Annotated in this window: 106 protein-coding genes and 2 tRNA genes (2 of these 108 running past the window's edge); 59 read left to right on the top strand and 49 right to left on the bottom strand. The window is 43.7% G+C overall.

Annotation, left to right across the window (positions count from 1 at the left end):
- Positions 1 to 497: the beginning of a nitrilase-related carbon-nitrogen hydrolase gene (locus WHS38_02865; GenBank protein MEJ5299912.1), read on the bottom strand. 1,021 nt of this gene lie to the left of the window's left edge; the window shows 497 of its 1,518 coding nt (coding positions 1-497); it begins with the start codon at positions 495 to 497; its stop codon lies off the left edge, out of view.
- Positions 498 to 1,523, bottom strand: a complete 1,026-nt coding sequence (locus tag WHS38_02860; protein ID MEJ5299911.1) for a radical SAM protein — start codon at positions 1,521 to 1,523, stop codon at positions 498 to 500.
- 163 nt (positions 1,524 to 1,686) lie between these two features.
- Here WHS38_02860 and WHS38_02855 point away from each other — a divergent pair, with 163 nt between their 5' ends.
- From WHS38_02855 to WHS38_02805, 11 genes are all read left to right on the top strand, one after another.
- Entirely contained in the window at positions 1,687 to 2,424 is a 738-nt protein-coding gene (locus WHS38_02855) for a hypothetical protein (protein ID MEJ5299910.1), read from the top strand.
- A gap of 364 nt (positions 2,425 to 2,788) precedes the next feature.
- A complete protein-coding gene (gene aroF / locus WHS38_02850; GenBank protein ID MEJ5299909.1) occupies positions 2,789 to 3,856 on the top strand; it encodes a 3-deoxy-7-phosphoheptulonate synthase in 1,068 nt (355 codons plus the stop codon).
- Positions 3,847 to 5,436: an anthranilate synthase component I family protein gene (locus tag WHS38_02845; GenBank protein ID MEJ5299908.1), complete on the top strand. Its 1,590-nt coding sequence runs from the start codon at positions 3,847 to 3,849 to the stop codon at positions 5,434 to 5,436. Before aroF ends, WHS38_02845 begins: the two co-directional genes overlap by 10 nt.
- Positions 5,417 to 6,007, top strand: a complete 591-nt coding sequence (locus WHS38_02840; protein ID MEJ5299907.1) for an aminodeoxychorismate/anthranilate synthase component II — start codon at positions 5,417 to 5,419, stop codon at positions 6,005 to 6,007. The genes WHS38_02845 and WHS38_02840 overlap by 20 nt, the downstream gene beginning before the upstream one ends.
- Positions 6,008 to 6,063: 56 nt before the next feature.
- The gene (gene trpD, locus WHS38_02835; GenBank protein MEJ5299906.1) at positions 6,064 to 7,083 is read left to right on the top strand and encodes an anthranilate phosphoribosyltransferase; all 1,020 of its coding nucleotides are present in this window, start codon (positions 6,064 to 6,066) and stop codon (positions 7,081 to 7,083) included.
- A 26-nt stretch (positions 7,084 to 7,109) separates the two neighbouring features.
- The gene (gene trpC, locus WHS38_02830; protein ID MEJ5299905.1) at positions 7,110 to 7,922 is read left to right on the top strand and encodes an indole-3-glycerol phosphate synthase TrpC; all 813 of its coding nucleotides are present in this window, start codon (positions 7,110 to 7,112) and stop codon (positions 7,920 to 7,922) included.
- A 1-nt stretch (position 7,923) separates the two neighbouring features.
- Positions 7,924 to 8,592 carry a phosphoribosylanthranilate isomerase gene (locus tag WHS38_02825; protein ID MEJ5299904.1) on the top strand — a complete coding sequence of 223 codons (669 nt, stop codon included), beginning with the start codon at positions 7,924 to 7,926 and terminating at the stop codon, positions 8,590 to 8,592.
- A complete protein-coding gene (gene trpB / locus WHS38_02820; GenBank protein MEJ5299903.1) occupies positions 8,589 to 9,821 on the top strand; it encodes a tryptophan synthase subunit beta in 1,233 nt (410 codons plus the stop codon). Before WHS38_02825 ends, trpB begins: the two co-directional genes overlap by 4 nt.
- Positions 9,822 to 9,881: 60 nt before the next feature.
- Positions 9,882 to 10,739 (top strand): tryptophan synthase subunit alpha, encoded by an 858-nt coding sequence (gene trpA, locus WHS38_02815; GenBank protein ID MEJ5299902.1) that lies wholly within the window; start codon positions 9,882 to 9,884, stop codon positions 10,737 to 10,739.
- A 25-nt stretch (positions 10,740 to 10,764) separates the two neighbouring features.
- Positions 10,765 to 11,088: a zinc ribbon domain-containing protein gene (locus WHS38_02810; GenBank protein ID MEJ5299901.1), complete on the top strand. Its 324-nt coding sequence runs from the start codon at positions 10,765 to 10,767 to the stop codon at positions 11,086 to 11,088.
- Positions 11,089 to 11,150: 62 nt separating this feature from the next.
- A complete protein-coding gene (locus WHS38_02805; protein ID MEJ5299900.1) occupies positions 11,151 to 11,888 on the top strand; it encodes a hypothetical protein in 738 nt (245 codons plus the stop codon).
- A gap of 129 nt (positions 11,889 to 12,017) precedes the next feature.
- Here WHS38_02805 and WHS38_02800 read toward each other — a convergent pair whose 3' ends face one another.
- Positions 12,018 to 13,763, bottom strand: coding sequence for an ArsB/NhaD family transporter (locus tag WHS38_02800; GenBank protein MEJ5299899.1), 1,746 nt, complete (start codon positions 13,761 to 13,763; stop codon positions 12,018 to 12,020).
- Between the two features lie 372 nt (positions 13,764 to 14,135).
- Between WHS38_02800 and WHS38_02795 the strand changes: the two genes are divergently transcribed.
- Positions 14,136 to 14,627: a peptidylprolyl isomerase gene (locus WHS38_02795; GenBank protein MEJ5299898.1), complete on the top strand. Its 492-nt coding sequence runs from the start codon at positions 14,136 to 14,138 to the stop codon at positions 14,625 to 14,627.
- 62 nt (positions 14,628 to 14,689) lie between these two features.
- On the opposite strand, the gene WHS38_02790 is transcribed toward WHS38_02795, so the two are convergent.
- Positions 14,690 to 15,838, bottom strand: a complete 1,149-nt coding sequence (locus tag WHS38_02790) for a carbohydrate porin (protein ID MEJ5299897.1) — start codon at positions 15,836 to 15,838, stop codon at positions 14,690 to 14,692.
- Positions 15,839 to 16,346: 508 nt separating this feature from the next.
- On the opposite strand from WHS38_02790, the gene WHS38_02785 reads away from it, so the two are divergent.
- Together WHS38_02785 and WHS38_02780 are read left to right on the top strand one after the other, a co-directional pair.
- Positions 16,347 to 16,643, top strand: coding sequence for a nucleotidyltransferase family protein (locus WHS38_02785; GenBank protein ID MEJ5299896.1), 297 nt, complete (start codon positions 16,347 to 16,349; stop codon positions 16,641 to 16,643).
- Positions 16,640 to 16,981 (top strand): DUF86 domain-containing protein, encoded by a 342-nt coding sequence (locus WHS38_02780; protein MEJ5299895.1) that lies wholly within the window; start codon positions 16,640 to 16,642, stop codon positions 16,979 to 16,981. Before WHS38_02785 ends, WHS38_02780 begins: the two co-directional genes overlap by 4 nt.
- Before the next feature lie 586 nt (positions 16,982 to 17,567).
- Here the strand turns inward: WHS38_02780 and WHS38_02775 are convergent.
- The 5 genes from WHS38_02775 to WHS38_02755 all read right to left on the bottom strand — a co-directional run bounded on the left by WHS38_02775 (position 17,568) and on the right by WHS38_02755 (position 24,205).
- A complete protein-coding gene (locus WHS38_02775; GenBank protein ID MEJ5299894.1) occupies positions 17,568 to 18,407 on the bottom strand; it encodes a sugar phosphate isomerase/epimerase family protein in 840 nt (279 codons plus the stop codon).
- A gap of 19 nt (positions 18,408 to 18,426) precedes the next feature.
- On the bottom strand, positions 18,427 to 20,478 hold the full coding sequence (locus WHS38_02770) for an acetate--CoA ligase family protein (GenBank protein ID MEJ5299893.1): 2,052 nt from the start codon (positions 20,476 to 20,478) through the stop codon (positions 18,427 to 18,429).
- A gap of 77 nt (positions 20,479 to 20,555) precedes the next feature.
- A protein-coding gene (gene prfB / locus WHS38_02765) for a peptide chain release factor 2 (GenBank protein MEJ5299892.1) occupies positions 20,556 to 21,693 on the bottom strand; the annotation gives its coding sequence in 2 pieces (ribosomal slippage) (positions 20,556 to 21,626 and positions 21,628 to 21,693; 1,137 coding nt in all).
- A gap of 87 nt (positions 21,694 to 21,780) precedes the next feature.
- Complete coding sequence (gene lnt, locus WHS38_02760) at positions 21,781 to 23,346, bottom strand: apolipoprotein N-acyltransferase (GenBank protein MEJ5299891.1); 1,566 nt, start codon at positions 23,344 to 23,346, stop codon at positions 21,781 to 21,783.
- Positions 23,330 to 24,205 (bottom strand): hemolysin family protein, encoded by an 876-nt coding sequence (locus WHS38_02755; protein ID MEJ5299890.1) that lies wholly within the window; start codon positions 24,203 to 24,205, stop codon positions 23,330 to 23,332. The genes lnt and WHS38_02755 overlap by 17 nt, the downstream gene beginning before the upstream one ends.
- 210 nt (positions 24,206 to 24,415) lie before the next feature.
- On the opposite strand from WHS38_02755, the gene WHS38_02750 reads away from it, so the two are divergent.
- The 16 genes from WHS38_02750 to WHS38_02675 all read left to right on the top strand — a co-directional run bounded on the left by WHS38_02750 (position 24,416) and on the right by WHS38_02675 (position 40,158).
- Positions 24,416 to 25,801 carry a DUF1015 domain-containing protein gene (locus WHS38_02750; protein MEJ5299889.1) on the top strand — a complete coding sequence of 462 codons (1,386 nt, stop codon included), beginning with the start codon at positions 24,416 to 24,418 and terminating at the stop codon, positions 25,799 to 25,801.
- Between the two features lie 4 nt (positions 25,802 to 25,805).
- Entirely contained in the window at positions 25,806 to 26,543 is a 738-nt protein-coding gene (locus tag WHS38_02745) for a tRNA1(Val) (adenine(37)-N6)-methyltransferase (GenBank protein ID MEJ5299888.1), read from the top strand.
- Between the two features lie 70 nt (positions 26,544 to 26,613).
- Positions 26,614 to 27,405, top strand: coding sequence for an SDR family oxidoreductase (locus WHS38_02740; protein ID MEJ5299887.1), 792 nt, complete (start codon positions 26,614 to 26,616; stop codon positions 27,403 to 27,405).
- A gap of 32 nt (positions 27,406 to 27,437) precedes the next feature.
- Positions 27,438 to 28,439 (top strand): beta-ketoacyl-ACP synthase III, encoded by a 1,002-nt coding sequence (locus WHS38_02735; protein ID MEJ5299886.1) that lies wholly within the window; start codon positions 27,438 to 27,440, stop codon positions 28,437 to 28,439.
- A gap of 63 nt (positions 28,440 to 28,502) precedes the next feature.
- Positions 28,503 to 29,297, top strand: coding sequence for an AAA family ATPase (locus WHS38_02730; protein MEJ5299885.1), 795 nt, complete (start codon positions 28,503 to 28,505; stop codon positions 29,295 to 29,297).
- A gap of 118 nt (positions 29,298 to 29,415) precedes the next feature.
- The gene (locus WHS38_02725) at positions 29,416 to 30,015 is read left to right on the top strand and encodes an IMP cyclohydrolase (GenBank protein ID MEJ5299884.1); all 600 of its coding nucleotides are present in this window, start codon (positions 29,416 to 29,418) and stop codon (positions 30,013 to 30,015) included.
- Positions 30,016 to 30,101: 86 nt separating this feature from the next.
- On the top strand, positions 30,102 to 31,394 hold the full coding sequence (gene purD, locus WHS38_02720) for a phosphoribosylamine--glycine ligase (GenBank protein MEJ5299883.1): 1,293 nt from the start codon (positions 30,102 to 30,104) through the stop codon (positions 31,392 to 31,394).
- Between the two features lie 13 nt (positions 31,395 to 31,407).
- Positions 31,408 to 31,914: a 5-(carboxyamino)imidazole ribonucleotide mutase gene (gene purE, locus WHS38_02715; protein MEJ5299882.1), complete on the top strand. Its 507-nt coding sequence runs from the start codon at positions 31,408 to 31,410 to the stop codon at positions 31,912 to 31,914.
- A 72-nt stretch (positions 31,915 to 31,986) separates the two neighbouring features.
- Positions 31,987 to 32,643, top strand: coding sequence for an L-threonylcarbamoyladenylate synthase (locus WHS38_02710; GenBank protein ID MEJ5299881.1), 657 nt, complete (start codon positions 31,987 to 31,989; stop codon positions 32,641 to 32,643).
- Positions 32,640 to 34,811, top strand: coding sequence for a glycosyltransferase (locus WHS38_02705; GenBank protein ID MEJ5299880.1), 2,172 nt, complete (start codon positions 32,640 to 32,642; stop codon positions 34,809 to 34,811). Before WHS38_02710 ends, WHS38_02705 begins: the two co-directional genes overlap by 4 nt.
- A gap of 78 nt (positions 34,812 to 34,889) precedes the next feature.
- Entirely contained in the window at positions 34,890 to 35,999 is a 1,110-nt protein-coding gene (mraY, locus tag WHS38_02700; GenBank protein ID MEJ5299879.1) for a phospho-N-acetylmuramoyl-pentapeptide-transferase, read from the top strand.
- Between the two features lie 21 nt (positions 36,000 to 36,020).
- Positions 36,021 to 36,797, top strand: coding sequence for a ThiF family adenylyltransferase (locus WHS38_02695; GenBank protein ID MEJ5299878.1), 777 nt, complete (start codon positions 36,021 to 36,023; stop codon positions 36,795 to 36,797).
- A 56-nt stretch (positions 36,798 to 36,853) separates the two neighbouring features.
- Positions 36,854 to 38,356 (top strand): leucyl aminopeptidase, encoded by a 1,503-nt coding sequence (locus WHS38_02690; protein MEJ5299877.1) that lies wholly within the window; start codon positions 36,854 to 36,856, stop codon positions 38,354 to 38,356.
- Complete coding sequence (gene nth / locus WHS38_02685) at positions 38,344 to 38,982, top strand: endonuclease III (protein MEJ5299876.1); 639 nt, start codon at positions 38,344 to 38,346, stop codon at positions 38,980 to 38,982. The genes WHS38_02690 and nth (WHS38_02685) overlap by 13 nt, the downstream gene beginning before the upstream one ends.
- Positions 38,983 to 39,006: 24 nt before the next feature.
- Positions 39,007 to 39,945: a nucleoside recognition domain-containing protein gene (locus WHS38_02680; protein ID MEJ5299875.1), complete on the top strand. Its 939-nt coding sequence runs from the start codon at positions 39,007 to 39,009 to the stop codon at positions 39,943 to 39,945.
- A 21-nt stretch (positions 39,946 to 39,966) separates the two neighbouring features.
- A complete protein-coding gene (locus WHS38_02675) occupies positions 39,967 to 40,158 on the top strand; it encodes a ferredoxin (protein MEJ5299874.1) in 192 nt (63 codons plus the stop codon).
- Positions 40,159 to 40,189: 31 nt separating this feature from the next.
- On the opposite strand, the gene WHS38_02670 is transcribed toward WHS38_02675, so the two are convergent.
- From WHS38_02670 to nth (WHS38_02655), 4 genes are read right to left on the bottom strand one after another with little or no spacing between them, the layout of a single operon-like run.
- Entirely contained in the window at positions 40,190 to 41,305 is a 1,116-nt protein-coding gene (locus WHS38_02670) for a glycosyltransferase family 4 protein (protein MEJ5299873.1), read from the bottom strand.
- Positions 41,306 to 41,317: 12 nt separating this feature from the next.
- Entirely contained in the window at positions 41,318 to 42,574 is a 1,257-nt protein-coding gene (locus WHS38_02665) for a glycosyltransferase family 4 protein (GenBank protein ID MEJ5299872.1), read from the bottom strand.
- Entirely contained in the window at positions 42,571 to 43,803 is a 1,233-nt protein-coding gene (locus WHS38_02660) for a glycosyltransferase (GenBank protein ID MEJ5299871.1), read from the bottom strand. The genes WHS38_02665 and WHS38_02660 overlap by 4 nt, the downstream gene beginning before the upstream one ends.
- 21 nt (positions 43,804 to 43,824) lie before the next feature.
- Positions 43,825 to 44,478, bottom strand: a complete 654-nt coding sequence (nth, locus tag WHS38_02655; GenBank protein ID MEJ5299870.1) for an endonuclease III — start codon at positions 44,476 to 44,478, stop codon at positions 43,825 to 43,827.
- Between the two features lie 298 nt (positions 44,479 to 44,776).
- On the opposite strand from nth (WHS38_02655), the gene WHS38_02650 reads away from it, so the two are divergent.
- From WHS38_02650 to WHS38_02630, 5 genes are all read left to right on the top strand, one after another.
- On the top strand, positions 44,777 to 45,256 hold the full coding sequence (locus tag WHS38_02650) for a hypothetical protein (GenBank protein ID MEJ5299869.1): 480 nt from the start codon (positions 44,777 to 44,779) through the stop codon (positions 45,254 to 45,256).
- A 157-nt stretch (positions 45,257 to 45,413) separates the two neighbouring features.
- A complete protein-coding gene (locus WHS38_02645; GenBank protein MEJ5299868.1) occupies positions 45,414 to 46,238 on the top strand; it encodes a hypothetical protein in 825 nt (274 codons plus the stop codon).
- A 6-nt stretch (positions 46,239 to 46,244) separates the two neighbouring features.
- Positions 46,245 to 47,537 carry a radical SAM protein gene (locus tag WHS38_02640; GenBank protein MEJ5299867.1) on the top strand — a complete coding sequence of 431 codons (1,293 nt, stop codon included), beginning with the start codon at positions 46,245 to 46,247 and terminating at the stop codon, positions 47,535 to 47,537.
- A 191-nt stretch (positions 47,538 to 47,728) separates the two neighbouring features.
- Entirely contained in the window at positions 47,729 to 48,025 is a 297-nt protein-coding gene (locus tag WHS38_02635; protein ID MEJ5299866.1) for a hypothetical protein, read from the top strand.
- A 17-nt stretch (positions 48,026 to 48,042) separates the two neighbouring features.
- Positions 48,043 to 48,504 carry a response regulator gene (locus WHS38_02630; GenBank protein MEJ5299865.1) on the top strand — a complete coding sequence of 154 codons (462 nt, stop codon included), beginning with the start codon at positions 48,043 to 48,045 and terminating at the stop codon, positions 48,502 to 48,504.
- Here WHS38_02630 and WHS38_02625 read toward each other — a convergent pair.
- Together WHS38_02625 and WHS38_02620 are read right to left on the bottom strand one after the other, a co-directional pair.
- Complete coding sequence (locus tag WHS38_02625) at positions 48,476 to 49,009, bottom strand: NUDIX hydrolase (protein ID MEJ5299864.1); 534 nt, start codon at positions 49,007 to 49,009, stop codon at positions 48,476 to 48,478. The genes WHS38_02630 and WHS38_02625 overlap by 29 nt on opposite strands.
- On the bottom strand, positions 48,988 to 49,641 hold the full coding sequence (locus WHS38_02620) for a thermonuclease family protein (protein ID MEJ5299863.1): 654 nt from the start codon (positions 49,639 to 49,641) through the stop codon (positions 48,988 to 48,990). The genes WHS38_02625 and WHS38_02620 overlap by 22 nt, the downstream gene beginning before the upstream one ends.
- Before the next feature lie 185 nt (positions 49,642 to 49,826).
- Between WHS38_02620 and WHS38_02615 the strand changes: the two genes are divergently transcribed.
- Positions 49,827 to 50,849, top strand: coding sequence for a rod shape-determining protein (locus WHS38_02615; protein ID MEJ5299862.1), 1,023 nt, complete (start codon positions 49,827 to 49,829; stop codon positions 50,847 to 50,849).
- A gap of 15 nt (positions 50,850 to 50,864) precedes the next feature.
- Here WHS38_02615 and WHS38_02610 read toward each other — a convergent pair whose 3' ends face one another.
- Positions 50,865 to 51,272 (bottom strand): hypothetical protein, encoded by a 408-nt coding sequence (locus WHS38_02610; GenBank protein MEJ5299861.1) that lies wholly within the window; start codon positions 51,270 to 51,272, stop codon positions 50,865 to 50,867.
- Between the two features lie 91 nt (positions 51,273 to 51,363).
- Between WHS38_02610 and WHS38_02605 the strand changes: the two genes are divergently transcribed.
- Positions 51,364 to 52,035, top strand: a complete 672-nt coding sequence (locus WHS38_02605; protein ID MEJ5299860.1) for a CBS and ACT domain-containing protein — start codon at positions 51,364 to 51,366, stop codon at positions 52,033 to 52,035.
- A 45-nt stretch (positions 52,036 to 52,080) separates the two neighbouring features.
- On the opposite strand, the gene serC is transcribed toward WHS38_02605, so the two are convergent.
- Complete coding sequence (gene serC / locus WHS38_02600) at positions 52,081 to 53,163, bottom strand: 3-phosphoserine/phosphohydroxythreonine transaminase (GenBank protein ID MEJ5299859.1); 1,083 nt, start codon at positions 53,161 to 53,163, stop codon at positions 52,081 to 52,083.
- Positions 53,164 to 53,539: 376 nt separating this feature from the next.
- Between serC and WHS38_02595 the strand changes: the two genes are divergently transcribed.
- Positions 53,540 to 54,112, top strand: coding sequence for an HDIG domain-containing metalloprotein (locus WHS38_02595; protein MEJ5299858.1), 573 nt, complete (start codon positions 53,540 to 53,542; stop codon positions 54,110 to 54,112).
- Positions 54,113 to 54,122: 10 nt separating this feature from the next.
- Entirely contained in the window at positions 54,123 to 55,064 is a 942-nt protein-coding gene (locus WHS38_02590) for a D-alanine--D-alanine ligase (protein ID MEJ5299857.1), read from the top strand.
- 202 nt (positions 55,065 to 55,266) lie between these two features.
- Here the strand turns inward: WHS38_02590 and WHS38_02585 are convergent, their stop codons facing one another.
- From WHS38_02585 to WHS38_02570, 4 genes are all read right to left on the bottom strand, one after another.
- Positions 55,267 to 55,875 carry a hypothetical protein gene (locus tag WHS38_02585; GenBank protein MEJ5299856.1) on the bottom strand — a complete coding sequence of 203 codons (609 nt, stop codon included), beginning with the start codon at positions 55,873 to 55,875 and terminating at the stop codon, positions 55,267 to 55,269.
- Between the two features lie 122 nt (positions 55,876 to 55,997).
- Positions 55,998 to 56,073 (bottom strand) — tRNA-Phe (locus WHS38_02580).
- Positions 56,074 to 56,110: 37 nt separating this feature from the next.
- The gene (locus WHS38_02575; GenBank protein ID MEJ5299855.1) at positions 56,111 to 58,243 is read right to left on the bottom strand and encodes a formate dehydrogenase subunit gamma; all 2,133 of its coding nucleotides are present in this window, start codon (positions 58,241 to 58,243) and stop codon (positions 56,111 to 56,113) included.
- Between the two features lie 150 nt (positions 58,244 to 58,393).
- Positions 58,394 to 58,708, bottom strand: a complete 315-nt coding sequence (locus WHS38_02570; GenBank protein ID MEJ5299854.1) for a hypothetical protein — start codon at positions 58,706 to 58,708, stop codon at positions 58,394 to 58,396.
- Positions 58,709 to 59,107: 399 nt separating this feature from the next.
- Between WHS38_02570 and dnaK the strand changes: the two genes are divergently transcribed.
- The 6 genes from dnaK (at position 59,108) to WHS38_02540 (ending at position 67,970) form a co-directional block, all read left to right on the top strand.
- A complete protein-coding gene (dnaK, locus tag WHS38_02565; GenBank protein MEJ5299853.1) occupies positions 59,108 to 61,012 on the top strand; it encodes a molecular chaperone DnaK in 1,905 nt (634 codons plus the stop codon).
- Positions 61,013 to 61,076: 64 nt separating this feature from the next.
- Complete coding sequence (locus WHS38_02560) at positions 61,077 to 62,021, top strand: DnaJ C-terminal domain-containing protein (protein MEJ5299852.1); 945 nt, start codon at positions 61,077 to 61,079, stop codon at positions 62,019 to 62,021.
- An 85-nt stretch (positions 62,022 to 62,106) separates the two neighbouring features.
- The gene (locus WHS38_02555; GenBank protein MEJ5299851.1) at positions 62,107 to 62,316 is read left to right on the top strand and encodes a hypothetical protein; all 210 of its coding nucleotides are present in this window, start codon (positions 62,107 to 62,109) and stop codon (positions 62,314 to 62,316) included.
- A gap of 277 nt (positions 62,317 to 62,593) precedes the next feature.
- Positions 62,594 to 65,233, top strand: coding sequence for an ATP-dependent chaperone ClpB (clpB, locus tag WHS38_02550; protein ID MEJ5299850.1), 2,640 nt, complete (start codon positions 62,594 to 62,596; stop codon positions 65,231 to 65,233).
- Between the two features lie 119 nt (positions 65,234 to 65,352).
- Entirely contained in the window at positions 65,353 to 66,864 is a 1,512-nt protein-coding gene (locus tag WHS38_02545; protein MEJ5299849.1) for an HDOD domain-containing protein, read from the top strand.
- 2 nt (positions 66,865 to 66,866) lie between these two features.
- Positions 66,867 to 67,970: an NADH:flavin oxidoreductase gene (locus tag WHS38_02540; GenBank protein ID MEJ5299848.1), complete on the top strand. Its 1,104-nt coding sequence runs from the start codon at positions 66,867 to 66,869 to the stop codon at positions 67,968 to 67,970.
- Here the strand turns inward: WHS38_02540 and WHS38_02535 are convergent.
- From WHS38_02535 to WHS38_02520, 4 genes are all read right to left on the bottom strand, one after another.
- Positions 67,967 to 68,971 (bottom strand): methyltransferase, encoded by a 1,005-nt coding sequence (locus tag WHS38_02535; protein ID MEJ5299847.1) that lies wholly within the window; start codon positions 68,969 to 68,971, stop codon positions 67,967 to 67,969. The genes WHS38_02540 and WHS38_02535 overlap by 4 nt on opposite strands.
- Positions 68,972 to 69,010: 39 nt before the next feature.
- The gene (locus tag WHS38_02530; protein MEJ5299846.1) at positions 69,011 to 69,646 is read right to left on the bottom strand and encodes a CerR family C-terminal domain-containing protein; all 636 of its coding nucleotides are present in this window, start codon (positions 69,644 to 69,646) and stop codon (positions 69,011 to 69,013) included.
- Between the two features lie 91 nt (positions 69,647 to 69,737).
- Positions 69,738 to 71,177, bottom strand: a complete 1,440-nt coding sequence (locus tag WHS38_02525; GenBank protein ID MEJ5299845.1) for a sigma-54 dependent transcriptional regulator — start codon at positions 71,175 to 71,177, stop codon at positions 69,738 to 69,740.
- Entirely contained in the window at positions 71,159 to 72,652 is a 1,494-nt protein-coding gene (locus WHS38_02520; protein MEJ5299844.1) for an ATP-binding protein, read from the bottom strand. Before WHS38_02520 ends, WHS38_02525 begins: the two co-directional genes overlap by 19 nt.
- 198 nt (positions 72,653 to 72,850) lie before the next feature.
- Between WHS38_02520 and WHS38_02515 the strand changes: the two genes are divergently transcribed.
- Genes WHS38_02515 through WHS38_02505 form a run of 3 tightly spaced genes read left to right on the top strand, consistent with a single transcriptional unit; the run spans position 72,851 to position 75,716 of the window.
- A complete protein-coding gene (locus tag WHS38_02515) occupies positions 72,851 to 73,828 on the top strand; it encodes a UDP-glucuronic acid decarboxylase family protein (GenBank protein ID MEJ5299843.1) in 978 nt (325 codons plus the stop codon).
- On the top strand, positions 73,804 to 74,640 hold the full coding sequence (locus tag WHS38_02510; GenBank protein MEJ5299842.1) for an N-acetylmuramoyl-L-alanine amidase: 837 nt from the start codon (positions 73,804 to 73,806) through the stop codon (positions 74,638 to 74,640). Before WHS38_02515 ends, WHS38_02510 begins: the two co-directional genes overlap by 25 nt.
- 32 nt (positions 74,641 to 74,672) lie before the next feature.
- On the top strand, positions 74,673 to 75,716 hold the full coding sequence (locus WHS38_02505) for a peptidase U32 family protein (protein MEJ5299841.1): 1,044 nt from the start codon (positions 74,673 to 74,675) through the stop codon (positions 75,714 to 75,716).
- A 76-nt stretch (positions 75,717 to 75,792) separates the two neighbouring features.
- On the opposite strand, the gene WHS38_02500 is transcribed toward WHS38_02505, so the two are convergent.
- From WHS38_02500 to WHS38_02460, 9 genes are all read right to left on the bottom strand, one after another.
- Positions 75,793 to 75,867: transfer RNA gene (locus WHS38_02500), tRNA-Val, on the bottom strand.
- Positions 75,868 to 76,215: 348 nt separating this feature from the next.
- On the bottom strand, positions 76,216 to 76,410 hold the full coding sequence (locus WHS38_02495) for a hypothetical protein (protein ID MEJ5299840.1): 195 nt from the start codon (positions 76,408 to 76,410) through the stop codon (positions 76,216 to 76,218).
- Between the two features lie 31 nt (positions 76,411 to 76,441).
- A complete protein-coding gene (smpB, locus tag WHS38_02490) occupies positions 76,442 to 76,918 on the bottom strand; it encodes an SsrA-binding protein SmpB (GenBank protein MEJ5299839.1) in 477 nt (158 codons plus the stop codon).
- 26 nt (positions 76,919 to 76,944) lie between these two features.
- Positions 76,945 to 78,726 (bottom strand): phosphoenolpyruvate--protein phosphotransferase, encoded by a 1,782-nt coding sequence (ptsP, locus tag WHS38_02485; protein MEJ5299838.1) that lies wholly within the window; start codon positions 78,724 to 78,726, stop codon positions 76,945 to 76,947.
- A 4-nt stretch (positions 78,727 to 78,730) separates the two neighbouring features.
- A complete protein-coding gene (locus WHS38_02480; GenBank protein MEJ5299837.1) occupies positions 78,731 to 79,015 on the bottom strand; it encodes an HPr family phosphocarrier protein in 285 nt (94 codons plus the stop codon).
- Between the two features lie 77 nt (positions 79,016 to 79,092).
- Positions 79,093 to 81,312, bottom strand: coding sequence for a heavy metal translocating P-type ATPase (locus WHS38_02475; protein MEJ5299836.1), 2,220 nt, complete (start codon positions 81,310 to 81,312; stop codon positions 79,093 to 79,095).
- Between the two features lie 72 nt (positions 81,313 to 81,384).
- Positions 81,385 to 81,888, bottom strand: coding sequence for a bifunctional nuclease family protein (locus WHS38_02470; protein ID MEJ5299835.1), 504 nt, complete (start codon positions 81,886 to 81,888; stop codon positions 81,385 to 81,387).
- Complete coding sequence (gene miaB, locus WHS38_02465; protein ID MEJ5299834.1) at positions 81,872 to 83,266, bottom strand: tRNA (N6-isopentenyl adenosine(37)-C2)-methylthiotransferase MiaB; 1,395 nt, start codon at positions 83,264 to 83,266, stop codon at positions 81,872 to 81,874. Before miaB ends, WHS38_02470 begins: the two co-directional genes overlap by 17 nt.
- Entirely contained in the window at positions 83,263 to 83,514 is a 252-nt protein-coding gene (locus tag WHS38_02460) for a DUF4911 domain-containing protein (protein MEJ5299833.1), read from the bottom strand. Before WHS38_02460 ends, miaB begins: the two co-directional genes overlap by 4 nt.
- Positions 83,515 to 83,613: 99 nt before the next feature.
- Here WHS38_02460 and WHS38_02455 point away from each other — a divergent pair, with 99 nt between their 5' ends.
- Genes WHS38_02455 through WHS38_02445 form a run of 3 tightly spaced genes read left to right on the top strand, consistent with a single transcriptional unit; the run spans position 83,614 to position 87,187 of the window.
- On the top strand, positions 83,614 to 84,879 hold the full coding sequence (locus WHS38_02455; protein MEJ5299832.1) for a hypothetical protein: 1,266 nt from the start codon (positions 83,614 to 83,616) through the stop codon (positions 84,877 to 84,879).
- 6 nt (positions 84,880 to 84,885) lie between these two features.
- A complete protein-coding gene (gene lpxK / locus WHS38_02450; protein MEJ5299831.1) occupies positions 84,886 to 86,544 on the top strand; it encodes a tetraacyldisaccharide 4'-kinase in 1,659 nt (552 codons plus the stop codon).
- The gene (locus tag WHS38_02445) at positions 86,522 to 87,187 is read left to right on the top strand and encodes a TIGR00730 family Rossman fold protein (GenBank protein ID MEJ5299830.1); all 666 of its coding nucleotides are present in this window, start codon (positions 86,522 to 86,524) and stop codon (positions 87,185 to 87,187) included. Before lpxK ends, WHS38_02445 begins: the two co-directional genes overlap by 23 nt.
- Before the next feature lie 12 nt (positions 87,188 to 87,199).
- On the opposite strand, the gene WHS38_02440 is transcribed toward WHS38_02445, so the two are convergent.
- Entirely contained in the window at positions 87,200 to 88,930 is a 1,731-nt protein-coding gene (locus tag WHS38_02440; GenBank protein ID MEJ5299829.1) for a DUF6178 family protein, read from the bottom strand.
- Between the two features lie 294 nt (positions 88,931 to 89,224).
- Here WHS38_02440 and WHS38_02435 point away from each other — a divergent pair, with 294 nt between their 5' ends.
- Both WHS38_02435 and WHS38_02430 read left to right on the top strand, forming a co-directional pair.
- Complete coding sequence (locus WHS38_02435; GenBank protein ID MEJ5299828.1) at positions 89,225 to 90,349, top strand: Xaa-Pro peptidase family protein; 1,125 nt, start codon at positions 89,225 to 89,227, stop codon at positions 90,347 to 90,349.
- A gap of 12 nt (positions 90,350 to 90,361) precedes the next feature.
- Complete coding sequence (locus tag WHS38_02430; protein MEJ5299827.1) at positions 90,362 to 91,342, top strand: cation diffusion facilitator family transporter; 981 nt, start codon at positions 90,362 to 90,364, stop codon at positions 91,340 to 91,342.
- 72 nt (positions 91,343 to 91,414) lie between these two features.
- Here WHS38_02430 and WHS38_02425 read toward each other — a convergent pair whose 3' ends face one another.
- Positions 91,415 to 92,515 (bottom strand): FmdE family protein, encoded by a 1,101-nt coding sequence (locus WHS38_02425; GenBank protein MEJ5299826.1) that lies wholly within the window; start codon positions 92,513 to 92,515, stop codon positions 91,415 to 91,417.
- A gap of 27 nt (positions 92,516 to 92,542) precedes the next feature.
- Positions 92,543 to 94,783, bottom strand: coding sequence for a TonB-dependent receptor (locus WHS38_02420; protein ID MEJ5299825.1), 2,241 nt, complete (start codon positions 94,781 to 94,783; stop codon positions 92,543 to 92,545).
- Between the two features lie 337 nt (positions 94,784 to 95,120).
- On the opposite strand from WHS38_02420, the gene WHS38_02415 reads away from it, so the two are divergent.
- The 6 genes from WHS38_02415 (at position 95,121) to WHS38_02390 (ending at position 105,305) form a co-directional block, all read left to right on the top strand.
- Entirely contained in the window at positions 95,121 to 95,897 is a 777-nt protein-coding gene (locus WHS38_02415; GenBank protein MEJ5299824.1) for an enoyl-CoA hydratase-related protein, read from the top strand.
- 544 nt (positions 95,898 to 96,441) lie between these two features.
- Positions 96,442 to 97,605, top strand: a complete 1,164-nt coding sequence (carA, locus tag WHS38_02410) for a glutamine-hydrolyzing carbamoyl-phosphate synthase small subunit (protein ID MEJ5299823.1) — start codon at positions 96,442 to 96,444, stop codon at positions 97,603 to 97,605.
- 1 nt (position 97,606) lies between these two features.
- A complete protein-coding gene (carB, locus tag WHS38_02405; GenBank protein ID MEJ5299822.1) occupies positions 97,607 to 100,912 on the top strand; it encodes a carbamoyl-phosphate synthase large subunit in 3,306 nt (1,101 codons plus the stop codon).
- A gap of 23 nt (positions 100,913 to 100,935) precedes the next feature.
- Positions 100,936 to 102,366 (top strand): amidophosphoribosyltransferase, encoded by a 1,431-nt coding sequence (gene purF / locus WHS38_02400; protein MEJ5299821.1) that lies wholly within the window; start codon positions 100,936 to 100,938, stop codon positions 102,364 to 102,366.
- A 22-nt stretch (positions 102,367 to 102,388) separates the two neighbouring features.
- Entirely contained in the window at positions 102,389 to 103,429 is a 1,041-nt protein-coding gene (locus WHS38_02395) for a KpsF/GutQ family sugar-phosphate isomerase (protein ID MEJ5299820.1), read from the top strand.
- Positions 103,430 to 103,487: 58 nt separating this feature from the next.
- The gene (locus WHS38_02390) at positions 103,488 to 105,305 is read left to right on the top strand and encodes a M48 family metalloprotease (protein MEJ5299819.1); all 1,818 of its coding nucleotides are present in this window, start codon (positions 103,488 to 103,490) and stop codon (positions 105,303 to 105,305) included.
- Positions 105,306 to 105,462: 157 nt separating this feature from the next.
- Here the strand turns inward: WHS38_02390 and WHS38_02385 are convergent, their stop codons facing one another.
- The 12 genes from WHS38_02385 to WHS38_02330 form a co-directional block, all read right to left on the bottom strand.
- Positions 105,463 to 106,221 (bottom strand): hypothetical protein, encoded by a 759-nt coding sequence (locus WHS38_02385; protein MEJ5299818.1) that lies wholly within the window; start codon positions 106,219 to 106,221, stop codon positions 105,463 to 105,465.
- Positions 106,211 to 106,660: a flagellar export protein FliJ gene (gene fliJ / locus WHS38_02380; GenBank protein ID MEJ5299817.1), complete on the bottom strand. Its 450-nt coding sequence runs from the start codon at positions 106,658 to 106,660 to the stop codon at positions 106,211 to 106,213. Before fliJ ends, WHS38_02385 begins: the two co-directional genes overlap by 11 nt.
- 19 nt (positions 106,661 to 106,679) lie before the next feature.
- A complete protein-coding gene (locus WHS38_02375) occupies positions 106,680 to 108,008 on the bottom strand; it encodes a FliI/YscN family ATPase (GenBank protein MEJ5299816.1) in 1,329 nt (442 codons plus the stop codon).
- A gap of 7 nt (positions 108,009 to 108,015) precedes the next feature.
- On the bottom strand, positions 108,016 to 108,780 hold the full coding sequence (locus tag WHS38_02370; GenBank protein MEJ5299815.1) for a FliH/SctL family protein: 765 nt from the start codon (positions 108,778 to 108,780) through the stop codon (positions 108,016 to 108,018).
- Complete coding sequence (gene fliG / locus WHS38_02365) at positions 108,773 to 109,789, bottom strand: flagellar motor switch protein FliG (GenBank protein ID MEJ5299814.1); 1,017 nt, start codon at positions 109,787 to 109,789, stop codon at positions 108,773 to 108,775. Before fliG ends, WHS38_02370 begins: the two co-directional genes overlap by 8 nt.
- A gap of 1 nt (position 109,790) precedes the next feature.
- Complete coding sequence (gene fliF / locus WHS38_02360) at positions 109,791 to 111,383, bottom strand: flagellar basal-body MS-ring/collar protein FliF (protein ID MEJ5299813.1); 1,593 nt, start codon at positions 111,381 to 111,383, stop codon at positions 109,791 to 109,793.
- Positions 111,384 to 111,397: 14 nt separating this feature from the next.
- Positions 111,398 to 111,709, bottom strand: a complete 312-nt coding sequence (gene fliE / locus WHS38_02355) for a flagellar hook-basal body complex protein FliE (protein MEJ5299812.1) — start codon at positions 111,707 to 111,709, stop codon at positions 111,398 to 111,400.
- Between the two features lie 53 nt (positions 111,710 to 111,762).
- Positions 111,763 to 112,197 (bottom strand): flagellar basal body rod protein FlgC, encoded by a 435-nt coding sequence (flgC, locus tag WHS38_02350; protein ID MEJ5299811.1) that lies wholly within the window; start codon positions 112,195 to 112,197, stop codon positions 111,763 to 111,765.
- Positions 112,198 to 112,200: 3 nt separating this feature from the next.
- A complete protein-coding gene (flgB, locus tag WHS38_02345) occupies positions 112,201 to 112,602 on the bottom strand; it encodes a flagellar basal body rod protein FlgB (protein ID MEJ5299810.1) in 402 nt (133 codons plus the stop codon).
- A 73-nt stretch (positions 112,603 to 112,675) separates the two neighbouring features.
- Positions 112,676 to 113,515: a hypothetical protein gene (locus tag WHS38_02340; protein MEJ5299809.1), complete on the bottom strand. Its 840-nt coding sequence runs from the start codon at positions 113,513 to 113,515 to the stop codon at positions 112,676 to 112,678.
- Positions 113,512 to 114,162 (bottom strand): response regulator transcription factor, encoded by a 651-nt coding sequence (locus WHS38_02335; protein MEJ5299808.1) that lies wholly within the window; start codon positions 114,160 to 114,162, stop codon positions 113,512 to 113,514. The genes WHS38_02340 and WHS38_02335 overlap by 4 nt, the downstream gene beginning before the upstream one ends.
- A 62-nt stretch (positions 114,163 to 114,224) precedes the next feature.
- Positions 114,225 to 115,343: the 3' portion of an efflux RND transporter permease subunit gene (locus WHS38_02330; protein ID MEJ5299807.1), read on the bottom strand. 2,151 nt of this gene lie beyond the right edge of the window; only the last 1,119 of its 3,270 coding nucleotides appear in the window; the start codon falls outside the window, past its right edge; the stop codon is at positions 114,225 to 114,227.

The following is a 115,343-nucleotide window of genomic DNA, read 5'->3' as shown; positions in this document are numbered from 1 at the left end:
GCTCCCCTTAGAACAGTGCAGCGTGGTATCAAGCCATAGTAAGAATCTGCGCAAATTAACACTCCCACTCGTCCCCATGGAGTTTCAAACACATTGTCCTGATAAGGACTCCCGGAACAAGCCCATCTACTTTCAGCGCTGATTTTTCTGTAGCGACAAACAACCTCACCATTGGGATTGATCACGAAAGCAGAGTTATAAATTATTCCGGTTTTATCATCTCTTTCTGCAACACCTATACATATATATACAGAAGAACCCCTTGCCACCTGAGAAAGTTTCGAAATAACCGGCCCATTTGCGGATTCAGTATAAGGTAGTATATCGCTACGGCTACGGAAGGAATACCCGGAAAGGGCAAGTTCTGGTGTCACAACAATCTGTGCACCATGGTTAATGGCTTGATCTATAAGCTTCATAAGATCGTTAAAGTTATTTTCAAATCGTTTATGAGCCACCGCAAGATGAATCAGGCCAATCCTCAATGCATTTTTCATCTATTTAAAACTCCCTTTTTGGGACATCACTTCCGATATTACCCGATATATGCTGCATATAAGATTCGCATCCTGCCCATTATAAGTTACACGGCTTGGACAATCACCAGGACAGACTTTTTCCAGTGAGCAGTCTTTACACACGCTTTCAGAAACTCTAAAGGAACCAAGAGAACCAAGCTTTTCTCTATCAAAGTTCCATACTGTTCCTGCAAAAAACTTTGGATCCCCGGCAGTTTGCCCGCAAGGGAAGATCGATCCGTCTGGCATCACAGCCATGCTTTCTCCCTTAGAAGCGTGGCAGAAAAAACTTTGGCGAAAACCAGCAAGAGCTTTTTTGAGTTTTTCCCGTTCTCTCAGAACTATCGGCACAGAGCGTCTACGATTTATCTCATCTAAAGCCATAAGGAAAGATTTGACAGATTTACGTAGTTCATTGGGTTCCGGTAGAGCAATTTCGCTACTGGAGAAAGCTCGTCCTTTCCTAACCAGAAGATCCAATCCAATTCCCTTAACTTCCTTGAATCCAGCAAGCATATAGGCAAGTTTGTCCAAAAATGGGAGATTTTGAGCTGTAACCACTGTTGTTATCCAAAAAGGCACCCTGTAATGTTCAAGGATCGCCATTCCTCGCAAGGTAGCCCCTGTTTTACCCCTTAAAACTTCGTTAATTCCAGGGGGACCATCCAGGCTAATTCCAACTTGAACTCCGTACATTTTAAATTTTTTAGCTAGATCTGGACTAATCAGGGTTCCATTAGTTTGAATCCCAACAGTATACGGCCTTGCCAGCTTCTTTCGAACACTTTCCAAGATCACATCGATTTTATTCGGCACAAGAGCAGGTTCTCCCCCGGTTATTTGAATATGAATAGGACTTTTGCCTTCACCAACGATCTCTAGGGCTTGCCTGAGGATATTCTCTGGCATATCAGTTGTATAGCAAATCTCACCGTTATAACAATACCGACACTGGAGGTTACATCTTGTAGTAACAACAAGTATTAGATAGCGGATAACTTTCATAGCTAGAGCTTCCTTTAACCTTACAGCCCTTATGGCTTAACCACAAATTCATACCATCTTCAACAACAAACTCTGGAACAGCCACAAAATTTTGTGGAAATGTCCTAAATATTGGACTATTAATTAATATCGACATAAAATTCGCTCGAGGCTAGACTTGAAAATGATTAGCGTAACATTTCTCAGAAAACTAGAAAAAGTCCCACCAGACCTTCGGGACGTCTTGATTACTCTTGTAGAAGAAATTGAGCGGCAAAGAGAGGAGTCCGTAACCAAAAGGGAATTCAACGAACTCAAGGAAATAGTTAAAAAACTCGCTGAAGCTCAAAAGAAAACCGAACATAGACTCAATGAACTCGCCGAAGCTCAAAAGAAAACCGAACATAGACTCAATGAACTCGCTGAAGCCCAGAAGAAAACTGAACAAAGACTCAATGAACTGGCTGAAGCTCAGAAGAAAACCGAGGAAGAGCTAAAAAAGCTTGTCGGGGAACATAGAAAAACCAGAGAAGAGCTTGGTAAACTTTCCCACTCGGTTGGATATGTTTTGGAAGATCGAGCTTTTGTGTATCTTCCACGATTGCTTAAAAAAGACGAAGGTATTGATGTTGAGGATCTAAAGAGAGACTTTGTAGAACTTGGGCCCGGACGATACGAAGAAGTTAACATTCTCGGGAAGGGTTACAAAGACGGAAAAACAGTCTGGATAATAGGCGAGTGTAAGAGCCAATTCAAAAAGAAAGACGTTGAAGATTTTCTTAAAAAACTTGCAAAAATAGAGCATCTTTTCCCAGGGGATCGCATACTAATTGCTGTAACTTATCAAACTCCGCCTCAAATAAGAGAGCTACTTAGAGAAAAGGGTATAAGGCTTTATTTCTCATATCAGTTTGGTTTTTAGCTTGTCGTATTGTCCAACAATAATGGAACTAAAAGCAAAGATGATAGATTTTTCATTTGATAAAGAATTTTCGAACACCTTGATTTGCTCTTGACTAACCTAATCTATTTGGATTAGAAGGATGGCTGAGGAGGCAGAAAATGGAAAATAAAAATATATCACTCAATGTTAAAAACTGGCGCTGGTGGTGGCCCATAAAAGGGACTCACCACGGGTGCGCCGTTGGGTGATTAGATTAAAATAGCAGGCAAAAGCCGTGGGAGTCCCAGAGATTCCCACGGCTTTCGTGTTTTTAAAGCCGTGGGATGATTTCCCCCACGGCTTTTTTATTTAGGAACAACTCAGTTCAGGAAGGAGAGCACCAATGTTGGTGGTAATGAAAAAAAATGCTTCCGAGGAGGACATACAAAGAGTCATAGAAAAAGCCCAAAAAGCCGGCTATGACGCTCGCCCAATACCAGGTAGAGAACGAACAGCTATTGGGATCGTAGGAAATGATCACCCCATAGACCCCGCTTTATTCGATTCCTGCCCGGGTGTTAAAGAAACCATCCCCGTCACAAAGCCATACAAACTTGTAAGTAGAGAATTCAACCCTCGTGATACAATGGTCCAGGCAGGTTCATGCTTCATAGGGAAAAACATGGAGTTTGCTGTCATCGCAGGACCCTGTGCCATCGAAAGTGAAACCCAAGCCCTAACCATCGCTCATCACGTAAAGCTTCAAGGAGCCACAATGTTCAGAGGTGGTGCCTATAAACCAAGAACATCCCCCTATTCTTTTCAAGGGCTTGGAGAAAAAGGGCTGAAGATTCTCGCAAAAGTTCGTGAAGAGACAGGTATGCCCGTTATATCTGAAGCGCTCGACCATGAACTCTTCGATATCGTGGAAGAATACTGCGATGTCATTCAAATCGGCGCGCGAAATATGCAAAATTTTTCGCTTCTCAGACGAGCCGGAAAATCCAAAAAGCCCGTATTGTTAAAACGAGGCATGTCATCAACTGTGGAAGAATGGCTTATGGCAGCCGAATATATCCTTCATGAAGGAAACAGCCAGGTTATACTCTGCGAGCGGGGAATCAGGGCTTTCGGCAACCACAGTAGAAATACCCTGGATCTCTCCGCAGCTCTCTTCGTCATGAAGGAAAGCCACCTTCCTGTGATTATTGATCCCAGCCACGCTTCAGGACGCCGAGAACAGGTTATACCGCTTAGTCGAGCCGCCTGCAGTCTTGGTGTTCACGGCATTATGGTTGAAGTGCACAACAGTCCTGAGAAAGCTCTAAGCGATGGTCCTCAGTCGCTTACTCTAGAAGAATTCGCTGAACTCATGCATCACTTGCGGATAATAAACGAAGCAATGAAAAGCCTTGAATCAAATGATCAAACCAACACATTCCAGGAAGGAGCAATTAAACAATGCGCATAAGATCGTTTCCTGATATCAACACCTTAGAACGCCTTATGGATCATTTTAGAAGGATTCCATCGGTTCAACCTGTCATTCCTTTCTTTACTGAAACGCTAGGAGACATAGAAACTCCCGTGTCCATGCTTAAGCGTGTGTATCATCGCGACGGAACTTTTCTTCTGGAAAGCGTCGAGGGAGGTGAACGATGGGGAAGATACAGCTTTCTTGGGGTTGGCACTCATTATCACATCAAAGTATTCAAAAAAACCGTTGAGATTAGCTCCTCAAAAGACAGCTCCACTATTGTGCAGGAGCACAAGGGAGATCCACTTGAAGTTCTGCGGACATTCATGAAGGGATTTTCCGCACCGCCTCCAGAGCTTTTCGATCTCTCGGCACTCCCCAGATTCTGGGGGGGACTCGTCGGATACGTCTGTTACGAAATGATCTCTTTCTTTGAACCCGTTCCAAATCTCCTCCCTGAAGATGCCGTCATGGCTCACTTCGTCCTCCCGTCAGACATCATCGTCTTTGACAATCGTCGCCATACTATAACTTTGATAAGCCTTGTGCTACCAGCCCGCGATCAACCAACGTTGGAAATTGCTAGAGAAGGTGAAGAACGCCTGGAAGAGCTTTACCAACTCATAATGAGCAAACACCTGGGCTATCTCCCTATACACTCATCACAGGTGAATTTATCCTTTGAGTTGCATTCTCCCGTTCAACCAGAAGACTTCAGAAACGCAGTTCTTCAGGCAAAACGATTTATTGCTGAGGGTGAAGCCATTCAAATAGTCCTTTCTCAGCCGTTTATCTGTTCTAACGCTCCTGATCCATGGCTTCTTTATCGCCTTCAGCGTTTCATAAATCCATCTCCCTATCTCTTCTTTTGCCGACTGGGCGATACAACTCTTGTGGGTTCATCCCCGGAAACCATGGTGAGGCTTGAAAAAGGCATAGCTTCCCTGAGACCCATTGCAGGGACAAGACCCAGAGGTGCAACAGAGCAAGAAGACCGGCGACTTTCTGACGAATTACTCCAGGACGAAAAGGAACGAGCAGAACACGTTATGCTTGTTGACCTCGGAAGAAACGATCTGGGGCGAGTCGCCGAAATGGGCACAGTGCAAGTCACAGAATACATGGTTGTGGAGCGATATTCCCACGTTATGCACCTTGTGTCTCACGTTCAGGCGGAACTTAAAAAGGGGCTTGATGCATGGGATCTTTTCAAAGCGACCTTCCCTGCTGGAACTCTTACAGGAGCGCCAAAAGTGCGAGCTATGCAGATAATCGCCGATCTGGAAGGTCGTCCTAGAGGTCCCTACGGTGGAGCGGTTGGATATGTGTCATTTCAGGGGAACATGGACATGGCGATAACCATAAGAACAGCCGCAATCAAAAACGGAGTGCTAACTGTGCAGGCGGGAGCCGGTATCGTGGCGGATTCGGATCCGGAAAGAGAAAGGCTTGAGACGATCCATAAGGCAAAAGCCATGGAAAGAGCTCTTGCAAGACTACCAGAGCTCATCCTTGCTCATACAGCAACAAACAACATAAAGGAGGATTTCATCAATGATCGTCCTGATAGATAACTACGATTCTTTTACTTACAACCTTGCCCAGTATCTCGGGGATATGGGTTGTGAACTTAAAGTCTTTAGAAACGACGCTATATCGGTGGACGAACTGATTCGGATGCGTCCCCAGGGTATTGTCATTTCCCCAGGACCTGGGCGACCCGAATCAGCAGGTATCACTATCGACGTTATAAGACGTTTTGCAGGGGTAGTGCCCATTCTCGGCGTATGCCTGGGGCATCAAGCTATTGCAAAGGCCTTTGGCGGAATCATTACCTTCGCTAGAAGGCTTATGCACGGAAAAACTTCCATGGTGACAACAGACGGAAAAACTATCTTTCAAGGCATCACCAAACCCTTCCCTGCTATGCGCTATCATTCTCTTGCCGTAGAGAAAGAAAGTCTCCCAGAATTTTTCGAAATCAGTGCAGTAGCAGATGATGGAGAAATCATGGGTATTCGTCACCGAGTTTACCCAATAGAAGGCATCCAGTTCCATCCAGAATCTATAGGTACACCCGTGGGAAAAAGAATTCTCAGGAACTTTAAAGAAATGGTCACAAACGGGAATCGGCTATCAGGCTAGCTAGAACGCACGGTTGTGCGTTCCTATAGATCAAAACTCGCTCAGGAGGAAACGCTATGTTTTCCAATGTTCTGAAAAAAATAGTTGTAAAGGAAAACCTGTCAGAAGAGACGATGATGAAAACCATGGATGAACTGTTTGAAGGAAAGCTGACTGAAGCTCAAATAGGCGCCTTTATGGCGGCACTGGCTACAAAGGGGGAAACAGCCGAGGAGCTTTCCGGTGCGGCTAGATCAATGCGAACTAAAGCAAAAAAACTTCAAATTGTGGCTTCAACTATTGTGGACACCTGCGGAACTGGCGGAGACGGAGCCAATACGTTTAACATTTCAACCACCACAGCCTTTGTGGTTGCCGGATGTGGTGTTACGGTAGCAAAACACGGTAACAGATCGGTATCGAGTTCCTGTGGAAGCGCCGATGTTCTGGAGGCTTTAGGTGTAAAGCTGGACGTGCCGCCAGAAGTAGTTGAAGAAGCGATCCATGAAATCGGCATCGGATTCCTTTTTGCCCCACTTTACCATGGCGCTATGAAACATGCGGCAAAACCTCGCAAAGAACTTGGCATCAGATCCCTTTTCAACATGTTGGGTCCACTTACAAACCCCGCCGGAGCTCACTGTCAGCTTATAGGAGTCTATGCACCAGAGCTAACGGAAATGTTTGCTAATGCTCTTAAGAGCCTGGGGGCTAGGCGAGCCTTCGTAGTTCACGGACATGATAGATTGGACGAAGTTTCAGTCTGTGCGCCCACTCGAGTAACCGAACTTGCAAACGGTATCATAAAAACCTACGATGTTTATCCAGAACATTACTTCGGCGAACGCGCAGATGAAGAATCCCTTAAGGGAGGTAACCCCACAGAAAACGCTGCTATTCTTCAGTCAATACTTAGCGGAGACGAACAGGGTCCCAAGCGAAACGTTGTGCTTATTAACAGCGCCTTTGCCTTGATGGCTGCAGGCAAGGCTGAAACTGTTCGGGAAGGGATCAATCTTGCCAGAGAAAGCATAGACAGTGGAGCTGCCTTGGGTAAGCTCAAGGCGCTGATAGACTTTACCCAATCTGCTTCCTGATCAGGATTGCTGGAGGCAAACAAGACATGACAAAATCTAATCGTCTGCAAGAAATCCTGAACTGGAAGAAGGAAGAACTCGCAGATGCAAAACGCCGCATGCCCATGAGCGGACTCATACCCAGGGCGGAAGAATTCGCAAAACTCAGGAAAAACGAACGTCCATTTCGTAAAGCCATTTCCAAAATCGGAAACGGAATTCACATAATTGCTGAAATCAAACGAGCATCGCCATCGAAGGGGCTTATTCGATCGGACTTTAGTGTGCCTCTATGGGCCAAAACTTACGAATCGGCGGGAGCATCGGCGATTTCGGTTCTTACCGAAAAGAAGTTTTTCCAGGGAAGCCTTGACGATCTTGCTACTGTGAAAAAATCTGTAGAAATTCCCGTCCTGAGAAAAGATTTTATCCTGGACACTTACCAGCTTTACGAAACTGCCGCATGGAATGCCGATGCTGTTCTTTTGATCGCTCGAATTCTTTCAGAATCAGAACTTGCTGATCTTATTGCCCTGGCCGACGAACTTTCCCTTGACGTTCTGGTTGAAACTCATGACGAAGCCGATATGGAAAAGGCTCTCAGCACCGGAGCAACCATTATCGGCATAAATAATCGCGATCTTACAACGTTTACCATCTCCCTTGAAACCACCCTTCGCCTTGCTGGATATCTTGATCCCAAGCTTCACATAGGAGTTTCCGAAAGCGGCATTCATAAGCGTGAAGACATAGAAAAGATCACAACCGGAACCGGTATTAGATGCTTCCTGGTTGGTGAGTCTATCATGAAATCAGAAGATCCGGGGCAGATGATAAAGCATTTGCGAGGGATTGATTAACATGAGACCGGTGCAGGTTAAGATTTGCGGCATCACACGTCCGGAAGATGCAGAATTCTGTTCAAAAATTGGGGTGGACGCCATTGGATGCGTCTTTTATCCACGGAGTCCACGTTTTGTAGAGGTAAATCGAGCTAAGGAAATAAGTCTTGCTTTTGAAGGCGTAGTTGTTGGCGTTTTCGTAAATCCAGATCTTGAAGATGTTTTGAGAATTGTTGAAAAAACAGGAATCAGAACAGTTCAGTTACACGGAAATGAGCCGGATGAACTGATTCGAGAACTTGAGTCCAGAGAAATTACGGTCATAAAAGCATTTTTTCATGCGAGAGAACCATCTTTTACCAGAGCCAAATCATCAAGCGCTTCGGCCTTTCTTGCCGAACGTGGTGGGAAGGGATTGGGTGGTATAGGAGAGTCCTGGACATGGAAAGATGCAAGTGAACTAAGAAAATACGGTAAACCCTATCTCATCGCAGGAGGTATAAGTCCAGAAAATGCTTCAGAAGCTCTCAGGCACTCCCAGGCCGACGGGGTTGACGTAAGTTCTGGCGTAGAAAAATCTCCAGGGATAAAAGATCCAAAGCTTATAGAAACTCTCATAAGAGTTGTGGACTCAACAGAAATAAGCTGGGAAGTTAAACCAGTGTTTTCAGAAAAAGGGAGGACATGATGACAGTCTGTGCAAAAAAGGCAGAAACGGTGAAAATTCGGGAACTGGTTCCAGACAAAAGAGGTCATTTTGGTATTTATGGGGGACGTTATGTAGCGGAATCTCTCATGCCCGCACTCCTGGAACTTGAGGAAGCCTTTATGACTTACCGCCATGATCAGAGCTTTCTTGATGAAATAAACTACTACTTAAAAACCTATGTTGGGCGTCCTACGCCTTTATACTATGCAAAAAGGCTTTCTGAATATGCTGGTGGAGCCAGAATATTTCTCAAACGAGAAGATCTTGCTCACACCGGAGCCCACAAAATCAACAACACTATTGGACAGGCTCTTCTTGCAAAGCGCATGGGCAAGCGGAAAATTATTGCAGAAACCGGAGCAGGTCAGCACGGTGTGGCCACCGCCACTGCCGCGGCTCTTCTTGGAATGGAGTGCACGGTTTTCATGGGAACGGAAGACGTAAAGCGCCAGGCGCCGAATGTAAAAAGAATGGAACTCCTGGGAGCAAGAGTGGTGCCTGTAGCAAGCGGCACGGGAACTCTCAAGGACGCCATGAATGAGGCGATGCGTTACTGGGTTCAGACGGTTCGAGACACTTTTTACGTCATCGGCTCCGTCGCAGGTCCTCACCCATATCCACTCATGGTGAGGGAATTTCAAAAAGTCATCGGGGAAGAAGCAAAATCCCAGGTGCAGGAAGCTATAGGACGCCTGCCGGATTGTCTCATAGCCTGCGTAGGTGGGGGAAGCAACGCTATGGGGCTTTTTTACGCCTTTCTGGATGATCCTGTGGAAATGATCGGGGTCGAAGCGGCAGGAAAAGGACTTCAGACGGGAAAACACTCGGCAACCCTCGGAGCCGGTGAGGTCGGTGTGCTTCACGGATCTAAGTCCTACGTCCTTCAGGACGAACATGGGCAGATCAGAGAAGCTCACTCAATAGCGGCAGGACTTGATTATCCCGGCGTGGGACCAGAACACGCCTATCTTAAAGAGATCGGTCGAGTTCACTATGTGTCCGTTAGGGATGATGAAGCTCTTGATGCTTTCGACGCGCTTTCTCGCTACGAAGGAATCATCCCGGCGCTTGAAAGTGCTCACGCCCTTGCCTGGGCTATGGTGGAAGCCAGGCAAAGAAAACCAGATGATGTGCTCATAGTAAATCTTTCCGGAAGAGGAGACAAAGATCTTGAAATGGTGTGGCGATATCGAAACCAGCCGTCTTAATGTTTTTTGAAGTCTTTTCGTGATCAACTTACACTTGAAAAGAAAGGTTAGGTGGCAACCATGAATCGCATAGGAAAAGTGTTTGGTAAGTTAAGAGAAAAAGGAGAAAAAGCTCTCGTAGGATACATAACCGCTGGAGACCCTTCAATCGAAAAATCCTTTGAAATAGCAAAAACTCTCTGCACAGCCGGGGTGGATATCCTCGAATTGGGAATGCCCTTTTCCGATCCCACAGCCGACGGACCTGTAATACAGCGTGCATCCATGAGAGCTCTCAAAGCAGGAATGACTCTTCAAAAAGCTTTCGAATTTGTAAAAAGGCTCAGAAAGGACAACATAGAAACACCAGTAATTCTCTTTAGCTACTATAATCCTCTTTTTCGCTATGGTGGAGATCGTTTCTACAAGAACGCACTGGAATCAGAAGTTGACGGAGTTTTAGTAGTGGATCTTCCACCTGAAGAATCAAAAGAATTTACAGAAAAGTGGAATGGCTGGACACCAGAACTGTTCAGTTTCATAAGGCTTATCGCTCCCACGACAACGCCCGAGCGAATGGGAGAAATACTCAAGGATTCATCTGGCTTTGTTTATTTGATTTCCAAAACTGGTGTTACAGGCAGTGAAGAAATTCTCCCTTCCTCAAAAGGCAGCAACCCCAGAGACAATCTTGATTACAACGAAATATCTCGCATGGTTCAATTGATCAAGACCATGACAACTGTGCCTGTTTGTGTTGGGTTTGGTGTATCAACTCCTGCTCAAGCGGCTCGCATTGCGCAGATTGCCGATGGAGTAGTTATTGGAAGTGCTTTTGAAAAAACCATTGAAGAACATCAAGACAACATCGATTTACTTAGAATTCTTGACAACATGGTGATGGAATTTAAAAAAGCAATGGTGCAACAAAAGCCCTGAAACAGAGGGAGGAAACTGAAAAAATATGTTTTTCTTTTTCATCGGGGGAGTCCAGCCAAAGACGGTTACAATTGACGATACTCCAAGGTTATGTCCCAATTGCGGCCTTACTCAGGCTCGTCTTAAGCGGATAGACCACTATATAAGTCTTTTTTTTATCCCTATTGTTCGCATAAAAAAGGGTGAACCCCTGATCATATGTGACCGCTGCGGTTTCACTGTTCCCGAAGAGCAGGCTTATCGGGGGGATGGCTGGCGTCGAGCAACGGAGCCTCTAAGATGCCCATCCTGCAACACATTGCTTGACCCTTCATTTAAGTATTGCCCTCAGTGTGGAACAAAGATATAAAGCGAAAGGTTAGTTTGGGTCGTTGGCTTCATGTAAAACCTTACCAAAGACAGGGAATGACTATGGGAAATCAGCGGGGACAAGTAATTCCTTTCCCTACCCCAGAAAAACCAAGCATAAAGGATCTTTTCGAAGAATTTCTTGAAGAAGAACGCAGAAGATTAAGGCCTGCCACCTTTCGAAACTACTACGTAGTTATCCAGCTCCTGGAACACTGCCTTGACAGCTACGGATATGGTTTTCTATCGGAAGCCGAATCGCAACTTTACGAACGGCTTTACGAGCGGAAAAAGCTTGAATTTTGTTCTATCTTCGGGCCTGAAAAGGTTGTATTGGTTCTCTCAACCTTTTTAGGGGATTTTATGATAAGACGAGTAGCGGCATCAGAGTCGCTTCTTCGCTATTCGGGAACTGTGACCAAACGGCTTATTAAGTGGCTAAGTGACAAGGGAGCTATCAGCAAAGTTAAGGCTAAAAAAGCTATGAACTATGCGGCGGAAGCTAGTCGAGTGCTACCCGCTGCTGAGCGGTTAGCGCGTCTATTATACGAATATGCTCACTCTCATCCTCCAAGATCCTGGAACATGGAAATAGACGATTATTTTACGATAGAGGAAATCATGCCGGGAAAGCTTATTTTATCAACTCTATCTTCTGAAATTGAAATGGTTGAGTTGAGACTTCCGGAGGAAATTCTGAGTCACTGTCGAATAGGCTGGCAAATTAATCTTCTTTTGGGCAAAACATCAAGGGGTTGGCAGATTGTAGATTCTGGAAGTGTTTATCCTGATATTTTCTAGAAAAATGAATGTGAGGGGGCTATTAATCCCCCTTACATTCATTTAGTGAAAAACATTAACTTTATCTTGAGCCAGATCTAAGAGTTTAGCTTATTCTCCACCAGCATGACAAAAGCACAAGATTTTGAGTTAGTAAAACAATAACAGCCATAAATTAGCAATCACAACACTTATTATCATAAACGGAAAAGCTATCTTCATAAATCCCATGAAGGTCATTCTATAACCTTTAGCTTCAGCTATACCCATTGTAACCACATTGGCACTGGCTCCAATGATAGTTCCATTGCCTCCGAAACAGGCTCCAAGAGCCAGCGCCCACCACAGGACGTTGTTTTCAGCTCCTGGTATGGACTTGGTTAAATAAGCAACTATGGGAAGCATTGTAGCTGTAAACGGGATATTGTCCACAAAAGCACTTGCTATAGCGGCAACCCACAATATAAGGCTAATAGCAAATAAAAGATTCCCTTTAGAAAGGTTAAGAACCCAATCAGCAATTATTGACAAAAGTCCGACTTCTTCAACAGCCCCCACAAGAATAAAGAGAAAAATGAAGAAAATCAGAGTGGGCCATTCAATGTCTTTTTCTAGAAGTTCATAAAGGTGGATTTTCTTGGTAAGAAGTCCATACACAGCAAGGGCCGCTGCTCCAAAAAGAGCCGGTATGCTAACCTCCATGTGCCAGTAACCATGGGAGGCAAAGAAAGCAATTACTATGGCCATAACAATAAGCCCATAACCAAGCAAAATCCTATCGGTAATCTGATATTCTTCTTTTAACTTTGCGATGAAAGCATCTACGTCGTCAACCTTACCCCTACGATATTCATTACCATAAAAAAATCGTATGTAGAAACCGAGAACAATAGTAGAAATCACGACCGGTAATGTAAGGTTATACACAAATTGCATGAAGGTAAGGCCTGTGTAAGAACCAATAATAATGTTTGGAGGATCACCTATGAGAGTAGCTGTTCCTCCTACATTCGAAGCAAGAACGCCTGGAAGTAGTAAGGCTAAAGGCGAAATACGAAGTGCTAAGGCTATTTCCATAAGAACTGGAGTATAAAGTAGCATGGTGGTAACATTATCAAGAAAAGCCGATGTTACGGCAATAAAAACGCAGGAAATCATGGATAAAGCCATAACATTACCGCGAGCAATTTTATAGGACATGTAAGCACACCACTGGAAAACGCCGGTATGTTTGAGAACTCCTATAATAATCATCATACCCATAAGAAGGAAAATCACATTCATATCAATAGATGCTATAGCAGTTTCATAAGACATGATACGATATTCAGGATTAATGCTCCCCAGAGTATAACTTACAAGCATGATGAGAGAACCCCCAGCAAGAGCTGCAATTGTTCTATGAAGCAGTTCGAAAGAAATAACCATATAAGTTAGCACAAAAATAATTGTTGCTATGTAAAACGCTGGATTAAGTTTGCGGTTTATGGTTATATCCTTTGAAAAATAGCACACACCATCTTTAAGACAGAGCTCTTCATGAGAAACTGGTATTAGAGTTTTTTCAAATGAACTTTTGTAAATTTCTATCTCAATCCTGGAACTACTAATTTCTTGCTTAGGCATTTTGAAAGCCAGTTTATACACACCATGAGAAGATGTTTCTGTTTCTTCAACCTCATTTTGATCAACGATAATTGGATGAAGTTTACCGTTTACGAAGAGTCTTATTCTGGCATATCTAACCTGGTTTTTGTGAGGATCCAACACGGTGCCAGTCAAATAAAATATTGTAGAGTTTTTATCTTCTGTGAGACGATCATTCTGGACAGCAGCCAGAACAGTTAGAGGAAACATAGCCAAGGTGGCAACAAGATACATCCACAACTTCCCCATCAACTAGTCCTCCATAAAAATTAGAAATTTAATGAACCACTAATGCATTACCCCTTTGCCGAGCGGAAAATATTATCATAATAGTTCCACAGTGTCATGCGAAAAAGAAAATTAACTTCGAAAACCTTTCACATTTCACTTGAACGCACCACTTCAATAGGTTATGAAGAAATGTGTTTCGACAACTTCCTGCTTGATTGGCGCAGGAGTCCAGGGCGCCAAAAGAGGGGAAAGGCGTAAAAGCTTAATAGAAAGGATAGAGTAATTTTTCAGGAAGGAGAAACAAAAAGATACCAGACAGGAATATAGGTCTGGTTTTTTGTTTTTAAAAGCACCACAAAAAGAATCATTTATTGAAGGAAGGAGTTCAGGATGAGGACAGTTCAGAAAGGCGATTTTGTAAAGGTTCATTACACCGGAAAACTTGAGAATGGCGAAATCTTCGACTCAAGTGAGGGTCGAAGTCCTTTTGAGTTTCAGGTAGGTTCCGGTCAGGTCATCCCAGGTTTTGAAAATGCGATCCTGGGAATGGAGCAAAACCAAAAGAAAACGTTTACAATCGAGCCAGACGATGCCTATGGACACAGAGATGAAAGGCTGGTTCAGACATTCCAGAGAGCAGAACTGCCGATGGATTTTCAGCCATCAGTTGGAGAAATACTTGCTCTCCAGACCGAAGACGGTACAAGACTTCACGCCATTGTAGCTGATATTACGCCTACAACCATTACTATTGATTTGAATCATCCTCTTGCCGGTCAAAAGCTTACCTTTGACGTTGAGGTGGTAGAAATTTCCGACAGCCCCGGCCCATCTCTCTTCTGTAACCCTAGCGGTGGCTGCGGTTGTGGATGTGGATGTTAGTTGACCTGAACAGGTAGCTCTCCACCATTTACGGGAGGGAGCTACCTTCCTCTGATATCTTTCTAGAAGTTCAAATTAAATCTAACACCCCAGATGTAACCTTCGTTGTGTCCAGCGTCCCTTACATCGTCATTAATGTATTGAAAATCAACGGTAAAATCGGAGTTGATCATTTTGTATTCGAACACCTTGAACTTAACATAGCTCTCTAACACGTGAGTATGAGCAACCTCCGACTTTGAAGGACCGTTCAAATATCCATAACCTATACCAATCTCGTCACCTTCCCGTCCCCATAAGGATCCACTTATGTTAAAACCAAAAGAAACAAAGGTTTCATAATCCACAGCGGCTTTATCATCCTGCCAACCTGCTCTCAAGAATGCTCCCAAAATGTCCTTCACAAGCTGTTGATCAAAGCTTATCCCAATTCCTTTGAGAGAAGCCTTGCCGATCTCATCCCACTTGGGAAACTCATCGTTGGTTATGAAACCGTAAACTCTGTAATTTCCTTCACCAATCGGGGTATCAAGTTTATAACCAACCTGTAGTCCAAAGTAGGCGTAATCATTTTCCGCATCATTTTTGGATGTCATTCCAATAAACCTCACATGCCAGGCATCCATTTCAAATTCCACTGACCCACCGAGGTCATAGCTGGGAAGATTTGCCAATGGGTTGTTAACAAAGGCTTCATTCATGAACTGGCCAATTTCATCATTAGCGTAGGCGTTGTCATCAATAAAAGCAGTGGCATCAATAATACCCCCTGTAATCTTAAAAGAAGTGCCCTCCTGGATTTTTACTGTGTGAGCATACCACAACTCCTGAAGGTGATCTTGCCATTTATGACCGTTGATATTTTTAAGATCGTCCTCAAGATCATCAGCGTTCGGGGAAAGAATAAAGGGACTTTTATTTTTTACGCCATTACCTTTTGCAAAGCTTGCTCGTCCAGAAAATTCACCACCTTCCCAGGGAGCCTTGACTGATACGCTAAAATCAAATACACCCCATCCGTCATTCTCATCATCTCCTGCCCCTGCCGATTTCTCAAGCCACTGATAACCTCCCGTCGCTGTTCCAGAAATAGAAAGCCGCTCATTAACCTCATAAGACCATGCGGTCGGCGAAAAAAGCATAGATACCAGAGCAAAACATGCTAATAAAACAAAAAACCTGACCACTCTTCTAACCCCAGATCCATTCATAACTCTTTCCTCCTTTCTATTCATGAAAATAAAAAAGCCACTTAGACCCCATCTAGCATGCAGAGCCTTCGTGGCTTAGATTGACCAAGCTTCATTCTTGATCAAGAATCAATTTACTTAAAAGCCCATTTTTCTGTCAAGCTATGAAAGAGGGTGCTCTAGAAAGTGGGTGATATGTCCGTAGTGCCGGCCATTTTACGATATTGGTTGACGTGCGTATAGGGGATATTGTAGGGGCGACCGGCCGGTTGCCCCCACAATTTATTACGGAGTTTTTAGAACACCCTCACCACTGTCGTCTGGATCCGACAAATTGCTTATAATAAATTCGACAAGAGCTATGAAGTTGGATATAAACCAGCAGGGTAAGAACTGCCCGAATTAACGCCTGTGGAGACCGGGCCTTTACCGTTAAGGAAACTCAGCGGCAAGTCTGGTCGTTGAAGCAGGAAGCATCCACATCTACAGGTGGATGGTGGTTCACAAAACTGATGGGAGAATAAAAAAAATGAACAAAAAGGTTGAAGAAATAATAAAAACCCTTGAAAAATTAAAACTTAAAATAAAAGAAAACTACAAAGCCGAGGTAATTGGAATATTTGGTTCTTATGTACGAGGTGAACAGAAAGAAGGTAGTGATTTAGATATTCTTGTGAACTTTCTTGAAGGAGCAACATTACTTCATTTAGCAGGACTTGGAAATTTTCTTGAAGAAAATCTCTCTGTAAAAGTTGATATTGTTCCAGTAGATACCATTAGAGAGGAAATTAAAGATTATATCCTAAAAGAGGCAATTTATTTATGAGAGATCCAAAGCTTTATTTGAGAGATATCTTAGAAGCTATAAAAGCAATAGAGAAATTTGTAAAAGATGTAGATTTAGAGAGTTTCAAAAATGATGATATGAGGTCAAGCGCAGTAATAAGGAAATTTGAAATTATCGGGGAGGCGGCAAGAAATATTCCTGATACCGTCAAACAGAAATATCCTTATATCCCATGGAAAGATATTATAGGAATGAGGAACCGGCTAATTCATTTTTATTTTGGGATAAAGTATGAACTTGTCTGGGAGACAATAAAAGTAGATATTCCACACCTTAAAAAGCAAATTCAGGAAATTCTGGAAAACCTTGAAGGATAATAACTATGGGAGGAACAGGGGACTGTCCATAATTTTGTGTAAATTCGATCACAGCCTATCCTCAAATAGAATAGATAGTTGAGCATAAACTGATGGCCAATCTTTAGCGGGACAGCGCCATTTCCTTTCTAGCTCCATGGCTGTCAGGTATAGACACTTAAGGAGAGATTCATCCGTCGGGAAAATTCTCCTTCCAGCCGTAGACTTCCTGAATTTGCTGTTTACGCTCTCTATTAGTATAATACATTACCCGCTTTATCTCTACAGGATATCGGAAAAAGGTAAGAGAGGCCTAATTCATTAAAGTCATGAATTGGTCAGAGTGAAAATCGTATTGAAATATTATCACTTCGCTATGTTCATCAGAAAAGATAGAAAAATAGACCGAACCACAGGGATCAAATGCATCTATTACCAGCTGGTTGAGTCCTACCGAACTCCTAATGGAACCAGACAAAGGAGCTTGTTCAATTTGGAGCAACTCGATCTAAACTCACAGCAGTTAAATATGATCGCTTCCGGAAATATTCTGCAAGGGCACACGGTTTTGTGTGCCCTCACGAACACACATACTTAATAAAAACCCTTAACTGACAAGCTCCTTCAAATATAACCCAGCCTTTTGAACCGTTTCTTCCGGAAATTTTCCCGTAGCGTCAAAGCATATTGTGAGCAATCCATCGTAGCCGTTATTTTTAAGACATTCAGCAAATTTGGAAACTTCCAGATCGCCTTCTCCAAAGGGAAGATGGCGGCAGGAAGCACCACAGGTGCCATCACTAATGTGAATATTCTTAACATATGGGGCAAGCAACTTAAATGCGTCGCAGGGATCCTGACCACTGCAATAAGCGTGAGTCACATCCAGGTCAACTCCAAGAAATGGATGAAATTCCATCTCTTTAAGGAATGCTAATAGCTGTTCAGCGGTTTCTATGAGAATACCTGGGGAGGGTTTGATAACAATAGCAATACCTAATCGCTCCACCACCGGAAGAACTCTAAACATGTTTGCCACAAAAAGTCGCCAAGCTTCCTTGGAATCCATGGTCTCGGGCACAGGACTCCCTGCCGAGACCACAATTTGAGGAACACCCATAGCGGCTGCTATTCTTGCACAGTCCAGAGTGTATCGGATCCTTTTCTCTCGTTCTTTCCAGTCTTCCGAAAGCCAGGAGCAAACCACCTGAGAATCATCTTCACAGAGAATATGAGTAAGTGATGTGTCTATGCTAGTTACAACGAGGTTGTTTTTTTTAAGATACTCCGCCAACTCCACTGCCATAGCGGCATTAAACTTTTCCGGGCAGAGATGAGGTTTTTCAGCCACTATTTCTACGTAGGAAAACCCAGCTTTTGCAATTACATCAAGAGCTCCGTATAGTGGCAGAAATGAATAAGTTCTAGAACTAAAAGCTATTTTCATTCTAATAGGATACCTCCCTTTAAGAAAGAATCATCCGCCAATCAAGAGCCACTGCACCGCTGGCAGTTATCCAGAGAGGATTCAAATCTACCTCCTGAATGCGTGGCATATCATAAAGCAACCAGGAAAGTCGGACAAGGATATCTTCGAGAGCAGACCGATCTCTAGCTTCTCTGCCTCTGAAGGATTGTAGAAGCTTTGCTCCCCTGGTTTCGTCGATCATGCGCTTCGCCTCTTCGTGAGTGATTGGACCAACGCGAAGAGCTCGATCTGCAAAAATTTCCACCATTACACCACCAAGTCCGGTAAGAATCACGGGACCGAACTGATCAACCTGCCTTCCGCCCCCGATCCATTCCAGCCCATCACCTTGAGCCATAGCCTGAATGAGCACTTCACTGCCGAAAACGGACATTTTCCTGTAGGCTTCTCTGAGTTCACCAGCATTTTTGATATTGAGGATCACGGCACCAGCATCAGTTTTATGAATAACCCTGGTGGAAGCCGTCTTTATCACAACAGGAAACCCAATAGCTTCCGATGCCGAAACGGCTTCATCTTCGCTGGAAGCCACACTCCATGGAATTAATGGTATGCCGTAACATGTAAGAATACCAGCGGTCTCTCCAGGACCAAGAAGCCCGGACGGAGAGCTATCCAAAATCTTCTTCACAGATATTTTATCAATTCCTGCTGGTGGCTTGGTAGAAAATGGAACAGGGTTATAAGTTTCCCACTTCACCGTTGCGGCAAGAGCTCGAAGGGCGTGCCTTGGGTCAGTAAAAATTGGAAATCGAGTAGCGGCTTTATTGCCAAGGTGTTCATTTGGAGAAGTAAAAAGACAGAAAACTAAGGGCTTATCGTAACGGCGGCTCATTGAATCTAACTCTTTCACCAGTTCTCTGGATCCACCCGCATCAAGGGCTCCTTGATAATGATGAATAAAAAGAAGAGCATCAAACTCGGGACTTTTCATGACTTCTTCTGCAAGCATGCGATAAAGATTCAAATTAAATACATCGCCAAGATCCATAGGATTTTGAAAACGTATAACTCCAGCTCGAGAATGTTTTTCCGCCATTTCGATAATGTTTTCCGGGAAAGGAACAAGCTTAAAGCCGTATTCTTCTGCCGCATCGGCGGCAATAACAGCATGACCGCCGGAGCGAGAAATAATGGCAAGTCTCGGACCCTTGGGAATGGGAAGGGAAAAACCTTTTAAGACCGTAAGAGCTTCAGTCTGGTCGTCAACTCGAATTATGCCAGCCTGATGACAGGCAGCATTAACAACCATATCGTCGCTTGACAGAGATGCCGAATGTGAGCGAGCGATAGATTTTCCAGCTTCTGTTCGATTGGATTTGTATAAAATAATAGGTTTTCGAGCTTGCATAGCCTGTTCCATAAGTCGGCGTCCATCGGCTATACCTTCAAGGTAAAGAAAAATAGTTCGAGTATGATCAGCATCCATGCAGTAATCAACAAGGTCACATTCAGAAACATTGAGTTTATTTCCGATGGAGGCAAAAATACTGTAACCAACTCTTTCTTCTCCAAACATGTTAAGAAGGCTACCCCCCACTCCACCGCTCTGAGCAATTACGGCTATGTCACCAGGCGGAGCGAGAGGCTCAATCGGCATAAAGGGCACGGCAAGACCGGTGTGGCGGTTAATAATTCCAACACAATTGGGACCTATAAGTCTCATGTTATAGGACGAAAGAACGTTACGAACTTCTTGTTCTAAGGATGCCCTATCTTCACCAAGCTCCGTAAAACCAGCAGATTCTACAACAACTCGTCGTATTCCCTTCTCTCCACACTGTCGTAATACATCGGGAACGGCTCTTGCTGGCACAAGTATTGCCGCAAGATCAACTGGCTCTGGAAGATCCATAACGGATGGATATATCTTAAAGCCCAGAAAGCTTCCTCCTTTTGGTCCAACGGCATACACCACACCTGAATATTGATAACGAACCAGATTGTATATGATTGCTCGGCCCATGTTGTCTGGAGATGTAGAAACTCCGACGACCGCTACACTCTTTGCCTCAAACAAAGTTCTCATGCGAGATCTCCTCTTTTTGTCCACACGCTCGTTTAATAAAATTCCAACAAATATTCCCCTGCGAGAGGTTGGAAATTCTACGCAATCGCCGCTTTTACCGATTCTCTTTCCTGTAATTGTTTTAGAAGAAAGGCTTCTATAAAGGCGTCGATTTCTCCGTCAAGCACACTATCCACATCGCCTTTTTCAACATTTGTGCGGTGATCTTTCACAAGGCGATATGGCTGAAGAATATAGGACCTTATTTGATTCCCCCAGGAAATATCATCTAAATTATCGTGAATTTCCTGAAATTTCTCCTGCCTTTTCCTGATCTCCCGTTCGTAAAGCCTCGAACGAAGAATCTTCATAGCAATTTCACGGTTTCTATGCTGAGACTTCTCATTCTGGCAACTTACAACAATTCCTGTTGGAATATGAGTAATTCTTACAGCCGAGCTAGTTTTGTTTACATGTTGCCCGCCAGCTCCACTGGCTCTAAAAGTTTCAATCCGTAGATCCGATGGTCTAATGTCAATGACTATTTCATCGTTTACTTCAGGATATACAAAAACTGCCGCAAAAGACGTATGACGCCTTCCACTGGCGTCAAAAGGTGAAATCCTTACAAGCCTATGAATACCCGACTCAGACTTTAGAAACCCGTAAGCATACTTTCCAGCCACAGTAAAAGTTACGCTTTTTATTCCTGCCTCTTCTCCAGGGAGCATATCCACCATTTCAATTTTGAACCCCTTACGTTCACTCCACCGAAGATACATTCTTAAAAGCATTTCTACCCAATCTTGAGCTTCCGTGCCCCCGGCACCAGCATGGATACTGACAATAGCATTAAGGACGTCCTGCTCATCTTTCATGAGTTGCTCCAATTCCAGCAAGCGAATCTCCTTCCTGAGACGCCCAACTTTTTGAATCACCTCCTGCAACGTTTCCTGATCATTCTCTTCTTCGGCAAGTTCTAGAAGGACAGTAGCGTCTTCCAATTCGCGCTTAAGATCTGCCCATTTCCTCACTACTTCTGAGAGTTCCGATTTTTTCTTTAGAATTTCCTTCGCTCTTGCTGGATCCTGCCAGAAAATATCCTGGCTCATTAAAGCATCCAGTTCAGAAAGCTGGTTTTGTTTTCCTTCAATGTCAAAGATAGGCTCCTAGAAGCGACAATTTTTCGTTTATCTCCCTGAGAGAACCCTGAATTTCTATAGTATCTACAGCCATAAACTTACCTCCATTATTTTCAAAATGCTCAGCCCAATCGCCCAGGGAATAACATTTTCCATGCCCTGGGATCTCAGGCAATAAAAACTATAAATTCTTCCCTTTTCGCCATTTCATCCATGAATATAGCGAAGCTAAAAGGATAATCAAGGCACAAAAAACGACAAACAAATCCCCGTGGCGAACATAAAAGGTTTGAGCTAAGCAGGGTTTCACAAAGCCAATAAGCGTTCCAGCTTCAAATAAATTAAGAGTCGAAACTATGTTACCCAGGGGATCGATAAAGGCGCTAATACCCGTGTTGGTAGATCTAATAATCGGCCTTCTTGTTTCAACTGCTCTCCACCTTGCAATCTCAAGATGCTGGTATGGAGCACTACTTCTACCAAACCAGGCATCGTTTGATATATTAACAATCAAGCTTGCCCCGTTCAAAACTCTACTTCTTGCAAGTTCCGGGAAGATAGCTTCATAACATATAAGCATTCCGAGTGCTTCATTTTTCCAGGAAATAACTCCAGGAGATTGTCCCGGAACGAAATCCCCCGCAGTAGGAACTAGTTTATGAACGAAGAATAGAAAAGGCTGGAGTGGAACGTATTCCCCAAAAGGCACCAGATGTTCTTTTGCATAATCTCCAACAATGAAACCTCCTGGTTCCACCAGATATGCTTTGTTAAGAAACCTGGCATCTTTGCCAAAACCGGTAATTCCAATACTTCCAAAAAGCACCGGAACACCCACATCTTGAATAATCGTATCAACTCGCAGTGTAAGATTCGGCACAAATCCGTAAAAGAAAGGCATAGCCGATTCCGGCCAAACGATTAAATCAAGCGATTTATTGGACTGGGAAGCTTTAAGTGATAACTGACGGTAGATGTCAATAGTGGAGTCCCGAAAAGCTTCGTCCCATTTCTGAGCCTGATCGATGTTACCTTGGACGATTGCCACGTTAAATCCGTCTCTCTTACTGCAGTAAAAATCGGACGAGAGAGTTTTATTTCCATACCAAAAGGTGGACAGTAAAGCCACAGCGAGACATAGCCAACCTATAAAATCTTTACGTCTCATGAAAGCTCGGGCAAGCAGCACATTTGCAAGCACCACAAGCCAGCTAACACCGTAAGCTCCCGTGACATCAGCAATCTGGCGAAGCCATATAATATCGCCCTGGGAGTAAGCAAGAAGGTTCCAGGGAAAACCCGTAAGAAGTTTACCTCTCAGCCATTCAAGCACAACCCATAAGGACGGTAAAAAAAGCCACAGGGGAAAAGCTCTATTATCAGGGAAAAATTTAAGACCTATGGAAAAGGCGACACCGTATAACGCAAGGTATCCACAAAGTAAGATCAGCACGGGGATAGAAATCCATATCGGAAGGCCGCCGTATTTTTCCAGCACAATGTTGATCCAGTAAAGCCCTACAAGGAAGTGGAAGAAACCAAAGGCAAAGCCAAGACACAACGTTTGTTTAAGGGTTAACATATCCTTACGAGCAATAATCGAATACAAAAAAGGGACCATGCCAATCCAGGCAAGAAACCATAATGAAACACTTGGAAAGCTAAGAGCAACTAATACCCCACTTAAAGCAGAAGCAAAAAACAATCCCCACAAAGATGACAGAAAAGATCTATTCTCTGGAGCCATTCAAAGCCACTGTATCTGAATTTTCCTGAGATTGAAGAGGTCTAACAATTATTTTTTCAATCTTCCGGTCTGTAGAATGAAGAACTTCCATTTCGATTCCGCCCACTGCAATTCTTTCCCCTTTAGCAGGAACTCTACCAAGCAGGCTTATAATCAACCCTCCAACGGATTCAAACTTTCCTTCGGGCAAATCTACTCCCAGGTAGTCTTCAAGATCCTCCACATCAAGGCGAGCGTGAACGGTTAAGGATCCATCCTGATTGGGAACAATCCATACTTCCTCATTATCGTATTCATCCATTATGTCGCCAATAATTTCTTCTATAATGTCCTCAAGAGTAAGAATACCCGCCGTGCCGCCGTATTCATCCAGCACTACAGCCATGTGAGACTTTCTCGATCTAAGTTCCTTAAATACGACGCTTATTTTAGTAGTTTCGGGAACATAATATGGCGGACGAACAAATTGAGAAGCCGCAATTCCCGTCTGCCCCCAGTATTTTAGAAGGTCCTTAGCGTGGACTATGCCAATGATGTTATCCAGAGTGTCCTCATAGATAGGAATTCTCGAATGACCACTTTCTACAATCGTTTTAATAACTTCCTCAATAGGTTCATCAGCTTTAATAGCAATAACATCGGTTCTAGGGATCATTACTTCTCTAGCAATCGTATCCCTGAAGGAGAAAATACCCTGAATCATTTCTCCTTCATCCTGAGTAATGATCCCCTCTTCTTCCCCCTCATCTATGAGTTGCTCGATTTCCTTTTCAAAATCTTCTGCTTTTCTGGCGTGTGATACTTTACGGAAGAATTTTTTAAGCCATCTCAACAACTTTGCCGGTTGTTCCTCGTTCAATTTTTCAATGCTCCCCTTCTTTCTAATGCTAAATTACCTGATCAATCAGGCGTTTTAAAGTCTCGTTTGAATTTATAACACGGCACAAGCATAGATTCAACGCATTCTGATCCCCTCTTGCTAAAATCCCGTCTATATGATAGCAACAAAGCCTCTAATTTGTAGAGAAATTTCGACTTTATAGAACAGAAAGGAAGGACCAACAAAAAAATGGCTATCATTGCTCCTTTTCGAGGATTACGCTACGGCAAAGGATGTTTCGCTAAGGGCTTTTCACTAAAAGACGTAATAACTCCTCCATACGACGTTATAAGCCCCCAAGAAAGAGAAAAGTATAGACTGCGAAGTCCCTACAATTTTGTGCACATCGATCTTCCTAAACCCCCTAACCAACCCGAAAACGAAACGCAATTAAACACAGATCCCTATGAACATGCCAAAAAGCTTTTTTCAGAATGGATCAAGGAAGGGATTTTTGAGTTAGACCCAGAACCTGCTTTTTATTATTACGAAATCGATTATTTTATTCCTACAGACAATGTTCTTCACACGCGGAAAGGCTTTTTTACTCTCTTAAAGCTTGAAGAGTTCCAAAAAGGCTGTGTTTATCCTCACGAAAAGACATTTTCGCGAGTTAAAAAAGATAGGCTACTTTTAACCACCGCATGCAAAGCTCACCTCAGCCCGATTTTTGCTCTTTATTCTGACAATGGCGGTCAACTCATCGAAGCACTTCGAGAAGCCAGCTCCAAAAATCCCCAAGTCGTAACCTATACCGACGATCAAGGTATAGCTCATAGACTGTGGCGCATCAATGATCCAGAAGTCTGCGAATTTCTTCGTAAAGCCTTCGTCGAAAAGGATATTTACATAGCCGACGGTCATCACCGCTATGAAACAGCCCTAGCCTACCGCAACATAATGAGAGAAAAGACAGGGAGAGCAGACGGAAATGAACCTTACGAATATGCTTTGATGTATCTTTCGCCCATGGAAGATCCTGGGCTAATGATACTTCCTACTCACCGGCTATTCCCATCATTCCCGTTAGACCTTGTTCAACCTTTTCTTGAAAGAGCAAAGGAATTCTTCCAGATCGCTTCGTTTTCTACTTCAAGTGAAGAAGAACAACGTCTGTGGGCAAAGGCGCTCTGGGATGAAGGGCAGAACCGTCGCAATGCTTTTGGGGTGGTCTTTCACGGGCAAAGTGAAATGTGGCTACTCAGAGCAAAACCTGAAAAAGTCCGACAATTTCTCTTGAACCTTCGTATAGCAGAAGAATTTCTGGATATTGACGTCGTCATCCTTGATAGCATCATCTTCGGACATCTTTTGAGACTTGATCAAACCATGCTGGATGACGAGCTTAAGATCTGTTTTTCCCACGATATATGGGATGCCTTGAACAAAGTGCTTAAAGGCTCCAAAATGGCGGGATTTTTTATCAATTCCACAAGGATTGATCAGGTCAAGAGAGTGGCATCTCGATGTCTTGTAATGCCTCACAAATCCACTTATTTCTACCCAAAAGTGGCAAGCGGTCTTGTAATCTATCCCATGACGGATCCAGTAACATTATGCAATCCTATCAGTTAGGTCCATGACTGTTGATTCTAATACGATAACCAGGGATTCGCTTTTCAACGGGAAGCTCACAATCTACCAATACAAAAAGGGTTATCGATTCTCCATAGATGCGGTCATTCTTGCAAATATTACCGAATGCACTAGAAATGACCTTATTATAGACCTGGGAACGGGCTGCGGTATAATACCTCTTATATTAGCTTATCGTGGGAAAGGGCGTCGGATTGTGGGAGTAGAGATCCAGGAAGATCTAGCAGAAATAGCCAGAAAAAATGTGGAAGAAAATGGTTTTGACAGTATTATAGATATTCACCGTGTGGACGTTCGAAAAATTAAAGACCACTTTGAAGCTGGAACCTTCGACTTAGTTGTAAGCAATCCTCCTTATCGTCCTGTGAAAACCGGAAGGATCAACCCGGAATCGCAAAAGGCGATAGCTCGCCACGAACTGACGATGACACTTGAAGACACTTTGAGCGCAGCGGCATATCTTCTTAAAAATAGTGGAACTTTATCCATGATTTATCCAGCCTGGAGGTTAGATGATCTGATTGTTCTAGCGCACCAATACAATCTGAGAGCTAAAAAGCTTACCTGTATTCATTCGCAACCAGGAACTAACGCTGAACTTGTTCATATAGTTATGAGAAAGAAGGTAGGCCGTGAACTTATAATTGCTCCACCGCTTTTTGTTTACGAGTCGGGCGAAAAAAGATATACACCACAAGTTGAGAAATTTTACGAACCATAAAACCCGTAAGAAATGCCCAAATGGCATTTTAATCTCATGTCTGAAAAAACAAAGACGGGAGGGATAGAGAATGGATCTGGGACTTAAGGGAAAGGTTGCTTTCATTGCTGGAGGTAGCCAGGGCCTGGGTAAGGCAGTGGCAATGGAAATGGGGCGAGAAGGGGCAAGACTTGCTATCTGCGCTCTCGATGATCCCGAACTTCCAAATGCCGTTGAAGAAATAAGAGCCAAAACCGGAGCTGAAATTATAGGCATTGCTGCCGATGTAAGCATTCCCGAACAAGCAAGAAACTTCATCAGGAAAGCTCTTGAATATTACGGCACTGTTGACATCCTCGTAAATAATGCTGGCGGACCTCCATCGAAAACCTTCCTGGAAATAGACGACGACCTTTGGTTTTTCGGCTTCCGACTTAACCTTTTAAGCACCATCGTGATGACTCGCGAGGTAGTTCCCGTTATGAAAGAGAAGAAGTGGGGAAGAATTATCAACATGACCTCCATTTCAGTAAAACAACCTATCGATGGGCTTATTCTTTCAAATACTATAAGATCCGGCGTTGTGGGTTTTGCGAAAAGTCTGTCTAACGAACTGGCTCCATACAACATTACGGTAAATAATGTTTGCCCAGGATACACTCTCACAGACCGAGTCAGAAATCTTGCGAAAGTAACAGCGGACAAGGAAGGAACCACCCCGGAAGAAATAATTAAACGATGGGAGTCTCAAATTCCCATGGGACGCCTTGGAACTCCCGAGGAATTCGCAGCTTTGGTCACCTTCCTTGCCTCTGAGCAAGCCGGCTACATAACCGGCGCATCCATTCATATAGATGGAGGCTGGTATAAAGGAGTAATGTAATAATAAACAATCAAACATCTGGAATAAAAAGCATGAAGCCGCAAAGGAAAGCTTATATAAGATCAGTTGGAAGATTTCTTCCTGAGCGAAGGCTTACAAACAAAGACTTTGAAAAAATGGTCGATACGACCGACGAATGGATCATAACCAGAACGGGCATTCGTGAAAGGCGCATTCTGGAACCAGGGTTGGGCAATTCCTACATGGCTACTCGAGCTGCACAAGAATGTCTTGAACGTGCAGGAGTAGGTCCAGAAACTGTAGATGCCATCATCGTCGCAACGGTAACACCGGACATGTTTTTTCCATCTACAGCCTGCCTTGTTCAGCGAGACATAGGTGCAAAAAAAGCCTGGGGATTTGATTTGTCAGCGGGATGTTCTGGTTTTGTATTCGGGCTGGCTACAGCAGCTCAGTTCATAGAATCGGGACGATATGATCGAGCGCTCGTGATCGGAAGCGATGTAATGAGTTCCATCATTGACTACACGGATCGTAACACCTGTGTGCTCTTTGGAGACGCTGCAGGAGCAGCACTTGTAGAACCCTGCCCTGAAGAAAACTTCGGTATTCTCGACTTCATCTTACACTGCGACGGCTCGGGAGAGCCTCACCTTCATATGAAAGCAGGAGGAAGCCGAAAACCGGCGTCGATAGAAACAGTGCAGAATAGAGAACACTACGTTTATCAGGAAGGCAGACCTGTCTTTAAAGTAGCCGTATCGGAAATGGCCGCAGTAACTGAAGCGATCATTAAAAAAAACGGGCTTCAAGGCGAAGACATTGCCTTCCTTCTCCCCCATCAAGCAAATCTTCGTATCATACAGGCCTGTGCTGAACGCGCTGGCATACCGATGGAAAGAGTAGTTGTAAATATTGATCGCTACGGAAATACTACTGCAGCTACGATCCCGCTATGTCTATACGAAATCATCAACGAAGAGAAAAAAGTTAAGAAGGGTGACTACCTGGTAATGTCAGCTTTTGGAGCAGGTTTTACGTGGGGAAGTATACTTATAAAGTGGTGGGAATAATGAAACAATTCGCGGCAGAAGCCGTGAAATTCTTAAATAAGAAGTAGTATGAAAGGAGATCCCATGAGTTATGTAATTTCGCTCGGAGGAAAGGGCGGAACAGGAAAAACAACCGTTGCAGGACTTCTGATCCGTTACATGTTGAAAAACGGCATGAAACCGATTCTAGCCGTAGATGCCGATCCTAACACGAATCTTAATGAAGTGCTTGGTGTAAAAATCAAAACCACTCTTTCTGATGCTCGAGAACGAATGAAAAAAGATGTTCCCACGGGCATGACAAAAGACATTTTCATGGAACTTCAAATGGAAGAAGCGCTTATAGAAGCTGACGGCTTCGATCTTGTCGCTATGGGACATCCAGAAGGTCCCGGATGTTACTGCGCTGCAAACAGCATTTTGTCTAACCTTCTCGACAAACTCATGGCAAATTACCCTTATTTAGTTGTGGACAACGAAGCGGGAATGGAACACTTTAACCGGCTAACTCAAAAAGATATCGACCTTCTTCTTGTTGTTTCAGACAGTAGCAAACGAGGAATCACGGCAGCCTGCCGCATAGCCCAACTGGTTAGATCACTCCCGATAAAGCTGGGCAAGCAATATCTTATTGTTAATCAGTGGGCTGGCGACCCCAACTCTTTCTTAACAAACCTTCCTGATGATGTCGCTAAAACCTTCGGAAACAATGTAGTTGTTTTCCCGGTGGATCCTTTGATTGCTCAATACGATCTTCAGGGGAAACCCACCATGGCACTTCCAGATGATTCGGCTATTGTAAAAGCCAGTGAAGCTTTCTTTGAAAAGGTTCTAGCGGATGTTAGTTCGACAGCAGCAAAAGCCCGAAAAGTCGGATAGACGATTTGAAATCTACCGCCACGCCATATCTCAATCGGCTGGCGGATCAAATATTCTCTGCGGCTGATTCTTCAAGCCATTAACAATATTCTTTAGGAAGAAAGGAGTTCATAGATAGATGATAACAATCACTAGAGCTCTTATAAGTGTGACAGACAAAACAGGAATAGTTGATCTGGCTAAAGGGCTTGTGCGTCACGGAGTATCCATCATTTCAACGGGTGGCACTGCTAAAGTGCTTCGGGATTCGGGGCTACCTATAACCGATGTTTCGGATTTTACTGGATTTCCCGAAATGCTCGACGGGCGAGTCAAGACTCTACATCCAAAAATCCACGGCGGCATTCTGGCTCTACGGAATAACGAAAATCACATGACAACCATCAAAGCTCACGGGCTTCAGTTAATTGATATGGTGGTCGTAAATCTCTATGCCTTTGAAGCCACCGTATCCAGAGAAGGATGCACTCTGGAAGAAGCTATAGAAAACATTGACATCGGCGGACCAACTCTCATCCGAGCATCAGCGAAGAACTTCCGACATGTAGTTGTTGTAACAGACCCGGCAGATTACCAAACCATTCTAAAAGAAATGGATTCTCAGGGAGGAAAAATCTCCGAGCAAACTAGCTTTGAAATGGCAAAAAAGGCCTTCTGTTTGACTCATCGCTACGATGGGGCAATTTGTAATTATCTTAGCAACATACCCAGACTGTGAATAAATGTGGGAATTAGCTTGAATGAGCTTGTAGAGGCGATACGTCAAGTTGCCTCTTATGGACAGAACGGAGGATTCAGGAAAAAATGAAGGTTCTTGTGGTAGGAAGCGGTGGAAGAGACCATGCGATAGCGTGGAAGTTCCTTCAGAGCCCTAGAGTTAAAAAAGTCTATGTTGCTCACGGCAACGCTGGCATAGCTCAAATAGCCGAATGCGTTAACGCTCAAACAGTTGAAGAGATAGCCGACTTTGCAGAAAAGGAAAAGATTGATCTAACCTTCGTTGGCCCAGAAAAGCCCCTTTCTGCTGGCATAGTGGACGAATTCAGGAAGCGTGGTATTCCTATAGTAGGACCGGACAAAAGGGCGAGCCGCCTTGAATCGAGCAAGTGCGACACAAAGGTGCTGCTCAGAGATCTTGGCATACCTGTGGCTGAATTCGCCATTTTTGATGATCCCGACAAGGCCAAACAATATGTTCGATCTGTGGGCTATCCTGTGGTTGTTAAAGCGGACGGACTCGCCGCAGGGAAAGGTTCCATTGTATGTAGCACTCCAGAAGAAGCAGAAGAGGCTGTTCACTCTATAATGGTTGATCGAATATTTGGAGACGCAGGAAATAGAGTGGACATAGAAAAAAGGCTTTACGGTAGAGAATTATCATTCTTCTGCTTTACCGATGGAGAAACCATTCTTCCGATGGTTGCCGCTCAGGATTACAAGCGAGCCTACGATGGCGACCAGGGAAAAAACACTGGCGGAATGGGATCTTACAGTCCTCACCCGTGGCTAACTGAAGAACTTACAGAACATATCATGAGCCGGGTTGCTCGCCCCCTTGTAAAGGGCATCAGCGAACGCGGAATCCACTACGAAGGCGTAATTTACCTTGGATTAATGCTTGTTGAAGAACATAATTCCATTACCCCCTATGTGTTAGAAATCAACATCAGACTTGGCGATCCTGAAGCTCAGGTTATTCTACCTCGCCTTAAAACCGATCTTGTTGATGTTTGTGAAGCCATATCCACACGCCGGCTAAAAGAAATTCGTCTGGATTGGGATCCTTCATACTATCTGTGTCTTATAGCTGTTAGTGGTCGATGCAAGGGCAAAAAAGGATGGTATAAGGGTTATCCAGATAGATACAAAATTGGAGTGCCAATTAAAGGACTGGAAGAGGTGGATCCTTCTTGTATTGTCTTTCATTCGGGGACTGGAATTGGAGATAATGGAGAATTGGTGACTACAGGTGGAAGAGTCTTTGGGATTATAAGTCGAGGTTCCACTCTAGCGGAAGCTAGAGAAATCGCCTATAGGGAAATGAAAAAAGTAAGTTTTGAAGGTATGTATTACAGAAGCGACATCGGGAAGGAGTAAGGAGGAGTAACAGATGACAAAAAAACCATTAGTAGCGGTTCTTATGGGCAGTGACTCTGATATGAAGGTGATGGAAGGTGCACTGGAAGTGCTTAGATCTTTCGAAGTGCCTTATGAAGTTAAGGTGCTTTCGGCTCATCGTGCACCAGAAGAAGTGGCGAACTTTGCCAAAACTGCTGATAGTCGAGGTATCAAAGTTATAATTGCAGGAGCCGGATGGGCTGCTCATCTTGCAGGCGCTATCGCTGCCAACACAGTTCTTCCCGTCATAGGAGTTCCCATAGATTCGTCTCCCCTTCATGGCTGGGACGCACTTCTTTCGACCGTGCAGATGCCTCCGGGAGTTCCTGTAGCAACGGTCTCCATTGGAAAAGGGGGAGCAAAAAACGCAGCTTTCCTGGCTGTAGAAATTTTGGCTTTATGGGATGAAAGACTTAAAAACCGCCTTGTTGCCTACCGTGCTGAAACTAGAGAAGCGATCCTAAAGAAAAACGAGGAACTTTCTGAGACTATGAAATAGAGTTAGCAGAAGCAGGGATAATACTGGTAATACATTGTCCCTGCCTGCTTAATTAAAAGCGGGCAAACAATCATGAATCCTCTCTACTGGCAACTTAACAAGGATGAGGTAATCCCTGAAGAAGTTAAAAATTTGTGGCGTGAACTTCTTCAAAAGGGTCAGATTTTTTTCTATCCTACCGAAACAATTTACGGTATTGGCACCGCACCTTACCGGGAAGAGTGGATACAAAACATCTATCTTGCTAAAGGCCGCCCCGAAGATAAACCTCTTCCGCTCATTGCTGCGTCCCTTGAAGATGCAAAAGATGCATGGGTAGAGTGGAATCATCTAGTCGAAAAACTCGCTCTTAAATTTTGGCCAGGACCTCTAACGATCGTGCTCAAGGCAAATCCGAAGCTTCCAGAAATACTGCATGCAAAGACAGGAAAAATTGGAGTCCGTGTCTCGTCTCATCCTGTGGCAAGACTTCTTGCAGAACTTGCGGGGGGATTGATAATATCAACAAGCGCAAATCCTTCAGGGGAAATGCCTCTGAGGGACCCTTCATCAATACCACCAAGGCTCAAAAACTTCCTTGCAGTAATTATTGACAATGGTGTTATATTTGGGACTCCATCAACTGTTGTTGACTGCTCAGGGGGAGAAATAAAGATTCTGCGGGAGGGGGCTATCCCGTATGATTTGCTTATGAAAGTTCTGGATGGTGACAGCAAGGAAAATCAATGAAGATATTAACTTTTATGTTAGGTGCCATAGCTCTATTGGTATGTTTATACGGGTTAATGAGTGTTCTTGTACGTTTCAGGATTAAGCCTGTCCGTAAAACTCCAACTGTGATTCTTGCCGGTGGTGGAACGGGGGGACATGTTTATCCCCTGCTTGCGATCCTGGAAGAAATCAAGCGCCGACACCCAAACTATCGAGTCATATACATTGGAAAAGCCGGCAAAGCAGAAGACCACATTATTCCAAAGGAAGGCTTTCAGCTTCTTCATACCTGGGCACATCCTTTTGAAGGTGTAAGGAATCCCGTTAAGCTTTGCTGGTGCCTTGTAGTTACAGCCTTTGGAACTTTAAAAAGTATCGTTTATCTTTTGAAATTCCCACCCTTATGGGTGATCTCCACAGGTGGCTACGTCAGTGCTCCTACCGTTATGGCTGCTCTGGTTCTGAAACGGTTGTTTAGAGTCCCCATAGGAATCTTCCTGCATGAACAAAATACCATCCCCGGAAAGGTTAACCTGATATTGGGAAAATGGGTTGATCGAGTATTTGTAAGTTTTGAACAGACTCTTAGCTTCTTCCCTAAAAACGGCGTTATCAGCGGATACCCTGTGAGGCAGTCTATATCGGTGATGGATAAAAAACCGTCTGAGTCCGCCTTGCCTTTCAAGGTCCCACCAAACAGAAAAGTGGTCTTCATATTTGGTGGATCCCAGGGGGCAAGAACTATAAACCGTGCCGTTGTGGACGCTATTCCTTACCTTTTTCCGTACCGTCACAAAATTTTTATCGTGCACGGAAGAGGACTTTCAAAAACGCCGATTTATGATGCCGAACGCGACACAGAAGAACGTATTGCTCAACTTGATGAAGAAATAAAGCAAGAACTACCAAATTTTTACTACGGGCAGGATTACTTTTATAACATTCAGAATGTCTATGCTATTGCTGATCTTGTAGTAGCAAGAAGTGGTGCCGGAACGATCAGTGAAATAGCTGCCATGGGGAAGCCATCTATTCTGATCCCCAAAAGTGGGCTTCCCGGGGATCATCAGGTAATGAATGCCAGAGCAATGAAACAAACTGGAGCAGCTTATGTTCTTTACGAGGATGTGACCAGGAATGAAAACGGAGAGATCGTAGAGCAAGTTAAAGGGCAGGTGCTAGCTCAAGCCATCCTGAGAATCCTGCAGGATAACGTTTTACTTACAACAATGAGCCTATGCGCCAAAGCAATCTTCCAGCGAAATGCAGCAAAAACTATCGCCGACATAATTGAAGGAAGAGCTGTGCCTCTACCTCCAGAAAAAATCCTTGCATCCATGGATATTCCACCCGCATGGACGAATGGGAAATTGCTTCGCGCTCTTCAACTTTCCTATGAAAAAAATCCTTCCGCTTATACACCCCTAGATGTGCTAAAGGATGAAGATGAACTGGAATACTTTCGCTACCGTGTCGGACGGCTTTTAAATGACCATCGGTGGGAGATTCGAAACATGGGCGTTAAACTCGCAGGATACCTGCTCTGCCGCGACAAAATACCGGAACTTTTGAGAATGATCGAAGATAGAACCCCCGTTCCGCTATGGCAAAGACTTCTAGGAGGTGATTTTCGAGAAGTTGGGTTTATACGCCGTAACGCCCTAAAAAGCATAAGGCTTCTTGGAGTCTTTGACGCAAAGGTTGCCAGAGCAGTAGAAAAAGCCCTTGATGATCCCTATTACGAGGTTAGGGCTGAGGCCTGCCAGGTGGTAACTCACTTTTCAGAACTGCTGGCTGGAAAGGATGTATGGTTCAAAAGGATTCTTGCGAAGTTAAGGGATCCATCATTTGAAGTGGTCGTGGAAGCTGCCGTTGCCATAGGGCACATTGGAGTTGATAATCGAGCAATTGAAGTGCTCTTTTCTCTAGGAACGCATCATTTCTGGCAAGTGCGGGAAGCAGCATTGCGAGGTATTCTCAAGATGCTGGAAAGACATGTTATCTGCCCTTCGCCAGAACTTTACAGGGGACTGAATGGATTTATTCTAACATCCACTGATTTTGTCCCCCATTTCCCCATCAGGGAGACCTACTGTGCTATAATGGCTTTGTGTGAAGAGCGAGTCCGCAAACAAAAGGCCTGTCTGGCGGGAACTAAAACAACAGCTAAAGAAGAACTAGGATAGTAAAACTGGCAGAATGAAGCCAAGAAAAGCAATTTCTTAGAATTTGAAATACTATTCCGATCCTTTGGAGGTTTTTGAATGCTTTACTGGCTTGGCAACCTGCTTATGTCCCTTTCAGATTTTCTCTCCTTCTTTCGACTGGTAAACTACACAACCTTTCGAGCTATCATGGCGGCTCTTACAGCGGCCATTTTTATTCTTATCTGTAGCAAACCCTACATAATGTTTCTTCATCGTCGCAAGATTCTCGACCAACAGCGGGAAACTGGCCTCAGGTTCATATCAGGGAAAGGTGACACTCCCACGATGGGAGGAATTCTGATAATCGGTGGAGCCTTTTTCTCACTATTTCTATGGGGCAATTTATCGAGCCCCTTTCTTTGGGGTGTTGTATTCGCAACAACCTGGTTTGGTGCTCTCGGATTTATCGACGATATAAAGAAACTCAGGCGAAAAAGTGGTGATCGGGGTCTTTCTGAGAGAACAAAGCTAATTGTTCAGGCGGCTTTTGCCATAGGTTTTGCGTGCTATGTTACAAGTTCCTTCAGTCCGCTCCACCCAAGGGAAGCTACGCTTTTTTACATCCCTTTTCTCAAAGCTCCCCTTGTTAACCTGGGGCATTGGCTCTACACAGTTTTTGTCATTTTGTTCGTAATGTTTGTAACCAATTCCGTAAACATAACCGATGGATTGGACGGACTTGCTATAATGCCCTCAATTCTTACCATTTCTGTGCTTGGAGTTTTTGCTTACGTTATTGGAAACAAAATCTATTCGGCATACCTATACTATCCTTACATTCCTGGGGCTGGAGAACTCGCCGTCGTAGCCGCTGCCTTAGGGGGCGCCGGGCTGGGCTTTCTATGGTATAACGCTTACCCGGCTCAGATATTCATGGGAGATACGGGATCCCTTGCTCTGGGAGGAGCTATTTCCACAATGTGCGTATTCCTTAAGCAGGAAATGCTTTTCCCTATTCTTGGCGGGCTTTTCGTGGCGGAAGCTCTATCGAGCCAGATTCAGGACAAAATCGGTGTAAAACTCATAGGGAAACGCCTATTCACAAGAGCGCCTCTTCATCACGCACTGCAATACCGGGGGCTTGCTGAACCTAAAGTCGTCGTCCGTTTATGGATAGTATCAGGCATCCTGGCTCTCATCGCTCTGGCAACATTGAAAATAAGGTAACACTCAAAGAGGGCTTTGAACATGATTAAAAAAGTATCCGATTTTGAAATTATGTTGCTAGCTGAGAAAAAGAATATTTCAGTCCGGGAAGCAACGGCTCTAGCTATAGAACACAACATCATACCAGAGAGGTATCTTAAGAACCTGGGCACCATTTCAACCCAAGATCAGGCTCACATCTGCAGAACCCGACTTCTTGTATGTGGTTGCGGCGGACTGGGAGGTCATATCATACAACTTGCAGCAAGGCTCGGCTTCGGATTTATAAGGATAGTTGATCACGACAGATTTGATCTATCAAATCTAAATCGACAGCCCTTCTGTATAGCAGATTCCCTTTTTTTCCCAAAAGTCCTCGCCACAAAAGAAATCATAAGAAGGATCAACTCTCTTGTCGAAGTAGAAGCTTTCGAATCCCGCGTAATGCCATCACACTTTGACGATGTAGATATAGTCCTGGATGGATTTGACAACCCAAAGGATCGCATATCGGCAGAAGAAGAAGCAAACCGGCGAGGAATACCTTTCATTCATGGAGCGGTTAGAGGCTGGTGGGGACAGGTAACCACTACAATGCCCGACGACAGACCGAAGCTCAAGAAGCTTTATGCAGGAGTAAAAAGAGAAGCCAGAAAACACGAAGAAGAACTTGGAACTCTCGTTCCCGTGGTTTCAATGATAGCCTCAGTCCAGATTCACGAAGCAATCCGGATAGCTACTTCGAAATCTCCTTTATATTCGGGAAAACTTTTCTACTGGGATGGAGAATCGGGAACGGCTATGATTATAAACCTTTGAACTGGATTGACGAACAAACCTGCTATTTCGGATAACCGAATTAAGGAGGAGAAAAAATGATTTTTTCCTGGAAAACCGAACCTTACAATGGCTGTGCAGACGCTATTGTAATTTTCTCCTTTGAAGAAACAAGGGATACCATTATTCAGCACCCCTGGATAGCAAAAGTTCTCCCCTGGCTGAAAGAAATGCCCTGGTGGAACGATTTTTCAGCCAAAAAAGAGCAAATAATGACTGGTTATAGCCCCTCTGGCGTTCCCTTCAGGAAAATAATTCTTGCCGGGTTGGGTAAAAAAGATGAGCATAATCAGGATGTTCTTTACTCTGTCTGGGCTAAAACTTTTAATGAAGCCTCTGAAAAAGGAATCACTAAAATAGCCTTTCCATTTCCGATTTTTGAACTTCTTTCAGAAGATTTGCACTGGTTCCTTAGAGAACTCCTCTTCACGGGATTTTCTGTTTCCTACGAATACCGGGAATTTAAAACCAAGCCTGCAGAAACTAAAAAGCAAATTGAAGAACAGGTTGTCCTACTGAAAACCGAACCCAATGGAGCTATTCTTGATGTGCTCAGCTACCTGAAAAGTCTGGAAAACGGCATAGTGAGAGCCCGCAATCTAATTAATGCTCCCTCTAATGAGATTACCCCTGAACGACTCGCCAGGGAAGCCAGAGCTATTGCCGAAACCTATAACCTGAAATGCACAATAATAGACCAGGAAGAAGCCGAAAGGATGGGCATGGGCGCCTTTGTGGGCGTCGCTAAGGGAAGTGCCAACCCTGGTTATGTTATCGTATTGGAATATTGTCCACGGGGCTGTGAAAACGAAAAGCCTCTGGTGTTTGTTGGAAAAGGCATCACTTTTGACACGGGGGGAATTTCCATCAAACCAGCTTCAGGTATGGAACTTATGAAGCACGACATGGCTGGAGCTGCCACAGTCCTTGGAGCCATGGAAATTGTGGGCACAATGAAACCTCCTAGAAGAGTTGTTGGCGTTATGCCCTGCGCTGAAAACATGCCCGATGGAAAAGCCTATCGTCCAGGAGATGTGTTAAAAACTCTTTCAGGACAGACGGTTGAAGTTATCACAACGGACGCTGAAGGGCGGCTAATCCTGTGCGATGCCATAACCTACGCCGTAAAAACCTATTCGCCTGCTCTTATTGTGGATCTAGCAACTCTCACAGGAGCCTGCATTATTGCGCTGGGGGATCGCGTTGCCGGGATTCTTGGCAATAAAGACGACGTCGTCGAAAAAATTAGCACATTGGGTAATCGTGTTGGGGAAAAGCTCTGGCCCCTTCCGCTCTGGGATTTTTATGCCGAGGACATTAAAAGCGATATTGCCGATTTCAAAAACGTAGGAAACCGCAAAGCCGGAACCATAATCGGGGGAATTTTCTTAAAACAGTTTGTCCCCAAGGAAATTCCCTGGGCGCACATAGATATTGCCGGTCCAGCCTGGGCAGAAAAACCATGGTTCCAGATGCCAAAAGGAGCAACAGCTTTTGGAATCAGAACACTCATTGAACTGGTGAAAGCATGGGAGATTTAAAAGAAAAACTCGAAAATATCATCGAAGCGCTTCGGAAAGAATATCCCGAAGCGCCCCTTGAATTGAAGTTTTCAAATCCTTTTGAACTTCTTGTGGCAGTGATTCTTTCTGCTCAATGTAAGGACGAAAGAGTAAATCAAGTAACCACAAAGCTATTCAAGCAATGCAAGACGCCTCAAGACTTCATCAACATTCCTGTTGAGCAGCTTGAAGAAATCATACGCCCCACGGGATTTTTCAGGCAAAAAGCACGAACTCTAAAAAACTGTGCGGAAATGCTGGAAAAACGTTTTGGCGGCAAAGTGCCGGAAAATATCGATGATCTCACTAAACTCCCCGGAGTTGGCAGAAAAACAGCGGCTATGGTGCTCGGAAACGCCTACGGTATTGAAGAAGGTATAGCCGTTGACAGACATGTCCAGCGAGTAGTCAACAGGCTTGGAGTGAGTGGATCAAGCCAGCCGGAGATTATAGAGCGAGAACTCATGAACCTTGTGCCTAAAACTATCTGGACATGGTTTAGTAACGCACTGATTCTTCACGGAAGAAGAACATGCACGGCTAAAAATCCCAAGTGTAACGCCTGCAGTCTGCAACCCTGGTGTGATTATGGCAAACAATCTTAAATCCATCCAAGCGGGATAATCTTTATGGACACTGTTCCCTTGAAAAACGGTATCAAAAAGGGACTATCAGGGTTTATATGGATGATTGAAATCATCCTGCCCATATCCTACCTGACGGCAGTCCTTTCCTGGACAGGGATTCTGGAAAAGCTAACCGCAATAATTGCGCCTATTATGCATCTTCTGGGCCTTCCTGGCATAAGCGCTATTCCTATTATCGTGGGGGCTCTCACCAGCGTCTATGGAGGAATTGCCGCCATGTCCGTCTTGCCCTTCTCAAAAGAAGAAATGATCCTGATGGCGAATTTTATTCTTATATGCCACAATATGATCCAGGAAACGGTAATTCAATCCAAATCCGGTATCAAGGCGTGGAAGGCTGTTATGGTTAGAGTGACAGCCGCAACTGTAACAGTGTTCCTGCTGGGATTTTTCATTAAGACCGGTGTGCACGAAGGAAATGTCCGTGATGTCGCTTCAAGCGTAACAGTTCACCAGAGCTTCCTGGAAATGACAATTTCCTGGGCAATTGGAACTGGTAAGCTATGCATAAAAATTTTCTTCATTATTATGGCTATCATGATTTTTCTTGAAGTGGCCAAGGCAAAGGGCTGGATTTCTATAATTGTAAAAGCGACGAAGCCAGCCTTAAAAATGCTGGGATTGTCAGAGCGAGTGGGACTGTTGTGGATGACGGCTGTGGTCTTTGGACTGGCTTACGGAGGAGCAGTAATTGTCGAGGAAGCTAAAAACGGCGACATTCCCCAAGACGAACTGGAAGCACTTCAATTGTCTGTGGGCATAAATCACTCGATGGTCGAAGATCCCACTTTGTTCTTGCCTCTCGGGTTACCACCGTTCTGGCTCTGGGTTCCCCGCCTTATTGTTGCAATGGTAACCACCAGGCTGTTTGCTTTTGCAGTAAGATTAAAAAATATGAAACTTCTGAGCGAAAAAGCTTGAATGTCCCATAAGGAGATAAAAATGCCGAAAAAAATCGTTATAGATGCAGAGTGCTGTGTTGGTTGTGGAACCTGTCAAGAACTATGCCCCGAAGTCTTTAAGCTCGATGAAGCTTCCGAAAAATCTACTGTGATTAAACCTGAAGGCGGAAGCGAATGTGTAGAAGATGCTATTAGATCCTGCCCGGGTGAATGTATCTCATGGGCTAATTGAAAAAAGACAAACTGCATGAGAAGACGATGGCCTAATCATGCTCATGAACGAGTCTTTCTAACAGCCTTACTAGGCTTAAATTGTTCAGATGCGCATTTCGCTTTTCTCTAACGAATGTCATCCCTTCCCTGCCCATTTCATCCCTTAATTTCGGACTATCCAGCATAAGAGATACAGCGTCAGCGTATGCTTCCGGCAGCGGCGAAGAAACCAAAATGCCTGTCTTGCCGTGACAAACCACCTGACGAACCCCTTCGCTATCCAGAGCAACCACAGGGCAACCGCAGGACTGAGCTTCCAGATAGACCATTCCAAGCGATTCGCCAATACCGGGGAAAACAAAGAGATCGGCAAGAGAATAATAGCGGAACAATTCCGATCTAGGAATCATCCCAAGAAATTCAACACGATCCCCAAGTTTTTCCCAAGCATAATGCCTTACCGACGACCAGAGAGAACCAGAACCAATAACCAGCAGAATAAAGTTTTTCTTAGACTTCAAGAGTTCAAGGGCTTCAAAGAGGAAAGCAAGGCTTTCCCACTTCGCGCCTTTTCGGAACATACAAACTGTAAGAAGCAAGGGGATGTTTGGTGGAAGAGATAGTTTTAATCGCAACGTCGATGCAGCATTTAGATCCCGAGGAAACATATCAGGAAATATTCCCGGAGGAATATAGTAAAGTTCTTTACTGGGAACAAAGCGCTTGAGAGCTTCAATATCCATCAGATTGTTTGAGATAAGGAGACTGGCTCGCCGTATGGCTATATCGTTTATAGCGGCTCCGAGCTTTGTAAGGGCTTGCTTCCTTCGTTTATTAGCTCTCATGGGTTGAATTATAACATAAGGAATCCGAGGCGCCGCAAGCCACCACCCGAATAGATCCGGTGATTTATAATAGCTGTGGTAAGTAACCCAGATATGGGGCTTAAATGAACGAAACCGTCTTACAGATTCCCAGAAAGCGTAAGGTAATTTGATAATCTCTTGGAGAGACTTCCAAAACAACCTGCTTCTAAAATCTGTCATTTCCCGGCATAGATGTCCATGACGACCAAGTGACGCCACAATTCCTTCTGCAATAGTTTTATCACCTGAAGGAATGCCAATATTTAGTGGCTTGTTGGGAAAATAGAGACCGACTCTCACAGCAAAACTTTCCTAGATATAATCATTTCTTACAACATCCCTAAAAATACGGTAAAGCCTAGGCATCCATATTGCAGAATCGAAATAGCTCTCGACAAATCGTCTAGCTTCGAAGACCATAGATCTAGCATCACCCGGACTAAAAAGAACCCTTTTTATTGCCTGCGCCAATGCGTAAGGATTTTCTGGTGAAACAAGAATCCCGGTTTTCTCATGATGAACAGCTTCAGGGATGGCAGAAACATTAGTAGCCACTACCGGAATACCTATCGCCATGGCTTCAAGAATAACATTGGGAAGCCCATCTCGGTCTCCGTCAGGGGCTATTTTTGAAGCCAGAACAAAAAGGTGGCTTCTGCGGTAGAGCGGTATGAGATCTTCATGAGTTAGAGTGCCCAAGAAATGAACATTATCTAGAAGACCGAGATCTCCTGCCATCTTATGAATCTGCTCTCTTAGGTCCCCATCACCGACGTGGAAAAACTCAAAAGGAATCTGCTGAGTTTTCAGGATTCGTAAAGCTTTCAACAAATCGTCATATCCCTTTTTCTTAACAAGTCTTCCCACCGACAAGATCCTGAATGGTGGTGACGGCAGATGATCAGGACCAAATTCGAACCGAGAAAGATCAATGCCATGGTAAATTGTGTAAATGGGCGTGGAAAGTCCCTCAGCCAGGCTTAAGAGATATTGTCGGTTGTATTCTGTGCAGGTTATTATAAATCGAGCACGAGCTATTTTGCGCATCAATTTGGCTGGATGAGATGTGTAAATGTCCTTGGCGTGAGCGGTAAAACTAAAGGAAATGCCGGTTAGTTCTGAAGCATAAAGAGCGACTGATGTCGGAGTATGGGCAAAATGAGCGTGAATATGAGCGATGTTTTTGCGAAATAAGTCATGTTGAACAAGATATCCTGCTTGAAGAAAATGCCTTACTGTTGGAGTAAGGGGGGATGATATAGCAATAGAAGCCTTCAATGCGTTGGAGAAAGATCTAAGGTATCTGTAGGGATAAGATAGAAAATACCTGAAATTAGCTCTAAAGAGAGTCTTCCATGAAGGCAGAATGTATTCCGGCAGATAGGTTACTGGGGCTCTAATTTGCTTAACATGCTTATGAGCAAAAGACTCTCGTGGCTGCCTTAATGAAAATATGGCAATATCAATTCCTGATCGCTCTAGATGTAGAATCTCGTTACTTATGAAGGTCTCCGAAATTCTAGGATAACCCTTGAGAACCATTGCAAGTCTTTTAGAAGTCGATCTCATAGTAGTTCCTTTTCTATCAGGTGGTGCCGTATTCGATCTTGAATCAATTGGAAGGCTGTAAAAGGAAATGTGTCAAACTTTGCGGAATTAATGGGATTATGATTCAAAAAAGACAGGATCTTTTCTTTCAAAACCTCGGGCGAGAAACTCTCCGGTGGAATATAATCGCAAAAACCGTGTTCACACAAAACTTTTGCTCGAATGAGTTGTTCCTCTCTAGGCACACAGCGTGGCACAATGAGAGCCGGCTTTTTAAGGGTAAAAATTTCACAGATAGTGTTATACCCTCCCATACTGACAACAAATGAAGAAGCCGCAATAAGAGCCTCCATAAACCTGTAAAACCTGATAGTTTTCCATCCAAGCCGTGAAGCTCTTCTTTTGATATCTTTAAAAGTTTTTGCGCTCAAAAAAGGACCGGTAACAAGAACGGCAGAAAACCTGGCACTCTCGGAAGAGTCTTTTTCAAATGCTCTAAGAAAGGTATCAAATATGGGATACCCATCCCCTCCACCTCCTGCAGTAACGAGCACAATTGGGAGGTGAGCCTTGCTCCGCGAGCCAGAAGCTCTTCTAACCAAAACGCTCTCTTTCACACGTTCAATCTCTCTGTAGGAAGGCACATACCTAGGAATATAACCTGTAAAATATAACTTTTTGGCCACAGAAGGAGGGATCTGGTATTCCTTAACAGGGTCGTAAAATTCACGAACTCCATAGATCCATATCTCATCATACAGAGATTCCATAGCCTCGTATATATTCTTTTCTCGCCATTCCCTGATCGTTTCCTCGCTACTGTCCATAATGTCTCTTAGACCAAGAACGGTTGTACAATCGGGATATTCTGATCGAATCCATTCAAGGGTTGGTTGAACTTCTTTTTTTAGACCAAGTGGAGCCTTATCAACGATAAAAAAATGAGGATGGAAGGACTTGGCTGTCGCAAGAATAATATTTTCTCTAATTGAAAGGACATGCGACGAAGGTAGTTTCATAGAAAGAGGCGTGTATTCCTCGTTGGTTATCTTTATCATGCCAGGAACCCGAACGAAATCAATACCCTCCGGTATTACAAAGCGTCCCACAAGAGGAGAGCCAGTAACGATTAGCACGTTGGCAGGAATAGATGTGACGCTTTGGGCAATGGCTAAAGAACGTCTAATATGTCCAAGTCCGTAAGTATCGTGAGAATACATTAGAATTCTTACAGGCTCTTTGATTTCCAAAGATTAGATCCCCCTTTGTATTTACTTTGTATGACTCTTGACTTCAACGCCACGCCCGTGTTGGCAAAGAGAAAAAACCGGGCAATCATGGCATCTGGGCTTCTGAGGGCTACAAAAGGTCTGACCATGCTTTACGAAAAGATCATTCACGAGAGGAATCCACTCTGAAGGAACGATGTTAGTCAGCACCATTTCCGTTTCTTCAGGAGATGTTGTTTCAATCCACCCAAGGCGGTTAGCAATACGATGAACATGAGTATCCACAGGGAGAGCCGTCTGATGAAAGCCGTAGAGAAGAACGCAGTTAGCAGTTTTTCGCCCTACTCCTGGTAGTTTCATAAGAACATCAAGCGACTCAGGAACTTTACCACCAAACTCCTGAGCTATCACCCGGCTTACTTCTTTAACTCGCTTAGCCTTGGTCTTGTAAAAATTTACGGGCTTTATAAGTTTCTCTATATCTTCAAGAGGAGCTTCAGCGAGAGCCTGAGGTGTAGGATACTGCCCAAACAGGCGCTTAGCTGCTGCATCGGTTTGAGGGTCCCGAGTCCTTTGGGAAAGAATCGTTGCGATGAGCACGTAAAAAGGTTTTTGCCTGGTGTGCCAGTTCCAGGGTCTTGTGCCATAAAGATCTCTCAAAATAGTAAGAACTTGAACAATTCGGTCTTGGTCCATTTGCAGTGCTCCTAAAAACGACCAGATTTTTGGATCGAGAAAAAGTGTAGTTGAACATCCTCATCGAGCATTGTATGATAAAATTTGATATGAGCAAAATAAAACATTTTTATAATTTGAGTCCGGAAATCCTTAAAGAATTAGAAAAGATCGGATAAGTTTTTAGTGATTCTTACTATTGTTGCTATGATCTTTATCAATCATGTTGTGTTTGCTGAACTTCTGAAAAAGCTTTTGAAATTTTAATTAAGTAAAGCCCAAACTAAAACGCTGAATTGTGGAAAAGAGGAGTGTCATCATGAATACGAAGTCATACAGTCAGATGCTAGATTACACAAAAACTCATTTTATCAAGCTTGCTCGAGAAAACCGTTTTCCAGAGAACGGAAAAATTCCTCACGATAAGGATATGTGTTTAATTTGCCACCCGGAGCTTATAGAAGGAAACCCTGCTTCCTTTTTCCTAAATCTAATCGTGGATTGTATAGCTGAGCGAAGACCCAAAATTGATGACGATCTAATACAAGCCATAAAGGAAGAACTTTCTATGCAAGGATTAGATGCTAATATCAACCTGGAAAAACTTAAACAAGGAGATCCAGAAGCATTCCAGGCATGGCGAACATGGGCGTGGAGTGCTATAAATACAGCTTTTGATATGTTGTCAATCCACTCGTCGTCAACCCCTTATTTTCAGCTCGAGGACAACTTTTCGGAGGACGAAATAGACTCCAGCTTAAAAGAGCTATTCCAGAAACAGAAATCGAAAACAGAATGATTCTCAACAAAAAGATGGTCATACTAATTTAGAAGAAAATAACGTAACATCCGCCATCCGTGTAACGTAAGGGGAACAATGAATAAACGGTGTATAAAAATAGCTCATCATCAGACTATATATCAATGCAGGATTTTAGCAAAAAAGGACAGATAGAATGAATCTATCAGAACTTACGGATATTGCTGAACTCCCTAAAAAGTATTGTGCAAAAAAAGTAAGCTCTGTCTGGCAAAACTTCCCAGAAGGTTGGCTGGATCGTTTAGAAGAAATTATGTTGTCTAAGCAGTCAAAAACTGTAAATATTTTCTTCAGAGCTGATGACATAGGCATTCCTGGGGTTGCCTTTAATGCCCTATGCAAGATATTCAGATATTTTGAGGTTCCTCTTGCTCTTGCAGTAGTTCCAGCATGGATAAACAAAAAAAGAATCGACCAGCTGTTTCAAATGGCGTCGCCGTCGGAAACCCTATGGTCGTGGCATCAACATGGATGGAGACACACAAATTGGGAAAAGGATGGAAAAAAAGCCGAATTCGGACCAAGCCGAACTGAAAATCAAAAGTGGCAAGATTTGTGGAAAGGGCTAAACAAGATGAAAGAAATATTTGGAAACGCCTTTGTGCCCGTATTTACTCCTCCATGGAATCGTATAAGCCCTGAAGTCTTTACACTTCTTTACAATCTGGGATTTAAAGCCATATCAACAGATCAGAAGAAAGTTACCAAACAACGTAGCCTGAGAATTTTTAGGATATACATCGATCTACATACAAGAAAAGCATCCCAGAAAGGCTCTGACTTTGACCACCTCATTGAAGATTGTAAACAGTTATTTGCAACAAGTGAACCTGCAGGAATTATGATTCACCACAACCGGATGAATCTTAACGCTTTTCTTTTTATCGCAAACTTTATAGAAGTTGCCCGAAAAAACACCTCCATAAAGATAACCTCATTTAAGGAAATGCTAGAAAAGTAGGAAGTCATGGCATCCAGAAGATATCCTTTGCTTGTTTTTGCTGATCAAACTGGAAGGATTATGGAACATCCTTTTCTTGAAATGGCGGGAAGCGAAGCCGGGCAGTGGAGATGTCTTAATAGAAGCGAGTGGATACCTCTTCCAGAAGGAAGTGAACTATTTGTGCTTCCTGGAAGACTCCCTGTGGGATTTGACTCGAGAAAAAAGAAATTCTCGGTATTAACGCAAAACCCCTATGGAAAGAATGGATCCGTGCAGGCTGTTGCAGCATCCGTAGCCCCGGCTTATACAACTCTTCTCTCTGCAGCTTACCGCACAAAACCCAGTGCTCCAGTATTGCCTTTATTTTCCTACGCTGCTGTAGGATGGCACGAGGGACAATTTGTTGTGGCGGCAATGAGAGTTGATCCGGACGAACGTCAGGACGTTAAACACCTTGATCTTGAAAAAGTTAGTGAACACGCTCGCCTGTGGATGAAGCAATACCGTCACAATAGACTTATTCATCACCTTGCCCGCTGTGCTCTCACCTATGCCTGTCCTGCTGCTCGCAATTTTTTCCTCAGGCGATGGGAAGCTCCCCTTCCATCTTCTCCCAGATGCAATGCCAGATGCATAGGATGCATTAGTCTCCAAACCAATTCACCCATACCATCTACCCAACAGCGCATCAAATTTACTCCCAACCCGGAGGAACTTGCAGAAGTTGCCGTTATGCATTTTAAAAAAGCCCCAAAACCAGTAGCCAGCTTTGGACAGGGCTGTGAAGGAGAGCCACTACTCGTAGCCAACACCATTGAAGCAGGAATTCGTCTGATAAGATCTGAAATAACTTCAGGGACAATAAATATGAACACAAACGGAAGTATTCCCGATGTATTGGAAAAGCTCGCAAAAGCCGGGCTACAGAGCGTAAGAGTAAGCCTTAACAGCCTTCAACCTGAATATTATAATGCTTACTACCGTCCCAAAGGATATAAACTCGACGATGTAAAGAAATTCATCTCTAAAGCCAAAGACCTTGGGCTCTTCGTGTCCATCAATTATTTCATGTTACCAGGGTTTACCGACGACCTTGCTGAATTCAAAGCTTTTGAAGATCTTCTTCGCACAACTCAAATTGATCTTATCCAGATGAGAAACTTCAATATCGATCCTGAATGGTATATGCGTTCTATTAATTTTAAGCCTTCCGGGAAGCCCATTGGCATAATGACCTGGATGGAACGTGTTCGAGAAATATCACCGACCATCCGTTTTGGATACTTTAATCCGCCAATTAACCATCAAGAAACATAAAGAAACGTTAAGACACCATAAACCACAACTCAATCTTTTCTTAACGTCTCATATCGATTCAAAATGTTCTTTTGATTTCTAAAAGACACGAAAACATCGCAAGAAAAACAAATCTTCCCATGGGAACGTTTCTTGCTTGTAACGTAAAGTGAAATGGGTTACAAACATAACTTAAACAAGGAGGAAAAGCCATGAGATGGAAAGACACTCTTGAAAGAATTTTTGCAGCCGTTGCTTTCGCCGAACAGGGGAGAGAAAAGGAAGCAATGGAAATGGCTGGGGTGCGTGAGTCTAGACGGACTCTGAAGCAAATAATTGAAGATTACAGCACAGCTACAGCCTTTGCCGAGGCTCAAGAATTTGGTTACGCCTACGCCTTGGCAACCGATACCGTTGCTAAGCCAGCTCAAAAACCCACTCTCCTTTCTTTCCTCGAAACCGTTGGACTCAAGGGAGCACCCGTTTACTACGGTACTGTAAAAATTTAAAAGAATAGGAGTTGAAAATGGCAAAGCAATTTAGAGTGTTACTCGTAGATGATGAAGAGGACTTTGTGAAGGCTCTCGCAGAAAGACTAAAAATGAGAGATCTGGGTCCCGATGTGGCTCTCAGTGGTGAAGAGGCTCTGCAGTCCCTCGACGAGGAAATCCCAGATGTTATGGTGCTCGACCTCAGAATGCCCGGGATAGATGGTATGGAAGTTCTGCGTCGAGTGAAAAAAGCCTATCCCGAAATCCAGGTTATCATTCTAACAGGTCACGGTTCGGAAAAGGATGAAGAAGAGGCAAGGCGGCTTGGAGCATTTGAATATCTTCAAAAACCTGTAAACATTGATCATCTCGTTAAGGTGCTCAGAGATGCTTACAAAGCTAAGCTAGAACGTCATGGAGCCGCCATCGCCTTCGCAGAAGAAGGAATGTATGCAGCCGCTAAAGAAATCATGGACGAAGAGAAGAAAAAACATTAGAGGCTTGATCAGGATTGTAAACGGGTATTATCGATGATTTCCCGGTTAGATAGTTAAAAACTTGCTTCGCTATGGAGGCAGTGCCACGGGTAAGGTTGTAACGATCGATCTCTTCGATTGAAAAATATCGACAATCAACAAGATCTGAACCAGGTCTTGGTATTGAATGATCGACAGGAATACATAGAAAATCAATTAGAATGTAATGATAGGCTATGTTGTCGTTCTCGTCCTTGATAATACGGTCGAGAACGGCAACAATATCTTTAACTTCTACAGGGATGCCCACTTCCTCGTATATTTCTCTCTTCAGCGCTTCTTCCAGAGTCTCCCCAACAGCTACTGCCCCACCAGGGATCGACCATTTACCTTTACCGGGATCTTTCCCCCTCAGCCCTAGAAGAATTTTATCACCATTGAATATCAACCCTCCCACTCCTACAATGGGTCGAGGCGGGTAAAGGCGGGAGTCAAGATCATAGACTAAGGTTTGCATCTCCGACATGGATGGTAGCCCTCCATAAAAGCTTCTTCGCGACTATTAAACCTCACCTGGTTCGAAGGTGACATCTGCTTGCCAAAGGAACATCCGGGTCTGTGAAATACAAAACTTCTCTGATTGCCAACATAATACGCTTCTTTATCGTATTTGCACGCCCCCCACATGCCTCTCCTGTTCTTTATCGCATCTTGCTGAGCCTTCAAAAAATGCTGGGATCTGGAAAATCCTCTCGAATCCTGAAGTAAAAAGGCGTAACCCTCTCTTACTAAAAGCTCGTTAACCAGAGTGCCATCTTCTAAAAACACGTAAGCGAGCACTCGCCCGTGATGATCAACTTTATCGCCTTTATCTTCATACTGAAGCCTTACCTTTTTCCCAAGCACTAATCTGGTGTTTCTATCTCTAGCATCATTTCCAAAACAATCAGCAGGAGTATCATCATGAGCAATCTCAGGGGCATCAATACCAAAATACCGAACTGTTACGTGCCCTTCCAGTTCAACAGTGTCACCATCTATAACCTTAACGACCACCCCTGAATTAGGAAGATCAGCAGCGATTCCTAAAACTGGTATTACCAACGAAATAATTCCTAGAAATAATCCAGCAGCGAGCTTTAATCTGTTTTCAACCATGGATTCCTCCTTCTTCGATTTAATTCCGTTTCCTAGACTTAAATTTTGGAGAAAAACAACCGTCCTCCCAGTAAAATAATTTGACCTCAGCAGCACTCTAAGTCTAAAAAGAAAGAGATCAAGATGTAAGTTTTTCTTGTGCTCGTCAACAATGGAAAACCAAAAGCAAAAGGTGGAATGAAGCTATGTTCGGACGATTGTTGCGTTTCTTTGCGAAAGATCTGGCAATGGATTTAGGCACAGCTAATACACTTATTTACCTTCGCGGACATGGTATAGTGCTCAATGAACCATCCGTAGTTGCCATTCGCCAGGACGATTACAAGGTGGTTGCCGTTGGTCGAGCGGCAAGGGAAATGATGGGAAAGCATGGTCAGCGCATCGTGACCATTCGTCCTCTCAAAGATGGCGTTATTGCCGATTTTGAAGTCACCAGCATCATGATAAAAAGTTTTTTGAGCACAGTTCTAAAACGTAAGCATTTTATCAAACCAAAGCTTGTCATTGCAGTTCCAACGGGTATTACATCGGTGGAAAAGCGAGCAGTAATAGAGGCAGCAGAACAGGCTGGAGCCGGCAGTGTTATGCTTATTGAAGAACCTATGGCTGCTGCAATTGGAGCTGGCTTACCTGTAGATCGACCCGTGGGAAGTATGATAGTCGATATTGGTGGAGGAACAACAGAGGTTGCTATCATTTCTCTTTTCGCCATCGCCTATAGTGAGTCTGTGAGAGTAGCAGGGGATGAAGCAAACGAAGCTATTCTACGTTACATCCAACGGAAACACCAAATGATCATCAGTGAAATACTCGCTGAGCAAATTAAAATACAGGTTGGATCTGCTATACCTGTGGGAGAACCAGTTAAAGTTCAGCTAACAGGAAAAGAAATACTTACGGGAATTCCCAAAACTTTCTTTATCACAGATGAAGAAGTGAGAGAGGCTCTTCAAGAACCGGTAAATATTATCGTGGAATCTGTTAAACGGGCTCTTGAAAAGACCCCCCCAGATCTTGCCGCTGACATTTACGAGCGAGGAATATGGCTTGCGGGAGGGGGATCTCTTTTAAGAGGTCTTGACGAATTGATACGGCGAGAAACAACCCTTAATGTTCACGTAGCTGATGATCCGCTTACTGCTATTGTCAGAGGGGCGGGAGCGGTTATTGAAGATATGGAATATTACAAACCTGTTTTTATCAGTTAATTAAAAAGCGGGAATTTACTCCTGATCTTTCTTTTTACCCGGGATAACTTTCCAGCATCTTTTACGTTCTTCTCTCACCCAAGCATCTATCCACTCATTCCAAGCCTCCTGGTAAGTCTTTATGGCTTCCAGGTAGCGCTTTCTTTTTTCTTCCTGCTCTCTTTCTTCAGACTTTATCTCTTCTCGCGCTTTCTTAAGCCGGTGATAAGCAAGAAAAGAACCCCAAAATTTCTCATTTAGAGGTGATCCATACAGGCGCTCCAATTCATTTTTGATATCGCTTGCATCATGATCGTCTAAAAAACACTCGATATCGAAAAGCTCCTTATCTGCTATGTAATACTTAGACCCCTCCCACAAGGCCACCTCATCTCTTAATTTCTGAAACAAATCTTGATTTGAAAAACGTCTGTCTTTGCTCACAAGACTATTGCTCCCATAGGTTTTATTTCATACAATAACTGAACAAGTTACAGAGAGACAGTGCAAACTTTTTCATACAAGGAGGCCTTTTATGTATGTCGGATGGCACATGGTGACGGATCTCATCACCATCTCCCCTGATACGCCTATCATGAAGGCGCGCGAAATTATGAACGAACAACGCATATCTCATCTTCCCGTAACCGACGAAGAGAGACGTTTATTAGGACTTGTTACCGACAGAGATCTCCGGGAAGCATGGGCATCTCCTGCTACAACTCTCAGCGTTTACGAACTCACATACATTTTACAAAAAATCACCGTGGAAAGCATTATGAAAAAAAAGCTCATCACTATAACTGAAGACACCACCATTGAGCGAGCGGCTTTTATCATGCATCAGGAGAAAATCGGATGCCTTCCGGTCGTATCAAGCGGTAATAAGCTTGTGGGGATGATAACCACATCCGATCTAATGTCAGTCCTTCTTACAGCGATGGGAATGAGCGACGATAGCGGAAGAATCACTATACTATCCGAAGAACGAATAGGTATTCTCAGTCACATTACTTCTCTTCTTAAAGATAACGCTATAAGTATAAAAAGTATCCTAATTCATCCTTTACCTAGATACGACAAAGTGTGGCAGATCCTCTTGAGATTCAGGCGGGAAGATCTTGAAAAAGCCGCCCAGGTCCTTATGGAAGGCGGCTATAAGGTATTAAAAGAATACGTAAAAGACATTACCCCTTACCTTCCATAGAACCTAATATGGGCGCACTGATCCGTGCGCCCAAACAACAAAAACCTAATGGCTTTTAGCAAAAGATCTCATAAAATCAACAAGTGCTTCCACGGCTTCCACGGATACAGCGTTATAAAGCGAAGCACGACACCCCCCTACAGATCTGTGCCCCTTTAAGCCCACAAGACCTTTTTCCGTTGCCTTAGCTAAAAATTCCTTTTCCAGTTCTTCAGTAGCTAATCTGAAGGTAACATTCATAAAAGATCGATCTTCAGGCACAGCCGTGCCTCGATAAATTTCATACTCGTCAATACATTCATACAACATTTTGGCTTTGAGTTCGTTTATGGAAGCCATTTTCTCTAAACCACCAACCTCTTCCTCAAGCCACTCCATCACAAGCCCAACAGCGTAAATTGAAAAACAGGGAGGTGTATTATAAAGAGAGTTTTTCTCAGCAAAGGTTGTGTATTTCAACATGGTAGGAAGATCTTGCGGAACACGTTCAAGCATGTCCTTCCGTATAATCACCAGTGTAACACCAGCAGGTCCAGCGTTTTTCTGAGCACCTGCATAAATTAGTCCAAAAGGACCTGGATCAAAGGGACGGCTAAAAATGTCCGAAGACATATCTGCCACAAGGGGAACTCCCTTGGAATCAGGAAAGGATTTCCACTGAGTGCCTCGAATAGTATTATTTGAAGTGATATGCAGATAGGACGCATCAAGGTTTACGGTAAAGTCTTTCGGGATGTAGGTATATTCTTTATCTTTAGAACTCGCAATAACTCTCACCGGCTTTTTCTGAATTTCTGCTTCTTTTATCGCTTTCGATGCCCACGTTCCGGTATCGATATAATCCAGAGGCTTTCCGGGAACTTCAAGATTCATTGGCACCATACAAAACTGAAGACTTGCTCCTCCCTGAAGAAAAAGCACATAAAATCTATCATCCAGCTTAAGAAGTCGCTTTATCCTGGCAATAGCATCGTTAAGTACCGCATCAAATTCCTTTGAGCGATGACTCATTTCTAAAATAGACATGCCTGTTCCACGAAAATTAAGCATCTCCTTTTGAATCCGCTCCAACACAGGAATAGGAAGAGCAGCAGGACCTGGGTTAAAGTTATAAACTCGCTTTTCCATCTCCTAAGACCCTCCAAAAACTATAAATTTTTCTCTAACATTTACCCCTTCAGTGACAGGTCACTTTAACGATATGATTCTAACTTTGTCAATTTTTTATGAAGGATGTTCGAAAAAGATCGCGGTGATAACCATCGCGGTTGCCGTATCGTAAGGGCATGATATGCTATGCCCCTACTCATGATGCACTGCTTGATCCCGTTCCAACGTTCTCAAAATGTAGGATATTAAAATATCCCAAATAAGGGATGAGCCTGCGTTAAACTTTTTTCGGATGATAACGATCAACCAAAAAACTGGAGTTCTCCCAAAAAGTTATGTTAAAGATAAGCGACTTTAATCTTTGAGAGTATCTCTTTCTAAGAGAGGCCAACCAATGAATCAAAAAAATATTCTGGCAATGTCAACAAATGATTCTACCGTCCCCAGCCGGGAAGAATGCATCGCTCTCATGATGAAGCTTCAGATGCCGGAACATATCATGCAACATAGCTTCAGAGTTTGTGATGTGGCCCTAGTGTTAGCAAAACTTTGCCTGATGAAATCCTATCCTGTTTCTGTCGAAAAGGTTGAAGCCGGAGCACTTTTACACGACATCGCAAAAGCCAGGTGTCTGGAAGAAAACTGCCATCACGCCATAGTTGGAGCTGAGATGGTTAGACTCTACGGTTATAAAGAAATTGCTCCTATTGTGGAGCAACACGTTAACATATCCAGGGCTGACATACTGGCCTGTCCAAATGAATCGATTCTTGTAAATTATGCTGACAAAAGAGTTCTTCACACATCGGTGGTGTCGCTTGATAAAAGATTTGAAGACCTTATAAATCGCTACGGTAAAACGCCAGAACATAAAAAATCCCTAGAAGAACGATGGAAACTCTACAAAGAACTGGAAGAAAAACTAAGTCAAATTCTTACAAGAGATATTTCTACTTTGACAATTTAGGGAGGGAAAAATGCCTGAAGGGAAAATTCGAGTAGCCATTTTGGCTGGAGGCACATCGGCAGAAAAAGAAGTTTCCATTTCAAGTGGAAATCAAGTTCGAAAAGCGCTCAACCCCGAAAAATACGAAGCCTTCATGTATGATCCAGCTACCGACCTTCTGAAACTCGCTCAAGACTCAAAAAATATCGATGTAGCCATTATAATGCTCCATGGTCGCGGCGGCGAAGACGGAACAATGCAGGGCTTCCTTGAAATGCTTGGCATCCCTTATCAGGGAAGTCGAGTGCTGGGAAGCGCTGTCGCCATGAATAAAATTGTTAGCAAACACCTATATATTCAGGCAGGACTTCCTGTTGCTCCCTATATGATTTGTAATAAAGATTCTATGCCCGATGAATTAAAAATACTCGAAAGGATAGGTCTTCCTCTGGTGGTAAAACCAGAACAGGAAGGTTCAAGCATAGGGGTAACCATAGTAAGAGATTTCAAAGAGCTAAAAGAAGCCCTTGAGAAAGCTTGGAACTATGACAAACGATGCTTGATTGAAAAATATCTCCAGGGAAGAGAGATTACCGTTGGAGTCCTTGGAAATTCTCCTCCTGAGGCACTCCCTCCTGTAGAAATTCGTCCTACATCCGGTTTTGAATTTTTCGATTACAATGCTAAGTATCAACCCGGCGCCACAGAAGAAATATGCCCTGCTCCACTTCCCGAAAAACTTACCTTGAAATGTCAGGAGTATGCGCTCAGAGCACACAGAGCCCTTTACTGTGAGGACTACAGCCGAACCGACATGATTCTACACGAAGGGGAATTTTACATCCTTGAAACCAACACCATACCTGGAATGACGGCAACAAGTCTCTTCCCTCAAGCAGCTCAAGCCGCAGGAATTTCTTTCTCTGAACTTATAGAAAAACTGATCCAACTTGCTATGGAAAAAAAGAAGTAAAATCTACTCCTTGGTGGAGGGTGTTTTAAAACTTCCCTCATGAGGTGGCGAAACATAGAAAAGGCAGGGACGAAGCTCAGCTTGGAAGACCCTTCCAGACTCAGGTAGCTAAAAACGACCTCAATATATGATTCACCAATAACTGTAGGGGCGACACATGCGTCGCCCCTACAATTCTATTACGGAGTTTTTTAGAACACTCTCACTCCTTGGTGAACCTTCCTCTAGGTGCACCTACCGATGAAAAGGCTGAATTGAAATTTCTATAAAGACTGTGATAATTCGCAATCCTGTGCCATTTCTTTATATAACCTGGAGGAAGTTCATCAATAACATCAATACCTTCCCACTGGCGGGGGTTTGGATAGGCATAGTATGGATACTCCTTAGGAATTCCCCTAACATAAACGACCTGTGGAATCACCCACTGAGAGCGAGCAAGATAAAGTCTATGCATACCGTCATTTATGAGAACCACAACGGATCCATTAGCTTCTATCGATTCTTCCACCACGGGAGGAAGTAGAGTTACAGGCTGGTCTTTTCCCTCCATCCACAATTCCAGAAAACCATTAAGGTTGAACATATCATAACCAAGTTCTTTCAAAGCCCATTGAAGGTTACGAACTTTCTCTAATTCCTGTATAAGCACGTAACGCTGGGTAGGATAAAGCCAATCGGTGGAAATTCGTTCAAGCGATATTGTGCAATTTTTGTAGATAAGAACATCCGGTTTTTTTAGTAATCTAACTTCCCTGAGCCTAGAGATCAGTTCGTCTTCAGAATGATGCACAACTTCTTTAATCTTCATGACACTTTCCTACCTAATAAAAAGCAAAACCCGCTTGTTGCGGGCTTCGCTTCATGGGGAATTGCCTTGTGAGCTATCCCAATCTGTAATGGATAATCAGACCGAACCTGAACATGAAATTGTGGTGGCGAGGCCCAGAATCGAACTGGGGACACGAGGATTTTCAGTCCACTGCTCTACCGTCTGAGCTACCTCGCCACGGCGGATTTCTGTTTAGCCAAAACCGAACTAATTGTCAAGAAGATATTGAATTATCGTTACTGGATTCCTTGGTATCTTTATTTGGCGTAGATTCATCTTTTTCAACATGCTCCTTATACCAAACGGAATGATGCTTTTTAATCCAGGTTTTGCTAACCTTTCCGTCCACCAGTATTCGCCAGGTCCCTGGATTGGCGATAGTGCCAAGATAGGCATGAGCAATAACACCAGCAAAGAAAACAACTGCAAAGAAACCGTGTATCGTTGATAAGAGACAACTCAGGCTCAATGGAAGACTTGTCTTGAATATGAGCGGAACACCCGTGATACCCATAATCACACTGAGAACCGTCGTAAACCAGAAGAATATTTTTTGCCCGGCGTTCATCCTGCCAGCAGGAACTTCCACCTCTTTGCCACCAATATATCCGCCTTTTTTCTCAAGCCATTCCTTATCATACGGAGCAAAGCGAGCATAAGAAGCCCAGAGCTTCAAAGACACGCCAGAAGCAATCAGAAACACAATCCCTGCTACCCAGTGCACAACTACAGCAGTTTTGGGAGTTCCGAAAGACATTCTGAGAAGGGTGACGTTGTTATAGAAGAAGATGTATCCAGTAAAAGCTAAAATTAAGAAAGACACAAGCCTAAACAGATGAGTCCATCTTTCAGCAAGAGAAAACCACTCAATTGTAGCAGGAGCATCATAGAAATCGGCAACCTTTGGACCCTGCCCCGTGTAATGAAGCACTAACGCAAAGACAATGAGCAATATAAAGATACTTACATAAGGAGTAAGATACAGTTGATGAAATTGGTTCAAAGCAAAAACCCAGGGAGAACATCCGATAAGTCTTCCCGAATTTATTGTCACAGGCTTACCATCCGGTCCAAAAAGATCTGTCACAACTTGTCCCTTGAAAACGTGAGATTCGCTCGAATGGCAATCAGCACAGCCTCTAGCACCCAAAGCCATCCCAGCAGGCGCAACATTGTGGTTAATATTAAACCCTTCAGCATGTGCTGCCCAGGTATGATCTTCTTCAACCACAACATCACCTTGATCATTCAAATAATAAATTTTCCCACCCTTATGGTAGTTGGGCCTAATCTGATGGAAGCGAGCATTCCCTTTCAGTGTCTCAGTAAGAGAGGTCAACATGAGTTTGATTTGTTCAGGTGTGTGTAATTCTGGCCGTTGTGGATTAGATGGTTTCAAAGTGTCTTTAATTTTTTCATAGGCTTTCTTAATTTCTCGGGCGAAGAGAGGATAATAGATTCCGTCACTGTCAAGATTCGTATAGACAATTCCCAGTAGAGGATTCACTGGCGCCAGCAAACCGCTTTTTATCCTTCCGTAACGAGGATGCCAGTCGAAGTATTCACCAATAGATTTGGGTGAATTTGCAGGATCTTTTAAGTTTATTTTGGGGTAATTAACCATATTGCCTGTAGTAACATCAAATCCTTCTCCAGCCGCAATATGAAGAACCGGAATATGACAAAACTCACAGGAAAGCTTTTCCAGATGATTAGGTCGTATGGAAAGATGAGATGGACGTGGAGCACCTATATATCCCTTCTGGTGGCACTCCCTGCAGGTCATTATCGTATTATCAAAATCATCTCTAACAGTGGATACATTCTCATTACCTTTTGCAAACTGATGATTGATCTTCTTAACCCCTTTTTGGGGATCATCTATTGCCGGATGACAGTCAGCACAATGAAGCCCTCTAGCATTGTGGACGTCGTGATTTTTTCGGTCATTCCATGAAAAACCTCTTTTCTTGGCATCAGAAATACCATGACAAAAATTACAATTCTCTGAAGGAGGTGGATATGAAATGGGCAAAACGATTTGTCCATCTTCGTTAAAAAGACGTTTATTATAGGTAACCGTTGGAGATTGTCCCTCCCTTACAAATCCCTTTACTTGCCCAATGCCGGACGACGCAGTTGAAGACCACTTATAATTCCACATCTTAAGTTGTTTGTTACGCTCTACAAAATTATACCCTGGAAGATGGCACAAGAGACAGTCCGCTTCCACAACACCAGACTTATCCCACTTGCTTTTATAGTAGTCCCCATCAAGAGTATTGACCAGGTTTGGCTCTTCTTTAAGTCTCTTATCATAACGTTTTCCATCTCTGTCAAATTCCAATCCTCCCCCACCAGGGTGACAGCCACCACAACCCGGCTGCCCTATTTGCTTGGGATCCGTCGGACCAACGCTCACCCATTCAAATACTGTCAGATCAATTTCATCCGGAGTCTTATTATGTTTTTTCGCCAACTGGCGGAAAGAAGGAGGTCAGAATTTACCCATCATTCCGTCGGAGAGAACCCACGGTTTTTTGGGATTAAAATCGTCTTTAATGCGATCCCATCCCTGCTGAAAATGATATCCTTTCACTATTTCATCGTAATTGTGACAAGCTCCACAGGTCTGGCGAGAACTGTAAGGCAGATTGGCATTTTCACCTGTTAGAGGATTTATTATTTGTCCATCTTCTGTCCGAAGGAAGAAAGGGGAATGAACCCAATCCCTTGCGTAGAGACCTGTAGTCATAACAAAAAAAGCTAAAAAAAATTTCAGCGCAAAAGCATACTTGAAGTTTTTAGCCATACCCATCTCCCCCATGTTATTAGGTTAATGGCAAAAAGCTAAATGATATTAATTTTCGGATATCAAAAAAAATAGCTAGAATCAATACTACTCAAAGATAGCCCAGTTTTTGTGGCTGCGGGGTATTATAAAGATCTCCCCAGAATAGGCTCACAATTGAAGATGAAAACCTGAAGTTGGCACACATAGCGGTTTGTTCATAATAAAATCGAGTGTCCTTACGAATTAAAAATTTGCGGTATAACCTTGCAAAAATTTTGCCTTTTTAACTCGCAACCACTAGCATTTTAAAAATCCATGATTAATTTCTAAGCTAGCCAAACAGGCAAAAAGGGCAATGGGGCGTTGCCCAGAATATCTTAAGACAAAAAAACAGGATAAAAAGGAGGCAGGATAATAATGGGAAAGGCGGTAGGTATTGATTTGGGAACTACTAACTCTGTTATTGCCGTGTGGGAAAACGGCAAAGCTACAGTAATTCCTAATGCCGAGGGATCCAGAACAACCCCTTCAGTTGTGGCATTTACTGAAGATGGTCAGAGACTTGTCGGACAAATTGCAAAAAGACAGTCGATCCTGAACCCGGCAGCTACTATATATTCTGCAAAGCGTTTCATAGGAAGGCGCTGGGATGAGGTAGAAGAAGAATCCAAGATGGTGCCTTACAAGGTTGTTAAGGGTCCCAACGATGCTGTTAGATTCGACATCCGAGAAAAACTTGTAGCTCCTGAGGAAGTTTCCGCTCAGGTGCTAAGAAAGCTGGTTGAAGATGCATCAAAGTTCCTTGGCGAAAAAATAACCGAAGCTGTTATCACTGTGCCGGCTTACTTCAATGACGCTCAGCGTCAAGCTACCAAAAATGCGGGAGAAATAGCCGGGCTCAAGGTTTTGAGAATCATCAACGAGCCCACGGCCGCTGCTCTCGCTTATGGTCTAGAAAAGAAAAAGAACGAAACGGTGCTTGTTTTCGACCTTGGCGGTGGAACCTTTGACGTTTCCATTCTCGATGTTGGAGACGGCGTATGTGAAGTTCGTTCAACAGCCGGTGACACACACCTGGGAGGCGACGACTTTGACAAACGAATAGTCGATTGGCTAGCTGACGAGTTCAAAAAAGACACCGGGATAGATCTTCGAAATGACCGTCAGGCTCTACAGCGTCTATACGAAGCAGCTGAAAAAGCAAAGTGCGAACTCTCCACGGTGATGGAGACGGAAATCAATCTCCCGTTCATCACCGCCGACGCAACGGGACCCAAGCATCTCGTAAAGAAGATTACTCGAGCCAAATTCGAATCGCTAGTTGCAGATCTTATTGAACGCTGCATGGGACCAGTCAAACAGGCTCTTGCTGATGCTAACCTTACCGAAAAGGATATAGATGAGGTTATTCTCGTGGGCGGTTCGACCCGTATTCCGGCGGTGCAAGCCCTGGTAAAGCGACTCACCGGCGGCAAAGAACCAAACATGAGCGTAAACCCTGACGAAGTTGTTGCAGTTGGAGCAGCGATTCAGGCGGCAATAATTAAAGGCGAGGTAAAAGACGTTGTGCTCCTCGATGTCACACCACTTTCTCTCGGTATAGAAACTCTCGGTGGCGTCATGACCAAACTCATAGAGCGCAACACAACAATACCTTGCCGACGTGAAGAAATCTTTACAACCGCCGAAGACAATCAGACAGCCGTCGATATAGTTGTGCTCCAGGGTGAACGTCATATGGCTCGAGACAACCGCGTGCTCGGCAGATTCCGCCTTGAGGGTATCCCGCCTGCACCAAGAGGTGTGCCTCAGATTAAGGTCACCTTCGACACTGACGCAAACGGCATCCTCAAGGTGACAGCTAAGGACATGGCAACTGGTAAAGAACAGACCGTGACTATTACGGAATCTACGAACCTGGATAAGGGCGAAATCGAACGAATGCTCCGAGAAGCCGAACAGTATGCTGAAGAGGACCGTAAACGAAAAGAAAGAGTCGAGGCGAAAAACCAGACGGATTCTCTCGCATATCAACTCGAAAAGACACTCAAAGAACTCGGAGACAAAGTGCCACCTCACGAAAAGAGCCGATGTGAAAAACTCATCGAGGACGCTAAAGCAGCTCTTAACGATGAAAGCACAAGCGCTGAGCGATTCAAGCAACTCAACAGCGACATCCAGCAGGCTCTCCACATGATCGCAGCAGCGGCATATCAGCAGAGCACATCCCAGCAGCACGGTGGAGCCGGTGGAGCCGAAGCTGGGGGGCGCAAGGCTTCTGGAAGTGACGACGTAATAGACGCTGAATTCAGAGAACGATAATCCCAAAATTGCGGGGTGTAGTATCGCTACACCCCTACTTCCTAGGTCCTTGGAGTAATCGGAAATGGCGGTGAAATATAAAGATTACTACGAAATTCTTGGCGTTCCTCGCACGGCTACTCAGGAGGAAATTCAGCGAGCATACCGGAAGCTTGCGCGGAAATATCATCCGGACGTTAACAAAGAACCCGGAGCAGAAGAGAAGTTTAAAGAAATCAACGAAGCCTACGAGGTGCTCAAGGATCCAGAAAAGCGCAAAAGATACGATCAACTGGGAACTAATTGGAAAGCCGGACAGGACTTTACTCCACCACCAGGCTGGGAAGTGCACTTCGGATTTGGGCCGGGCACAGGGAAGATTTTCGAAGATATATTCGGTTTTGAAGGAAGCGGTTCAACAGGCTTCAGCGACTTCTTCGAAATGCTTTTTGGGGGCATGAGAAGAGGTCAGGCCGGAACCGGAACATCCGGATTTACAAGAGTCCGTGATGGAGCAGACCAGGAAGCGACGATTAGAATTTCTCTCGAAGATGCCTATTACGGTGCTGAAAAGATTATCACTTTGCCAAACAGTAATAAAACCTACGAAGTGAAAATCCCTGCTGGCATACTGCCCGGGCAAAAGATTCGTCTTGCCGGTCAAGGAGAACCGGGCATTGGAGGAGGCCGAAGTGGCGATCTTTATCTGAAGGTGGAAATAGAGCCCCATCCTGTATATCGACTTGAAGGACGTGATTTGTATATGAATCTTCCAATTACTCCCTGGGAAGCAGCTCTCGGTGGAGACGTAACGGTTGGAACTATCGCAGGATCTGTAACAATTCGCATTCCTCCCGGAACTCAAAGCGGGCAAAAGTTGAGGCTTCGAGGCAAGGGAATGCCAAACCCAAAGGGTGCTCCGGGTGATTTATACGCTGTCGTGCAGATTATGGTTCCTAAACATCTTTCTCGAGAAGAACGAGAGTTATTCGAAAGGTTAAAAGATGTATCTACTTTTAATCCTCGATAGGTCTTACTCCAAAGAAAATGGCATCGGTATGCCACTACGCCGGCACTAAATACTTAAGAATCCCGGAGCGGGAGGTAATGCTATCATGACACCGTATCTTGTAAAGTCCGCAAAGTCAGGTTCATACCTGAAGATTGAAGAAATAGCTGCCCAGTGTGATTTACATCCAGAACTTATCGAGCGATTTGTCTGTTTAGGTCTTATAGATCCTGTAGAAAAAGATCCTGCAGATGGGGCATGGCTTTTTGATGAATCTGCTGTCCCTATAGTGAGAAAAATCGTGCTTAAGAAATGAACTGGGCATCAACTACGCAGGAATTGGTGTTGTTCTGGATCTTCTTAGCCGACTTGAAGCATTGGAAGAAAGAGTAAGAATTCTCGAAGAACGGATTACTCGATTGATTGATGAACTAGGTTCGGTGTTATAACCCTTTATAAATCCAAGCAGCTTCCCAGTTCCCAAAAAATATCAATTAAAACCTAATCTTAACTAAAAAGGGCATTATCCCCTTGCGGGGATAATTTGCAATCTTAATTTTACCTAAAAAACGACTGTAAGGAGGACTTTCACAATGGATATCAGTAAATTTACTATAAAATCCCAAGAAGCCATACAACAGGCTCAAACCAAAGCCATTCGCTATGGGCACCAGGAAGTGGATGCCGAACATCTGTTTATGGCTCTGCTTGAGCAGACAGACGGTCTTGTTCCCAGATTTATGCAAATTATGGGTGTCCCGATTGAAGCTTTGAAAACTAGAGTAGAGAAAGAACTGGAAAAGAAGCCGCGAGTAAGCGGACCTGGTATTGAACCGGGGAAAGTCTATCTTACTCATCGGCTTGGAAAACTTCTGGTAAAAGCCGAAGAAGAAGCCAAAAGGTTAAAAGATGAATATATTTCGGTAGAACACATCCTGATGGCTATCGCAGATGAAGGAAATACTACGTCTCTAGGGCGTATCCTTCAGGAGTTCGGGGTCACTAAAGATGCGATCCTAAAGGCTCTCACCGCCGTAAGAGGTCACCAGAGAGTGACGAGCGCAACGCCTGAAGTTACTTACGAAGCTCTTCAGAAGTATGGACGTGATCTTGTTCAGGAAGCTCGTAGTGGTAAGCTTGATCCCGTAATAGGTCGTGATGCCGAAATACGGCGTGTTATTCGCATACTCAGCCGAAAAACCAAAAATAATCCCGTGCTAATTGGTGAACCGGGGGTCGGTAAAACGGCAATTGTTGAAGGGCTTGCTCACCGAATTGTCCGGGGCGACGTCCCTGAAGGGCTAAAAGATAAAAACATTTTTGCTCTCGACATGGGCGCTCTAATAGCCGGTGCCAAATACAGAGGAGAATTCGAAGAGCGACTCAAAGCCGTTCTCCAGGAAATTAAGCAATCGGAAGGCAGAATCATCCTATTTATCGACGAATTGCACACAATCGTTGGAGCCGGAAAGGCTGAAGGCGCAATAGACGCTGGAAACATGCTAAAACCAATGCTTGCCAGAGGAGAACTCCACTGCATCGGAGCCACTACACTGGATGAGTATAGAAAATACATTGAAAAGGATCCCGCTTTAGAAAGACGCTTCCAGCCTGTTCTTGTTGAAGAACCTTCGGTTGAAGATACAATTTCAATACTTCGAGGCCTTAAAGAAAGATATGAGGTCCACCACGGCGTTAAGATCCATGACAGCGCTCTTGTTGCAGCAGCGGTTCTTTCTCACAGATACATTACCGACCGCTTCTTACCGGACAAGGCAATAGACCTTGTGGATGAAGCTTGCGCTATGATCCGCACAGAAATAGATTCAATGCCTTCGGAACTCGATGAAGTTATGCGACGAATCATGCAACTTGAAATCGAAGAAACAGCGCTCAAAAAAGAATCTGATCGAGCAAGCAAAGAAAGGCTCGAGAATGTGCAGAAAGAGCTTGCCGAACTGCGAGCAAAAGCTGATGTGATGAAATCTCAATGGGAATCTGAAAAGAACGCAATCAAGGAAGTGCAGGCGCTTAGAGAAGAAATTGAGAGAGTCAATCGAGAGATAGAGATTGCGGAAAGGCAGTATGATCTGAACAAAGTCGCAGAACTTAAGCATGGACGACTTCCTGAACTAAGAGCTAAACTGGTTCAGAAAGAGGAAGAACTGGCTAAAATTCAGAAAGGCAAAAGGCTACTACGAGAAGAAGTTACCGAAGAAGAAATTGCTGAAATTGTGTCGAGGTGGACTGGCATTCCCGTATCAAAGCTAATCGAAACCGAGCGAGACAAACTGTTAAAGCTTGACGAAGTGCTCCATAGACGAGTAGTTGGTCAGGATGAAGCTGTACAATTGGTAGCAGATGCTGTGCTTCGCGCTCGATCGGGCATCAAAGATCCTAGAAGACCCATAGGATCGTTCATTTTCCTGGGACCTACTGGCGTGGGTAAAACCGAGCTCGCCAAAACTCTAGCAGAAGCTCTTTTTGACACGGAAGAAAACATGATTCGCATTGATATGAGCGAATACATGGAGAAACACACAGTTTCACGGCTCATTGGAGCTCCTCCGGGATATGTCGGATATGAAGAAGGAGGACAATTGACCGAAGCCGTAAGAAGAAAGCCCTACTCGGTTATCCTATTTGATGAAATTGAAAAGGCTCACCCGGATGTATTCAACCTGCTTCTTCAGATTCTTGACGATGGACGACTTACGGATGGTCATGGGCGAACGGTGGACTTCAAAAACACCATCATCATTATGACCAGTAATATCGGCTCACATTATTTGACCGAAGGACTAACACCGAACGGAGAAATTCCCGAGTCGGTCAGAAATAGCGTTATGGCGGAACTTAGACGTCATTTCAGGCCAGAGTTTCTCAACCGAGTCGATGATGTGATTCTATTCAAAACGCTTAAACTTGAAGAGATCAAACGAATAGTTGATCTCATGATAGAAGATGTTGCAAAACGATTAAAAGACAGGCACATTAAGCTTGTGCTCTCTGATGAGGCACGTGAGTTTATAGCTCGATCTGGCTACGATCCTGTTTACGGTGCGAGACCTTTGAGACGATACATTCAGAGGAATCTTGAAACGATGCTTGCTCGAGCGATAATATCTGGGGAAATAAGAGAAGGAGCCACTGTTCATGTTAAATTAGAAAATGGCGCTTTGACTGTTGTGCCAGAATATGCTCAAACAAATTCTGAAGCCGTCGCTTTGTAAAGGGGCTTTTAACATTACATCTCATCAATGAGACGCTGTAAATTGTTCCCTGCTCGTGCTCAGATCCGAGCAGGGAATTTACTCTATCCTGACGTTTATTAAACCAAGTTTAGGGGGTTATGGACATCACACAATGCCTTCAAAAAATTGAGGAAGAAGGTTTTCCGGTATTTAGGAGAACTCTGGAATTCATAAGTTCTCTTGAAAACTCACAAGAACCCGTTCCAAAGCTTGCAGAAAAAATTCTCGGTGATCCAGGAATGGCTATAAAACTAATCCAGATAGCCAATAGTCCCTTTTTCAACCCTGGTGATCGCGTAAAAACAGTTACTCGAGCTATCATGTTGCTAGGGTTGCAGAATGTTAAAGGTATTGCTCTGGGATTAGCTCTCCTGGATGATCTCATCAAAAAAGGAAGAAGAAAGAGAATATCTGAACTGTTCGTCCGTAGCCTTGCTAGAGCAATCATGGCAAGAAATCTGGGAAGCGCCATTCGTTGTCCCTATCCTGAGGAAATATACATCTCCGGTTTGCTTTACGATATAGGAGAATTGGCTTTAGAACTGCTGATAGATCCTGATGTGCTGGAAGAAATTGAAGAAAAGGCAAAACGCAATGGTCAAAATTTAGAAATAGTTCAAAAAGAAGAACTTGGTTTTTCGGTAAAAGATCTATCAAGGGAAATAACTTCAAAATGGAAGCTCTCCAGTATATTAGAAAGGTTTTTCGCAGGAGACGTTTCTTCACCTGAAATTCTATGTGTAAAGGTAGCGTGTGAACTTACAAAGAAGCATTTTTTTAAAAAAGAGATTCTAACCTCCAAATCCGAGGAACATATAAACGATATTCTGAATGCTTTTGAAAAGGAATTTACACAATTTGAAAAAAGCCTGAGACTAAAGCAAGAAAAATTGAAGGAAATCACCAAGGAAAGTGTTCGAGAAGTTCAAAACATGCTTGCCCATTTTCTCCCTGTCTTGGTTACCCATGAATACGACTCAGAATCAATTCCCACATCTGAAACAATTCTTGATACTAGCAAAACAGATGAAACTGAGGAACAGGATATCCTTTTAGATGAGAAAAGGTCCGAAATAGACTTTCGTTTGTTCGTAAATATCTCTAATGACATAGTGTCGCTTATACATAGTGGGTTTAAGGATCTTAATGCTTTTTTTTCGCTAGCTATGGAATTAATATACAAAGGCTTAAACATGGATGTTGTGCTCCTTCTCTTATTAACCCCGGATAAAAAATCCTGTTTTGTAAGGCATAGCTTTATTCGCCCCGGCGTAAGGGCTCTTCTTCTCCCGGAAAAAATTCCGCTAAACGAACCAAAACCTCATCTATTTTCGCACCTCATGAATACCACTGACCCAATATGGATTAACAAAGCAATCCCTAACGACATAGCTGAACTTATCAAACATCCCCTGATTTCATCGTTTGTTAATATACCCTGTTGCGTTGCACCTATTAACGTTAAAAAACAAACCATAGGTTTTCTATACGCCGATAGCAGAAACAGCTTAGAAGAAATAACAGAAGAACATTTCACGGGCTTTGGGATAGTATCGCGGCTCACCAGTATTGGTCTGACAATGTTCACACTTCAAAAAACTGGAGGATAAAAATGCTTTTTGAGCAAGCACATATTGGATCTATGACTCTCAAAAACCGATTTGTCAGATCTGCAACCTGGGAAGGGCTTGCAACAGAAGAAGATGGAAGAGTAACCGAAAAGCTTATAGATAAGATGATTGAGTTGGCTCAAGGTGGTGTGGGACTCATCATAACAGGTCATGCTTTCGTATCGGAAGATGGCAAAGCAAGTCCGTGGCAACTCGGTGCCCATAACGATTCAGTTGTAGATGGTCTTAAAAAGATGACAACGGCAGTCCATGAAAAAGCTGGAAAAATTGTTCTTCAACTTGCTCACGCCGGGGCATTTGCTATTGGGATTTCGGAAAAAAAAGACCTAACCCCTTTAGCACCAAGCGCTTTCAAAAAAGCGAGAGAGATGTCACAGGAAGATATTGTCAGAATTGTCAACTGTTTCGGGGAAGCTGCTAAAAGAGCCAAAGATGCTGGATTTGATGGTGTTCAGATTCACGCCGCTCACGGATATCTTTTGAGTCAATTTCTCTCCCCATATTTTAATAAGCGATCGGACTCATACGGTGGTGATGTAAAAAGAAGAGCCCAAATAGTTATTGAGGTCCTACGATCAATAAGAAAAGAAGTGGGAGAATCTTTTCCCGTGTTAATAAAAATGAACTCAGAAGATTTCTTAGAAGGCGGTTTATCAGTGGACGATATGGTTGAGACAGCGCGTATTTTAGAATCGGAGGGCATCGATGCTATTGAGTTAAGTGGCGGAACTATAATATCAAACGATCTGATCCCTGTAAGAATTCACAAAAGAAGCAAAGACAAGGTTCCGCCTTATTATGCAGAAGCTGCTAAAAGGCTTAAAAACACAGTAAAAATTCCCCTTATTTTGGTTGGAGGAATCCGATCTTACGATACGGCGGAACAAATTATTCGCGAAGGGATCGCCGATTTTGTTGCAATGAGTCGCCCTCTTATCCGTGAGCCTTTTCTCGTAAAACACTGGCAACAGGGAGACATTCGACCGGCTCTATGCGTATCCGATAATCTCTGTTTTGGTCCCGCCAGAAAAGGCGAAGGCATATACTGCGTAAGAGATAAAAAAGAAAGTGAGAAAAACGCTTAGAGCTTGTGAGCTTCCACCAGACAATCCATCTTATGACCGGATCTTACAAGTCGGACGTTTTCAAAACCAGCTTCTTTTAAAAATTCGGAAAGCTCCGAAAAAGTGTAGGTATCTCCTGCGGGAGTTACCACAAGCATATTGAGAGCGAAAAGAGTTCCAGCAGGGGGCCAGATTCTGTCTTCACTCATAACATGATCTCTAATCAAAATTCTGCCCCCTGGCTCCAGAGCTCTAAAAACTTTCTTGAAAAGATCAATGTTTTCCTGGGGACTATTTTGATGGATTATGGCAGACAAAAAAACCAGATCACATCCTTCAGGTAGTTCGTCGGTGTAGAAATCTCCGGCAATGAAAGAAACCCTATCGGAAAGTCCCGCCTTTTCAATGCGTTCTTCGGCAAAGGGAATAACATCAGGCAAATCAAACAGGACGGCTTTCATTGTGGGATAAACAGAAAGAAAAGCTACGGCATAAGTTCCGGAGGCGCAACCAATATCGAGAAGCTTCTTCGCCCAAGATGCATCATAACCTGCTACAATATCCTTAGCCAGTGTTCTGGCAATTACATGCATAGCCTGAATGAAAGCCCGCTTTGATTCCGGCGAACTCATCACCCCTTCGCGATAAGGATTAAACCCGTGGCGAACAGCATCTGTAAGGTGTGACCAATTTTTCCAGAGAAAAGACTGATGTTGAACCATTGGGAGCACGGAATAAGGATGAGAAGATGTAAGGTAGGATCCCCTTTCATTGAGTTGGTATTCGCCTTTGTCTGTCTTGTTAAGAAACCCGAGAGCTACAAGACAGTCCAGAAGGCGCATAGTGGCTCGCAAATCTGTGTGAAGTTCGCTAGCGATATTTTGAGCCATAGGCGCTGAAGAACTTCGCTCAATCAAATCGAAAATTCCAAGCTCTACAGCCGTAAACACCACCCGGCTTTCCATAAAGCTTCTAAGTCCATCAAGAACTTGTAGAGCTTTGTTTTCTTCTTGATCCGGCATATCATTTTCTCCCTTTTGTTAGTTCAATCGACAGAACCCCTAGTGTTGCTTGACCATTAAAGAATTCATGCCATGGAGGGAAAGATTCGTTATGTGCTTAACCAATAATTCTTTCATCGCAGCGTCAAAAGGGCGTTCCATAATTTTGGGAAGCACGTGGCGAGAGTGAATAAAATGTATAATCTGAGCAAAAATGCTGAAGAGTGAAAGCACAACATCCTCATGGAGCACAGCAGGATTCATGAAAGGACGGACTAATTCTTCAAGCCTCGTAAAAAACGGCTTCATTACCTCATGGAAAATAAAATCTAGCGCTTCAGTGGGTTTCTGGAGTTCACGAGCTATAAGCTGAAGATGAACCTGGATATTTTCGGCATCCATTTTTCTCTCGAGATAGATTTCCGTAAGAATTCTTACAATTTCTTCAAGCGTTTGAGGCTTTCGCTTTTCGATAGCTCCAAAGAAAGTCTCGTGTAATTCTCTAGCTCGTTGAGCCCATCGGTTTTTGAAAACCTCAAGATAGAGATTTTTCTTGCTTCCAAAGTAGTAATAAACCAAAGAAAGATTGCACCGAGCTTTTGAAGTAATCTCGCGGATCGTAACCGCATCATAACCTTTGCTTGCAAAGAGTCTTTCTGCAGCGGATAAAATTCTTTCCTTTGTTACATCTTCCATTTTTTAACTCACCTTTACTATTAAGATTGATCAATCAAACGATCAAATTGATCCAAGAAACATCATTCTTGTCAAGCCAAGAATTTTGGATTCAGTCATCAGACGAAACTTGGGTCTGGATTTTAATCCCGTGCTTTTCTATGCGGGCAATAAGAGTGGGACGGGAGAGTCCAAGAAGTTTTGCCGCCTTAGACCTATTTCCACTGACTATTTCCAGCCCTTGTCGGATAATTTCCGCCTCCACTTCTGCAACTAAATCATCAAAAATATGATCACTTTGACGGTTAAGGAGTTCCTGCCGAACCCATTGACTAAGAAGATCCCTTACTTGGCTAACATCGCCTCCCCTGCTTTTAGTTACGCTATGTCCCACTGCTTCCGCAATTTCTTCTCTTGTAACAGGCATCCCACGGTTGAATATGAGCACCTTTTTTATTGTGTTTGCGAGTTCTCGCACATTGCCCGGCCAGTCAAGGGCTTCCATAAAAGCCTTCGCATCAGGGGTTATCCCCGGATTAGGTATGCCCATTTCGGCAGAGTATCTGGCAAGAAAATAATCAGTTAAAATACCAATATCCTCACGGCGCTCCTTTAGAGGTGGTAACTCAAGCGCTACCACCTTAAGGCGGTAATAAAGATCTGAACGGAAGCGTCCTTCCGCCACAGCTGATTCCAGATCACGATTTGTAGCTGCTATAATTCTAACATCAACAGGGATTGGGTTTCTTCCTCCAAGCCTTTCTATACTCCTTTCTTGAAGAAGTCGAAGGAGCTTTGCCTGAATAGAGAGAGGCATATCCCCTATTTCGTCCAGAAAGATAGTTCCTCCGTGAGCCTGTTCAATTTTTCCTATACGGCGACTGTGAGCACCCGTAAATGCTCCCTTTTCGTAACCAAAAAGTTCGCTCTCAAGCAGAGTTTCCGGGATGGCAACGCAGTTGATTACAAGGAAGGGTTTATCAGCTCTGGCGCTGTGTTGATAAATAGCGCGGGCTACCAATTCTTTCCCCGTTCCCGATTCTCCCCGAATTAGAACAGTTGCGTCGGTGGGAGCTACCCTCCCAATGGCCTTGAAGATTTCCTGCATAGCTTGGCTACGACCAATAAGGGCGTCAGATGAGTAATCCTTCCCAGGCTCTGCATCTACCGTTACTCTGGATCGCATGAACTTTCCGGCTTTAAGAGCCTGTTCAATCATTTTGAGCATTTCAGGAATATCAAAGGGCTTAAGAATGTAGTCGAAGGCACCTCGTTTTGTCGCTTCTATAGCCGTCTCAGTTGTCCCATAGGCTGTCATGATTATCACAGGAAGTCTTGGTTCAATTTTTTTTATCTCCTCAAATCCTTCAAGTCCGCTCATTCCGGGAAGTCTTACGTCCATAACTACAAGATCAGGAACACTATCGCGAACAATCTCTATAGCCGCCTCGGCTGTAGGAGCACTTTTAACCACATATCCCTGTGGCGTGAGTATACGTTCAAAGCTTTTACGAAGCTGTGGATCATCATCAACTACCAGGATCTTAGCCACTTTTCCTTCTCCTTACAGGGCAAAGCAATTATGAAAACAGCACCCTGTCCTTCGTGAGATGTGCAGTGAATCCAACCGCCGTGGTCTTCAACAATACGCTTTGCTATACTGAGTCCAAGCCCTGAGCCATCCTCCTTGGTGGTAAAAAAAGGCTCAAATATTTTACTAACAATTTCCGGTGGGATACCTGGTCCTGTATCTTTTACCTTAACTATAATAATTCGACCTTCTGGTTCCATCACTCCTTCAGTTTCTTCAATCTCTATCGTTCCCCCCTCTCCCATAGCTTCACAGGCATTAAGAATCAAATTAACCAAAACTTCTTTAAGTTGATCTGGATCTCCCTGAATAGGGGGAAGTCTTCCGTCCCGCTTGATGACAATATTAACATTGTAAGATTCAAGCCTGTGCCGAAGAAGTTGAAGTGCCATGTCCACCACATCAGAAAGACTAAGGGTCTGAAGAACTGGTTTCGGGGGTCTAGAAAATTCAAGAAAGTTTCTCAGTATGGTTTCTATATGGCGGATTTCTTCTGACACAACTTCAAAATCCTCCCGTTGAGTAGGTGTAAGCTGAAGAGTTCGATCGAGAGAATATAGCCTCATTTTGACAGAAGTGAGAGGGTTAAGAACGCTGTGGGCAACTCCCGCAGCAAGTCGTCCAACAAGAGCCATTTTTTCCGACTGAATTAGATGTTCTCTGCTTTCTCTGAGAGCATTTTCAGCGGTATCAACCACTTCAAGTAGTCTCTCGACTCTGCGCCTCAATTCTGTAATTTCATCCGGTGAAGGGACAAATTCCTCCTGCATAAAATCACCTCTACCAAGTGTATGAGCTAGAAATCTAACAGGGTTCAACACTTGCTTTATTAGGATCCATCCAAGAAACAGAGCGATAACAAGAGAGAAAGGGATAGCAACCATTGCTGATATAGTAACAAATCTGGTTTCTCCTTTGTAAGATTCATTTGCCTCTGTAATTTTGCTTTCGAAAACCAGCTTAAATTTTTCAGTAAGATCATAGATCTGATGGAATTTATCTCGCACACTCCAATGAAGTTCTACAGCCTCTGCAACTCTACCGTCTCTATACATGTTAATGACCTTGTCTCTCCCCTGGGCAAAATCCTCATAAGCTCTCTTAATCTCATTAAGAATCCCGGAAGACTCTTGATCAGCAGACATTTTTAGCGATTCTTCTAAAGATTTGGTAAAATCTCTGTGAAATTTCTCCAGTCGCTCCAGCCATTGATCATCGCCACTAAGAAAGAAATAGGTGACGTAACCTTTTTGCATCACAAGGGCTGTCTCCATTTTTTCAGCCAGAACAAGCATATTCACAGAACGCATAATGGTTTCCGAATATATGTGATAAACGGTGTGAGCATAAAGAATTGTAAGTAAGGCTCCCACAATGTTAATTCCAAGAAGTCCCAAAACCAGGCAAAGAATGCGCCCCCTAAGTCCAATCTTCATTTTGTTATCCTATTTTTTATTTCATTAACTGAAGATTAAGTAGATCCCTCAACCGTACATCTCTGTAGAATTCTTTTATTACTATACTTTTAGGCCATACAAAATCTTTTCTTGTTCATTATACCTTGAAGTAAGGTATTTGACGATCTATAATTCGGGAAGTTAAAAAGACCTATAACCCTTTTGGGAGGTAGTTAAATGAAAGGTTGGAGAAAAAAGGTTCTCGTAACTGGTGGAGCTGGCTTTCTTGGTTCTCATCTCTGTGAACGATTACTTAAGGAACATGCTGATGTTATTTGCGTCGATAATTTCTACACAGGATCCAAAGTAAATATTGAGCACCTAATAGGAAATCCTTACTTTGAACTTATGCGACATGATATTACTTTCCCTCTTTATCTAGAAATTGACGAAATTTACAATTTAGCCTGTCCTGCATCGCCGATTCACTATCAGTTTGACCCTGTCCAAACCACAAAAGTTAATGTGCACGGCTCTATCAATATGCTGGGGCTTGCAAAAAGAACAAAAGCGAAGATACTACAAGCTTCTACTTCAGAAGTTTATGGTGATCCCGAAGTCCATCCTCAAAGAGAAGATTACCGAGGCAATGTTAATCCTCTGGGGCCGAGAGCCTGCTATGATGAAGGAAAACGCTGTGCGGAAACTTTATTTTTCGACTACCACAGACAGCATGGCGTAAAAATAAAGGTAGCACGAATTTTTAACACTTACGGTCCGAGAATGCATCCAAACGACGGTCGAGTAGTGTCTAATTTCATCTTACAGGCTCTTCGCAACAGACCAATAACCATTTACGGTGATGGTTCTCAAACACGATCTTTTTGTTATGTTGACGATATGATTGAAGGATTAGTGAGGCTTATGAACAATACTCCTGATTCTTTTACTGGTCCCGTCAATCTTGGAAATCCCGAGGAAGTCACCATATTGGAATTAGCGGAAACAATCATAGAACTTATCGGATCCAGGTCAGAATTGGTTTTTCTTCCACTTCCTGAAGACGATCCAAAACGGCGATGTCCTGATATTACTTTAGCAAAGACAGTGCTCCAATGGGAACCAAAAACCCCGCTAAGGGAAGGATTAAAGAGAACCATTGATTATTTTGACGATTGCTTAAGATCCGAATGGTGCGAACTCAACTTTTCTTAAAAATTCTGCTGGTTATAATATTAACCATTCCCAGCTTATGGTGTGGAGGTTGCTCCAGATCGCCCGTTGCCACGCCTTATCCTGGATATTACCATCCTCAACCTCCCGTTTTATCGCCATCCGCTCCATCCACACCTTCAAAGACTCAGGTGATAGAAAAGACTTTGTGGATACCCAGAGGTTCCCAAACAACAGTAGTTCATGAAGTAGCGCCGCTTGAAACTCTATGGCGCATAGCCAAAATGTATGGTGTTTCTATAGAAGCTATTCGCAAGGCTAATAACCTAAAATCTGATACTCTAGAGGTGGGGCAAAAATTAGTAATTCCCAATGCCGCTTACTTTAGAAACATCATATCTCTTTATCCTTCAACAAAATGGCGTTATATTATAATACACCATACGGCAACGGAAATTGGCAAGGCTTTCACCATTCACGAAAGCCATCAGATGCGAGGATTTGTAAATGGACTGGGGTATCACTTTTTGATCGATAACGGCACTTTAGGAAAAGGGGATGGGCAAATTGAAATATCCCCAAGATGGATAAAGCAGGAGGATGGAGCCCACTGCAAAGCGGGTGGTATGAATTCCGTAGGCATTGGAATTGCTCTAGTGGGAAATTTTAACGAAACAACTCCTACTCAAGCCCAAATTAATTCACTCATAGTGCTTGTTAAAGCTCTCATGAACTATTACCGCATTCCTTCATCAAATATGATGGGACACAGAGATGTTCCTGGAGCCAACACAGATTGTCCAGGACGCCTTTTTCCGTGGACAACCGTGCGTTTGGCTCTTAGATCTTCATAAATTCGTCCTTATCCTTAAGGAGGTTTTTTACTATGGCACCGATTAATGAACTTTTAGCGCCAGGTGGAAACCTGGAAATGGTCGAAGCAGTTATCCAGAGCGGGGCAGATGCCGTTTATGTAGGATCAAAGGGATTTAGCAGGAGGAAGTGTGCCTGGGAGATGGAAGACTCCCAAATAAGGGAAGCTATTGAATTGGCAAGAAGCTATGGAAACAAGAAAATCCGTGTGGCCATAAACGCTGAAATTCCTCAAGACAAATTCATGCTGGTTATGCGCAAAGTTGCAAAATACGCCTCATGGGGAGCAGAAGGCGTAATAGTTAAGACTCCAGCAGTTATGCAAATGGTTCGAGATAACTTTCCACAACTGGTTATTCATGCAAGCGTGGGTTGCAACATCCAGACCCCAAAGCAAATTGCTGAATACAAGTCATACGGCGTATCCCAGATCGTAGCCAGCACTGAGATTAACACGGTTGAAAAACTCAGAGCCTTTAAGGAAGCGGCAGACCAATTTGGAGTTGCCACGGAAGTGCTTATACATGGAAATCGATGTGTTGGTGGCGTCGGAAACTGCGCTTTTCACGAACTCATAAGCGATTGTTACATCAAAAAGATCTATTACGACGAAGAAGGTAATGAAATCGTTGAATATGAAGGCTGGCCAGATCGAAGTGGAAGCTGTTTTCGGCTTTGTCTTTTAACGGACGAACAACGGCATAAGGTGCTATCTAAGCGCGGCAGGTCAGAAACAGAAATTGAAGCTATCAACGAACGTATCAGAAAGCATCCCAACGTTGCCTTTGCCATAAACGGAAAGGAACTCTGGGACTACATGGACATTGGTCTGGCTACGCTTAAAGTCCAGGGGCGTGAATATCCTGTGTGGCTTATCGCTCGGATGATAAAACTTTATCGAACTTTTATAGACGCTCACGCTCAGGGAGTTCCTCACGATGCTCCCCATCTTGTTCCTCTCCAACAAGAATTAGATGAACTGGCCAAAGATCGGGATCGAGTGCGAATGGAAAAAACAAGAGAGCTACACCAAAACATCAAAGGTTTGGAGCTATAATCTCACCAACCCCATAAAAAAACACGCAGGGAACTCTTCCTTGAGCATCCCTGCGTGTTGCGTTTCCAAGTCTAAATGGTAGGCACGGACGGTTTCGAACCGTCGGCCTCTACCGCGTCAAGGTAGCGCTCTCCCCCTGAGCTACGTGCCTACGACCACCAAAATTGACGTTGAATTAATACACGAAATTATCAAGTCTTGTCAAGAGGCTGTGAAGGGGTTCGGAAATTATCCTTTATTTGGAATCTTTTTAAGTTCTTACGTTTTGATCACGCTGGAATAAGATCGTTGGTTGGAATAGTGCATCATATGTAGGGGCATGGCATGCCATGCCCCTACGATACGGCAACCTCGGGTTATCGTCGCTATTTTTTCGAACACCCTCAGAGGCTGTGAAGGAATGAAAAATTTTCCACCTATACTTTGATCTTTCAAAACACCATCACATTAGCTGTTAAACAACCCCAACTTACATACAATCGAAATGTTTCAGCAATTTCTACTGCCCAGTTATGTAACGCGGTTGTTCTCCTTCTTTACCAACTACGAAAAGAATTCCCCCACACTGACTACAAAATATGTTGGCCACTATGGGATAGTCAAAACCAGCGGCAACTTCCATTGAAATATCTTCCAGGGGAATATAATGAGAAATCCCACACTGAAGACACATGCATTCCATCCTCAGTCCCATGGCAACCTCTCATTACTCTTCAGAATGATTATCAACTGATTTTGTATTTCTTCCTAAGGCGATCCATTTCTCTAGCTTCTTCTCTTTTCTTTATGGCATCTCGCTTATCATGAAGCTTTTTACCACGCACTAGAGCTAATTCAACCTTCGCTTTCCCCTTGCGAAAATATACTTTAGTTGGAACGATGGAAAAGCCCTTTTCCTGAACCTTTCCACCAAATCTCAAAATCTCTCTTTTATGAAGAAGAAGTTTTCGAGGACGTTCGGGATCATGATTGCTAAATCCTCCGTGACTGTATGGGCTTATATGCATACCATAAAGGAATATTTCCCCTCTTTTAACTTTCGCATAGCTGTCCTTGAGATTAGCTCTTCCTTCCCTTAGAGCCTTAACCTCCGTTCCAGTCAGAGCAATTCCTGCTTCTATTGTTTCCACGATATCGAAATCGTGGAAAGCCTTTCTATTCTGGCAAACTATTTTAATACCTTCTTCTTTATTGCTTTTCATTACAAAACACCCTTTCACAAAAGATGCTAAACAAGAAACCCGCTGTGGAAGAAATGATACTCTTCGGGGAACTGCTTCGCAATGGTTTCCATGAGCAACTCATGAATATCCTCAGGAGTATCCTTATTAAGGATTTCTTGAACAAAGGACTCGCATTGCTTTTTGAACGAACGGCTGATTAGATTTTTCACTCTTGGAATAGACTGCGGATTCATGCTCAGTTTGTCAAAACCAAGCCCAAGCAAAATAGGCACATAAAAAGGCTCCCCCGCCATCTCACCACATACACTAACGGGAATACCAGCTCTATGCCCTTCCCTTACCGTAACATGAAGCATCCTCAAAATACCCGGGTGGAGAGCATCAAAAAGGTGAGCTACATGTTCATTCTGTCTATCTATGGCAAGAGCGTATTGGATGAGGTCGTTGGTTCCAACACTAAAGAAATCAACTTCTCCAGCAAGCAAATCAGCGATAGCTACCGCAGAGGGCACTTCAATCATGATTCCTATGAGCATCCCTTCATCAAAAGGAATTCGAGCACGCTGGAGTTCTTCTTTAACTTCTCTTAGTATAGCCTTTACCGCTCGCAACTCGCCAACTCCAGAAACAAGCGGGAACATCATTCTCACATTTTTCGCCACAGACCCAGCTCTCAAAATTGCTTTCATCTGCATCTTGAAAATTTCTGGATGCTTCAGGCAAAACCTTATCGATCTCAATCCCAGAGCCGGGTTTGGTTCATAGAGCAAAGGGAACCAAGCACTGAGTTTATCAGAGCCAACGTCAAGAGTCCTTATAATAACCTCACCTGGAGCCATCAATTCGGCAAGTTGACGATATTCATGAAAAAGTTCCTCTTCTGTGGGCAGTTCATCCCGATTCATAAATCCAAACTCTGTTCTAAAAAGCCCTATTCCTTCAGCACCACTATCTTTTGCTGCAACGATTTCTTCTAAGAGTTCAATATTAGCTTCGACAACGACCCGGATTCCATCACGAGTAATAGCAGGAAGAGAAGATTTTCTAGCAATATCACGAAGATAGGTATCTAAACTAAGCTGAAGCTCGACATAATGTTGAATTTCATCTTCGGATGGATTTACCAAAACTTCCCCTGAAGTTCCGTCAACGATGAGCAAATCTCCCGTTTGTATCTTTTTCGATGCTTGTCCTGTCGCCATAACAGCGGGGATATTGAGAGATCGTGCAATAATGGCTGTGTGGGATGTTTTGCCTCCTATATCAAGCACAAAAGCCATAACCTTTTCTAGAGGAAGCTGCGCCGCATCAGACGGAGAAAGGTCATAGGTCACCAGAATAGATCGCTCTTTAATGGGAGAGAAAATATCATCCTGACTCCCAGAAAGCCTTCTCATAAGGCGGTCAACGACCGATCCAACATCGTAAACACGATCAGCAACGTTGGCACTTTCACTGTCATCGAATATTTTTCGGAATTTTTCAAAAGTAAGCGATAAAGCCCAGAGCGCATTCAGTTGTTTTTCACGAATAAGCTCCAAAGTGCCATCATAAATAATCTTATCTCGAAGCATAAGCCTATAGGCATCAAGTAAAGAAGCATATTCTCGCAGATCATTCCTGAGGCTTTTCTTTATGCCGGAAAGATCTTCATCAACAAGTCTCACAGCTTCTTCAAATCTTTTGCATTCTTCATCAATGGCTTCATCGCTCCAAAGAGTATAATAAGGAATTGAAACTGGTCCTCTTCGAACTACGAAGGCTTTACCAATAGCAATCCCTTGAGATACGCCAACACCCTTAATTTTGCGAGAACTTTCCCCCATCGAGCTATACTTCGCCAAACCTTTTTCTGAATAGGACTCCCAGCGCCTCCACCGCTTCCTGGGCGTCTGGACCTTCAGCCGTTACCAAGACTTTTGAACCGTAGCCACAGGCAAGTGTAAGAACATCCAAAATATTCTTCGCACTTGCTCGACGACTTCCTTTCGCAAGCCAAACTTCTGCATTAAACCTTTGCACAAGATCCACAATTTGTGCTGCGACTCGAGCGTGAATTCCCTGCCTATTCATTACAAGAAATTCTTTTTCCACCTTATGATTTCCATCATCCATGAAAACCTGCTCCCCGGAGATAAATCGAATCGAACATCGAAAAACTTTTTAGCATGTTTTGACTTTGTTCTCAATCTTCACATTCTCCATTTTTTCCAAATCCATCTAAGCCTTAGAGCATTACTTACAACCGAAACGGAACTTGCTGCCATAGCTGCTGCCGCCCATGTTGGGGTAAGCGAAATCCCGAAAAGGGGGTAAAATACACCAGCAGCCAATGGAATTCCTAAAACATTGTAAAAAAAAGCCCAGAAAAGGTTCTGCTTGATCACTCGCAAAGCATGTCGTGACAGCACAAAGGCAGACACTACCCCTAAGAGTCGTTCACCTATAAGAGTCACATCTCCAGCTTCTACGGCTATGTCAGTCCCTGCACCGATGGCAATCCCCACATCAGCCGAGACAAGAGCTGGAGCATCGTTTATACCGTCACCAACCATAGCAACCGGAGCCTGACTTTCTCGCCGAATTCGTTCAACAACCCTGGCTTTTTCATCTGGTAGCACTCCAGCTAATATGTCTTCAATTCCAATCTGCTTCGCAACAAAATGGGCAGCTTCAGGTCTATCGCCGGTCAACATAACTACTCTGACTCCCATAGACCTTAACTCTTTCACAGCATCAGGAGCATCAGGTTTGGGACGGTCAGAACAACCTATTAAACCGGCTATGAAATCATCTACAGCAACCCAAACAACTGTTTTGCCTTCCCGAGCAAGGACGTTCGAAACCGAATACCAATCGTCGGTAAATATGCCCTGCTCCCGAACAAATAACTCACTACCCACAAAAATCCTGCGATTTTCCAACCAGCCCATAGAGCCGTAGCCAGGCTTTACCACTACATCCTTCACTTTTCCAAATTCCACACCCTGTTCTTTTGCCTTTCTAACAATAGCATCTGCCAGAGGATGGTTGGATCCTTCTTCCACTGCCCCAGCAATTCTAAGAAGTTCATCAGGAGCCATACCGTTAGCAGGGATCAAATCTGTAACCATTGGCTTACCTTCAGTAAGAGTACCCGTTTTATCAAAAATGACCGTTTGCACCCTTCCCATCAATTCAAGAACGTCGCCACCTTTGAAAAGAATACCTTCTTCAGCTCCTATACCTGTTGCCACCATAATTGCTGTTGGAGTTGCAAGTCCCAGAGCGCAGGGGCAGGCAATAACAAGAACGGAAGCACACATCATAAGAGGTCGAGAAATATCAGGAGAAAAACGCCACCAGACAAGAAAGGTCACAACGGCAATAGCTATAACAATAGGCACAAAAACGGAGGCCACCCTGTCGGCAAAGTTCTGAATAGCAGCCTTTCTGCCCTGAGCTTCTTCGACGAGCCTGACAATTTGATCTAAAAAAGTTTGTCCGACCGGAGCGATCGCTCTACAGATAATTCTTCCATCAATGTTAACAGTTCCGGCATAGATGGGATCGCCTATTTTTTTATGAACCGGAACACTCTCACCGGTTAGCATAGATTCATCTACTGATGAACTCCCTTCCACAACCACACCATCCACAGGGCATCTTTCGCCAGGCTTCACCATAAAGTGATCACCCACAGAAATGCGATCTGCGGGAACTTCCTGGGTATTCCCGTCAGCTAGCACAATATTAGCCATGTTGGGCTTAAGCTGAAGGAGTTTTCTAATAGCTTGAGAAGCCCGCTCCCGTGTTCTTGCTTCCAAGAATCGTCCCAGCAGAACCAGCGTAACAATCATAGCGGCTCCATCGTAATAGACGCCATGACCTGACATATTATGGGGAAACCAATGCGGGAAAAAAGTCAGGGATGCCGAATAGACAAAAGCAGTAAGAGAACCAAGAGAAACGAGAGTATTCATATCGGATGTCCCTTTGCGAACCGCTTTAATTGCGCCTATCAAAAAAGGGCTACCCACCCAGAAAACAACGGGAAAAGCAAATATAAATTGAATAATTTCAGATATTTTGGGATCAAGGGATCCCCACATTGCAACATGAATAGCAATGGTAAACACAGAGCCTACGACAAGCTTTATAAGAAGTCGCTTTTTATCACGAGCCTGAAGTTCCTCAATTGCGGACCTAAGACCTTCATCTTCATCCACAATTCCCAACCATTGATATCCGCTTTCCTCTATTGCAGCGCGGGCTTTTTCTTCCTTAAAGGAGTCTGTTACATCCAGAGTCGCTTTGCCAGTTGCAAGATTTACAGAAGCTGAACTCACGCCTTCAACACCTGTGAGCGACCGTTCAACTCTTCGCACACAGGCGGCACAACTCATCCCCCCAATAGCCACACTAATTTTCATCAGCCAGCTAACTCTCCTTCTCCATAACTAAGCAACATGAACTGATTCGAATGAATTCTATAAAGGTGGAATTTACATTTTGTATTTACCAAAGTCTTCTGGAGATAATTCCTCTAACAGTTCAGCAAGCCTTTCTTTGTCCTCTGGATCCAGGATCACAGTTCTCATCCCATCAGGCTGAACCGATTTTTTCAGCACTTTATCAGCAACATAAATAGGGGATTTAGTGCGTAGCGCAAGAGCAATGGCATCGCTCGGTCTTGCGTCCACAGCGCTTTTCCTGTTTCCGACGCTAAGATGTATCAAAGCATAATAAGTATTTTCTCTTAGATCGCATACTTCGATTCGATCCACCGCCACATTAAGATGATCAAGTAAATTCTTCATAAGATCGTGGGTCATAGGTCTAGGAAACCGGACCTGTTCAAGCTCCATCGCTATTGCTGTTGCCTCCATAATACCGATCCAAATAGGAAGTATTCTATTACCCCCTTTTTCTCTCAGCACCACAATGGGGGTGTTGCTTTGAGTGTCCACAATAAGTTCTGAAACGGTCATTTCAACCATTGTGTTCATTTAAAGTCCTCCAACCTTGGGGTTGACGAACTACCAATTCACCTTTCAATGAATGAGCATAACCTTCTACAATCCTTACGGCAACTTCTTTGCCAATTAATTCTTTAGATCCTTCAAAATTAACAATCCTGTTATGAGGCGTCCTGCCGGTTAATTGGCTACTCCCGAGCTTACTCTCACCCTCAACAAGCACCATATGCGTAAGATCTTCTTCTGCTTTATGTTTACGGATGGTTATAGCTTTCTGAAGTTCCTGAAGCTCAATTAACCTTCTAGCTTTGGTTTCTTCGTCCACCTTGGGTTTCATGGAAGAAGCCGAAGTAAAAGGACGATCCGAATACCTAAAGGAAAAAAGCCCATCAAATTCAACAGTTTTGATAAGCTTAAGAGTCTCATTAAAATCTTCTTCGGTCTCGGTGGGGAATCCAACCATCACATCGGCAGTAAGAGCTATATCCTGGCGATAGCGCCTTAGCATTTCCACCTTTTTGAGATAGTCCGCTTGAGTGTAACCACGGTTCATCAAAGCAAGAATCCTGTCAGACCCCGCCTGGAATGGAAGGTGAAGGTGTGGACACATGATAGGCACATCTCTAAAGCAAACCATAAGATCTTCGGTAAGATCTTTAGGATGAGATGTAGTAAATCTCAAACGAATTATATCTGTTTCCAATGCGATGCGTTCAATAAGTTGGGAAAAGCGAACAGGCGGGGAAAGATTTTTACCGTAGGAGTTTACATTCTGCCCCAACAGAACGATTTCTCGAGCTCCCTTTGCGCTGAGCAATTTAATTTCTTCTATAATTTCATCTGGTTGGCGGCTTCTCTCACGACCTCTTACATAGGGCACAATACAGTAAGAACAGAAATTGTCACAGCCTTGCATAATTGTTACATATTCGACGACAGCGGCAGACCATTGAGAACAAGACGTATCGAGCCAGTGCATACCAAAGGATGGTTCTTCGTCCGGGAAGAAACCACCCCGAAAACTATCTTTCAAAGCTTGCTCTATGAGATCCGGAAGCTTCGAAATCCCTGATGTTCCAACAACAATATCTACAAAGGGGAATCGAGCAAGAATTTCGTCTTTAAGTTGTTGTGCGACACAGCCTCCAACAGCCATAACCAACCGAGGATTTCGATTTTTGAAGCGCTTCAATCTGCCAAGAAAGGAATAGAGTTTTTGCTCAGCCTTAGCCCTCACAGAACAGGTGTTAACAAAAATCACATCGGCATCATCAGGTTTTGACGTTACTTCATAGCCTCGAATAAGCAGTGCTCGAACAAGGCGTAGCGAATCATATTCATTCATCTGACACCCAAAAGTATGGACAAATATCCTTTTACGAGCATCAATTGCGCACAGGTTTTTCATGATGTCTTATACTCCTCGAACTCAAAATACTCAGCCATAACGGGTTGTATTCTAAGCTGAGTTTCGGCTTTAATAATGGCATCGAAGTCATCTTCCCAGCCCGGTGCGATATGAATGCGAACAATGCAGGCATCCTTATCCACCGTCGTCACAACTGCAAGACCTTCGTATGCCTCGAGAGTAAAGGTCAAATAGCAAATATCTTCTGGATGAACACGGTAATATCTCTCGACCGATCTGTCCCACATTTTTTCTTCCACCTTTCATGGTCTATATGCTATCACAAATGGCACCACTGGCAAAAAAACAAAAAATTTCTATCTAGGCAAGGAGCACAATAACAAATAATGAAGCTAGATAAAAAGAGCTTCGCGGTAGTCTTTTTTGCTTGCGTTGTGGTTCTGGTCCTCTTCATAAAACCCCATTTGGTTTACTCATCCACCGAATTAACAGTGGAAGCTGAAGGAACAGCACAAATAGTTGACAAAAATCAAGTCTCAGCTCGAGAAAAGGCTCTCCAGGACTTTGAGAAACAGGCAGTTATCAATGCCGTTATTAATCTGTTGGGAGAAGATCAGTTCAATCAAAACAGAGAGAAATTAAAAAAAGCTATTATTGAGCGAGCTGACCGTTACCTGAAAACTTACAAGGTAGTAGGAGAAGATTCTCAGGAGGGAATATATCATGTAAAGGGCGAAGCAACCATAAGGCTAGATTCATTAAAAAAAGATATTGCTTCTTTAAATCTTAAGTTTAGTGCTGCCAAACCATCAGAACCTTCCACAGCCACTGAAGGAAAACGACCACCTGAGAAAGTCCAGGAATCATCATCAAAAGCTTCTCAAGAAACTGAAGAATATCCCCAAAAAACCGCTCCTTCGCTTCCTATAATCATCTGGAATTTCGATAGATCCTGTGATGAACAAGTAGAAGGACAGAATGCTGGCGACTTTTTTTCCGAAATTTTTACAGCAAAATTGTCAGAAATGGGCTTTACTGTTGCAACGGTGGATGAAACTTCTCCCCAGGAAGGAAGTAAAGCTGTTACCTTGCGGGGGAATTTTTTTTGTTTCACCAATAAAGTCAGCATTCGTATAGAGCTAGTTCAAGGCGATCAGACAGATCACATCGATGATGATGTTCCACTGGATGAGGAAACGCCGATAATGGACGCTATTATGACGCTTGCAGAAATATCGGCAAATCACCTGACTCAAACGATTACCAAACCCGGTGAAAGTCTCGGGCAGCAGAAAGAAAATCAGGAAAGCACATCAGGATCAGATGAAACTACTTCATCATCTAAAACAACATCGGAAGAACTTAAAAGTTCTCAGTCATTACCATTGTGGCAAATCATCATAAAAGATCCTCATGGAGGGCTATACTGGGAAAAAATCATTCGCAAGTTAAAAGAATCCGGAGCAAACATAGAAGTGTCCAGAATTCTTATATCGCCAGATACTTTCACCATAGAAACCCCTAAAGTTCCCGAAAACATTACCAGTTTAATTGAAACAATATCTGCAGGAGAGAACACCAGGTTGAAGGTGGAATCGGTCGATTCTAATGCACATCGTATTGTAATACGCTCACAAAATGTGCAGCAGTGAGTTGCTATGACTATCCCTAACATTCTAACTCTTTTTCGGATATTCCTTACACCGCTATTTCTCCTTCTTTTGCTCAATCATCATTTAACCGGAGCTTTACTCGTGTTTTTCATCGCAGGACTGACGGATGGACTTGACGGGTTCATTGCCAGGACTTTTCACCAAAAATCTCTTTTAGGCGCTTTTCTGGATCCTATCGCCGACAAGGCTCTCCTGGTAACCGCCTTTGTCGCTCTCGCCTGGCTTGGCATGATCCCTTACTGGCTAACGGGAGTTGTTATCACTCGAGACCTCGCCATCATCTTTGGAGCTTCCCTTTTAGTCATAGCCGATGTCCCCTTCGAAGTAAGACCATCTATTATCGGTAAAATCACTACGCTATTTCAGCTTATTACCGTTTTTATAGTTCTTTCTTTGCCTCACATAAAACTACATTCATACATTGTGTGGACTCTTTTTCTCATATCTGCCCTGGTAACCGGAGCAAGTGGATGGCAGTATACCAGACGATGGATGATACTGTGGGAAACGCATAGCGGTGGAAATCGCCTGATTCATCGCTTTTCCAAGAAGCTTCTTCCAATATGGTATGGTCGCAAAAAAGGAGGGTTTTTCGACTTTCTTGCCGTTTTATTTACCGTTCCATACCTTTTTGCATTAAAAGTTCAAAGAAGCATATCACTATCGCAAAGGATAGCTCTTCGTAGCTTTACCATCTCTGTCGGAAATCTAACGGTGGGTGGAACGGGAAAAACACCGTTTACCATACAGTTAGCAGAAAATTTATTGCATCGTGGGCATCGCGTAACCGTAGTGGGAAGAAGCCTTGGAAAAGTGCAACTCACGACACCTGAAAGAATCCATATTGGAAATATGTCAGACTTTCTTAAGGCTCATCGTTACGGAGATGAACCGACACTTACCGCATCACATCTTCCTTCCGTTTGGGTCGGAAGATCTAAAAGCGACACAGCGCAGGCTGCTTATCTAGAAGAACAACCCGATGTTATCATTGTTGACGATGCATATCAGCACTGGCGACTTGAAAGAAATCTGGACGTTGTTCTTTTTGATGCAGACCTATGCGTGGGAAACGGTTACACTCTGCCACTTGGTCCTCTCAGAGAACCTCTATCTTGCCTAAAGCGCGCCGATGTGGTCGTTATGGTTGGAACCCAAGAGTCTTCATCAAGATGCCTGAATAACATAAGAAAATGGCTCAGGAAGGATGTCGAAATCCTTTATTGCCAGCGAAAGATTGAAGAAATTGTAATATCTGGACAGCCTTTTTCGATCGATCTCTTAAAAGGACTACGGTGTCTTGCTTTTGCCGGAATAGCTTACCCGGATGGGTTCTTCAAAGACATCGAAAGACAAGGCATCGTCGTTGTTCACCGCATACCTTTCCCAGACCACTATTTTTACCTGAATGAGGACATAGTTGATATAATGCGTCTCGCTGGATCCTTATCGGTTCAACTTGTAGTAACCACTGAAAAGGATTTTCTGAAACTACCAGACTGGGCTAAAAAATTAGTTGCATATTCAAGGCTATCAATTGTCGGTAAAGATGCTTTTGAAACTCTGGGGCGCTTGATAGATAACCGGCTCAAAGGAAACAGGGAAAAAGGAGAAAGGAACAATGGCAACGAAACTCAAAGATAGGCAGTATGTCATAGATGTAATGACTGTTCAGGATTCTTGGAGACTTTTCAGAATTCTTTCGGAATTCGTGGATGGCTTTGAAGTTTTAAGCGACATTTATCCGGCTGTTTCCATATTTGGTTCTGCCAGAGTTAAGCCAGGTGACGAAGTTTACGAGAAAACTGTGATCATAGCGAGAGAACTCGCCAAAGCCGGTTTTAACATCGTCACCGGTGGAGGACCTGGTATAATGGAAGCTGGAAATAAAGGAGCTATTGAAGGGGGAGCCAAATCGGTAGGACTAAACATTGATCTCCCTTTTGAACAAAAACTAAATCCCTATGCCAACGTAAGTCTCCACTTTAGATACTTCTTTGTGCGTAAAGTCATGTTTGTAAAATACGCTCAAGCCTATATTGGCATGCCCGGAGGATTTGGAACTCTAGATGAAATCTTCGAAGCCCTAACTTTAATCCAGACCAAGCGCCTTAAATCCTTTCCCATAATACTGGTGGGAAGCGATTACTGGAACGGACTTATTGGATGGATGCGAGACATCCTTCTTGCTCGTGGTTACATATCTCCTGAGGACATGGACATTTTCATGGTGATGGACGATCCCATGGAAGTCGTGCGCACCATCAAACGAATAGTTATTCCATAAAGCTTTTTGAAGTTAATCCTCTTTGAATAAGAAAAACCGATTGAAGCGAGGGTCTGGAATCTCCGATCGTTCAAAGAAAGGCAGCATTTCCTGGCGGTAGTCTTCAAGAAGCGGATTGATGTAACGATCGAGAGCCTTACGGGCGTTGTTTTTATCGGGGGTTGTTGCAGGAAAACGAACATCAAGAAGGGTTGTAACACATCGCCTTACGGCATCGGGGTGGAGACGCGGGAAAAGGCTTTCCCAGAGGTTCAAGCTGATAGGCTCTAAAAAAGCCGGAAGTCGTTTACCGCTTAGAATGTGTGCCACAGCGGTAAAAAGAAGCTGAGGAATACCAATATCACGTATTCCCGTAAAGGCTCCACCTGGCCACAATTTTCCTTCCAGATCTTCCCAAGAAACTCTGAGCATATCCACGAGATATCCCATACAAAGTATTGTATCTAAACGATCTCTAACGATTTGAACATCTTCAGATGTGCGGAAAAAGTCAGGAATAGGGGCCATCTTGGGTCTGGAGCGAAGGAGTTTGGGCGAGGGTTGCAGAAGAAGATCCAGAGTCTCATACCATTCACCTTCGAGAATATCCATGCCCGTGGGGCATTGAGAAATCCAGCCCTGTTTTACCAAACGTTTTGCTCTCAAATGAAGTTTTCTCACGGCCGTATATCCCACTCTGAAAAGATGCTCGAGAAATGATTTCCTGAGCAAAAGACTCGCATTAGAAAGAACGCCTCTAGACACGAGATTAAGCCCAAGATTCACCATCGCCGAAACTTTATCTATTGTTTCCTCGACTTTTTCCCTATCTTCTACCGGCACTTCATCGGCAACAAGAACCTTATTAGCGATTAAAGCCAGTTCCAACCTCAGATAATCCTTGAGGTGAGAATCATCTATTGTTGCCAAAGCTTGCGAAAAAAGATCCTGTCGATCTCCAATCAAAGCCAGAGCAAAGCTCGGAGGCTGCTCCATAACTGGTTCGCCCCCGGCAACTTTATCCTTTTCAAAAGAAAGTTCTGAAATCTCCATAGGAGCGTAAATAGCTATAGCATCGTAATAATCCGGCACCGCCAAATCTTCTATTCTGCCCTTTCTAAAACGGTAGGCTTCTTCTTCCATTTCACTGTCTAAAGTGTAGAGAATATAATCCATAATTTCGCGGTAAAAGGTATAGTTTGTCTCAAATAACACGCTGAGAATATAACGGATTAAACCATCATAGTCGGGATATCGACATTCCCAGAAATATTGGTCATCAATGGTGTTTGGCGGGAGATAATCAAGAGCTTCCGTAAGATCCACACTGTCGGGCTTGACCGCTACCCTTAGGCACTTCTTCAACAGGGCTATCAGAAAAGAAAAATCAGCATCATAGAGCCACTTAACGAGAACATCGTAATTTGTGCGAGAAAGCCGATCAAGCCATTCAATACCCTGAGCTGACACAAGGCGATCCTTATGCCAGCATTCCATGTCGAAAAAATGCATCCATTGAGATGTGGAAGCGAGGCTTAGAAGCGGTAGAGCATCTTCCGGTCCTATTTCCATGACGGTTAGATAGAGATCCTGTGGATTCATAGCCTGAACTATTTGTGCCGCATCAGGACGATCTAATATCGCTTCCATCCTTGCTTTTGCAGGAAGAGTCATAAGATGGTAAAAATCAATGGAAGTTTGCGTAGAACCCCCCTCTTGCAGTTCGTCCTGTCCAGAAACGATAATATCTCGATCATCTTCCATAGATTTCCTCCTTAAACAACTTTTCAAATTAAAGCATAACGATAGACAAAGACCATTGTCAATTTTATCCGAGATTGTTCGTAACCTACCGCAAACAATATGGGTAACGCATAATTTTTAGAACACTTTCATTTTGGCCGAATCTGAGTTCTGCAAATCCATAGCCTAAATTATCGTTGCTAGTGATTAACTGATTTGGCATATTAACCGGTGCTAATTTGCGGTGTGGGCGTATTCCCGGAACGCCCCATTCTGGATTGTCGTGCAAAATAGCAACAAAGAAAGATTAGAAAAATGAGCCAGTCTTCCAAAAAGCCAAGAATTGACAGGCTTCTAGCTGAGATGGATCGGCAGGAAATAGACGCCGTCATTATCTCTTCCCCTTACAATCGTTTTTACCTCAGTGGCTTTAGAGCTGACGATGTAGCCTTAAATGAGTCATCCGGTGTGCTTTTTGTTTCCAGGGACTATCTGGCACTGATTACGGACTCGCGATATACCGAAGCCGCTAGGGAAGAAGCTCCTGACTTTGAGGTTCTCGAATACGATCAATCTAATTCTCTCGAACGGCTAGTAGTAAAAATATGCCGTAATAAAAATATCAAAAACCTTGGTGTTGAATCGGAATTTCTTTCGCTGGCAAAATTTATCAAGCTCAACGAAGGTCTTCGGAAAGAGGAAGCTTCCACAAGACTGGTTCCAGCAGACAACTTTGTAGAACGTATTAGAGCTGTCAAAGATCCAGAAGAAGTGGATCTAATAATGGCGTCTTTAAGAATCGCCGAAGAGGTAATGGAGGAAGCCTACGATTTCTTGAAGCCTGGCGTTACTGAACGGGAAGTCGCCTGGTTCATTGAGAAGAGAGTCAAAGAAAAGGGGGCGGAAAGTGTTTCTTTTCCGCCTATTGTTGCTGGAGGCAAAAGAGCGGCTCTTCCTCACGCCATTCCCACAGACACCCCCCTTAAGGAAGGAGAACCCATTATCATTGACATGGGAGCACGACTGGAAGGCTACTGTTCGGATATAACCAGAACGATCTTTCTGGGGTATGTTCCTGACCTGTGGGGTCGAATCTATGAAATTGTTGAAAAAGCCCAGCATCTCGCTTTCGAAGCAGCTAAACCTGGCATGAAGGCTGAAGATCTCGATGGTGTAGCAAGGCAATTCATAGAACAGGCAGGTTACGGAGCTTACTTCGGGCACGGTCTTGGGCACGGTGTTGGAATTGCCATCCATGAACTGCCGAGCATTCGTAAAACGGGAAGTATGGTTTTGGAACCGGGCATGATTTTTACTATAGAACCTGGAATATATCTCCCTGGAGAAGCCGGCATACGTTTAGAAAACATGGCGATAATGAAAGAAAATGGGGTTGAACTGCTTAACCGCCTACCAGTTAACTTTCCAGTAAAAAAATAAACGACCGGAAAAATGCAAAACTCTAAAGCCATCCGGCAAGTTATGGCAGTTGTTCTTCTCATACACTGCCTGGTGCTCGCAATAAAAATCCTGGCCTGGCATACTACTAATTCAGCAGCCATCCTTTCTGATGCTCTCGAAGGTATCGTCAATCTTCTCACAAGTATTTTTGCTTCTATAAGTCTCTGGATAGCATCTCGACCTCCCGATTTGAGTCATCCCTACGGACACGGGAAAATGGAATATTTCGCTGTAGGCTTTGAAGGTGCTCTTATCGTGGTTGCTGCAGGAGGAATTTTTTGGGAATCTATATCAAGGCTTATGCATCCTGTTGAGGTATCCAGGCTTGGACAAGGCATTTTGCTTGTTGTTACCGGGGCTGCAATTCAGCTCATTGCCGTCTTAGGACTTCTCATAACGGCTCGTAAGACTCAATCGCCTACCTTGAAAGCAGAAGGCTATCATATATTTTCAGACGTGCTTTCCACAGCCGCAGTTCTCCTAGGGCTTGCGATTGTTGCGCTTACGGGCTATCCTCACGCAGACACTATCACTGCTATACTCATAGGGCTTTTTATTCTTGCATCTGGAATAAAACTTGTAAAAGAAGCCTTTGAAGGGCTTATGGACAAGTCCGACCAGGATTTGCTCGATAAGATAACAAAAATTCTTTGCGAACACCGTCGTGAATACTGGATAGACATTCACCAACTAAGGTCAAGACGACAGGGAAATCGCATATTTATTGACCTACATTTGATCCTTCCAAGAAATTTTCACCTGTGGCAGGCTCATTTAGAGGCTAAAGAAATAGAACATCTTTTGCAGAAGAGCTTTTCTCAACCCGTTGATGTTCTGGTTTATCTGGATCCCTGCGAAGTTCCTCACTGTCCTATATGTAGAAAATACGACTGTGAATACCGAAGATCACCTCAGTCGATGGAACTGCTTTGGGACTGCGAAACCTTATCCAGAACTCCTCCGAACCAGTAAAAAACGAGTAGCTCGGCACCTTTTTGGAGAAATGCCGAGCTACTTTGATCAAAGCTGGGGTGTTGGTGTTTCCTAAGGATTAGTGAGTCCCAGCTCTTTCATAGGATCTACGCCGGGGCGAGCGAGATCCTGGGGGGTTTTCCCAGAAGGAAGAGTAAAGGAATAAAGTTTGGAAACAAACTGTTCTGGAGCATCAAGATATTTCAAATACCAGATATCCTGGCAAAGTCTTAAAACCGTGGGGGATTTTATAGACTCACAACCGGTATTCTGGCCGAAACTAAACCCAAGAACCACTCCTTCCCACTGCTTGGTTGATGGATTTTCTCGATATAAGATGGTAGAAGCATTTTTAAACTCATCTTTCCACTTAGCCTTATTATCAGAGGATGCGTAGCTTACTGCATAGCCTTTCTTGCCCGGAGTAGCATTAAGCATTATTTGAAGAGCATCCTCTTTACACCATGGATCAATACCCTGAACAAAATATCCCCCGCCAGACAAAGGAGCAAAATTCTTTTTAGCCCAATTAGCTATGAGAATTCCTGAAGTCACCCCAGGGCAGTAGTGGTCATGAAAAAGAACAGAATTGATAACATAATCAGGCACATTCATGGCTGCAGCGTTTGCAATGGTAACAATGCGAAATTCATTTCCTCCAAAAACTTTTTGGGAAACCTTCTGATCAAATTCAGATTCATGAGCTATCACATACTGAGCATCAATGCGTTCCACCGCAGGACCTTTGAAAACCGAAAGTGGAAGACTTGAAAAATCGCTTTTTCCTTTAATAGCATCGCCTATCAATTCTAGATAAGCACATTTACCGGATGAAGGATCGTAAAAAGCAAACCACAGAGGAGAAAAGACGCTACTGTGAACGATAAGCAAAGTTTTATCTCCGATACTTACCGGTGTTGATCTGGTTATACCGTCAACAACAGCTAGAGTGGATTGACCATTTACTTCAGCATGACCAGCATTGGTCAAGACGATAAGCCCATATGACTTACCAAGAGCTTTTTGAGCATAAGACGATGCTTTATGTCCAAGAATAGCCCAATTGTCGTAGCTAGAAGCGATCGCATCCCCAGATTTATTCAACATCTGCAAGTTACAAGAAAGGACGAAAAACACTCCACAAAGTATGAGAAACCCCCTTATTTTTTTCATGGTCACATCCTCCATCATCCTAAAAAGTTAAAAAGCTAATGATACAGAAGCCTTAACAGTGAAAGGCGCACCCACGAAATAGGTCGTTGCTCCAGTTACAGCATCATCCATGGCGTTGATAAGAGAAACGTATTTCTTGTTGAAAATGTTGTCAAATTCAAGGCTTACACCAAGATTTTTCATTCCAGGGAGAAAAGAGATGTTCTCCTTCGTGTAACTTATCTTCAGGTCAAACACCGTATAAGATGACACTTCTTCTTTGTGTTCGGCATCGCCGTAGCGTTTACCTATGTAGCGCATTCTTGGAGAGATTTCGAAGTCGTTCCACTTGGCGATAACACCTGACACAACAATCCATCTTGGTGTGTCAACCACCTGCTTTCCGTCCGTGGAAAGAGTTGCTCCTTTATAGGTGATATCCTCATCATAGGTTAGATGATTATAGGTTGGATTTACAAAGACAGTAAGCCAGTCAGACACATAAACGCTTGTGCCTACTTCTACTCCATAACCCGTAGCTTTTCCTATGTTCTGCTGATAGTTGAGCTGAACTCGGGGATCGTAAACGGTCGTGAGAAGCTTGTCGTGCTTAGAATAGAAAAATGTAGGGGTAATCTCGAAAAATTCCTTTCGAAGTCGAAGACCCACATCCACATTGTCCGATTCTTCTATGTCGTATCCTTTGAAAAGATCGTTAAGAGTTACGCCAGCAGCTTGGAACTTTGATCGGTTATTACTGTAAAGCGTCACCAGAGGCATGTAAGCGTAGGGGCGAATAAAATTCTTACCATAACTTGCGTAGGCTTCGAGCCCTTCAAAAAGCTCGTAAGAGACACCAGCCGTAGGAAGCCAGATGTCGTAAGTGCGCCCTTGGCGATCCAGATCAGGCGCCCGCACAAGTTTCCACGGATCCTTTGAATCGCTTACATAACCATCACTATCTGCGTCTTCAAAGCGAAAATACTTTGCTCCAACCTGCCATTTGAACTTATCAATCGAACCAGCGAGTTTTGCATAGGGGCTGTTGACATAGGTTGTTCCTGTTGTGCCCGTAACACCCATACCTTGATAGACCAGGGTCCCGGTGGGGGTGATACCATAATTGCGAGAGCTTATATCCATTTCTGCGGCTTCAAAATGGTAACCGACAGTTGTTTTGACCCAGAAGCTATCAAAGGAAGCTTCTGAAATTACTCCTTTTCTCTCAATATCACGGATTCGTTTTTGCATTCTTGCTCCGGTTGCCCCGCCTGAAACACCATCTCGAATATCGGCATCTTCATCAGAAATGTAGGGTTTTAGAGAAAGCTTGAATTGGTCCAGAAGCTTAACATCGATGGGAACCATAAGATCCCTGTTTCTATGCCATTCCCGGTTATATTTATAGTAATATTGGTCGTTGGCAGGGTTCCCGGTAAGTTCATCGTTAAAATCTAACTTTCTGTAAAGATCCAGATTTCGACTCTGATCATAAGTTAGAGATCTATACTTATCGTTTTGAACCTCATTCCAGTTTGCAAAAAGCTTGATTTCAAGGTTGTCTCCCAGAGGCTGAACGATAGTGCTGTTGAAATTGTGTCTTGGACCTATGTCACCAGGACCTTTCCACTTATCGGATTGCGTGTAGGAATAAGAAAGGGACAGCCTGGCATCCATCGGTCCAATTTTTCCCGAATCACCTCTAACAAAGGACCTGATATAATTATAAGATCCAAAAGATTGGGCAAATTCAACTGATGTTTTTTCTTGAGCCCATCTGGGACGAAGTTCAATTGCTCCACCCCTATTACCAACCCCGGATCCTAAATCTCCCGGAACTGCCCCTTTATAGATGGCTACACTATCAAAGTTTTCCATGTCATAGATGTAGGCTCGAGGACCCATTGGATTACCACCGTAATTCGGCACACCTTCAACAGTCATAGCCCCGAGATAGCCTCGGACGCCTCTAATTCTGACGTTAATCTGCTCAGAAGCGAGATTATAAGGATCAACACCTTCAAACACTATTCCAGGCACTATGCTTATCGCTTCATAAACGTTGGTCTTTGCCTTCTCACCCTGAATATCGAGGCCCTTTCTGGTTACTTCCGTTCCGGTATAAACTGTTTCGCCAGGCTGTTTTGTCGGAGTAACAATTCTAACTCCTTTAACAACGATTTCTTCTAGCTGCTGCTCCTGCTGCTGAGTCTGAACATTTCCATCTTCCGCCCAGCCCAAGCCGGCAAAGAGCACGAAAAAGCAGAACAAGATAGCACAATACCTCATCGCCCTATCCCTCCTCATTCTTGAATTTTCTGACGATGAAAAAGCCAGTTATCTTCAGATAAACGGTGGTCCTTCTTGGACTGAATTTCTTTAGAATAAAATAATTTCTAAAGGCTTCTTGCCTCGTGAAGTATCACTCAACTTACAAATATTTTGCAAGGCTATATGAAAAATAACTTCTCAAGTCAAGTGAAAATATCATCATAAACCATTGCGTAAAACCTGTGCCAACATAGTTTGAATTTGCCAAATTTTTTATTAGACAAACAACCGATTAAGTGGCATAAAAACCTTACAATTAGAAACCTTAACCATCAGAACCGAGGAGGGAACCAGCATGGCTTACGAAACTCTTATTGTAACCAAAGAAGGATCTATTGGTTGGATCAGCCTCAACAGGCCAGAACAGTTTAACACCTTCAGCTCAACCCTTGCTCGAGAACTCAACGAAGCGCTTAAAAACTTCGACAAAGATGATGAAATTAGGGTTGTCATAGTAAAAGGAGAAGGGAAAGCCTTCTCTACTGGTATCGACATAAAAGAATTTCACGGCAAATCAGCAATAGAATACCATGCCTGGATAAGCCTTATGGACGAAATGCACTTTACAATCGCATCCATGAAGAAACCGGTTATAGCTATGGTGCATGGTTATGCAGTTGCAAATGGTGCAGGACTTATGTTTGCCGCAGATTTTTCCATCGTAGCTGAAGGGACAAAAATCGGCACAACAGCGATCAATGTGGGACTTCTCTGTACAGGTCCCATCATCCCTGTAAGCTATAAACTCGGAAAGCATAAATCTCTCGAAATGCTTCTATCCGGCGATATGATAGATGCCCGCGAAGCAGAAAGGCTCGGCATTGTAAACAAGGTCGTTCCTGCAGATAAACTTGAAGAAGAAACCCGAGTATTCGCAAATAAACTGATAGCCAAGAGTCCTTTGGCTATCGCTCTTGGAAAGCAATTCTACTACAAGATGATCGATATGCCATTCAGTCAGCGATTTGCTTACAGCTCCGAAGTCTTTGCCCGTCTCTGCACTTCCGAGGATGCAAAGGAAGGTGTAAGTGCCTTCTTGGAAAAGAGAAAACCCCAATGGAAAGGCTTCTAGCAGTAAAAACAGAGCTAACTCCTCAAAAAGATTGAGCTATATACTGTTTTAATCTATCTGGGTAGGGACAGCTTCAAAATGTCCCTACCGTTCAGCAGTAGGTTTTGTTCCCAAGCAAGGGCAAGCAAGATTTGTAGGGGCACGGCATGCCGTGCCCCTACATGCGTCTGAAAGGGTGACAGTGGTGAACCGGAGCGAGAAGTCAGCAGATGCCGTAGTAGATGCTTGCAGAGGCAACCACAATAGGTCGCCCCTACACTTCTCGAACCACCCGGTGTGGACTCGCATGCCGGGTGGTGTGGGAAGAGAGCGATCAAACTGACCATCCCTATCCCAATATAAGGTCTGGGAAAGTTTCTCGAATTCCAAAAACTATTGCCTCTTCCTGATCAATGACTAAAATACATGCGCACAATCAGACAAGAAATGATAATACCGTTTCTTTACTGTTTAAGTGGCAAGGCGGGTTTGTATTAAACCCGCCCATACACACACGGTAGCATGGAGCTATAAGCTCCTTAAGATGAAAGGAGAAAAAACCTTTATGAGCTTTCCATGGAAACGACCTCGCGCTCTCCTTGTGCTCGAAGACGGCACAGTATTTAAGGGACGAGCCTTCGCAGGAAGAGGTAAAGCCTTTGGGGAAGTGGTTTTTAACACCGGCATGGCTGGATACCAGGAAATCCTCACAGATCCATCCTATAAGGGTCAAATGGTTGTGATGACCTATCCGCTCACCGGTAACTACGGAATCAACTCGGAAGACATGGAATCGGCAAACATCCAGGTTGAAGCTTTCATAGTCAAAGAATATCAGGATTTTCCAAGCAACTGGAGAAGCGAAAAAAGTCTTGCTGAATTTCTCGAAGAACACGGCAAGATAGGTATTGAAGGGGTTGATACAAGAGCTATTACTCGCCACATAAGGTTAGCTGGGGCTATGCGTGGAGTCATCGCCACGGATGTGGAAGATACTCCCGAAGTGCGCCGCGAACTCCTGGAAGAAGTGCTAGCATTCCCGGGTCTGGTGGGAATAGACATGGTTCAGCGAGTTACCTGTAGCGAACCCTATCTCTGGATCAACAACAGACCTCACCCTGGCATAAGACACTGGCTTAAAGACCACCCGGGATTTCGAATTGCGGCTCTAGATTTTGGCATTAAATACAACATTCTTCGTAACCTTGAACGTCAAGGATGTCAGATCCTTGTTTTCCCTGCAACCACAACAGCCGACGAAATTATGTCCTACGATCCCGATGGAATATTTCTTTCAAACGGCCCTGGAGACCCTTCAGCGGTAACATACGCCATAGAGACAACGAGAGCACTTCTCGGGTCCCGACCCATGTTCGGTATATGCCTTGGACATCAACTCATAGGGCTTGCTCTTGGAGGTCGCACATTCAAGCTAAAGTTCGGACATCGAGGAGTTAATCAACCCGTAAAAGATCTCACTACAGGCAAAGTGGAAATAACAAGCCAAAACCATGGCTTCTGTGTTGATCTCGACTCCCTTTCCCACGCTCCTGTAAGGCTTACTCACATCAATCTTAACGACGAAACTCTAGAAGGACTTGAACACCGAGATATTCCGGTTTTCTGTGTCCAGTATCATCCTGAAGCGTCCCCGGGACCCCATGATGCTACCTACTTGTTTGAGCGGTTCATAGATTCAATTAAAAAATTCAGAAAGAGGACTACGTAAGATGCCAAAACGGACCGACATTAGAAAGATTCTGATCATTGGTTCTGGGCCTATTGTTATTGGGCAAGCTTGCGAATTTGATTATTCCGGCACTCAAGCCTGTAAAGCACTTCGTGAAGAAGGCTATGAAATAGTGCTTGTAAACAGTAATCCCGCTACCATCATGACCGATCCGGGAATGGCGGATCGCACTTATATTGAACCCATAACGGTGGAAGCTGTAGCTAAAATTATCGAACGAGAGCGTCCAGACGCTTTACTGCCTACCCTTGGCGGGCAAACCGGTCTTAACACCGCAATCCGACTTTATGATGAAGGCATTCTGGATCGTTACGGAGTGGAGATGATCGGTGCAAGACCTGATGTAATCCGCAAGGCGGAAGATCGCAAGCTGTTTCGAGAAGCCATGGAGCGGATTGGCTTGAGAGTGCCTAAAAGCGGCATAGCTCATTCTCTGGAAGAAGCCGAAGCTATCGCCGCTTCGATAGGTTTTCCGATTATCATTCGTCCTTCATTCACTCTTGGTGGAACAGGCGGAGGTGTGGCTTATAACCGCGAAGAATTGCTTGAAATCGTTCAGCGCGGACTGGACGCAAGTCTTATAAATACTGTCATGTTAGAAGAATCGGTGCTCGGATGGAAAGAATTCGAACTTGAAGTTATGCGTGATCGAATGGACAACGTGGTTATTATTTGCTCCATCGAAAATGTTGACCCCATGGGAGTCCACACCGGCGATTCCATCACCGTAGCACCGGCTCAGACACTTACCGATCAGGAATATCAACGCATGCGAGATGCCGCAATCGCCATCATGCGAGAAATAGGAGTGGAAACAGGCGGTTCTAATGTCCAGTTCGCAATCAATCCTGAAAATGGGGACATGGTTGTGATTGAGATGAATCCCCGAGTCTCACGTTCATCAGCTCTTGCTTCCAAAGCAACCGGCTTCCCCATTGCAAAAATTGCGGCAAAACTGGCTGTAGGATACACTCTGGATGAACTTCCCAACGATATAACCAAAGAAACCAAAGCCTCCTTTGAACCGACCATCGATTACTGTGTTGTTAAAATTCCGCGATTTACCTTCGAAAAATTCCCCCGCACTCCCGATTTTCTCACAACATCTATGAAATCTGTCGGGGAAACGATGGCGATAGGTAGAACCTTTAAGGAGGCTCTTCAAAAGGCTATACGTTCATTAGAAATAGGTCGTTACGGCTTTCCAGATCCTCCACCAGATGTAACAGCAGAATACCTTGAACACCTTAAAGAACAACTCAACCGTCCCAATTCCAAGCGTCTTTTCCAGATCGCTGAAGCCATGAAGCTAGGTGTTTCTATCGATGAAATATACGAACGAACCAAAATCGATCGATGGTTCCTGCATCATATTCGTGAGATTGTGGAACTGGAAGACTACATCAGAAAAAATCCCTCTTTCCTTGATGATCCCGAAAACATGAAATTAGCAAAATCCTGGGGATTTTCCGACATTCGCCTGTCTCAACTCACAGGAACCGATGAGGAAACAATACGCCAGAAGAGGCTCGCTTTGGGGGTGCGCCCTGCTTACAAACTGGTCGATACCTGTGCCGCTGAGTTTGAAGCTTACACTCCCTATTTTTACTCAACCTATGAAGACGAAGATGAAGCCCGAGTTTCAAACCGTGAAAAGGTCATTATTATTGGTGGTGGACCTAATCGTATTGGTCAGGGAATAGAATTCGATTACTGCTGTGTTCACGCATCCTTCGCCTTAAAGGAAGAAGGCGTAGAAGCGATCATGGTTAATTCCAATCCGGAAACCGTTTCAACAGACTATGACACATCAGATAAGCTCTACTTTGAACCACTCACCAGAGAAGACGTGCTGAGCATTGTTGAGGAAGAAAGTCGTATTCTCGACGGTGGTGTTCCACTCCTTAAAGGGCTTATTGTTCAATTCGGCGGACAAACTCCCCTTAATCTCGCAGTGCCCCTGGAACGCGCAGGTGTTCAAATCCTAGGCACATCTTCAGATGCTATCGACAGAGCAGAAGACAGAAAAAGATTTCAAGAACTACTTCAGAAATTGGGACTTAAACAACCGGAAAATGCAACGGCTATGAGCATTGAAGAAGCTCTGGATGCAGCCCATGCTATAGGTTATCCGGTAGTGGTTCGCCCGTCCTATGTCCTTGGTGGAAGAGCAATGGAAATAATTTATGACGATGAGTCTCTCCGGGAATTTATGCAACAGGCGATACATGTAAGTCCGGGACATCCAATTCTTATTGATAAATTTCTCGAGGATGCCACTGAAGTAGATGTTGATGCCATAAGCGACGGGCAAATAACTGTTGTCGGCGGTATTATGGAACACATCGAAGCAGCAGGAGTCCATTCTGGAGACAGTGCCTGTGTGTTACCTCCCATCACCATTCCTGAGGATCTCCAGCAGGAGATCATGCGCCAGACAAAACTTATAGCCGCAGAATTGGGCGTAATCGGTTTGATGAACATTCAGTTTGCTATTCAAAAAGGAACCATCTACATTCTGGAGGTAAACCCGAGAGCATCAAGAACGGTCCCATTTGTGAGCAAAGCCATTGGTGTGCCATTAGCAAAACTGGCAACAAAAATCATGCTGGGGAAAACTCTCAAAGAGCTTGGATTTACCAGTGAAGTCCGTCCATCTCACATTTCCGTTAAAGAATCGGTTTTCCCGTTCAGTCGCTTCCCGGGAGTTGATATTTTGCTTGGTCCGGAGATGAAATCCACAGGAGAGGTTATGGGAATTGACAGATCTTTTGGGCTGGCTTTCGCCAAGTCCCAAATGGCGGGGGGATTTACTTTGCCTTTGAAAGGGACAGTGTTTATCAGCGTTCACGACAGAGACAAACCAAAAGTGGTGGAAGTTGCCAAGAGATTTAGCGAGTTGGGATTTAAAATTATCGCCACACAGGGGACAGCGGACTACTTGCGAGATCATGGCATACCTGCCGAAAGAGTTTTTAAGATCAGAGAAGGAAGACCCCATGTGGTCGATTACATAAAAAACGGCGCAGTTCACCTTGTCATCAACACAAGTCTTGGAAAGAAGACCTATTCGGATTCTTACGAAATTCGCCGCACAACTCTGCTTTACAATATCCCTTACGCTACAACTATTGCCGGATCGCTTGCCATGGCTGAAGCTGTATCGGCTCTTCAGCAAGGTGACTGGACGGTAAATTCTCTTCAGGAGTATCATTCATTAATTGACAAAGTTAGCATGGGTAAGGCGGAATTGCCAACCTACACACATGTTTCGGAACGGCATTAAGGTTAAGAGGTTAAGCTAACATCATGAAAAAATCACTCCCTTTGCTTGAAAAATTTATTCCTTCGAAGCGAGAAGAATGCGGAATATTTGGCGTTTATGGACACGAAGATGCGGCGAAACTTACCTACTTTGGACTCTACGCCCTTCAACATCGGGGACAGGAAAGTGCTGGTATTGCCGTGTCTGATGGTGGTTGTCTAAGGGATTATCGCCACATGGGACTTGTATCGGAAGTATTCAAAGAAGAAACGCTTCGGCATCTTCAGGGGTATCTTGCAATCGGTCACGTGCGTTATTCCACCACCGGATCATCTCTTCTCACTAATGCTCAGCCCTTCACTATGTTTCACGGTCACGAATACTATGCCATCGCCCACAACGGGAACCTGGTTAATGCCTACGAACTCCGTCAGGAACTGGAAGCCGAAGGTGCTATCTTCAGGACGACTATGGACACAGAAGTCATCATGCACCTGGTGGCGAGAAACCTCAAATACGGGCTTGAGGAAGCTCTGATTAGAGCTCTAGAACGAGTTAAAGGCGCCTATTCTCTGGTGCTTTGCACTCGTGATAATCTCATCGCTGTGAGAGATCCTCGAGGATTCCGCCCTCTATGCCTTGGACAGATCAACAGCGATACCTATGTTGTGGCATCTGAAACCTGTGCGTTCGATCTTATTGAAGCCAAATATCTGAGAGACATTGAGCCCGGCGAAATTCTGTTTATAAATCACAACGGTTGTCGATCTATTAAACCGTTTAAGGTGGAGCAATCAAGATACTGCATCTTCGAGTTCATATACTTTGCTCGCCCTGATAGCTCCATTTTTGGTCAAAATGTCTATATGGTAAGAAAAAAACTTGGTCATACTCTCGCCAGAGAAAATGCCATAACGGGTGATATGGTCATGCCCTTTCCCGATTCGGGCAATTACGCTGCGCTTGGTTTTTCTGAAGTATCTGGTATTCCTTTCGAGATGGGCATCATAAGAAACCATTACGTAGGTAGAACCTTTATCCAACCAAGTCAGAGCATGAGAACCTTCGCCGTCAGAGTAAAGCTCAACCCAGTAAAGGAACTCATCAAAGGAAAACGAATCATCTTAATTGAAGATTCCATCATTCGCGGGACTACCACAAGAACCAGAATTAACGCACTCAGGCAGGCTGGCGCTAAAGAACTCAGCATGCTTGTGAGCTGTCCGCCTCACCGTTTCCCATGTCCATACGGTATCGATTTCTCAACCAAAGGGGAACTCATAGCCGCATCTCACAGTTTGGAAGAGATTCGACAATTCATAGGACTGGATGCTTTGAATTATCTCAGTCTGAAAGGTCTATTGGAAGCAACTGGTTACGGGCTTGATGATCATCCCTTCTGCATAGCCTGTTTCACTGGAGAATATGCTGTGCCATACGAGAGAGAGCTTCAAAAAGATTGTTTTGAAAGATAAGAAGGCACGGTGAAGGAAAGTCATGGTAGATCACGAAGACGTTAAAATAGTTGAATGGGCAAAAGAGGTTTTATCTACCGAGATTGAAGGAATTTTAGCTGTAAGAGAAAGACTGGGTATTGAATTTGTTCATGCTATTGAACTCATTGAAAAGTGCCGAGGGCGTGTAATCACGGTCGGTATCGGGAAGTCCGGCATTGTGGCTCGTAAAGTTGCGGCAACTCTTAGCAGCACTGGCACTCCAGCTTTTTTCTTGCATCCGTCGGAAGCTCTTCATGGGGATCTCGGCATGGTTCGCTCCAAAGATGTTTTGATTGTAATATCTAACAGCGGTGAAACAGACGAAATTTACCAGATCATCAAAGCATTAAAACTAATCGAGGTTAAAATTATCGCTCTTACAGGCAACCCTTTATCAAGAATAGCTCTACTTAGTGACGTTGTTATCGATGTGTCGGTTCCAAAGGAAGCCTGCCCACTGGGCCTTGCTCCTACAACAAGCACTACTGCTTCTCTGGCTGTAGGAGATGCTATCGCCGTGGTTCTTGCAAAGCTCAGGAATTTTAATCCAAAGGATTTTCGACGTCTTCACCCCGGTGGACACCTTGGTGAAAGACTTCGAGTTCCGCTTATTCAAATCATGCGAGAAGGAGATGAAATTCCCTGGGTCAGATCCGATGATTCGATTGAGAAAGCCATCCAGGAGATGAACGAAAAAGGGCTGGGAGCTACACTTGTAGCGGAATCAGATGATTCTGGCGAAAAAGTTGAACCTCGCTTATGTGGGATATTTACTGATGGAGATCTTCGGCGAGCCTTTGTTCGTTGGGGAGCAGCTTTATACGAACGCACGGTCAGAGAGGTGATGACCCCCCGCCCTAAAACGATTGCGTTGGACCGTTTTGTTTCAGATGCTCTGGAAATGATGGAACGCCACCTTATAACTGTCCTGCCAATTGTGGATTATAAAGGAACGGTGCGAGGCATCATTCATCTTCACGACTTGCTCGGAAAAGGTAAAATAGAGTTTAAAATGACTAATGGAGCGGATTCGCATCTCTAGCGATACACGGACGGACTCCTAAAGACATTTTCCGAAAAGTTCCTTAAAGAGAAAGCTCATGTATGGGCAAATAATTCGCTTTATAATCGTGGTTTTCCTGTACGTAGTTAAGCCAGCTGATACTAAGCCTTTCATGAATCCATGGCTGAGTGTATTGCTTTTTTCACTTCAATTCGGATTGTTTTATTTGCTTTGCAAAGTAGTCTTTGTCAGACACACAAGAAGAACTATATCACCTTCGGTTGAAGATTATTTTAGAACTGAAGTTCTCCTGGGCATCATTTCCATACCCTTCTTTGCTTTTGTTACTTATGGGATTGACATCAAGTATTTTCTATCCTTTATTCCGGGCTTCAAAGCCTCAATGACAATATCTAATGCCTTTGCTTTCCTACTATATTTTACTTATCTATGCCTGATCTGGTTTAGTGGATACGAATTTTTCTGCAAAGCCTTCCATACAAACGTTTCGATTAGGAATCACCTCAGGAACCAAATTCGGTTTTATTCTGGTTTTGTAATTCCCTGGTTGGTTTTATCCTTCTTTTCCGACATTGTGAATTATGCTCTCCCGTGGAAATTTTTCAAAACCGAAGGTGGTCATCTTATATCGACTATTCTCGGCTTTGTAATTTTTTCCTTTTTCGGCGTAGGCTTTATAGTCAAGACGTGGCAATGCAAGCCCCTACCACGAGGACCTAAAAGGGATCTAATTGAACGCTTCCTTAAGGCTCACCAGTTCTCAGTAAGGGATATTCTTTTGTGGACACCTCTTGCCTCCGAAAGAGACCTAACAGCCGGGATCATGGGTTTTCTTCCCCGCTTTCGTTATATTCTAATAACTCCCGCTTTGCTGGAAGTCTTAAGTGATGAAGAACTTCTTTCTGTAATCGCCCACGAAATGGGACATATCAGGAAATTCCATATGCCCTTTTACTTGGCCTTTTTCACTGGATATATCCTGATAGTTTATGCCTTTAGTGATTTCGTAATTTTATGGGTGCTCAGTCGAGAAAAGTTGATATCGCTTGCAGCTACATCCGATTTCTTTTCTGTAACTGTTCTAGCTTTGCTCACTACCATCCCTTTCTTGATTTTCCTACTTGTCTATTTCCGCTTCATTTTTGGATACTTTTCCAGAAACTGTGAGCGGCAAGCTGACCTCTACACTCTAGAGTTACTGGGCACTCCTCTTCCTCTTACAAACTCCCTGAGGAAAATAGCGGTTCTTAGTGGAAACGTGGGTAACAAACGTAACTGGCATCATTACAGTATAATAGAGCGCATAGAGTTTATTCAGGAAGCAGGCTATAATCCTTCTGTAGGGGAAGCTCACAACAAAAAACTCGCTACCAAAATGAAAATCTGGTTCTTAGTGGTGGTGCTTCTGGTAATTTGTGGCTTAGCAATCAAAAAAAGTTCGTGGTTTGAGCGTGCCATGTTGGACACAAATCTTAAGGTTGTAGCCACTGCTGTCAACCAATCATTCTGGGATCCCCGTTTCTATGCCGCTTATGGCGGGTATCTAATAGAAAAGGGATCTTACGAATACGCCGAGAAAGTTCTTACCAGAGGACTTTTACTTTTCAAAGATGATCCAGAAATTTTGAATACTCTAGCATGGCTTTATGCAACTGCTCCCCCTCCACTTAGAAACCCTGCTAGAGCTGTTGAACTTGCTGAAAAGGCAACAAAACTAAGCCCAGAAAGCGCCCATATATGGGACACTTTAGCCGAAGCATACTACTCCTATGGTTCCTACGAAAAAGCTCTGGAAGCCATAAATAAAGCCATTGATCTGAATTCTCCACCAAAAGACTATTACCTGAAACAAAGAGAAAAAATCCAAAGGCGGCTGATAAAGAAAAGTTCTTGATAATACAAAAGCAGAAACGTGTTACAAGGTATTTTTATATAGTGTTTGAAAAATCTCGCTTATTTGGCCAGGTAGGGAACAGCATGCCGTGCCCCTACTATATGACAACCTTGAGGGTTATCAGCGCGATCTTTTGCGAACGACCCTGGTTTTGCCATTACTGGGCCCCAGAGTTTTTAACCTTAGATAGTTTTTGGGAAATCTCCGCTGCTTTTTTGACATCCATGTTGGCTATAATTTTTGCCGCTTGTTCCGTGGTCATTCTAGATATGATATTCACCACAAGATCATCATCGAGCTTTTCAAGTAGCTTTGACGCTTCCTTGGGCTTCATGGTTCCATAAATTTTTACCAGCGAATCTATCTTTTCATTTTTGAGGCGTTCCTGTTCTTTTCGGAAGGCTTCAATATTCCTTTGAATTTCTTCAAGTCTTGCGAGTTTTCCCTCAATATCTTTCTGAAGAGACTTTAATAGAGCTTCCTTTTCAGCTAAGGCTCTCTCTTTCTCGCTAAGTTCTCGTTCTCTTTTCTCGATAAAACCAGTGCATTCAGGTGGTGCTCCTCTCGTGGAAGATACTCCTCCTGAGACTGATCCCCCACCATCCATTTTGGTTTCACCAGCCGCTTCTTCCTTGGACGCTCCCGAAGAATCTTTCATGGTAGTGAGATTCTGAGATGATGCACCTTTTTTCAAAGTCTTCGTTGACTGTGCGTAAGCTTCAGTCACGGACAGTTGAGAATTTTCTCTATCGTTAACATTACCATCTTTTGTCTGTGAAAATTGAGATTTCGCAGGATTTTCGTTTTTAGACAAAAAGGGCAGACTCTTTATCAAAGGGCTAAGGCGAAATACAAATCCCACAGTTGACAATACAATGCTCATAATTAGAACGAGCCTGAAAAATTTAGACATCATTGGAATCCTTTCCCCAATTAAGGACTACCATTTCATCACTTGCCTTTTGAGCAAGTTTTGTCTCTTCCTTCCTGTATCGTTCCTCTTCCTGTTCTTTCAACGCTTTTAACATCTCAACTTTTTTCTTCATCTCAATAAGTTTCTCACGTTGCTGTTCAAGCCTTTTCATAACATCTCGCAACTTAGCCTGTTCGGCAAGCAAACGACGTTCCAAAGCCTCGAGATTTTCCGAAAACAAACGACATTCTTCAGGAGAAATCCCTTCACTTTGCTTAGCTGAAAAAATTTCCGACCATTTGAATCGTTCCATCTCGAGCCTAAGACATTCTTTTTCGATCGAGCTTGCCTCCTGAGCAATCTTTGCCAGTTCATACTGCTCCCGTTCAAGAAGCTTCTCTCGATATTCTAGCAAACCATCGTATCGGAACTTGAAAGCCATAAATCACCTCCAACCTTCATCAGCCAAGAAGTGCTCTCAACATTGATATGGATTCTTCTATAGTGCATTTTTCCTCAATGGGTTGGCGAAGATAAGCATTTAGCTTATCAATCATGCTGATAGCGTAATCGGTTTCAGGATGAGAGCCCTTAACATAAGCTCCAATTCTTATCATGTCTTCATTACGTTTATACTGCGCTAGAATTTCTATAAATCTTTTTGCAAGGTTACGATGTTCTGGTGAAGCAATTTGATCTGTCAGACGGCTGACGCTTTTAAGAACATCAATGGCAGGATAATGGCGGTTCTGAGCAAGTCCTCTATCTAAGACAATGTGCCCATCAAGTATAGATCGAACTGTATCGGCAATTGGATCGTCCATATCATCACCTTCAACGAGAACAGTGTAAATTCCCGTGATAGATCCTCTTTCAAAATTTCCAGCTCTTTCCAACAACTGAGGTAACATACTGAACACACTTGGGGTGTATCCTCTGCTTGTTGGAGGCTCTCCAGCGGCAAGACCTACTTCACGAGCGGCCATAGCGAAGCGAGTCACAGAATCCATCAAAAGAAGAACATCTTTTCCCTTATCTCGAAAATATTCGGCTATAGCGCAAGCAACATAGGCAGCCCTTATGCGAAGAGTTGCCGGCTGGTCAGATGTTGCCACGATAACAACCGAATGAGACAAACCATCTTCGCCCAATTCTCGCTCTAAAAATTCTCGCACTTCTCGTCCTCGCTCACCAACAAGAGCTATGACATTGATGTCAGCCGAGGTGTAGCGAGCGATCATCCCAAGAAGAGTGCTTTTGCCCACACCTGATCCTGCAAAGATTCCCATTCTCTGTCCTTTTCCTATAGGCAGAAGACCGTTAATAGCTCGAATCCCTACGTCTAGTTGTTGAGTAATAAGGGGTCTAGTAAGAGGATTAACGGTAGAACTTTTAAGAGGATAGGGAATTCCATGAGTGTTTGGTAATTCTCTGCCATCTATCGGACTTCCTACAGCGTCTATGACTCTTCCGATAAGTTCATCAGAAACAATAATGGAATCTGAAGCTTCATACCGCCTAACAAGGCATCCAGGACGAATTCCTCTAATGGGCGACATGGGGCTTAACTTCATTCGCTTTTCCTGAAAGCCCACCACTTCCCCAATTATAGGATCAAATCCGTCGCCCGGGTAAATTGAACAAAGTTCACCCACAGCGCAGTTCAATCCTTCTACTTCAATAAGATTTCCCACCAGTCTGATCACTCGCCCGTATTTTACAAAGGGAGCAGACTTAAAGCCGCGATTCAATATTTCGTAAAGTCCTAAATAGTCTTTATCGATCGCCATTGTTTCCTTATCTTGCAGATTCTATAAATATTTCTCTTTTCATCTCTTCCAACAACTTGCTAAGAGTCGCATCCAACAAAGCTAGATCGCTCTCAAGCCGACAACTTCCCCGCTCCAGAGCAGGATCTTCCGCAAGCCTCAATGCCTTTCCCTGAGTGCGAGCCCATTCGTCAAAATCGGACCCAATTCTAAGTAAAGACAGATCTTCAGGATTAAGAAAGACCGTTATTGGAACGTTATCCTCCATTTCTTTTGCAAGCCTTCCGATAAATCCAAGTAGTGCCTGGGGCTTGGTTGTAAGTTCTCCTTGAATAATATGCTTTGCAATGGTGAAAGCCGCTTCGATGAGCCACTCCTTGTAATCGTTCATAATGGAATAAGGAAGATTACTTAGCGATTTTAGAGTTTCTCCACACTGTCTAGCTATTTCTCGAGCATCCTCCATACCCTGCTCATAACCAACCTGGTATCCCTCGGCACGGCCTTCTTCGAAAGCCCGATTCTTGATCTCCTGAGCCTCCCGTTCAACCTCGCTGAGCCTTTTTATAACAAGCTCCTCGATGTCCGGAGGCTGAAGAAGTTCCATCCGAACCTCATTTGATAAATCTGTTCGGACCGAATCACTTCTTTCTTCACCTTCACTTTTTTCTTCCGTTGGTTCCACCTGTACTAAATCACGACCTTGACTGACTGACTCGTCAAAGTTCTCAAAGGAAAAAGGCTCAACGTCGGAGGCTTCATAAGATTTTTTAATAATCCCTCCTTTAGACAAGAGCATCGCCTCCTTCGCCACCTGCAAGAATTATACGCCCCTCCTTTTCCAACCGACGAGCCACTTCAATAATTCTCTGCTGAGCCGCTTCGACTTCGCTCAGTCTAACAGGACCAAGCACAGCAAGATCTTCTTCGAGAATCTGGGCGGCGCGTTTGGAGAGATTCCTTAAAATCTTCTGCTTAAGCTCTTCCGAGGCAGTCTTGAGCGCAACCACGAGATCCTTGTTGTCCACTTCCTTGAGAAGCTCACGGATGCCCACGTCGGGCACGGCCACAAGGTCGTCAAAGACGAACATAAGTTTACGAACTTTTTCCGCCGTTTCAGCATCCGCTTCTTCCAGAGCCTGAATAACTGAATCGCTGGTTTTACGATCACAGCGGTTCAGAATTTCCGCAACTTTTTTTACTCCACCAAGTACCTGTTGCATTTCACCGCCCAGAGATAAGAGTTCCCGTTCAAGAGCTTCATCAACTTCTCTAACAATTTCAGCAGGAACAGTTTCCAGATTGACGATACGGTTTATCACTTCGAATTGGAGTCCTGGAGGTAAATTAGCAAGAACTTGAGCTGCCTTATCTTCCCCCAAATGGGACATAACAAGAGCAATCGTTTGCGGGTGTTCTGCTCTAAGGAAATTCGCCAGGACTCGAGCGTCCATATCACGGATGTTTTTGAAAGGGATCTTTTCTTTCTCTTTTTCTATGGACTTAATCACATCCTGAGCCGCATCGGGTCCCAAAGCATTTGGTAAAAGCTGCCTAAAATATTCTTCACCAAGAATACGAATAGCTTCCGAATCTTGAAACTGTTCAGAAAAATCCGATAAGACCTCTGTCGTGGTTTTTGGATCTACCCCTCTAAGATTGCTCATTTCAACACCGAGCTTTTTAATCTCGTCGGCATTAAGATGTTTGATTATTTCTGCAGCTACCTGTTCTCCTAAAGCTAATACCAGGATGGCGGCTTTCTGAGGTCCTGAAAGCTTCTTATCCTTTTTCTCCGGCATGTTACACCTCTTCTCTTAACCAGGCGCGAATAATTTCCGCCGCTTTTTCAGGTTGTTCCTTAGCAATTATAATCGCTCTTTCTCGAGGAGAAAGCTCTTTTGGAGCTTCTTCAACCGGAGGAAGCGCCTCCATTCTCTCTACCGGTGGAAGTTCCCTGACAGCCTCAGGAGGTGCCATCCTTTCAAGCCTTTTAAGAACAGGTCTTACGATCAAGAAGAAGACTAGGACCACAAGAAGGAGATTAAGAAATGGCTTGTAATGTTCCCTGGCCAGAGCGATCCATCTCTGCACGGGTGGCAAAACAGGTGGAACTTCCCCTGCAAAGGGTATGTTGGTAACACTTACCTGATCGCCTCTAACATCATTATAACCAACAGCTTTTTTTACAATGTCTTCAATCGCTTTCATTTCATCAGAACTACGACCAACAAATACCTTTTTGACAGTCTTTTTGTCTTTTTCTTCTTTATAGGGGCCATCAACTAACACGGCAACAGAAAGGCGTTTTATTGTTCCCGGTGCATAAACAACCTGACGTGTTGTTTTATTTAGTTCGTAATTTACAATTTCTTCCTGACGTTCCGAACTCTGACCGCCCCCAGCTTCTTCGGGTTTATTCGGGCTACTGGTGAGAAGCTTGCTCTCCACGTTAATAGGAACATCAGGGTTTCCTTTTGGTTTTTTGGATGCCCCCTGCATTTTCTCCACAATACGTTGTTGACTTCGAGGCGTTGCACTATCAGGATCTACCATCTCTTCTGAAATTTTTATTTGGTTAAAGTCGAGATCCAACGTCACTCTTGAGATAACTCCTTCATTGCCTATCACAGGTGCAAGCATAGACTGAATTTTACGCTGAAGCTCCTCTTCAAGTCGCTGTTTATATCGGAGTTGTAGATCGGAAAGTTCAAAAGAAGACTGAGTCGGATCTTTTTTGAAAAGAACCTGACCATCGGTGCTCATGATGGTCACGTGATCGTCGGTAAGACCCTTAACGGCGCTAGAGACAAAATGCACTATGCCCTGAAGTTCAGATGGACTAAGTTGTTGCCCCCTTTTTAGCTTCACTACGATAGCGGCACTGGGCGGTTTTTCATCTCGGACGAAAAGAGATTCTTCCGGAAGCACCAGGTGAACTCTGGCATCTTCAATTTTTTCAAGCTGGGCTATGGTTCTGGCAAGTTCCCCTTGAAGAGCTCGCTGGTAATTGACTTTTTGAACAAATTCTGTGCTACCAAGTTTTTGCTCATCGAAGATTTCAAACCCTACGCCGCTTCCTTTGGGTATCCCGGCTTTTGCCAGAGAAAGTCTAGCGTCATAGAGATTAGCTCTTGGGACAAATATACGACTTTCTTCAATTCTATACGGGATCTTTGCCTGCTTGAGATGATCCACAACGGATGCCATCTCCTGTTCTGGGACATTGCCGTAAAGCAGCACATAATCCGGCTTGTTGATTTCATACAAAACAAAGCCGACGCTCCCCAGAACAGCCAGGATGGAACCCACAACAAAGATCCTTTGGGGAAGTGTTGCCTTCCCCCACCAATCCCGCAAGCTACTAGATATATTTTTGAAACGTTCCAGAGCCATAGAAACTCCCTACTTTAGACCTGCATTCTCATAATTTCCCTGTAAGCATCAATGGCTTTGTTCCTGATCTGCATAAAGAGTCTCAAGCTTATCTCCGCTTCCTGAAGTTTTATCATGGCTTCGTGAATATCCTCAACACCCTTAATAGCCCCCTCTTCCATGACCTGATCAGCTTCCTTCTGCGAGGCGTCAACTTTCTTTATGGCGTTTCCAACTTCCGAGACAAAAGATGGAAAACCATCTTCTCCACCTTTCTCAACTACTTCTTTCTTTGGTGTAACTTCCATATTGACTAGTTTATTTAGAGAAACGCCGTTAATGCTCATTTCAACTCTCTCCAATTTTTATTTTGCCTATTTTAAGGCTATGACAATAATTTTTATTTTCCGAGTTCCAAAGCCCTAAGAATGATCTGTTTGGTCGTATCAAGCACAGTAAGGTTGGCTTCATAGGCTCTCGACGCTTCCATAAGATTTGCCATCTCTTCTACGGGATTGATATTTGGATATTTTACCATACCTCGGGCATCGGCATCGGGGTGAGACGGATCATAAACCTCCTTGAAATCTCTTCCATCCGGCACAATGTCGGCTACTCTGACTTTCTCAAGAGCATCTTCCTGACGCTTTAGAACAGCAGAAAAACTTTCCTCTACTGGAGCAGTTTCAAAAATTACCGTCCTTCTTCTGTAAGGCTGTCCATCGTCAGTTCTGGTTGTATTAACGTTAGCGAGATTGGCGGCCACCGTTGTCATCCAGGCTCTGTTTGCACTAAGCCCGGACGAACTGATTTTCAATATTTTATCGAAACTCATAGTTTACACACCTCCCCCTTCGGTAAGAGCTAACTTCAAAAGAGCAAATTTCTTATTAAGCATGGTTACAAGAAACTGATATTCGATGTTATTGCGAGTAAGCTTTGCCATTTCTTCTTCAAGATCTACTGGTCCTGTCATTTCGATATTGACTCGATCAGCTTCTCTCTTAAGAACTTCTTCAGGTTCTGGATTTTTAACATGCTGAGGATGCGATGAAACTAGCTGGAGTTTCGGTTCCATAGCTTTCTTAAGAACTTCTTCGAAAGAGATATCTTTTGCTACATAACCGGGAGTGTCAACATTAGCGATGTTAGATGCGACAAGTTCTTGACGTCTGGTGTTAAGTGATAAACGGTCTTCAATTAAACGGACGGTTTTTTCAAAGACACCGGTGGTCTTCATGACACTTCCTCCCTGAATAGATTGGATGCCACTGAAAAAAAGAGCAAAAGGAATGCCATAATGTCGGTTAGGTTTACTCAAACCACCTTTTTCTGGGCAGGAAAGCGATAACAAAATAGCGGTTTTTTCTGGAAACTGTAGTGAGAGAAATATTAAGGCCTGCGGCTATATTACGAGCTATAATAAGCCCTATACCGGCACCGTGAGCGGCGGTTTCTCTCTCAATATCGTTTAAGACGACCAGATAGGGTCTCCGGCGGAAAACCCCAGTGCGGATATACACCTTTTTATCCGCATATCTGAAAGCATTATCGATGATAAGCTGGAGAAATATTGAAGTTTCCTGAGTGTTTACGAAAACTTTAGCAGGTTGAAGTCTTAATTTGACATAAAGCTGTGAGTGTTTTTCAAAATAACCCTTCACTATATCAAGAACAATCTCTTTCAGATCAACAATCATCCTGGCTAGATGTTCTGGTCGAAATTCCTCTATCACCTTTATAATATTTTTGAACTCGGACTCCATCTCCTGAAGGCTTAGCTTAGCTCGGTTTAATACCTCATGAGAAAACCGACTTTCCATAATGGAAAGATTTAGCTTTTGAGTTATAAGAAAATTTCCAAACTTATGCGAAAGTACCTGGGAAATTGTCTGCTTAAAACGATAGGACTTTTCACGCTGATCAACATACCTGACGAGTAGCTCATAAAACAGCACAACCGCCAGAGCTGAAAGCCCCAAGATCCAAAAGAAAAGACTTGCTCCAAAAATTACTGTTGATTCATAGGCATAGATAGGATCAACAACTGATATTTTCATGAAAAAGTAGGCACAGGACCAAATCCAGAGGCACAAAAAGGCTAACCCAATAATGAAGCAAAATCGTAATATAAGAGAGATTTTTTCCTTCAAACCAGCCTGTAACCTCTTCCCTTGTAAGTTTCAATGGCTCGAGGAAACAGTTTTCTCAGTTCTTTTATATAAGCTCGGAGAGTTTCTTCGGTAACAACAGCATCAGTCCAGACATTTTTTAAAAGTTCATCTTTATCAATTATGCGTCCTCGATTTTTCACAAGGTATATTAAAAGATCCCAGGCTCTTCGACTCAATTTTATTTCTTGCCCCTGTTTAAAAACTACACCCGAAAACTGATCCACCACGCAATCTTCTATTATGTGGCGCGAAGCAGCACCCGTTCTTCGAAGCAAAGCATCAAGCCGCAGGAGAAGTTCCTCCATTTCAAAGGGCTTAACGAGGTAATCATCGGCTCCTCGAACAAAACAATCTTTTTTGGATTCAATGCTACTTTTCGCCGTTAACACCAGAACCGGAATAACAGGCGATTGGGAACGTATTATATCTAAAATCTCTTCGCCTGATCTTTCAGGTAGAATCAAGTCCAGAATAACAAGGTCAAAACGGGAGAAGTCAACTTCTTGCTCGATCTCAGCAAATCTTTCCTTAACCCAGGTAACCGAAAACCCGTGCATTTTCAGATAGTCTCTGAGACTATCCCCAAGTAAAACATCATCCTCAATGAGTAAAATCGTGCCTCGCATTGGATCCACAATTACACTCCGCCAGTCCGCTAACCCTCATTGTCTATTAGAGACATTCAGAATTAAACGATTTCTTTTTCCCTACGTCCATAAGCCATGAAATAAACCATCGGAACAACTATCAGAGTAAAGAAAGTGGAGACGCTTATTCCCAGTATTAGCGACCAGGCAAGCCCGGAAAAGATGGGATCCAGAGTAATAGGCCAGGCACCAAGCATAGCGGCAAGAGAAGTCAGAAAAATTGCTCGCATTCTGACCGCCCCCGCTTCAATAAGAGACCTAACCAGAGGCTTTCCTTCTTTCTTACGTTCTTCGATGAATTCAATGAGAAGAATGGAATTTCTGGTAGCGATACCCGCCAGAGCTATCATGCCGATCATGGCTGTGGCTGTGAAATACACATGGTTTTGCCAGCCTCCAACCGTTTCCCCAAAAATAAGGTTCAAAATCCAAAATCCTGGAATAATGCCGATAATGGATAGAGGAAGAGCTATAAGCTGAATAACGGGCAAGAGATAGCTTTGCGTCTGGTAAAGAAGCAAGATATAAATACCGAGCACTGCCACACCAAAGGCGATTCCGAGGTCGCGGAAAACTCTCACCGTGATGTCCCATTCTCCTTCTCCAGACCAGACTATGTCAAAGTTTTCTAGAGAAGCATTGCGAGAGACAGCATCTTTCAAAATGAAAATGGCTTCCGGCGGAGGAAGACCTGCAGTTTCGGCAAAAACATACACTACTGGCTTAAGGTTTTTATGGTAAATTGGCTGATCGATCGTGCGTTCCTCAAACCAGCCCAGCTCAGACAGATAAACCATTTGTCCCTTCGGGTTCTTAACCATAAAGGTTCCAATTTCTTCCGGAACCGATCTGCTGGCTCTGGGAAGTCTCGCCACTATCTTCACAGGATGAACCTGATCGGGAAGCCGGAGAGAACCATATTCTCCGCCTTCAATCATGTCCGACACAAGCTGGGCAACCTGGTTATTGTTTATACCAATTACGCCGGCTTTTATACGATCCACAGCCCAGACCACCTTTTTTTGAGGTGTTACAAGAGTATCGTCCACATCCACGATGCCGGGAATACTTTCCATAATATTCCGCACCTGCTTCGCCGCACCGATAAGCTCATCATAGGACTGAAGCAGGCTTTTACCGTAAATTTCAGCCACAATAGT

This window comes from Thermodesulforhabdaceae bacterium (genome assembly GCA_037482015.1).
Lineage (GTDB): Bacteria > Desulfobacterota > Syntrophobacteria > Syntrophobacterales > Thermodesulforhabdaceae > JAOACS01.
The sequence above is the reverse complement of the archived record's forward strand: the minus strand, read 5'-3'. Positions and strand labels throughout refer to the sequence as shown.

Coding starts and splice junctions, on each gene's coding strand:
- WHS38_02860 (MEJ5299911.1), bottom strand. CDS start 1,523: ATGAAAGTTATCCGCTATCTAATACTTGTTGTTACTACAAGATGTAAC.
- WHS38_02855 (MEJ5299910.1), top strand. CDS start 1,687: ATGATTAGCGTAACATTTCTCAGAAAACTAGAAAAAGTCCCACCAGAC.
- aroF (MEJ5299909.1), top strand. CDS start 2,789: ATGTTGGTGGTAATGAAAAAAAATGCTTCCGAGGAGGACATACAAAGA.
- WHS38_02845 (MEJ5299908.1), top strand. CDS start 3,847: ATGCGCATAAGATCGTTTCCTGATATCAACACCTTAGAACGCCTTATG.
- WHS38_02840 (MEJ5299907.1), top strand. CDS start 5,417: ATGATCGTCCTGATAGATAACTACGATTCTTTTACTTACAACCTTGCC.
- trpD (MEJ5299906.1), top strand. CDS start 6,064: ATGTTTTCCAATGTTCTGAAAAAAATAGTTGTAAAGGAAAACCTGTCA.
- trpC (MEJ5299905.1), top strand. CDS start 7,110: ATGACAAAATCTAATCGTCTGCAAGAAATCCTGAACTGGAAGAAGGAA.
- WHS38_02825 (MEJ5299904.1), top strand. CDS start 7,924: ATGAGACCGGTGCAGGTTAAGATTTGCGGCATCACACGTCCGGAAGAT.
- trpB (MEJ5299903.1), top strand. CDS start 8,589: ATGATGACAGTCTGTGCAAAAAAGGCAGAAACGGTGAAAATTCGGGAA.
- trpA (MEJ5299902.1), top strand. CDS start 9,882: ATGAATCGCATAGGAAAAGTGTTTGGTAAGTTAAGAGAAAAAGGAGAA.
- WHS38_02810 (MEJ5299901.1), top strand. CDS start 10,765: ATGTTTTTCTTTTTCATCGGGGGAGTCCAGCCAAAGACGGTTACAATT.
- WHS38_02805 (MEJ5299900.1), top strand. CDS start 11,151: ATGGGAAATCAGCGGGGACAAGTAATTCCTTTCCCTACCCCAGAAAAA.
- WHS38_02800 (MEJ5299899.1), bottom strand. CDS start 13,763: ATGGGGAAGTTGTGGATGTATCTTGTTGCCACCTTGGCTATGTTTCCT.
- WHS38_02795 (MEJ5299898.1), top strand. CDS start 14,136: ATGAGGACAGTTCAGAAAGGCGATTTTGTAAAGGTTCATTACACCGGA.
- WHS38_02790 (MEJ5299897.1), bottom strand. CDS start 15,838: ATGAATGGATCTGGGGTTAGAAGAGTGGTCAGGTTTTTTGTTTTATTA.
- WHS38_02785 (MEJ5299896.1), top strand. CDS start 16,347: ATGAACAAAAAGGTTGAAGAAATAATAAAAACCCTTGAAAAATTAAAA.
- WHS38_02780 (MEJ5299895.1), top strand. CDS start 16,640: ATGAGAGATCCAAAGCTTTATTTGAGAGATATCTTAGAAGCTATAAAA.
- WHS38_02775 (MEJ5299894.1), bottom strand. CDS start 18,407: ATGAAAATAGCTTTTAGTTCTAGAACTTATTCATTTCTGCCACTATAC.
- WHS38_02770 (MEJ5299893.1), bottom strand. CDS start 20,478: ATGAGAACTTTGTTTGAGGCAAAGAGTGTAGCGGTCGTCGGAGTTTCT.
- lnt (MEJ5299891.1), bottom strand. CDS start 23,346: ATGGCTCCAGAGAATAGATCTTTTCTGTCATCTTTGTGGGGATTGTTT.
- WHS38_02750 (MEJ5299889.1), top strand. CDS start 24,416: ATGGCTATCATTGCTCCTTTTCGAGGATTACGCTACGGCAAAGGATGT.
- WHS38_02745 (MEJ5299888.1), top strand. CDS start 25,806: ATGACTGTTGATTCTAATACGATAACCAGGGATTCGCTTTTCAACGGG.
- WHS38_02740 (MEJ5299887.1), top strand. CDS start 26,614: ATGGATCTGGGACTTAAGGGAAAGGTTGCTTTCATTGCTGGAGGTAGC.
- WHS38_02735 (MEJ5299886.1), top strand. CDS start 27,438: ATGAAGCCGCAAAGGAAAGCTTATATAAGATCAGTTGGAAGATTTCTT.
- WHS38_02730 (MEJ5299885.1), top strand. CDS start 28,503: ATGAGTTATGTAATTTCGCTCGGAGGAAAGGGCGGAACAGGAAAAACA.
- WHS38_02725 (MEJ5299884.1), top strand. CDS start 29,416: ATGATAACAATCACTAGAGCTCTTATAAGTGTGACAGACAAAACAGGA.
- purD (MEJ5299883.1), top strand. CDS start 30,102: ATGAAGGTTCTTGTGGTAGGAAGCGGTGGAAGAGACCATGCGATAGCG.
- purE (MEJ5299882.1), top strand. CDS start 31,408: ATGACAAAAAAACCATTAGTAGCGGTTCTTATGGGCAGTGACTCTGAT.
- WHS38_02710 (MEJ5299881.1), top strand. CDS start 31,987: ATGAATCCTCTCTACTGGCAACTTAACAAGGATGAGGTAATCCCTGAA.
- WHS38_02705 (MEJ5299880.1), top strand. CDS start 32,640: ATGAAGATATTAACTTTTATGTTAGGTGCCATAGCTCTATTGGTATGT.
- mraY (MEJ5299879.1), top strand. CDS start 34,890: ATGCTTTACTGGCTTGGCAACCTGCTTATGTCCCTTTCAGATTTTCTC.
- WHS38_02695 (MEJ5299878.1), top strand. CDS start 36,021: ATGATTAAAAAAGTATCCGATTTTGAAATTATGTTGCTAGCTGAGAAA.
- WHS38_02690 (MEJ5299877.1), top strand. CDS start 36,854: ATGATTTTTTCCTGGAAAACCGAACCTTACAATGGCTGTGCAGACGCT.
- nth (MEJ5299876.1), top strand. CDS start 38,344: ATGGGAGATTTAAAAGAAAAACTCGAAAATATCATCGAAGCGCTTCGG.
- WHS38_02680 (MEJ5299875.1), top strand. CDS start 39,007: ATGGACACTGTTCCCTTGAAAAACGGTATCAAAAAGGGACTATCAGGG.
- WHS38_02675 (MEJ5299874.1), top strand. CDS start 39,967: ATGCCGAAAAAAATCGTTATAGATGCAGAGTGCTGTGTTGGTTGTGGA.
- WHS38_02665 (MEJ5299872.1), bottom strand. CDS start 42,574: ATGAGATCGACTTCTAAAAGACTTGCAATGGTTCTCAAGGGTTATCCT.
- nth (MEJ5299870.1), bottom strand. CDS start 44,478: ATGGACCAAGACCGAATTGTTCAAGTTCTTACTATTTTGAGAGATCTT.
- WHS38_02650 (MEJ5299869.1), top strand. CDS start 44,777: ATGAATACGAAGTCATACAGTCAGATGCTAGATTACACAAAAACTCAT.
- WHS38_02645 (MEJ5299868.1), top strand. CDS start 45,414: ATGAATCTATCAGAACTTACGGATATTGCTGAACTCCCTAAAAAGTAT.
- WHS38_02640 (MEJ5299867.1), top strand. CDS start 46,245: ATGGCATCCAGAAGATATCCTTTGCTTGTTTTTGCTGATCAAACTGGA.
- WHS38_02635 (MEJ5299866.1), top strand. CDS start 47,729: ATGAGATGGAAAGACACTCTTGAAAGAATTTTTGCAGCCGTTGCTTTC.
- WHS38_02630 (MEJ5299865.1), top strand. CDS start 48,043: ATGGCAAAGCAATTTAGAGTGTTACTCGTAGATGATGAAGAGGACTTT.
- WHS38_02625 (MEJ5299864.1), bottom strand. CDS start 49,009: ATGTCGGAGATGCAAACCTTAGTCTATGATCTTGACTCCCGCCTTTAC.
- WHS38_02620 (MEJ5299863.1), bottom strand. CDS start 49,641: ATGGTTGAAAACAGATTAAAGCTCGCTGCTGGATTATTTCTAGGAATT.
- WHS38_02615 (MEJ5299862.1), top strand. CDS start 49,827: ATGTTCGGACGATTGTTGCGTTTCTTTGCGAAAGATCTGGCAATGGAT.
- WHS38_02605 (MEJ5299860.1), top strand. CDS start 51,364: ATGTATGTCGGATGGCACATGGTGACGGATCTCATCACCATCTCCCCT.
- serC (MEJ5299859.1), bottom strand. CDS start 53,163: ATGGAAAAGCGAGTTTATAACTTTAACCCAGGTCCTGCTGCTCTTCCT.
- WHS38_02595 (MEJ5299858.1), top strand. CDS start 53,540: ATGAATCAAAAAAATATTCTGGCAATGTCAACAAATGATTCTACCGTC.
- WHS38_02590 (MEJ5299857.1), top strand. CDS start 54,123: ATGCCTGAAGGGAAAATTCGAGTAGCCATTTTGGCTGGAGGCACATCG.
- WHS38_02585 (MEJ5299856.1), bottom strand. CDS start 55,875: ATGAAGATTAAAGAAGTTGTGCATCATTCTGAAGACGAACTGATCTCT.
- WHS38_02570 (MEJ5299854.1), bottom strand. CDS start 58,708: ATGGCTAAAAACTTCAAGTATGCTTTTGCGCTGAAATTTTTTTTAGCT.
- dnaK (MEJ5299853.1), top strand. CDS start 59,108: ATGGGAAAGGCGGTAGGTATTGATTTGGGAACTACTAACTCTGTTATT.
- WHS38_02560 (MEJ5299852.1), top strand. CDS start 61,077: ATGGCGGTGAAATATAAAGATTACTACGAAATTCTTGGCGTTCCTCGC.
- WHS38_02555 (MEJ5299851.1), top strand. CDS start 62,107: ATGACACCGTATCTTGTAAAGTCCGCAAAGTCAGGTTCATACCTGAAG.
- clpB (MEJ5299850.1), top strand. CDS start 62,594: ATGGATATCAGTAAATTTACTATAAAATCCCAAGAAGCCATACAACAG.
- WHS38_02545 (MEJ5299849.1), top strand. CDS start 65,353: ATGGACATCACACAATGCCTTCAAAAAATTGAGGAAGAAGGTTTTCCG.
- WHS38_02540 (MEJ5299848.1), top strand. CDS start 66,867: ATGCTTTTTGAGCAAGCACATATTGGATCTATGACTCTCAAAAACCGA.
- WHS38_02535 (MEJ5299847.1), bottom strand. CDS start 68,971: ATGCCGGATCAAGAAGAAAACAAAGCTCTACAAGTTCTTGATGGACTT.
- WHS38_02530 (MEJ5299846.1), bottom strand. CDS start 69,646: ATGGAAGATGTAACAAAGGAAAGAATTTTATCCGCTGCAGAAAGACTC.
- WHS38_02520 (MEJ5299844.1), bottom strand. CDS start 72,652: ATGAAGATTGGACTTAGGGGGCGCATTCTTTGCCTGGTTTTGGGACTT.
- WHS38_02515 (MEJ5299843.1), top strand. CDS start 72,851: ATGAAAGGTTGGAGAAAAAAGGTTCTCGTAACTGGTGGAGCTGGCTTT.
- WHS38_02510 (MEJ5299842.1), top strand. CDS start 73,804: ATGGTGCGAACTCAACTTTTCTTAAAAATTCTGCTGGTTATAATATTA.
- WHS38_02505 (MEJ5299841.1), top strand. CDS start 74,673: ATGGCACCGATTAATGAACTTTTAGCGCCAGGTGGAAACCTGGAAATG.
- WHS38_02495 (MEJ5299840.1), bottom strand. CDS start 76,410: ATGGGACTGAGGATGGAATGCATGTGTCTTCAGTGTGGGATTTCTCAT.
- smpB (MEJ5299839.1), bottom strand. CDS start 76,918: ATGAAAAGCAATAAAGAAGAAGGTATTAAAATAGTTTGCCAGAATAGA.
- ptsP (MEJ5299838.1), bottom strand. CDS start 78,726: ATGGGGGAAAGTTCTCGCAAAATTAAGGGTGTTGGCGTATCTCAAGGG.
- WHS38_02480 (MEJ5299837.1), bottom strand. CDS start 79,015: ATGGATGATGGAAATCATAAGGTGGAAAAAGAATTTCTTGTAATGAAT.
- WHS38_02475 (MEJ5299836.1), bottom strand. CDS start 81,312: ATGAAAATTAGTGTGGCTATTGGGGGGATGAGTTGTGCCGCCTGTGTG.
- WHS38_02470 (MEJ5299835.1), bottom strand. CDS start 81,888: ATGAACACAATGGTTGAAATGACCGTTTCAGAACTTATTGTGGACACT.
- miaB (MEJ5299834.1), bottom strand. CDS start 83,266: ATGAAAAACCTGTGCGCAATTGATGCTCGTAAAAGGATATTTGTCCAT.
- WHS38_02460 (MEJ5299833.1), bottom strand. CDS start 83,514: ATGTGGGACAGATCGGTCGAGAGATATTACCGTGTTCATCCAGAAGAT.
- WHS38_02455 (MEJ5299832.1), top strand. CDS start 83,614: ATGAAGCTAGATAAAAAGAGCTTCGCGGTAGTCTTTTTTGCTTGCGTT.
- lpxK (MEJ5299831.1), top strand. CDS start 84,886: ATGACTATCCCTAACATTCTAACTCTTTTTCGGATATTCCTTACACCG.
- WHS38_02445 (MEJ5299830.1), top strand. CDS start 86,522: ATGGCAACGAAACTCAAAGATAGGCAGTATGTCATAGATGTAATGACT.
- WHS38_02440 (MEJ5299829.1), bottom strand. CDS start 88,930: ATGGAAGATGATCGAGATATTATCGTTTCTGGACAGGACGAACTGCAA.
- WHS38_02435 (MEJ5299828.1), top strand. CDS start 89,225: ATGAGCCAGTCTTCCAAAAAGCCAAGAATTGACAGGCTTCTAGCTGAG.
- WHS38_02430 (MEJ5299827.1), top strand. CDS start 90,362: ATGCAAAACTCTAAAGCCATCCGGCAAGTTATGGCAGTTGTTCTTCTC.
- WHS38_02425 (MEJ5299826.1), bottom strand. CDS start 92,515: ATGAAAAAAATAAGGGGGTTTCTCATACTTTGTGGAGTGTTTTTCGTC.
- WHS38_02420 (MEJ5299825.1), bottom strand. CDS start 94,783: ATGAGGTATTGTGCTATCTTGTTCTGCTTTTTCGTGCTCTTTGCCGGC.
- WHS38_02415 (MEJ5299824.1), top strand. CDS start 95,121: ATGGCTTACGAAACTCTTATTGTAACCAAAGAAGGATCTATTGGTTGG.
- carA (MEJ5299823.1), top strand. CDS start 96,442: ATGAGCTTTCCATGGAAACGACCTCGCGCTCTCCTTGTGCTCGAAGAC.
- carB (MEJ5299822.1), top strand. CDS start 97,607: ATGCCAAAACGGACCGACATTAGAAAGATTCTGATCATTGGTTCTGGG.
- purF (MEJ5299821.1), top strand. CDS start 100,936: ATGAAAAAATCACTCCCTTTGCTTGAAAAATTTATTCCTTCGAAGCGA.
- WHS38_02395 (MEJ5299820.1), top strand. CDS start 102,389: ATGGTAGATCACGAAGACGTTAAAATAGTTGAATGGGCAAAAGAGGTT.
- WHS38_02390 (MEJ5299819.1), top strand. CDS start 103,488: ATGTATGGGCAAATAATTCGCTTTATAATCGTGGTTTTCCTGTACGTA.
- WHS38_02385 (MEJ5299818.1), bottom strand. CDS start 106,221: ATGATGTCTAAATTTTTCAGGCTCGTTCTAATTATGAGCATTGTATTG.
- fliJ (MEJ5299817.1), bottom strand. CDS start 106,660: ATGGCTTTCAAGTTCCGATACGATGGTTTGCTAGAATATCGAGAGAAG.
- WHS38_02375 (MEJ5299816.1), bottom strand. CDS start 108,008: ATGGCGATCGATAAAGACTATTTAGGACTTTACGAAATATTGAATCGC.
- fliG (MEJ5299814.1), bottom strand. CDS start 109,789: ATGCCGGAGAAAAAGGATAAGAAGCTTTCAGGACCTCAGAAAGCCGCC.
- fliF (MEJ5299813.1), bottom strand. CDS start 111,383: ATGGCTCTGGAACGTTTCAAAAATATATCTAGTAGCTTGCGGGATTGG.
- fliE (MEJ5299812.1), bottom strand. CDS start 111,709: ATGAGCATTAACGGCGTTTCTCTAAATAAACTAGTCAATATGGAAGTT.
- flgC (MEJ5299811.1), bottom strand. CDS start 112,197: ATGAGTTTCGATAAAATATTGAAAATCAGTTCGTCCGGGCTTAGTGCA.
- flgB (MEJ5299810.1), bottom strand. CDS start 112,602: ATGAAGACCACCGGTGTCTTTGAAAAAACCGTCCGTTTAATTGAAGAC.
- WHS38_02335 (MEJ5299808.1), bottom strand. CDS start 114,162: ATGCGAGGCACGATTTTACTCATTGAGGATGATGTTTTACTTGGGGAT.